Annotated in this window: 111 protein-coding genes, 1 tRNA gene and 2 pseudogenes (2 of these 114 running past the window's edge); 57 read left to right on the forward strand and 57 right to left on the reverse strand. The window is 63.8% G+C overall.

Annotation, left to right across the window (positions count from 1 at the left end; translation table 11 throughout):
• Both I6F16_RS22910 and I6F16_RS22915 read left to right on the forward strand, forming a co-directional pair.
• Positions 1-58: the final stretch of a sugar kinase gene (locus tag I6F16_RS22910; protein WP_109145145.1), read on the forward strand. Its footprint begins 905 nt before the window's first position; only the last 58 of its 963 coding nucleotides appear in the window; its start codon lies off the left edge, out of view; the stop codon is at positions 56-58.
• Positions 59-116: 58 nt separating this feature from the next.
• On the forward strand, positions 117-863 hold the full coding sequence (locus I6F16_RS22915) for an SDR family NAD(P)-dependent oxidoreductase (protein ID WP_225114053.1): 747 nt from the start codon (positions 117-119) through the stop codon (positions 861-863).
• A 27-nt stretch (positions 864-890) separates the two neighbouring features.
• Here I6F16_RS22915 and I6F16_RS22920 read toward each other — a convergent pair whose 3' ends face one another.
• The 12 genes from I6F16_RS22920 to I6F16_RS22975 all read right to left on the reverse strand — a co-directional run bounded on the left by I6F16_RS22920 (position 891) and on the right by I6F16_RS22975 (position 12,925).
• On the reverse strand, positions 891-1,865 hold the full coding sequence (locus tag I6F16_RS22920; protein ID WP_225114054.1) for a tripartite tricarboxylate transporter substrate-binding protein: 975 nt from the start codon (positions 1,863-1,865) through the stop codon (positions 891-893).
• A 24-nt stretch (positions 1,866-1,889) separates the two neighbouring features.
• Positions 1,890-2,606: a GntR family transcriptional regulator gene (locus I6F16_RS22925; protein WP_050991723.1), complete on the reverse strand. Its 717-nt coding sequence runs from the start codon at positions 2,604-2,606 to the stop codon at positions 1,890-1,892.
• A 23-nt stretch (positions 2,607-2,629) separates the two neighbouring features.
• Positions 2,630-3,370: an SDR family oxidoreductase gene (locus I6F16_RS22930; RefSeq protein WP_225114055.1), complete on the reverse strand. Its 741-nt coding sequence runs from the start codon at positions 3,368-3,370 to the stop codon at positions 2,630-2,632.
• Positions 3,371-3,394: 24 nt separating this feature from the next.
• Positions 3,395-4,165: an SDR family oxidoreductase gene (locus I6F16_RS22935; protein WP_225174003.1), complete on the reverse strand. Its 771-nt coding sequence runs from the start codon at positions 4,163-4,165 to the stop codon at positions 3,395-3,397.
• 16 nt (positions 4,166-4,181) lie between these two features.
• The gene (locus I6F16_RS22940; protein ID WP_036011548.1) at positions 4,182-4,562 is read right to left on the reverse strand and encodes a carboxymuconolactone decarboxylase family protein; all 381 of its coding nucleotides are present in this window, start codon (positions 4,560-4,562) and stop codon (positions 4,182-4,184) included.
• 29 nt (positions 4,563-4,591) lie between these two features.
• A complete protein-coding gene (locus I6F16_RS22945) occupies positions 4,592-5,827 on the reverse strand; it encodes an ABC transporter substrate-binding protein (RefSeq protein WP_225112282.1) in 1,236 nt (411 codons plus the stop codon).
• 31 nt (positions 5,828-5,858) lie between these two features.
• Entirely contained in the window at positions 5,859-7,091 is a 1,233-nt protein-coding gene (locus tag I6F16_RS22950; RefSeq protein ID WP_225112283.1) for an ABC transporter substrate-binding protein, read from the reverse strand.
• A 31-nt stretch (positions 7,092-7,122) separates the two neighbouring features.
• On the reverse strand, positions 7,123-7,830 hold the full coding sequence (locus tag I6F16_RS22955) for an ABC transporter ATP-binding protein (protein ID WP_036011537.1): 708 nt from the start codon (positions 7,828-7,830) through the stop codon (positions 7,123-7,125).
• On the reverse strand, positions 7,817-9,589 hold the full coding sequence (locus tag I6F16_RS22960; protein WP_225112284.1) for a branched-chain amino acid ABC transporter ATP-binding protein/permease: 1,773 nt from the start codon (positions 9,587-9,589) through the stop codon (positions 7,817-7,819). Before I6F16_RS22960 ends, I6F16_RS22955 begins: the two co-directional genes overlap by 14 nt.
• Positions 9,590-9,591: 2 nt before the next feature.
• Complete coding sequence (locus I6F16_RS22965) at positions 9,592-10,527, reverse strand: branched-chain amino acid ABC transporter permease (protein WP_225112285.1); 936 nt, start codon at positions 10,525-10,527, stop codon at positions 9,592-9,594.
• 79 nt (positions 10,528-10,606) lie between these two features.
• Positions 10,607-12,001, reverse strand: coding sequence for an MmgE/PrpD family protein (locus tag I6F16_RS22970; RefSeq protein ID WP_109145138.1), 1,395 nt, complete (start codon positions 11,999-12,001; stop codon positions 10,607-10,609).
• 30 nt (positions 12,002-12,031) lie between these two features.
• Positions 12,032-12,925, reverse strand: coding sequence for an NAD(P)-dependent oxidoreductase (locus I6F16_RS22975; RefSeq protein WP_225112286.1), 894 nt, complete (start codon positions 12,923-12,925; stop codon positions 12,032-12,034).
• A gap of 246 nt (positions 12,926-13,171) precedes the next feature.
• Here I6F16_RS22975 and I6F16_RS22980 point away from each other — a divergent pair, with 246 nt between their 5' ends.
• From I6F16_RS22980 to I6F16_RS22990, 3 genes are read left to right on the forward strand one after another with little or no spacing between them, the layout of a single operon-like run.
• Positions 13,172-14,524, forward strand: a complete 1,353-nt coding sequence (locus I6F16_RS22980) for an MmgE/PrpD family protein (protein WP_225112287.1) — start codon at positions 13,172-13,174, stop codon at positions 14,522-14,524.
• 28 nt (positions 14,525-14,552) lie between these two features.
• Positions 14,553-14,942, forward strand: coding sequence for a carboxymuconolactone decarboxylase family protein (locus I6F16_RS22985; protein ID WP_036011521.1), 390 nt, complete (start codon positions 14,553-14,555; stop codon positions 14,940-14,942).
• Positions 14,943-14,950: 8 nt separating this feature from the next.
• Complete coding sequence (locus I6F16_RS22990; RefSeq protein ID WP_225112288.1) at positions 14,951-15,760, forward strand: N-acyl homoserine lactonase family protein; 810 nt, start codon at positions 14,951-14,953, stop codon at positions 15,758-15,760.
• A gap of 455 nt (positions 15,761-16,215) precedes the next feature.
• Here I6F16_RS22990 and I6F16_RS22995 read toward each other — a convergent pair whose 3' ends face one another.
• The 11 genes from I6F16_RS22995 to I6F16_RS23050 form a co-directional block, all read right to left on the reverse strand.
• Entirely contained in the window at positions 16,216-17,556 is a 1,341-nt protein-coding gene (locus tag I6F16_RS22995) for an amidohydrolase family protein (protein ID WP_109145134.1), read from the reverse strand.
• 465 nt (positions 17,557-18,021) lie between these two features.
• Positions 18,022-21,216 (reverse strand): multidrug efflux RND transporter permease subunit, encoded by a 3,195-nt coding sequence (locus I6F16_RS23000; protein WP_225174004.1) that lies wholly within the window; start codon positions 21,214-21,216, stop codon positions 18,022-18,024.
• Positions 21,213-22,454 carry an efflux RND transporter periplasmic adaptor subunit gene (locus I6F16_RS23005; protein ID WP_225112290.1) on the reverse strand — a complete coding sequence of 414 codons (1,242 nt, stop codon included), beginning with the start codon at positions 22,452-22,454 and terminating at the stop codon, positions 21,213-21,215. The genes I6F16_RS23000 and I6F16_RS23005 overlap by 4 nt, the downstream gene beginning before the upstream one ends.
• 65 nt (positions 22,455-22,519) lie before the next feature.
• Positions 22,520-22,759: a hypothetical protein gene (locus I6F16_RS23010; RefSeq protein WP_225112291.1), complete on the reverse strand. Its 240-nt coding sequence runs from the start codon at positions 22,757-22,759 to the stop codon at positions 22,520-22,522.
• 334 nt (positions 22,760-23,093) lie between these two features.
• Positions 23,094-23,651 carry an HdeD family acid-resistance protein gene (locus tag I6F16_RS23020; protein ID WP_225174005.1) on the reverse strand — a complete coding sequence of 186 codons (558 nt, stop codon included), beginning with the start codon at positions 23,649-23,651 and terminating at the stop codon, positions 23,094-23,096.
• A gap of 147 nt (positions 23,652-23,798) precedes the next feature.
• Positions 23,799-24,284, reverse strand: coding sequence for a DUF992 domain-containing protein (locus I6F16_RS23025; RefSeq protein ID WP_225112293.1), 486 nt, complete (start codon positions 24,282-24,284; stop codon positions 23,799-23,801).
• On the reverse strand, positions 24,285-24,884 hold the full coding sequence (locus I6F16_RS23030) for a hypothetical protein (RefSeq protein WP_036035737.1): 600 nt from the start codon (positions 24,882-24,884) through the stop codon (positions 24,285-24,287).
• A complete protein-coding gene (locus I6F16_RS23035; RefSeq protein ID WP_225112294.1) occupies positions 24,881-26,020 on the reverse strand; it encodes an AI-2E family transporter in 1,140 nt (379 codons plus the stop codon). Before I6F16_RS23035 ends, I6F16_RS23030 begins: the two co-directional genes overlap by 4 nt.
• Before the next feature lie 29 nt (positions 26,021-26,049).
• Entirely contained in the window at positions 26,050-26,295 is a 246-nt protein-coding gene (locus I6F16_RS23040; RefSeq protein ID WP_036026659.1) for a hypothetical protein, read from the reverse strand.
• 30 nt (positions 26,296-26,325) lie between these two features.
• Positions 26,326-27,765 (reverse strand): basic amino acid/polyamine antiporter, encoded by a 1,440-nt coding sequence (locus tag I6F16_RS23045; RefSeq protein WP_225112295.1) that lies wholly within the window; start codon positions 27,763-27,765, stop codon positions 26,326-26,328.
• A 128-nt stretch (positions 27,766-27,893) separates the two neighbouring features.
• Positions 27,894-28,124 carry a hypothetical protein gene (locus tag I6F16_RS23050; RefSeq protein WP_225112296.1) on the reverse strand — a complete coding sequence of 77 codons (231 nt, stop codon included), beginning with the start codon at positions 28,122-28,124 and terminating at the stop codon, positions 27,894-27,896.
• Between the two features lie 238 nt (positions 28,125-28,362).
• Here I6F16_RS23050 and I6F16_RS23055 point away from each other — a divergent pair, with 238 nt between their 5' ends.
• Positions 28,363-29,073, forward strand: coding sequence for a Bax inhibitor-1/YccA family protein (locus tag I6F16_RS23055; protein ID WP_225112297.1), 711 nt, complete (start codon positions 28,363-28,365; stop codon positions 29,071-29,073).
• 18 nt (positions 29,074-29,091) lie between these two features.
• Here the strand turns inward: I6F16_RS23055 and I6F16_RS23060 are convergent, their stop codons facing one another.
• On the reverse strand, positions 29,092-29,595 hold the full coding sequence (locus tag I6F16_RS23060; protein WP_225112298.1) for a DUF1269 domain-containing protein: 504 nt from the start codon (positions 29,593-29,595) through the stop codon (positions 29,092-29,094).
• Positions 29,596-30,304: 709 nt separating this feature from the next.
• Here I6F16_RS23060 and I6F16_RS23070 point away from each other — a divergent pair.
• From I6F16_RS23070 to I6F16_RS23115, 10 genes and pseudogenes are all read left to right on the forward strand, one after another.
• Positions 30,305-31,381 (forward strand): efflux RND transporter periplasmic adaptor subunit, encoded by a 1,077-nt coding sequence (locus I6F16_RS23070; protein ID WP_225174006.1) that lies wholly within the window; start codon positions 30,305-30,307, stop codon positions 31,379-31,381.
• The gene (locus I6F16_RS23075) at positions 31,378-34,446 is read left to right on the forward strand and encodes an efflux RND transporter permease subunit (protein WP_225112300.1); all 3,069 of its coding nucleotides are present in this window, start codon (positions 31,378-31,380) and stop codon (positions 34,444-34,446) included. Before I6F16_RS23070 ends, I6F16_RS23075 begins: the two co-directional genes overlap by 4 nt.
• Positions 34,447-34,590: 144 nt before the next feature.
• Positions 34,591-36,024 (forward strand): basic amino acid/polyamine antiporter, encoded by a 1,434-nt coding sequence (locus I6F16_RS23080; protein WP_036011479.1) that lies wholly within the window; start codon positions 34,591-34,593, stop codon positions 36,022-36,024.
• A 26-nt stretch (positions 36,025-36,050) separates the two neighbouring features.
• The gene (arcA, locus tag I6F16_RS23085; protein ID WP_225112301.1) at positions 36,051-37,313 is read left to right on the forward strand and encodes an arginine deiminase; all 1,263 of its coding nucleotides are present in this window, start codon (positions 36,051-36,053) and stop codon (positions 37,311-37,313) included.
• A 118-nt stretch (positions 37,314-37,431) separates the two neighbouring features.
• The gene (locus I6F16_RS23090) at positions 37,432-38,268 is read left to right on the forward strand and encodes an outer membrane beta-barrel protein (protein ID WP_225112302.1); all 837 of its coding nucleotides are present in this window, start codon (positions 37,432-37,434) and stop codon (positions 38,266-38,268) included.
• Positions 38,269-38,302: 34 nt separating this feature from the next.
• Complete coding sequence (locus I6F16_RS23095) at positions 38,303-38,530, forward strand: hypothetical protein (protein ID WP_225157912.1); 228 nt, start codon at positions 38,303-38,305, stop codon at positions 38,528-38,530.
• A 418-nt stretch (positions 38,531-38,948) separates the two neighbouring features.
• Positions 38,949-40,085, forward strand: a complete 1,137-nt coding sequence (locus tag I6F16_RS23100) for an ATP-binding protein (RefSeq protein ID WP_225112303.1) — start codon at positions 38,949-38,951, stop codon at positions 40,083-40,085.
• 60 nt (positions 40,086-40,145) lie between these two features.
• Positions 40,146-40,778 (forward strand): response regulator transcription factor, encoded by a 633-nt coding sequence (locus I6F16_RS23105; protein ID WP_225112304.1) that lies wholly within the window; start codon positions 40,146-40,148, stop codon positions 40,776-40,778.
• A gap of 165 nt (positions 40,779-40,943) precedes the next feature.
• A complete protein-coding gene (locus tag I6F16_RS23110; RefSeq protein WP_036035698.1) occupies positions 40,944-41,579 on the forward strand; it encodes a response regulator transcription factor in 636 nt (211 codons plus the stop codon).
• 21 nt (positions 41,580-41,600) lie between these two features.
• Positions 41,601-42,056: pseudogene (locus I6F16_RS23115) on the forward strand (Ku protein); the annotation flags it as partial.
• Positions 42,057-42,114: 58 nt separating this feature from the next.
• On the opposite strand, the gene I6F16_RS23120 reads toward I6F16_RS23115, so the two are convergent.
• On the reverse strand, positions 42,115-42,384 hold the full coding sequence (locus I6F16_RS23120) for a hypothetical protein (RefSeq protein ID WP_225112305.1): 270 nt from the start codon (positions 42,382-42,384) through the stop codon (positions 42,115-42,117).
• A 250-nt stretch (positions 42,385-42,634) separates the two neighbouring features.
• Between I6F16_RS23120 and I6F16_RS23125 the strand changes: the two genes are divergently transcribed.
• From I6F16_RS23125 to I6F16_RS23135, 3 genes are all read left to right on the forward strand, one after another.
• Entirely contained in the window at positions 42,635-43,111 is a 477-nt protein-coding gene (locus I6F16_RS23125) for a DUF3833 family protein (protein WP_225112306.1), read from the forward strand.
• A gap of 375 nt (positions 43,112-43,486) precedes the next feature.
• Positions 43,487-43,909: a hypothetical protein gene (locus tag I6F16_RS23130; RefSeq protein WP_225112307.1), complete on the forward strand. Its 423-nt coding sequence runs from the start codon at positions 43,487-43,489 to the stop codon at positions 43,907-43,909.
• 498 nt (positions 43,910-44,407) lie between these two features.
• Positions 44,408-45,769: a hypothetical protein gene (locus tag I6F16_RS23135; RefSeq protein WP_225112308.1), complete on the forward strand. Its 1,362-nt coding sequence runs from the start codon at positions 44,408-44,410 to the stop codon at positions 45,767-45,769.
• A gap of 43 nt (positions 45,770-45,812) precedes the next feature.
• Here I6F16_RS23135 and I6F16_RS23140 read toward each other — a convergent pair whose 3' ends face one another.
• From I6F16_RS23140 to I6F16_RS23170, 7 genes are all read right to left on the reverse strand, one after another.
• Positions 45,813-46,316 carry a hypothetical protein gene (locus I6F16_RS23140; RefSeq protein ID WP_225112309.1) on the reverse strand — a complete coding sequence of 168 codons (504 nt, stop codon included), beginning with the start codon at positions 46,314-46,316 and terminating at the stop codon, positions 45,813-45,815.
• 21 nt (positions 46,317-46,337) lie between these two features.
• On the reverse strand, positions 46,338-47,090 hold the full coding sequence (locus I6F16_RS23145) for a hypothetical protein (protein WP_225112310.1): 753 nt from the start codon (positions 47,088-47,090) through the stop codon (positions 46,338-46,340).
• Positions 47,091-47,202: 112 nt separating this feature from the next.
• On the reverse strand, positions 47,203-48,369 hold the full coding sequence (locus I6F16_RS23150) for a hypothetical protein (protein ID WP_225112311.1): 1,167 nt from the start codon (positions 48,367-48,369) through the stop codon (positions 47,203-47,205).
• Between the two features lie 615 nt (positions 48,370-48,984).
• Positions 48,985-49,542, reverse strand: a complete 558-nt coding sequence (locus tag I6F16_RS23155) for a hypothetical protein (RefSeq protein WP_225112312.1) — start codon at positions 49,540-49,542, stop codon at positions 48,985-48,987.
• On the reverse strand, positions 49,542-49,712 hold the full coding sequence (locus I6F16_RS23160; protein WP_225112313.1) for a hypothetical protein: 171 nt from the start codon (positions 49,710-49,712) through the stop codon (positions 49,542-49,544). The genes I6F16_RS23155 and I6F16_RS23160 overlap by 1 nt, the downstream gene beginning before the upstream one ends.
• Before the next feature lie 77 nt (positions 49,713-49,789).
• Positions 49,790-49,865 (reverse strand) — tRNA-Ile (locus tag I6F16_RS23165).
• Between the two features lie 339 nt (positions 49,866-50,204).
• A complete protein-coding gene (locus I6F16_RS23170) occupies positions 50,205-51,179 on the reverse strand; it encodes a tripartite tricarboxylate transporter substrate binding protein (protein WP_225112314.1) in 975 nt (324 codons plus the stop codon).
• A gap of 107 nt (positions 51,180-51,286) precedes the next feature.
• On the opposite strand from I6F16_RS23170, the gene I6F16_RS23175 reads away from it, so the two are divergent.
• The gene (locus I6F16_RS23175) at positions 51,287-52,249 is read left to right on the forward strand and encodes a TAXI family TRAP transporter solute-binding subunit (protein WP_225112315.1); all 963 of its coding nucleotides are present in this window, start codon (positions 51,287-51,289) and stop codon (positions 52,247-52,249) included.
• Positions 52,250-52,437: 188 nt separating this feature from the next.
• On the opposite strand, the gene I6F16_RS23180 is transcribed toward I6F16_RS23175, so the two are convergent.
• Both I6F16_RS23180 and I6F16_RS23185 read right to left on the reverse strand, forming a co-directional pair.
• Positions 52,438-53,652, reverse strand: coding sequence for an ABC transporter substrate-binding protein (locus I6F16_RS23180; protein ID WP_225112316.1), 1,215 nt, complete (start codon positions 53,650-53,652; stop codon positions 52,438-52,440).
• Between the two features lie 101 nt (positions 53,653-53,753).
• Positions 53,754-54,647 (reverse strand): helix-turn-helix transcriptional regulator, encoded by an 894-nt coding sequence (locus I6F16_RS23185; protein WP_225112317.1) that lies wholly within the window; start codon positions 54,645-54,647, stop codon positions 53,754-53,756.
• A 282-nt stretch (positions 54,648-54,929) separates the two neighbouring features.
• On the opposite strand from I6F16_RS23185, the gene I6F16_RS23190 reads away from it, so the two are divergent.
• Genes I6F16_RS23190 through I6F16_RS23200 form a run of 3 tightly spaced genes read left to right on the forward strand, consistent with a single transcriptional unit; the run spans position 54,930 to position 58,887 of the window.
• A complete protein-coding gene (locus tag I6F16_RS23190) occupies positions 54,930-55,757 on the forward strand; it encodes a substrate-binding domain-containing protein (protein WP_036026620.1) in 828 nt (275 codons plus the stop codon).
• 60 nt (positions 55,758-55,817) lie between these two features.
• Positions 55,818-56,924: a molybdopterin-binding protein gene (locus I6F16_RS23195; protein WP_225112318.1), complete on the forward strand. Its 1,107-nt coding sequence runs from the start codon at positions 55,818-55,820 to the stop codon at positions 56,922-56,924.
• A gap of 13 nt (positions 56,925-56,937) precedes the next feature.
• On the forward strand, positions 56,938-58,887 hold the full coding sequence (locus I6F16_RS23200) for a molybdopterin biosynthesis protein (protein ID WP_225112319.1): 1,950 nt from the start codon (positions 56,938-56,940) through the stop codon (positions 58,885-58,887).
• Between the two features lie 41 nt (positions 58,888-58,928).
• Here the strand turns inward: I6F16_RS23200 and I6F16_RS23205 are convergent, their stop codons facing one another.
• Complete coding sequence (locus tag I6F16_RS23205; RefSeq protein WP_036011421.1) at positions 58,929-59,159, reverse strand: hypothetical protein; 231 nt, start codon at positions 59,157-59,159, stop codon at positions 58,929-58,931.
• A 109-nt stretch (positions 59,160-59,268) separates the two neighbouring features.
• Here I6F16_RS23205 and I6F16_RS23210 point away from each other — a divergent pair, with 109 nt between their 5' ends.
• Entirely contained in the window at positions 59,269-59,568 is a 300-nt protein-coding gene (locus tag I6F16_RS23210) for a hypothetical protein (RefSeq protein WP_036011456.1), read from the forward strand.
• A gap of 5 nt (positions 59,569-59,573) precedes the next feature.
• Here I6F16_RS23210 and mobA read toward each other — a convergent pair whose 3' ends face one another.
• Together mobA and fdhD are read right to left on the reverse strand one after the other, a co-directional pair.
• Positions 59,574-60,230 carry a molybdenum cofactor guanylyltransferase MobA gene (mobA, locus tag I6F16_RS23215; RefSeq protein ID WP_225112320.1) on the reverse strand — a complete coding sequence of 219 codons (657 nt, stop codon included), beginning with the start codon at positions 60,228-60,230 and terminating at the stop codon, positions 59,574-59,576.
• Complete coding sequence (gene fdhD / locus I6F16_RS23220) at positions 60,211-61,101, reverse strand: formate dehydrogenase accessory sulfurtransferase FdhD (protein WP_225112321.1); 891 nt, start codon at positions 61,099-61,101, stop codon at positions 60,211-60,213. Before fdhD ends, mobA begins: the two co-directional genes overlap by 20 nt.
• 209 nt (positions 61,102-61,310) lie before the next feature.
• On the opposite strand from fdhD, the gene mobB reads away from it, so the two are divergent.
• The 14 genes from mobB to tcuB all read left to right on the forward strand — a co-directional run bounded on the left by mobB (position 61,311) and on the right by tcuB (position 76,787).
• Positions 61,311-61,838 carry a molybdopterin-guanine dinucleotide biosynthesis protein B gene (gene mobB, locus I6F16_RS23225; RefSeq protein ID WP_036011416.1) on the forward strand — a complete coding sequence of 176 codons (528 nt, stop codon included), beginning with the start codon at positions 61,311-61,313 and terminating at the stop codon, positions 61,836-61,838.
• 9 nt (positions 61,839-61,847) lie between these two features.
• Positions 61,848-63,104, forward strand: coding sequence for a gephyrin-like molybdotransferase Glp (gene glp / locus I6F16_RS23230; protein ID WP_225112322.1), 1,257 nt, complete (start codon positions 61,848-61,850; stop codon positions 63,102-63,104).
• Positions 63,105-63,151: 47 nt separating this feature from the next.
• The gene (locus tag I6F16_RS23235; RefSeq protein WP_225112323.1) at positions 63,152-63,385 is read left to right on the forward strand and encodes a sulfurtransferase TusA family protein; all 234 of its coding nucleotides are present in this window, start codon (positions 63,152-63,154) and stop codon (positions 63,383-63,385) included.
• 269 nt (positions 63,386-63,654) lie between these two features.
• Entirely contained in the window at positions 63,655-65,361 is a 1,707-nt protein-coding gene (locus I6F16_RS23240) for an NADH-ubiquinone oxidoreductase-F iron-sulfur binding region domain-containing protein (protein WP_225112324.1), read from the forward strand.
• A complete protein-coding gene (gene fdhF / locus I6F16_RS23245; protein WP_225112325.1) occupies positions 65,358-68,126 on the forward strand; it encodes a formate dehydrogenase subunit alpha in 2,769 nt (922 codons plus the stop codon). Before I6F16_RS23240 ends, fdhF begins: the two co-directional genes overlap by 4 nt.
• Positions 68,127-68,262: 136 nt before the next feature.
• Entirely contained in the window at positions 68,263-68,736 is a 474-nt protein-coding gene (ybaK, locus tag I6F16_RS23250) for a Cys-tRNA(Pro) deacylase (protein ID WP_036011401.1), read from the forward strand.
• Positions 68,737-68,754: 18 nt separating this feature from the next.
• Positions 68,755-69,840 (forward strand): HupE/UreJ family protein, encoded by a 1,086-nt coding sequence (locus I6F16_RS23255; protein WP_225112326.1) that lies wholly within the window; start codon positions 68,755-68,757, stop codon positions 69,838-69,840.
• Between the two features lie 161 nt (positions 69,841-70,001).
• Entirely contained in the window at positions 70,002-70,445 is a 444-nt protein-coding gene (locus I6F16_RS23260) for a hypothetical protein (protein WP_225112327.1), read from the forward strand.
• Positions 70,442-71,299, forward strand: coding sequence for an alpha/beta hydrolase (locus tag I6F16_RS23265; RefSeq protein ID WP_109145110.1), 858 nt, complete (start codon positions 70,442-70,444; stop codon positions 71,297-71,299). The genes I6F16_RS23260 and I6F16_RS23265 overlap by 4 nt, the downstream gene beginning before the upstream one ends.
• 16 nt (positions 71,300-71,315) lie before the next feature.
• Positions 71,316-72,512 (forward strand): ABC transporter substrate-binding protein, encoded by a 1,197-nt coding sequence (locus I6F16_RS23270; RefSeq protein WP_051057080.1) that lies wholly within the window; start codon positions 71,316-71,318, stop codon positions 72,510-72,512.
• Between the two features lie 62 nt (positions 72,513-72,574).
• The gene (locus I6F16_RS23275) at positions 72,575-73,456 is read left to right on the forward strand and encodes an NAD(P)-dependent oxidoreductase (RefSeq protein WP_225112328.1); all 882 of its coding nucleotides are present in this window, start codon (positions 72,575-72,577) and stop codon (positions 73,454-73,456) included.
• A gap of 8 nt (positions 73,457-73,464) precedes the next feature.
• The gene (locus I6F16_RS23280) at positions 73,465-74,220 is read left to right on the forward strand and encodes an IclR family transcriptional regulator (protein WP_225112329.1); all 756 of its coding nucleotides are present in this window, start codon (positions 73,465-73,467) and stop codon (positions 74,218-74,220) included.
• 88 nt (positions 74,221-74,308) lie between these two features.
• Complete coding sequence (gene tcuA, locus I6F16_RS23285; protein ID WP_225112330.1) at positions 74,309-75,700, forward strand: FAD-dependent tricarballylate dehydrogenase TcuA; 1,392 nt, start codon at positions 74,309-74,311, stop codon at positions 75,698-75,700.
• On the forward strand, positions 75,687-76,787 hold the full coding sequence (tcuB, locus tag I6F16_RS23290; RefSeq protein WP_225112331.1) for a tricarballylate utilization 4Fe-4S protein TcuB: 1,101 nt from the start codon (positions 75,687-75,689) through the stop codon (positions 76,785-76,787). The genes tcuA and tcuB overlap by 14 nt, the downstream gene beginning before the upstream one ends.
• A gap of 26 nt (positions 76,788-76,813) precedes the next feature.
• Here tcuB and I6F16_RS23295 read toward each other — a convergent pair whose 3' ends face one another.
• Positions 76,814-80,218 carry an acyl-[ACP]--phospholipid O-acyltransferase gene (locus I6F16_RS23295; RefSeq protein WP_109145105.1) on the reverse strand — a complete coding sequence of 1,135 codons (3,405 nt, stop codon included), beginning with the start codon at positions 80,216-80,218 and terminating at the stop codon, positions 76,814-76,816.
• Between the two features lie 342 nt (positions 80,219-80,560).
• Positions 80,561-80,827, reverse strand: coding sequence for a hypothetical protein (locus I6F16_RS38225; RefSeq protein WP_345960834.1), 267 nt, complete (start codon positions 80,825-80,827; stop codon positions 80,561-80,563).
• Between the two features lie 51 nt (positions 80,828-80,878).
• Here I6F16_RS38225 and I6F16_RS23300 point away from each other — a divergent pair, with 51 nt between their 5' ends.
• On the forward strand, positions 80,879-81,499 hold the full coding sequence (locus I6F16_RS23300) for a TetR/AcrR family transcriptional regulator (RefSeq protein ID WP_225112444.1): 621 nt from the start codon (positions 80,879-80,881) through the stop codon (positions 81,497-81,499).
• Between the two features lie 8 nt (positions 81,500-81,507).
• Here I6F16_RS23300 and I6F16_RS23305 read toward each other — a convergent pair whose 3' ends face one another.
• The 3 genes from I6F16_RS23305 to I6F16_RS23315 all read right to left on the reverse strand — a co-directional run bounded on the left by I6F16_RS23305 (position 81,508) and on the right by I6F16_RS23315 (position 85,483).
• A complete protein-coding gene (locus I6F16_RS23305; RefSeq protein ID WP_036011353.1) occupies positions 81,508-82,821 on the reverse strand; it encodes a GGDEF domain-containing protein in 1,314 nt (437 codons plus the stop codon).
• A gap of 328 nt (positions 82,822-83,149) precedes the next feature.
• On the reverse strand, positions 83,150-84,454 hold the full coding sequence (pncB, locus tag I6F16_RS23310) for a nicotinate phosphoribosyltransferase (RefSeq protein WP_036011351.1): 1,305 nt from the start codon (positions 84,452-84,454) through the stop codon (positions 83,150-83,152).
• Between the two features lie 99 nt (positions 84,455-84,553).
• On the reverse strand, positions 84,554-85,483 hold the full coding sequence (locus tag I6F16_RS23315; protein ID WP_225112333.1) for a LysR family transcriptional regulator: 930 nt from the start codon (positions 85,481-85,483) through the stop codon (positions 84,554-84,556).
• Positions 85,484-85,573: 90 nt separating this feature from the next.
• Between I6F16_RS23315 and pcaH the strand changes: the two genes are divergently transcribed.
• Both pcaH and pcaG read left to right on the forward strand, forming a co-directional pair.
• Positions 85,574-86,362, forward strand: a complete 789-nt coding sequence (gene pcaH / locus I6F16_RS23320; protein WP_036026596.1) for a protocatechuate 3,4-dioxygenase subunit beta — start codon at positions 85,574-85,576, stop codon at positions 86,360-86,362.
• A gap of 5 nt (positions 86,363-86,367) precedes the next feature.
• Positions 86,368-86,994 (forward strand): protocatechuate 3,4-dioxygenase subunit alpha, encoded by a 627-nt coding sequence (gene pcaG, locus I6F16_RS23325; protein ID WP_225112334.1) that lies wholly within the window; start codon positions 86,368-86,370, stop codon positions 86,992-86,994.
• Between the two features lie 23 nt (positions 86,995-87,017).
• On the opposite strand, the gene I6F16_RS23330 is transcribed toward pcaG, so the two are convergent.
• Positions 87,018-87,629, reverse strand: coding sequence for an NYN domain-containing protein (locus tag I6F16_RS23330; RefSeq protein ID WP_225112335.1), 612 nt, complete (start codon positions 87,627-87,629; stop codon positions 87,018-87,020).
• 345 nt (positions 87,630-87,974) lie between these two features.
• Entirely contained in the window at positions 87,975-88,880 is a 906-nt protein-coding gene (locus I6F16_RS23335; protein WP_036011342.1) for a helix-turn-helix domain-containing protein, read from the reverse strand.
• 50 nt (positions 88,881-88,930) lie between these two features.
• On the opposite strand from I6F16_RS23335, the gene pobA reads away from it, so the two are divergent.
• Complete coding sequence (gene pobA, locus I6F16_RS23340) at positions 88,931-90,103, forward strand: 4-hydroxybenzoate 3-monooxygenase (RefSeq protein WP_036011339.1); 1,173 nt, start codon at positions 88,931-88,933, stop codon at positions 90,101-90,103.
• A gap of 203 nt (positions 90,104-90,306) precedes the next feature.
• Here pobA and I6F16_RS23345 read toward each other — a convergent pair whose 3' ends face one another.
• The 3 genes and pseudogenes from I6F16_RS23345 to I6F16_RS23355 form a co-directional block, all read right to left on the reverse strand.
• Positions 90,307-92,457 carry an adenylate/guanylate cyclase domain-containing protein gene (locus I6F16_RS23345; RefSeq protein WP_225174007.1) on the reverse strand — a complete coding sequence of 717 codons (2,151 nt, stop codon included), beginning with the start codon at positions 92,455-92,457 and terminating at the stop codon, positions 90,307-90,309.
• Between the two features lie 34 nt (positions 92,458-92,491).
• The gene (locus I6F16_RS23350) at positions 92,492-93,160 is read right to left on the reverse strand and encodes a hypothetical protein (RefSeq protein ID WP_036026585.1); all 669 of its coding nucleotides are present in this window, start codon (positions 93,158-93,160) and stop codon (positions 92,492-92,494) included.
• A gap of 126 nt (positions 93,161-93,286) precedes the next feature.
• Positions 93,287-93,592, reverse strand: a pseudogene (locus tag I6F16_RS23355) (hypothetical protein); the annotation flags it as partial.
• Between the two features lie 193 nt (positions 93,593-93,785).
• Here I6F16_RS23355 and I6F16_RS23360 point away from each other — a divergent pair.
• The 3 genes from I6F16_RS23360 to I6F16_RS23370 all read left to right on the forward strand — a co-directional run bounded on the left by I6F16_RS23360 (position 93,786) and on the right by I6F16_RS23370 (position 95,253).
• A complete protein-coding gene (locus tag I6F16_RS23360; protein ID WP_036011297.1) occupies positions 93,786-94,229 on the forward strand; it encodes a hypothetical protein in 444 nt (147 codons plus the stop codon).
• A gap of 158 nt (positions 94,230-94,387) precedes the next feature.
• Positions 94,388-94,672, forward strand: coding sequence for a hypothetical protein (locus I6F16_RS23365; RefSeq protein ID WP_036011293.1), 285 nt, complete (start codon positions 94,388-94,390; stop codon positions 94,670-94,672).
• A 134-nt stretch (positions 94,673-94,806) separates the two neighbouring features.
• Entirely contained in the window at positions 94,807-95,253 is a 447-nt protein-coding gene (locus I6F16_RS23370) for a CHRD domain-containing protein (protein ID WP_225174008.1), read from the forward strand.
• A gap of 44 nt (positions 95,254-95,297) precedes the next feature.
• On the opposite strand, the gene I6F16_RS23375 is transcribed toward I6F16_RS23370, so the two are convergent.
• The 3 genes from I6F16_RS23375 to I6F16_RS23385 all read right to left on the reverse strand — a co-directional run bounded on the left by I6F16_RS23375 (position 95,298) and on the right by I6F16_RS23385 (position 98,098).
• Positions 95,298-95,663: an antibiotic resistance protein VanZ gene (locus I6F16_RS23375; protein ID WP_036011287.1), complete on the reverse strand. Its 366-nt coding sequence runs from the start codon at positions 95,661-95,663 to the stop codon at positions 95,298-95,300.
• Positions 95,664-95,753: 90 nt separating this feature from the next.
• On the reverse strand, positions 95,754-97,292 hold the full coding sequence (locus I6F16_RS23380) for an EAL domain-containing protein (RefSeq protein ID WP_225142429.1): 1,539 nt from the start codon (positions 97,290-97,292) through the stop codon (positions 95,754-95,756).
• Positions 97,293-97,924: 632 nt separating this feature from the next.
• Positions 97,925-98,098, reverse strand: a complete 174-nt coding sequence (locus I6F16_RS23385) for a hypothetical protein (protein ID WP_167361675.1) — start codon at positions 98,096-98,098, stop codon at positions 97,925-97,927.
• 1,027 nt (positions 98,099-99,125) lie between these two features.
• Between I6F16_RS23385 and I6F16_RS23390 the strand changes: the two genes are divergently transcribed.
• From I6F16_RS23390 to I6F16_RS23400, 3 genes are all read left to right on the forward strand, one after another.
• Positions 99,126-99,416, forward strand: coding sequence for a hypothetical protein (locus I6F16_RS23390; protein WP_036011277.1), 291 nt, complete (start codon positions 99,126-99,128; stop codon positions 99,414-99,416).
• Between the two features lie 41 nt (positions 99,417-99,457).
• On the forward strand, positions 99,458-99,874 hold the full coding sequence (locus I6F16_RS23395) for a hypothetical protein (RefSeq protein ID WP_225174009.1): 417 nt from the start codon (positions 99,458-99,460) through the stop codon (positions 99,872-99,874).
• A gap of 163 nt (positions 99,875-100,037) precedes the next feature.
• A complete protein-coding gene (locus tag I6F16_RS23400; RefSeq protein ID WP_225112340.1) occupies positions 100,038-100,316 on the forward strand; it encodes a hypothetical protein in 279 nt (92 codons plus the stop codon).
• 15 nt (positions 100,317-100,331) lie between these two features.
• Here I6F16_RS23400 and I6F16_RS23405 read toward each other — a convergent pair whose 3' ends face one another.
• Entirely contained in the window at positions 100,332-101,543 is a 1,212-nt protein-coding gene (locus tag I6F16_RS23405) for a hypothetical protein (protein ID WP_225174010.1), read from the reverse strand.
• Between the two features lie 183 nt (positions 101,544-101,726).
• Between I6F16_RS23405 and I6F16_RS23410 the strand changes: the two genes are divergently transcribed.
• Positions 101,727-101,969 (forward strand): hypothetical protein, encoded by a 243-nt coding sequence (locus I6F16_RS23410; protein ID WP_057026181.1) that lies wholly within the window; start codon positions 101,727-101,729, stop codon positions 101,967-101,969.
• A gap of 96 nt (positions 101,970-102,065) precedes the next feature.
• Positions 102,066-102,308 carry a hypothetical protein gene (locus I6F16_RS23415; protein ID WP_128262894.1) on the forward strand — a complete coding sequence of 81 codons (243 nt, stop codon included), beginning with the start codon at positions 102,066-102,068 and terminating at the stop codon, positions 102,306-102,308.
• Positions 102,309-102,355: 47 nt separating this feature from the next.
• Here I6F16_RS23415 and I6F16_RS23420 read toward each other — a convergent pair whose 3' ends face one another.
• Positions 102,356-102,733 carry a hypothetical protein gene (locus I6F16_RS23420; RefSeq protein ID WP_225174011.1) on the reverse strand — a complete coding sequence of 126 codons (378 nt, stop codon included), beginning with the start codon at positions 102,731-102,733 and terminating at the stop codon, positions 102,356-102,358.
• Positions 102,734-103,149: 416 nt separating this feature from the next.
• On the opposite strand from I6F16_RS23420, the gene I6F16_RS23425 reads away from it, so the two are divergent.
• On the forward strand, positions 103,150-103,527 hold the full coding sequence (locus tag I6F16_RS23425) for a hypothetical protein (protein ID WP_225112343.1): 378 nt from the start codon (positions 103,150-103,152) through the stop codon (positions 103,525-103,527).
• A 1-nt stretch (position 103,528) separates the two neighbouring features.
• Here I6F16_RS23425 and I6F16_RS23430 read toward each other — a convergent pair whose 3' ends face one another.
• Together I6F16_RS23430 and I6F16_RS23435 are read right to left on the reverse strand one after the other, a co-directional pair.
• Positions 103,529-104,182: a hypothetical protein gene (locus I6F16_RS23430; protein ID WP_036011260.1), complete on the reverse strand. Its 654-nt coding sequence runs from the start codon at positions 104,180-104,182 to the stop codon at positions 103,529-103,531.
• A 20-nt stretch (positions 104,183-104,202) separates the two neighbouring features.
• Positions 104,203-104,940, reverse strand: a complete 738-nt coding sequence (locus tag I6F16_RS23435; protein WP_225112344.1) for a metallophosphoesterase family protein — start codon at positions 104,938-104,940, stop codon at positions 104,203-104,205.
• A gap of 192 nt (positions 104,941-105,132) precedes the next feature.
• Between I6F16_RS23435 and I6F16_RS23440 the strand changes: the two genes are divergently transcribed.
• On the forward strand, positions 105,133-105,759 hold the full coding sequence (locus I6F16_RS23440; RefSeq protein WP_225112345.1) for a transglutaminase-like cysteine peptidase: 627 nt from the start codon (positions 105,133-105,135) through the stop codon (positions 105,757-105,759).
• A gap of 11 nt (positions 105,760-105,770) precedes the next feature.
• On the opposite strand, the gene I6F16_RS23445 is transcribed toward I6F16_RS23440, so the two are convergent.
• From I6F16_RS23445 to I6F16_RS23455, 3 genes are all read right to left on the reverse strand, one after another.
• On the reverse strand, positions 105,771-106,949 hold the full coding sequence (locus I6F16_RS23445; RefSeq protein WP_225112346.1) for a hypothetical protein: 1,179 nt from the start codon (positions 106,947-106,949) through the stop codon (positions 105,771-105,773).
• 177 nt (positions 106,950-107,126) lie between these two features.
• Entirely contained in the window at positions 107,127-107,402 is a 276-nt protein-coding gene (locus I6F16_RS23450) for a hypothetical protein (protein ID WP_225112347.1), read from the reverse strand.
• Positions 107,403-107,477: 75 nt separating this feature from the next.
• Entirely contained in the window at positions 107,478-108,047 is a 570-nt protein-coding gene (locus I6F16_RS23455; protein WP_225112348.1) for a hypothetical protein, read from the reverse strand.
• Between the two features lie 277 nt (positions 108,048-108,324).
• Between I6F16_RS23455 and I6F16_RS23460 the strand changes: the two genes are divergently transcribed.
• The 5 genes from I6F16_RS23460 to I6F16_RS23480 all read left to right on the forward strand — a co-directional run.
• Complete coding sequence (locus I6F16_RS23460; protein ID WP_036035489.1) at positions 108,325-109,527, forward strand: polysaccharide biosynthesis/export family protein; 1,203 nt, start codon at positions 108,325-108,327, stop codon at positions 109,525-109,527.
• Positions 109,528-109,536: 9 nt separating this feature from the next.
• Positions 109,537-110,280, forward strand: coding sequence for a hypothetical protein (locus I6F16_RS23465; RefSeq protein ID WP_225174012.1), 744 nt, complete (start codon positions 109,537-109,539; stop codon positions 110,278-110,280).
• Positions 110,281-110,347: 67 nt separating this feature from the next.
• Positions 110,348-111,796, forward strand: coding sequence for an O-antigen ligase family protein (locus I6F16_RS23470; RefSeq protein WP_225174013.1), 1,449 nt, complete (start codon positions 110,348-110,350; stop codon positions 111,794-111,796).
• Between the two features lie 142 nt (positions 111,797-111,938).
• Positions 111,939-112,553: a hypothetical protein gene (locus tag I6F16_RS23475; protein ID WP_225174014.1), complete on the forward strand. Its 615-nt coding sequence runs from the start codon at positions 111,939-111,941 to the stop codon at positions 112,551-112,553.
• A gap of 262 nt (positions 112,554-112,815) precedes the next feature.
• Positions 112,816-112,846 carry the start of a polysaccharide biosynthesis tyrosine autokinase gene (locus I6F16_RS23480; protein ID WP_225174015.1) on the forward strand. It continues 2,225 nt past the right edge of the window, so the window shows 31 of its 2,256 coding nt (coding positions 1-31); the start codon lies at positions 112,816-112,818; the stop codon falls past the right edge of the window.

The raw sequence follows: 112,846 nt of genomic DNA on the forward strand, positions 1-112,846 counted from the left end.
CGAGGAAACCGTGAAGGCCATGAACACCTTGCCAGTCCGCAAGCCGGCTCGCGCCTGATCTTTTCAACGCCGGTAAAGAACCAACATTCATTGGAAATAACAGGGGAGAATGCAACATGGCCCGACATGCGATCGTGACGGGGGCAAGCCGCGGCATTGGCCGTGCGATTGCCACTGGCCTTGCCAAGCGAGGCTACGATCTCGCGCTGACCGACATCGCGGCCCAGGAGAACGTTCTGCTCGAGACCGTCGCCGAGGTCGGCAAGCTTGGCGGCCGCTGCATCCCCGTGCTGGGCGACGTCAGCGATATCGGCGATTGCAGGCGTGCGGTGGCTGAAGCCGTCCAGGGTCTCGGGCACGTCGATGTCCTCGTCAACAATGCGGGCATCCTCAGGCTGGCGACCATCGACGAGCTGACGACCGAGACATGGGATCAGACCTTCGCCGTCAACACGCGCGGCGTCTTCCAGATGACCCAGGCCGTGGTGCCACATATGAAGGAGCGCAAATACGGGCGGATCGTCAACATCGCCTCGCTCGCCGCTCGAACGGGCGGTCCGGGACAGTCCCACTATGCTGCATCGAAGTCGGCGGTGGTCGGCTTCACCCGGGTGTCGTCCATGGAGTTCGGCGGCTACGGCATCACGGTCAATGCCGTATGCCCGGGCATCATCGTGACGGAGATGGGGATGAACAATCTCCGCGATCCCGAGCGTGTCGCCTATTTCGAGAAGGTCACGGACCTGCACCGGCTCGGGCAGCCGGAGGACGTCGTCGGGCCCGTTGCGTTCTTTGCGTCTGACGATTCTGCGTTTGTGACCGGCCAAGCCCTCAACGTGGACGGAGGCATCTTTTACAGTTAGCAACGGGGTCGATCCGCTCTAACTAACCTATTGCGGCTCGATGCCGGCTGCCTTGATAATCCTTCCCCATTTGCCGATCTCAGCCTTGAGAAAGGCTTCAAGGGCTTCCGGCGTCGCGCGTTCGGGTTCAACCGGGGACATGCTGAGCTCACCAAACCGATTGATCAGGGCGGGATCCTTCAGCGCGGTCTGCAGCGCGCCGACGAGTTGGTCGACTACGGGCTTCGGCGTGCCGCGCGGGGCGTAGAGGCCATACCACGTCGTCACGTCGAACGCGGGAAGGCCGGCCTCGGCCGAGGTCGGCACGTTCGGCAGCGTTGCAACCCGCTTCTTGCTCGTGATCGCGTAGCCCTTGATCGTGTTCGACTGAATATAAGGCGTCGGCCCGGTTGCAGGGTCGCAATAAACGTCGATGTGGCCGGCGATGACGTCGTTCAGCGCCGGGCCGCCGCCCTTGTAGTAGATCGGGGTAAGCTTGGTATCGGTGGTGCTCATGAACATCAAACCGCAGAGCTGTGAGGCCGAGCCGAGACCGACATTGCCGAAGGTGATCTTGTCGCCGGCATTGCGGATCCGCGCGATCAGCTCGTTGAGATCCTTGGCAGGAAAGTTCGGCCGCGCCACGAGGATCATCGGGACGTCGGTGACGAGCCCGATCGGGGCGAAATCGTCGACCGGATCGAACGGCAGCTTGGCGTAGAGGGCCGGCGCGGTGGCCTGGCCGACATGCATCAGCAGCAGCGTGTAGCCGTCGGGGGCCGCCTTGGCGACACGGTTGGTGCCGAGCGTGCCGCCGGCGCCGACGACGTTTTCGATCACGATCGACTGTTTCAGCGTCGTACTCATGGCGCCGCCGAGGATGCGTGCGATCACGTCGCCGGGACCACCAGCTGAGAACGGCACGATCATCGTGACCGGGCGGGTGGGGTAGTCTTCCGCAATGGCTGCGCGGCAGGGATAGAGCAGGACAAGCAGGATCAGCGATCGTACGAGATACGTCATCGAACACTCCCTGGCGGCAATGTTTTAGTCGTCGGAAGGCGCCGCCTCCTTGGCTGCCGACGATTTTTCGATCATGTCGAGCGCGGCCACCGCCGCCGCATTGATGTGGTCGACGCAGCAGCGCTCGGCGAGGTCCGCATCGCCGTTCTGGATCGCGCGCCAGATCGCGGTAACCTCGCGCAAGCTCTTGTTGATCCGCTTCGGCTGCGACATCGAGGTGATCCGCAACAGCTGGATTCGGTCATGCAGCGGCTTGAGCATGCGCTCGATGAACGCGTTGCGGCAGCCACCGATCAGAGCGGCGTAAAAGTCGGTCTTGGCTTCCAGGCATCCGACGAGGTCCTGCTTGGCTGCGGCTGCCTTCAGCCGGGTCAGGGCTTCCCCGATCCGGCGAGCCACTTCCGGGTCGTGAAGCCTGGCGCATTCACGGCCGGCGAAGCCTTCGAGCACCGCGCGGGCGGCGTAGAGCTGCCGGGCCTCCTCCAGGCTGATCGTGGAGACCACGGGGCCGCGGTGAGGGACCGTATTGACCAGCCCGTCGGCCTCGAGGGCGCGTAGCGCTTCCCGGATCGAGGGGCGGCTGACGCCCATCATCTCGCAGAGCTCGCGCTCGACCAGGCGCTGGCCCGGTTTCAGCGTGCCGGACATGATCGCCTCGCGCAGCTTTTGCGCCACCATCGCTCGGACGGTCGGTACGTCATCGATGCGGAGTGTCGACTGCAATTCGCGGCGTCTTTCCATGTCCGGGCCTTGGTTGGAATGATTCAATACCGGTTTACAGGCAGAATCATCATTTCGGCAATTTGAACGTGGGCGGGCTGATCCAGGGCGAACACGATCGAGCGGGCGATGTCGGCCGGCTCAAGCGCCATCCTGAACTGGTCGAAATAGTCCTTTTCCTTCTGCTTGTCGCCGCGGTAGCGGGTCAGGATGATGTTGGTCCTGGTCAGGCCGGGCTGGAGCTCGGTGACCCGGATCGCGGTGTCCGCCAGCTCGCTCCGGAGGGTCTCGGTGAACATGTGCACGCCCGCCTTGCTGGTGCTGTAGGCCGCCATATCCGGGACTATACGGACGGCGTTGATGGAGCTGATGTTGACGATATGGCCGGCGTTGCGCTTGACCATGTCGGGGAGGATCGCGCGGGTGACGCGCATCAGGCCAATCAGGTTGGTCTGGATGATGTTGGACCAGTCGTCGGCGGAGCCGGCGTCGAAGCGTGTCCGGCCGCCGATGTCATGCCCGGCATTGTTGATGAGGATTTCGACCGGCTTGAAATGAGCAGGAATGGCCTCCGGCAGACTATCCACGTCCCGGGAATCGCTGACGTCGAGCTGAATCGGAAACACCTTGTCGCCGACGGTGGCCGCCAGCTGCTGAAGCGCCTTGGCGTCACGATCGACCAGCACGACGCGGCGGCCGCTGTCCAGCAGCGCCTTGGTGATGGCACGTCCCATGCCGCCGGCAGCGCCGGTCAGGACGACGGTCTGGCCTGGTTGTTCGGTCATCTCAGCACTCCCATTCCAATGCTCTCATGCGATTGACCAGCCGCCGTCGATGGGCAGGCTGGCGCCGGTGATGTCATTTGCCGCGGTGCCGCAGAGAAAGATGACCATGGCGGCGACCGCATCCATTTCGACGAAGCGCTGCGTCGGCTGGCGCTCGCCAAGATATTCGCGGGTCACGTCATCGACGGGGCGTCCGCTATTCGCGGCCATCGTCGCGATCTTGTTCAGGATCGCCGGCGTCGGCAGCGTACCCGGGCAGAGCGCGTTGCAGGTGATTCCGCTGCGGGCGGTCTCGATGGCCACTGCGCGGGTCATTCCCAGAATTGCCGCTTTGGTCGTGACGTAGTCGATGCGATCTTCGACCGCGCGGCTCGAATAGATCGAGCCGATATTGATGATCCGGCCCCAGCCGCGCTGCTTCATCGCGGGCAGCGCAAGGCGGATCAGGTGGAATGGCGCCGACAGGTTAACAGCGAGCGCCTGGTCCCAGCGATCGGGTGGAAACTGCTCGATCGTCGAGAAATGCCTGACAACGGCGTTGTTGACAAGGATGTCGATGGCTCCGCAGCGGCCGAGCAGGCCGACCATCATGCTCTCGATGTCGTCGCGCCCGGACAGATCGGCAGCGGCGGGGATGACCTCGACGCCGAAGCGGGCGCTGAGGTCGTCCGCGGGCTGCTTCGGCGCAACGAGGTCGTGCAGGACAATGTTGCAGCCCGCGCCGGCCAGGCCTTCCGCGATGGCGAGGCCAAGGCCTGCGGTCGCGCCGGTCACGAGTGCCCATTTGCCCTTCATCGCAGCCCGCCCGCCCTTATTTCTTGTCGAGCTCGGCGAAGACTTCCTTCGCGTTCCGGAACGCGTCCACGCCGGCCGGCACGCCGCAATAGATCGCGACCTGCATGAAGACCTCGCGGATCTCCTCTTTGGTCGCGCCATTGGCGAGGGCGCCGCGGACGTGGGTCTTCAGTTCGTGCGGACGGTTGAGCGCGCAGAGCATCGCCAGATTGAGGAAGCTGCGCGTCTTTCGCGTCAGCCCTTCGCGGCCCCAGACGTAACCCCAGCAATACTCGGTGGTGAGATCCTGCATCGGGCGGTTGAACTCGTCCGCGGACGCGATCGCCTTGTCGACGAACTCGCTGCCGAGCACGCTTTTGCGGATTTCGAGACCGCGGTCGTAGGTCGCCTTGTCCATTCTGTTCTCCGTTTCTCGTTCGGGCGTTCTCAGGTCTTCGGCCAGAACGGTTTGGCCAGCGCAAGCTCAGGCGGGAACACCGTCACCGGCACGCCGGATTGCCACTGCACGATGGTCATGCCGGCGCCGACGCGGCGGCCTTTCTGGTCGAACTTGATCTCGCCCAGCGGGTAATATTTCGAGGGGCCTGCATCCATGGTGCGCAGCGCTTCGCCGACGGCAACGCGGTCGGCCTTGCCGGCCTTCTCCAGCGCGTCCTTGATCACCCACATGTCGCCATAGGTGGAGATCGCATTCTGCGTCATCCACGGCTCCTTGTAGCGGGTCTTCAACTCGGCGATCAGCGCCTCGTGGCCCTTGGCGCCCCAGCTCGCAACGCAGGTCAGGACTCCCTGGAGCAGTTCCGGGCTCACGGTCTGCAGCATGTCCGGTTCGGCGATGGCGATGCCGAACGAGATGGTCGGCACCTTGCCCTGGCCGAGGCCGAACTCGTTCATCTTCTCGAGCAGCAGCTTGGCGTCGGAGATCACCGTCGGCAGGAAGAAGAGCAGGTCGGGCTTGGCCGAGCGAATCTTCTGAACCAGCGACGTCGCGTCCGCGAGCGGCGGCGTGAAGGTCTCGTCCACGATCAGCTGCAGCTGGTTCTCTGCCAAGAGGCCCTCGCGCATCGATTTCGCCGAGGCGATCGACGCGGCCGTGTTGTCGGTGAGGATCGCGACCGTCTTCGGCCGCTTGCCCGATGCCGTCTCGGCCAGCTTGATGATTTGCGGCAAGGCCTGACGGGCCTGTGAGGCTGCCGTGGCCGAGGTCTGGAACACGTATTTGAAGCCGCGATCCGTGATCAGATCGGAGTAGGAGAGGGTGAGGACGGGCAAGTTGGCGCGTTCCGTGACCTCGGTGACCGCGAGCGTGAAGGATGACAGGTAGGCGCCGCTTGCCGCGACCAGGTCGCTCTCCTGCGCCACCATACGCTGGGCGGCGTTCTTGGCCTTCTCAGTGGTGTCGCCGGAATCGAGCACCACGAGCTTCAGCTTGGCGCCGCCGAGCGCCTTGACTCCGCCTTGCGCGTTGATGTGCTCGACGGCCATCTCGGCGCCCTGACGCATCACCGTGCCGGGACGGGCGTAGATGCCGGAGATCGGCACCAAGAGGCCGACTTTCACCTCAGATGGCTGCTGTGCCCAGGCACGGGATGCGATCAGCATGCCGGACGCGCCCGCAAGCAGTGTTCGACGGGTGATCCTGATCTTGCTCGTTGTTCTCATGACAATCCTCCTCCCTGAAAAGCGTGCGATGCTATTTCTTCGGCCAGAACGGCTGCGCCTGCGCGAGCTCGGGCGGATAGACGGTGACTGGCACGCCCGATTGCCATTGCACGATGACGACGCCGGCGCCGACCCTGCGGCCCTTCTCGTCGAACTTGAGCTGTCCGCCTGGGTAGTATTTCGACGGGCCGGCATCCAAGGTGCGGAAGGCCTGCGCGACCGAATTGCGGTCGGCCTTACCGGCCTTTTCCAACGCTTCCTTCATCAGCCACATGTCGCCATAGGTCGAGATGACGTTCTGCGTCATCCAGGGCTCCTTGTATTTTGCCTTGAGCTCGGCGATCAGCGCCTCGTGACCTTTCGAGCCCCAATTGGCGACGATGGTCATGATGCCCTGCACTGTCTCCGGGCTCACGCTCTGCAGCATGTCGGGCTCGGCGATTGTGATGCTGAAGGACACGGTCGGGATCTTGCCCTGGCCAAGGCCGAACTCGCTGATCTTCTCGAGCCCCAGCTTGGCGTCCGACACCGCGTTCGGCATGAACAGCAGCAGATCGGGCTTGGCCGAGCGGACTTTCTGGATCAGCGGCGTCGCATCCGACAGCGGCGGGGTCCAGACTTCCTCGACGACGAGCTGGAGGCCTTCCTGTGCGAACAGCTTCTCCTTCAGCGCCTTGGCCGTGGCAACCGAAGTCGCGGTGTTGTCCATCAGCATCGCGACCGTCTTCGGCTTCTTGCCCGAGGCGTTCTCCGCGAGCTTCATCAGAGTCGGCAAGCCGAGCTCGGACTGGCGGCTCGCGGTCGCGGCGGTCTGGAAGATGTATTTGAAACCGCGGTCGGTCAGAAGGTCCGAATAGGACAGCGTCAGCACCGGCAGCTCGGCACGCTCGGTCACCTCGGTGACCGCCAGCGTGAAGGACGACAGATAGGCGCCGGTGGCCGCGACGAGATCCGGCTCCTGCGCCACCATGCGTTGCGCCGCGTTCTTGGCCTTCTCGGTGGTGTCGCCGCAATCGATCACGACGAGCTTCAGCTTGGCGCCGCCGAGCGCCTTGATGCCGCCCTGCGCGTTGATGTGCTCGATACCCATCTCGGCGCCCATCTTCATCACCTGGCCGGGGCGGGTGTAGATGCCCGACAGCGGCACGATCAGCCCGACCTTGATCTCGGCCGGTGTCTGCGCGCGTGCCACGCCGGCAAGGCCCACGGCGGCGGCGCCGGACAGCACGGTCCGTCGCGAGAGTCCCTCCGATGTCTTGTTCATTTTGTTTACTCCCTGGTCTTTTTTATGGTTGTCACATGCCGAGATAGGCCTTGCGCACGCGGTCGTCGGCGCGCAGCGTGTCGTTGTTGCCTTCGAGCACGACATGGCCGGCTTCGAGGACGTAGCCGTGGTCCGCGGATTCCAGCGCTTCCGCGACGCGCTGCTCGACCAGCAGCATGGTCAGCCCGGACTGGCGGCGAATCTCGATCAGCCGATCGAAGATGAAGTCGGCGGTTGAGGGCGCCAGCCCCATCGAGGGTTCGTCCAGCATCAAGAGTTTCGGCGAGGAGGCGAGGCCGCGGCCGATCGCGAGCATCTGCTGCTGGCCGCCTGACATCGTGCCCGCGAACTGGCTGCGACGCTCCTTCAGCACCGGAAGCCATTCGAAGATGCGCTCGATGTTGCTCTGCCAGTCGCGTCGACCGCTCTCGGTCATCGCACCCATCTCCAGATTCTCCATCACGGTCAGTGACGGGAAGACTTGGCGGCCCTCGGGGACGTGGGCGATGCCGAGATGGGCGCGCTGTGGCGGCGGCACTGCGAGGAGATCGACGCCGTCGAAGGTGATGGCCCCGCCGCTCGGCTTGACGATGCCGGAGATGGTCTTGAACAGCGTGGTCTTGCCGGCGCCGTTGGGTCCGACGATGGCGACGAACTGGCCGGCGCCGACATTGATCGAGATGTCGTTCAGCACGGGTTTGGCGGAATAGCCCGCGCTCAATCCCTCAATTCGCAGCATGGCCCACCCATTTCTTGCCGAGATAGGCCTCGATCACCCGGTTGTCGCGCGTCACCACTTCCGGCAGGCCTTCGGTGATGACGGCGCCGTGGTCGAGCACGACGAATCTGTCGACCAGCCGGACCATCGCCTGCATCGTGTGCTCGATGATCGCGATGGTCATGCCGTCGCGCGCGAGCTGCTGGATCACGGCGACGACCTCGTCCGCCTCGCCGTGGCCGAGGCCCGCGAGGGTCTCGTCGAGCAGCAGGATGCGTGGCTGGCCGGCGATAGCGCGGGCAAGTTCCATCAGCCGCAGCTCCTTGGTCGAAAGCTCGCCGGCGACGCGGTCGGCGACGGCGGAGAGCCCGACACGGGCAACTGCATCGGCGGCAAGCTTGCGAGCTTCGTCGTCGGACCGCGCGCGCACATAGGCACCGACCACGACGTTGTCGAGGATCGACATGCGCAGGAATGGTCGCATCACCTGGAAGGTGCGGCCGATGCCGGCCTCGCAGATCACGTGCGGCCGTTGGCCGGACATGTTGCGGCCATCGATCAGCACCTCACCCTCGCTCGGCTTCAGGAAGCCGTTGAGGAGATTGAACAGCGTGGTCTTGCCGGCGCCATTGGGGCCGATGATGCCGAGGATCTCGTTCTGGTGCAGCTTGAAGCTGACATCCTGCACGGCCTTGAGGCCGCCGAAGGACCGCGACAGGTTCTTGACTTCGAGCATGACTTCCCCGGTGGCAGCCCGCTGTCGCGGTGCGGGCTTCAGCGCGGTGACGTTGGCAGCCGATGTTTCAGGCAGGTCGGAGGCAGCCGCCTTAGGCGCGATCCGTTTGCGCAGGAGATCGCGCAGCTTCCAGAACAGGCCTTCCGGTGCCAGCAGGATGACGCAGACGATGGCGAAACCGAAGATCACGCCCTGGATGCCGGGGAAGCGCGCGCCGGCTTCGGCATGCAGTATCTCAGCGAGCGGGATCAGGATCACCGAGCCGATCACCGGCCCCCAGACCGTGCCGACGCCGCCGAACATCGCGACCGTCAGCGCCTGGGCCGACACCAGCATGCCGAACACCGATTGCGGCGTCACGACCAACAACACCTGCGCGTAAAAGCCGCCGATCGCCGCGGCAATGGCCCCGCTAAGCGTGATCGCGCGCAGCTTCCAGGCGAGCGTATTGATCCCGGCCGCCTCGGCGGCGGCCTCGTTCTGCTTGATTGCGAGCAGTGCCATGCCGAAGCGGGAGCGCTCGATGAATTGCGTCAGCACGATGGTGGCAAGCATGATTGCGAGTCCCAGCAGCGTGTAGATGCGCGGATCGGCGAATTGCATGTAGGCGATCGGCGCGTCGCGCTTGATCGGAAGGGTCACCTCCTGGAAGCCGAGCCACTCGAACACGTAGAGGATGGCAAGCGGGTAGGCGAGCATCGCCAGGGCGAAATAGTGGCCCTGGAGGCGGAAGGTGGGAAATCCGATCAGCAGCCCGGCGATGCCGCCGAGCACGGCGGCGATGGGGATCAGCAGCCAGGGCGATATGTCGAAATAGATCTGGCCAAGCGCGGTGGCATAGGCGCCAATGCCGAAGAAGGCGGCATGGCCGAACGAGATCAGTCCGGTGTAGCCGCTAAGCAGGTTCCAGGACAGGCCGAACACCGCCCACACCGGCACCAGCGTCAGGATCAGCTGGTAGTAAGAATTGGTGACGCCGAGCGACAGCGCGGCATAGGCGATGGTGAAGAGCAGGGGAGGAAGAAAGGAGCGCATCCGGAGCATGATCACGTCCTCTCCACCATCCGCCCGAAGAAACCTTGCGGTCGGAAGAAGATGATGAGGAGGAAGACGGCGAAGATCGCGGCGTTCTGCAGCTGCGTCGGCAGGATCAGCGTCGACATCTGCTGCACGAGCCCGATCGTCATGCCGCCCCAGAACGCGCCGATGATGCTGCCCATGCCGCCGAGCACGACGCCCGCATACATGACGATGACGTATTCGAGGCCGACGAACGGGTGGAACGGATAGTTCGTAGCGAGGAGGCCGCCGGCGATCGCCGTGATGCCGCAGCCGAGCGCGAAGGCGGTTCGGTGCGCGCGATCGACGTCGATGCCCATATAGGTCGCGGCGGTCGGATTATCCGCGGCGGCGCGAAGCGATTTGCCGATCCGCGTTCGCGTGATCAGCAGCGAAAGCAGGATCATCATGACCAGCGAAACGATCATGTCGATGCTGCGGGCCTTGTTGAGAAAGATGCTCATGTCGAAGAAGGGGCCGAGCTCCCAGGCCGAGCTCGACAGCGGCGTGCGGATCGAGGCCAGCACCGAGCCGAACACGAGGAGGCCGCCGTTCTGCAGGATCAGCGCGATGCCCAGCGTGAGGATCAGCTGGGCGTAGTGTCCCTCGCCTTCGAGCGAGGCGGTGCGCGTCCCCGAGACGTGCGAGATCAGTGCCCGGTGGACGAAGTAGCCGAATACGGCAAGCACGGGGCCGGCCAGCAGGATGGAGACGAACGGTCCGACCGCATTGCCGAAGAACGACTGAACGCCGGCGGCGGTGAACAGATAGAAGGCAGTGTACATGCCGAGCATCATGAAATCGCCATGGGCGAAGTTGATGACGCGCATGACGCCGAAGATCAGGCCGAGCCCGACGCACATCAGGCCGTAGACGGCGCCGATCAGAAGGCCCGCGGCGAGCGCTTGCAAAAATCCTTCCATCAGCTTCGCCTCCGCGCGGCTGACGAACCTAAGCGGGTCTCGAAGTCGACCATGTTTCCCCCGTACTCTCCGGCACTTCTTATGATGCCGATCGTAAAACCCGTTCCGCCGTGTCCAGGCGGCATAGTGCTGCGATATCGCCGGCGTTGCCGAGCCGTTCGCAGCTCTCGATGAGTTGCTCCAACTGGCACGTGCGGTCCTCACCGAGGACTCCCTGAGCGGCCGTGCGAAAGCGCGTGCGAATATCTGAAGGCGTTGCGGCGATGACGTCGGGTAGCGCGTGCCGGATCGTCCGGCCGCTCTGCAGATGCACGGTCACATCCGCGCCCTGCTTGTCGGGGAAAGCGGTGGTGAAGCCGACATCCGGCTCAAGCTTCGTGATCGCAACCAGGCGGATGATATCGACATCATCGAGTTCGGCGTAGTTGCCTTCCTCGATCTCGCCCCTCACGAGGGTGGCCGCGACGCTGAAGGGAATGCTCATCTTGGCCTGGAGCGCGTTCCGATACGGGCCGGTGGAGGCGCACCCAGGATAGCGCACGGCGGCATCGGGAGCGCGAATGACGACGCGGTCGATCTCCTCGGTGCCGGCGAGTTCGTGCGAGACGCGAAGGGCCGCTTGCGCGGCGGTCTGCGCGAAATTGCAGGCCGGGACCGGCTTGTTGTAGACCGCCATGATCTCGCATTCGCCATTCGGGAACAGCGCGATGCTGTCGGGCGCGGCCTGGCGACGATAGGCGGCGAACAGGCCCGCTTCGCCTTCGAGGATCGTTTCGGAGCCGAAAGCGCCGGCTGCGGCGAGGCCGATTGCCTTGATCGCATTGCTGGCGGCGAAGCCCGGATGAAAATACATGTCGGAGCCGCCTGCATGCGGCCACTCGTTGAGACCGCTGGACGTGTTGGCTGCGATCGCGATGGCGCTGGTCGCTGCGTCTTCGGACAGGTTGAGCGCGAAACTTCCGGCGAGCGCCGCGCCCAGAGGGGCCACGAGGCCGGTCGGACGATAGAGCCGGGCGAGATCGGAGGTCAGCAACGCGCGGCCGATCCGCGCGCCGGTCTCATAGCCGATTATCGCGGCTGCGAGCAGCCTTGAGCCGTGCAGCTGCGACTGTTCGGACAGCGCGAGCAATGTGGGCCAGATCACCACGCCGTGGTGCGCAATGCTGGCGGCATGCATGTCTTCCCGCACGAGTCCGTGCCCCATCACGGCATTGGCGAAGGCGGCATCGGCCGGCAAGGAGAGTCGCGACATTCCGACGATGGTTGCGCTGCCGCCACCTTGTGCGATCGCGATTGCCTGACGACTCCAGGGATGATGGCCCGCCTCGAAGGCGCAGGACAGGAAGTCGAGCAGGCAGAGCTTGGCCTTGGCGACCACTTCAGGCCCGAAATCTCCGAGATCAACGGCAAGTGCGCTCCGCGCCATCTGGCGCGCGAGCGATACCTTGCCTGATCCGGTCGGGCTGTTCGTCATCGCAAGTGTTTCTCCCAAAGGCTCTTGCGCTCAGCCGCGCATCTCGACCCCGGCCCACTCCTCGAGCACCTTGGCGATCGAGGTGAAATCGGACGACGGGCCGTATTTGGCGTTGGTGATCGCCAGCATCTGCCGTACCACTGCGCCGCAGACCATCGGCACGCCCATGGCCTCGGCCTCGTCCACGCAGAGACGGACGTCCTTGTAGGAAAGGCCGGTGGCGAATCCGAAATCGAACGTGCCCGGCAGCACCGAACGGGGAAATTTGTCTTCGGAGGCGCTGTTGCGGCCGCTGCTGGCGTTGATGATATCGATCAGCACCTTGGCGTTGACGCCGCCCTTGACGCCCATGGCGACCGCTTCCGACGTGATCACCAGTGCCGCCGCCGCCATCAGATTGTTGGCGAGCTTGGCGGTCTGCGCCACGCCGGGCTTGTCGCCGGTGTAGAACAGCTTGCCGAAATTCTTCAGGATCGGCTGCACGATGTCGTAAGTCGCTTGCGGGCACGATACCATAACGGCGAGCGTGCCGTTCACGGCGCCCTTGATGCCGCCGCTGACGGGCGCATCGACCAGCGTCATGCCTTTGGCTTTCAGCCCTTCCGCAACGAGCTTCGCCGCGCCGGGACCAGAGGTCGAGAGATCAACGACGATCTTGGCGCGGTTGCCGCTGCTGATGCCGTCCTCGCCGAGAGTGACGCCCTTGACGATGTCGGGCGTCGGCAGACTGGCGAGCACGATGTCGGCGCGCGAGGCGACGTCGGCCGGCGACTTGCCGACCAAGGCGCCGCGCTTGACCAGCGGCTGCGTCGCGTCGGTCTGCGTGTCGTAGACGACGAGCGAATAGCCCGCGTCCATCAACCGCCCCGCCATGGGGCCGCCCATGCGGCCCGTTCCGATCACACCGAGCGTCTCTCCCGCCATCGTTCACTCCCTGTCGCGCGATCCCACGCGGGGCGCGCCGTCTTGATCTTGTCGTTGTCAGTTCGCCGGCCGGCCCTGACGACCGCCGTCGTTGCGGCGGCGGGTTCCCGTGCCAGCGTGCCGGATTGTTATGATTGTCAGACAAGCTGTCAAGCATAACATTTGGGTCGACAGTTTGCCGCGGATCGGCATAAGGTCCGAAAAACGAGGAAGACGCCCCGCGTGCCGCAAGACCCAATTCCCAGCGTGAGCAGGACGCTCGCCGATTTCGTCGCGGCGACATCGTGGGCGGACGTGGAGGCGCAGAGCGGCGAGGCGCGACGCTCGATACTCAATTTCTTCGCCACGGCACTCGGCTCCGCACGCGATCCGGTGGTAATGGCGGCGGTGCGAACCCTGTCGCCGTTCAGCGGCGCCGCGACCGCGACGGTCATCGGTCATTCGCAGCCGATGGACGCGATGTGCGCATCGTTTCTCAACGCCATCTCAGCCAATCTGCTCGATTTCGATGACACCCATCCCGAGACGATCATTCATCCGGCGGCACCGGTCGCAGCTCCAGTCCTCGCACTCGCGGAGACGCATAAATTGTCTGGACGCGAATTGTTGACGGCGTTCATCCTCGGCGTGGATGTCGAATGTCGCATCGGCAACGCCGTTTCGCCGCGCCATTATGCGCGCGGCTGGCACATCACTTCGACATGCGGGATCTTTGGCGCCGCGGCGGCTTGCGCCAAACTATTGGGCCTGCCGGCGGAGGGTATTGCGAATGCCATCGGGCTCGCGGCGAGCCAGTCGGCAGGCAATGTCGAGAACCTGCCCAGTGCCGCGAAGAATGTCAGCGTCGGTAACGCGGCGCGCAACGGCTTGTTTGCGGCGCTGCTTGCAGAGCAGGGTTATGAGGCGGCCCCCCACGCCATTGAAGGCCCGCTCGGTTGGGCACGCACCATGGGTGACGAGCCGGATATTGCCCGCTTGCTTGATGGTCTCGGCAAGACCTTTGAGATCGCCAAGAACACCTACAAGCCCTATCCCGCCGGCATCGTTTTTCATGCGGTCATTGATGCCTGCCTTCGGTTGCGAGAGCGGATCGGTCGGCGATTCGACCAGATCGACACCGTGACCGTTCAAGGCTCGACGCTGCTGCTTGCGCGCGGCGACCGCCCCGTCAACAACGAGCGCGATGCGCGCGTCAGCATCCATCATTGCGTGGCGTGCGGATTGCTGCTCGGCAGAGCCGGCGTCGCCGAGTTTGCACGCGAGACGGTCGTCCGGCCCGATATTGTGCAGCTGCGGCAGAAGGTGAGGGCGGAGTGGGATGACGGGATGCCGGATGGTGCGGCACGCGCGACCGTGCGCCTGTCGTCCGGCGAGGTTTTCACCGAGACCGTCATCTCGCCGCGCGGCAGCCGGGCAGCGCCGCTTGAAGATCGCGATCTCGAGGCCAAGCTGCGCGAAAGCGTGCGAACGGGCCAGAGCAATTGGGACGCGGACGGTGTCATCGACGCCGTCTGGCGTCTCGATGCGGTGGCTGACGTCGCCGAACTGCTGCGATCGTTGCGGCCGCCCTCGGCGATGCGCCGAACAACTTCCATCTAGACTCTCGCAAGACCTGAAAGGGACGATCATGACCAAGACCGAACTGTTCGAAAAGGGCCTCAAAGTCCGCAAGGAGGTGCTCGGCGAGGACTACGTCAACAAATCGATCGCCGGTGCCGACGAGTTCACGCGCACGATGGCGGAATGGTCCACCGAATTCTGCTGGGGCGCGCTGTGGACGCGGCCCGGCGTCGACCGTCGCACGCGCTCGATCGTCAATTTGGCGATGCTCGGCGCACTGAACCGGCCGCACGAGCTGAAGCTGCACGTGAAGGGCGCGTTGAAGAACGGGCTGACCAAGGAGGAGATCAAGGAGATCCTGCTCCAGGTCGCGGTCTATTGCGGCGTGCCCGCCGGCATCGACGCTTTCCGCAACGCACGCGAGGCCTTCAACGAGGTCGACGCGGCCGGCTCCTGAGCAAATCCATGGCTGACCCGATCTACGAACTCTTCGCCATCCGCTACGCAACGCGGGATGCGCAGCGGAGCGACCACTTCATCGGCGGTGATCCGCATGACGGACCGATGCCGATGGACTATTTCATGTGGCTGGCGCGGGGAGGTGGGCGCACCTTCGTCATCGATACCGGGTTCAACGCCGAAATTGCGGAGCAGCGCAGGCGGACATTCCTGCGCTGCCCGGTGGAGGCTCTTGGGGCGTTCGATATCGAGCCGGCCGAAATCGAGGACGTGATCCTCACGCATCTGCACTACGACCATGCCGGCAATTTCGACCGCTTTCCGAACGCACGATTTCATCTCCAGGAGCGCGAGCTTGCCTACGCCACCGGCCGCTACATGCAATATCCGAGGTTGTCGCATTCTTTCGAGGTCGAGGACGTCTGCGGCATCGTGCGGCTGAACTATGCGCGCCGAGTCCTGTTCTACGATGGCGATGCTGAGATCGCTCCCGGGCTAACGGTCCATGCGGCGGGCGGACATTCCGCCGGGCTTCAATTCGTCCGGGTCAACACGCGCCGCGGTCCGGTCGTGCTCGCTTCCGACGTCAGTCATTTCTACGAAAACCTGACCAGCGAGCGTCCTTTTACGACGGCGTTTCATGTCGGCGACATGCTGGCGGGGTTCGACAAACTGCGCGCCGCAGCGCCGGATGCGGACCACATCGTTCCAGGTCACGATCCGCTCGTCATGATGCATTATCCAGCGCCGACCCCGGATCTGGACGGGATCGCGGTCCGCTTGGACGTGGCGCCGTCCGGGCCTGCTCACTCCTAGGGCGGCGAGAGGACCACGCACGGCATCCTTGTCGAGCTTCCGCATCTTCAACTCTGGCACGATCTGCGGCCGATCGGAGACGGCTGACTATCCTGCCAGAAAGCCGCCATCGATGGCGACGACGGTGCCGGTCGCGTATTGCGAGGCCGGCATGCAGAGGAACGCAACCGCGCAGCATCTAGATCATGATGCGGTCAGGTTGGAGGCGCCAAGCGGATTGGAACGAAAGGTCTTCGCCAAGCATCGCTACATCGGCTCGATGTCGATCTTCTTGATGATCCCGGCCCACTTCGTGGACTCGGAGCTCATGAAGTCGGTCAGGCCCTTGGAGTCCATCACATCTCGGCTTACCCAAGCGAAAGGTCTGCGCTGGTTGTCGAAATATCCGGTTTGACGTCCGTCAGGCAGGGTGACAGGCCATCACTATCGGTCACAGGCGCAGCCGTGAGAATAGGTCACTTGGGATTGGTGTCTTTGTAGATGATCCCGTCCTTCATGATGACGACAAGCTTATTTGCGGGGTCCTCGATGAGGCGAATGTCTTCCAGCGGATTGCCATCGACGAGCAGGAGATCGGCCAATGCGCCTTCCTCGACCACTCCGATCCTGCCGGGATAAGGATTCCGCGCTCCGGAAAGCGCGAGCAGCTCTCCATTGGTTGAGGTCGCCATCGTCAGCGCTTCCGCCGGCGTGAACCACCGCGTGAGGTCTACGATGCCCTGACCCTGATGCTCGGCCAGTGGCTTCGAGAAGAGGATATCTGTTCCAAAGGCGGTCTTGATCCCAAACTTCTTGACGAACCCGTACACGGTGTCCGTTCCCGCAACAACCTGGCGCATCTGCGCCTGTTGGGCGGGCGGGAGCATGGCTGCGCCGCCGAGGTCTACGAACGGCTGAGTGCTCAGCCAGATTTGCTTCTCGGCGATGAGGCGTGCAGTCGGTTCATCCATGAGATGACCATGCTCGATCACTTTGACGCCCGCGGCGATGGAACGTCGAATTGCGCTCGGTGTATATGCGTGTGTTGCAACATACGTCCCCCAATCGGTGGCGGTTTCGACGGCCGCGCGCAAGTCCGCTTCGCTGAATGTGGTCACATCAAGTGGGCTGAAAGGCGAGGCGACGCCTCCCCCTGCCGTCAGCTTGACCTGGGACGCGCCCTGCATGAGCTGTTCGCGCACGCGCTTGCGGACCTCGTCGGGATCATCCGCGATGATGCTTCCGCCGAGCTGTTCGACGCGGCTTGTTCCGCCCTGACTTTGCGGCAGCTCCCAAAGCTCGCGGAAGTCTCCATGGCCGCCGGTGACCGTGATGACGGCTCCCGATGGATAGATGCGAGGACCCGGGACGAGACCTTCATCGATCGCGCGTTTGAGTGAGAAGGTGGGGCCGCCCATGTCCCTGACTGTCGTGAATCCGCGCATCAGTGTCGCTGTCGCTTCCGCGCTCGCCAGCAGCGTCGTATATCCGAGGTCGCTCGACAGCATCTGCGCGGGTGTCGGACGGACCATCATCGCGTGCCAATGCATGTCGCTGAGCCCGGGCATCAGCACGCGTCCACCGCCTTGTATGACGCGGGCGTCCACGCGACGATCGGTTGGAATGGGAGCGGTCACGATCCGCTCGATGATGTTTCCGCGGATGACGACATTCGATGGGACGGAAAGCGTCTGGCTCTTCCCGTCAAAGATGCGCACGTTCTCGAAGACGGTGACTGCAATCCGCTCTTGCGGCTCTGCCGGCGTGAGAAAGGTGCACGTCGCAACAATGATCGTGGCACACTCGGCTATCCGCATTTGCAGTGTTCCTTCCTAGCATGTTGTGTTCTCTCGCCAGCGGCGCGGAGCCCGGCGGAAGTTGTCGCGCCGCACACGAGTTCGTTCCGATTCGCTCGACCGACAACCATCGGGCCGTGACCATTTGGCGAGAGCCATCCATCAGAACATTCGTGGCAAGGTCGGGTCCCTATGCTGCTACATTCGACTTGCGCCAGCTTCCGCTTGATGTGAGCTCCGTTGCACCAAAGGACCCGCATAGAAGAACGTCCCGCGGATTGAGCGGGGTCCCCGAGCCTTCCAGTCCGCCAGCTTAGAGACGCCGTCTGTCCCGTACATTAGGGATTCTCTGTACACCGGCGGAGCAGGAATCGGGGTGCCAACTGTGGAAATAGCGCTCTATGAAAGCTCTACCCGGGTAAACTTGGTTCAACTTTCTGCGCAGCTTACTAATAATCTCTCGTAATCCGGCAGCGTACTCCTCAATCATCGAAGTAGCTCATCTAAGCCAGACGACATTCTTTCGTTACGTTCTATGTTTTTGTTAGGATCGGGCATTCTTAGCCGCTTTTGATTGTGCCTTTTCGCGCGCTCCCGTATGCGCTCGAAGGTGACGTAGAGCATCGGCACCAGGAAGATCCCGATCGAGCTTGCTGCGAGCATACCAGCGAAGACAGCGGTGCCCACTGCTCTGCGGCTCAGCGCGGCAGCTCCGGTCGCAATGACCAGCGGCAGAAGGCCGAGGATGAACGCAAGTGACGTCATCATGACCGCACGAAAACGCATATGGGCACCCTGAACCGCGGCCTCATAGATCGGGATACCCGCCTCCCGCTGTTCCCTCGCAAACTCGACGATCAGGATGCCGTTCTTGGCGGCAAGAGCGATCAGCACAACGAGGCCGATCTGGCCATAGAGGTCGAGATTGAGGCGCGCAGTCATGATGCCGAGATAAGATCCGAGCACACCGACGACCACCGACAGCAGCACCGGGATCGGGATCACCGTGCTCTCGTAAAGTGCGACCAGGAACAGATAGGCGAACATCACGGCCAGCGCGAGCACGATTCCGGTCTGACCTGCCGCTCCCTGCTCCTGAAAGGCGGTGCCGGTCCAGGCGAAGTCGTAGCCGGACGGCAGCACGGTGTCGGAGATCTGCGCCATCGCGGATAGCGCGGTGCCCGAAGAGGTCCCCGGCGCAGGGCTTCCGTTCACCGTCACGGAACGATGATTGTTGTAGCGAGTGATGACCTGCGGCCCGGTTACGACCATGACGTCGGCCAGCGCCCGCATCGGCACCATCTCGCCTTTGTTGTTGCGCACGTAGATCCGCCAGATATCCGAGACGTGGGCGCGATCGGATGCGTCACCCTGAACGTTGACCTGCCAGGTGCGTCCGAACAGGTTGAAGTTGTTGACGTAGACGCCGCCGAGCGTCGCCTGCAGCGCCATGAAGATGTCATTGACCGCGACGCCCAGCGCTTGGGCCTTTCGCCGGTCGACGTCGAGATAGAGCGACGGATTGGTCGCGGTGAAGGTCGAGAACACCCGCGTGAGCCGCGAATCGGCGTTGGCGGCGCCGATCAGGGCGTTTGTCACGCTCGAAATCGCGGCTGGGCCCTGTCCTTCCAGAGCTTGAAGCTGGTACTCGAATCCGCCGCCGGTGGAGAGGCCGATGATCGGCGGCAGGTTGAACGGCAGCACATTGGCTTGTCGTACCTGGGCACCGGCTGCGAATGTCCTGGAGATTAGCGCCTGCGCCGAGTCTGCGGCCGCCGTCCGGTCGGAAAATGGCTTGAGCCGCGCCACCACCAGTGCGCTGTTCGATTGGGAGACGCCATCGAGCAGTGAAAAGCCGATCACCGCGAGCACGTGATCGACGGCCGGCATCTGTTTCAGGACGTCTTCGATCTGGCGCGTAACCTGGCTGGTGCGCGCGACCGACGCGCCGTCGGGCAGTTGTACGGAGGTGAAGAAGGCGCCCTGGTCCTCCTCCGGCAGGAATCCCGTCGGAGTAATGATCGAGACACCGAAGACGCCGGCGGCGAAGACGGCAACCAGCAGCAGCGAGAGCGCGGCCCGGCGCACGAGGTAGCGGACGCCGTTGCCGTAGCGCTCGCGCAACCAGTCGATGCCGCCGAGTACACGTCCGATGATGCCGCGGGGCCGTCTGCCGTGGCGCATCAGCAGCGCGCACAGTGCAGGGGATAGCGTCAGGGCGTTCAGCGCCGAAATCAACATTGCGGCGCTGATCGTCACGGCGAACTGACGGAACAACGTGCCCGAAATGCCGGGAATGAACGCGATCGGCACGAAGACGGAGAGCAGCACCAGAGTGATCGCGATGATCGGCGCGGTGATCTGGGTCATGGCTTTCTTGGTGGCCTCGGCTGGAGCCAGGCTTGGTTCCGCCGCCATGACGCGCTCGACATTCTCCACGACGACGATGGCATCGTCGACGACGATGCCGATGGCGAGGACCATCGCGAGCAGCGATACCGTATTGGCCGAATAGCCGAACGCGAGCAGAACTGCGAACGTGCCGATCAGGCTCACCGGTACTGCGATGGCCGGGATCACCGTCGCACGGAGACTACCGAGGAAGATATAGACGACCAGCATCACGAGGACGAAGGCTTCGGCCAGTGTCCGCAAGACCTCCGCGATCGTGTCCCGAACGAAGCTCGTGGAATCGTATTGGACGAGATAGCTCAGTCCAGGCGGAAATCGCGTTGACAGCCGTTGCATCGTCTCGGCCACCGCTCGCGCCGTGGTCACCGCGTTCGCTCCCGGCGCAAGGTAGACTGCGATCGGAACGGCGGCGCGCCCGTCGATCCGCGCCTCGCTGTCGACGTTTTGCGCACCGATCTCGACGCGCGCGACGTCTTTCACCAGCAGCGAGGATCCATCGGGATTGGCGCGTAGCACGATGTTGGCGAATTGATCGGCGCTGGCGAGTCGGCCGAGGGTCTGCACGTTGAATTGGAACTGCTGATCGTCGCTGATCGGCCGCGCGCCGATGCGGCCGACGGCCGCTTGGACGCTCTGCGCGCGGATCGCGGCAATCACGTCCGACGGGGTCAAGCTGAGGCTGGTGAGCCGCCGCGAATCGAACCAGATTCGCATCGAATAGTTCATCTTTGCGAACAGGTTCGCTTGGCCGACGCCCGGCGTGCTCGCGATCGCGTCCAGCGCGTTGATGATGGCGTAGTTGGTGATGAAGAGGGGATCCTGCTGGCCGTCGGCGCTGTAGAGCACGAGGAACTGCAGGATCGACGAGGATCGCTTCTGCACCCTCACGCCTTGCTGCTGCACCTCCGTCGGCAACTGCGACAGGGCGCTCTGCACGCGATTATTGACGTTGACCGTGTTGATGTCGGCATTGGTGCCATGCGCGAACGAAATGGTGAGCGTGTAGCTGCCGTCATTGCCGCTTGTCGATTTCATGTAGAGCGCGCGGTCGACGCCGATCACCTGTGCTTCGAGAGGCTGGGCGACGCTGCTTTCCACGACCTCGGCGGACGCGCCTGGGAAGGTCGCGGAGACGGTCACCTGCGGCGGCACGATATCCGGAAATTGCGCCACGGGAATTTGCGTGAGTGCCAACGCGCCGGCAATGGTGATGAGAAGTGCGATCACTATCGCAAGGCGCGGACGATCGACGAAGACGCCCGATATCATGGAGTGCGGTCCGCGGCGTGGGGCCGGATCGGAGTGCCGCGGCCGCTCCGCGGTGGCGCCTCGCTCGCTGCGCCGTCCATGCTCGACCGCAGGAGTGCGCTTGCTGCATCCGGAGCGACGGTCTGACCCGCGCGAACCCGCTGCAACCCTTCGGCGATCACCTTGTCGCCGGCAGCAAGCCCGCCGATGACGGCGGCAATTGTTGCGGTCGATTGTCCGAGCTGAACGCGCCGCTCCTCTGCCTTATTGTCCTTGCCGACGACGAGAACATAGTCGCCGCGCTGGTCGGACAACACCGCCGCGCGTGGGATCGCAAGTACTTCGATCGGCTGGACGCCTTCGAGCAGAACGGTGACGAACTCGCCGTCGGTCAGCTCGTGCGCGGTCACGCCTGCGGCAGACGGGGCGCGCAAGATCGGGTTGGCAATCTCGCCGCGGACCATGATCGTGTCGGTATTCTGGGCGATGCTGTTGTCGACGAAGTTCAGTCTGCCGGACTGACCGTACATACGGCCGTCCGGCAGCCGCAGCCTGATCGTCACCGCCTCGAGACCGCCTTGTGGGAGGTACCGCTCGCGCAGCTCGAGCCCCTCTCGCAGCGGCACCGGGAAAGTGACGTGCATCGGGTCCTGGCTGACGATCGTGGTCAGCACGCCGGAGGAGGGCCCGACGATGTTGCCTTCGGTTACCGCCGTGCGACCGATCTTGCCGTCGATCGGAGCATTGATGACGGTGTAGTCGAGATTGATTTGGGAGGCCTGGACCTGCGCCTGGGCAGCCTGGACCTGGGCCTGTAAGCTGCGCTGGGTGGCGAGCGCGGCGTCATAGGTCGATTGCTGCCCGGCCGGCCCGCCGAGAAGGGTGTGCGCGCGCTCCGTCGTCAGCCTGGCGTTTTCCAGCATCGCCTCGAGTTGCGCCACCTGCGCCTGCTTGGCTGCGAGATCGGCCTCGAATGGGCCGCGCTCCAGCCGATAGAGCTGGTCGCCCTTTTTGATCTCGGCACCCTCGTTGAACAGCCGCTGCTCCAGAGCGGCGGTGACACGGGCCGTCACGTTGACCCGGTTGACCGCCTCAACTCGGCCGAGGAACTCGTTGCTTTCGGTGATCAGCCGGCGCGTTGCCTCCACAACGCCGACGGCAGGCGTGGAAGGCGTCGGCTGGGTCCGGACAGTCCCGCCGATCGAGACCGTAACCAATCCTGCCGCCAGTAATCTGGTCGCGACGTCAGCAAGGTTCATGGTCCGCTCCGTGTTCCAGAGCTCCGAACGCCGACGTCACTTCGTTCGGCGTCTGGCGGACTGCATTACTCGCGCTGCGTCCAGTTGCTGCGGGCTGGTTCGTCGTAACCTTTGCGATGGCTGTAGAACATCAGCGCGATCAGGCCGCAGCCTAAGATCAGGATGAGAATCACGGCTCCGGTCAGGATGACGTTTCCATAGAGGGGCATCGGCGTCGATCGCCAGACCGACACGCAAAACCAGCTCGCCCCGACCAGCAGACCGGCCAGCAAGGCGGCGATCGCCCATTGGTTCCTGTCGCGCATCGTTACCTCCATCAGCTTCGCAAGGCTTCGGAGACCCGCCTAGACCCAACGCCAACCGCAGCGACGTCGGCCGCGATGCCACCAGCAGACCCAGCGCCGGTGGCGGCGACGGCGCGGTGGAGGGCCCCAGCCGGGTCGCGGAGGCGGTCCCCACTGCGTCTTGATCAGTTCTGACGACGTGGTGGCGCGTCGCGGATCTGGATCGATCGGCAGCGCTTCGGCAACGTCGATCAAGCGCACGCCGGTGGCGCCGAGCGCGGCAGCGGCAAGGGCGCTCGTTGCAAAGCCTAGGAAGGCTCGGCGGCTGGAACCAACCATGTGTCGTCCTCCTCTGTCACGCAGTCGATCGCAGCGATTGCAGGGCGTAGAGCAGCCATGCGAGGCCATGTGAGATCAGGTCGACGCCGAGCAGGAAGCCGAGCGCCCAGACGCTAATGTCCGGGAAGCCGAACAGGATGAGCACGCCGGCGACGATGGCGAAGACGCCAGAGATCAGCATCATCCAGCCGTTCTGTCGCCAATAGGCGAAACTCAGCACGCATCGAACGACGCCGGATGCGAATAGCAGCGCGCCGAGGAAATAGGTCAGGATCAGTGCACCCGACACCGGCTGGGTGAGAAGGATCAGGCCGAATGCGAGGTAGAGCGCACCGAGAATGATCCGCCACAGGAAACTGCCCCAACCCTTTGTCCAGAACGCATGCGCGATCTCGAAGGCGCCGGCAGCGATTGCGGTGAGCCCAATGAACTTGACACTGATGATCGTGGCGAAGGCGAGATCGCCGAGGGCGAGGAGGCCGGCGGCGATCAGGACAATTCCGAGGAGAGCGCAAGCCCATAGCGGTGGGGCACCCAGCGTGTTGAGATCGTCGCGGCTGTCGTAGACGGTCATGCGAACCTCCTGGGTGCTCACGCTCCGATCGACACGCCTTCGATCCTAGACTTGAACCAGCAGGTCCAACATCGGACGAAACCCGGAGTTGAGGGGCGGGAATATTCTCATTCCAACTTGTTGCGACCTTTCCTGAGCGGACACGGCTCATCGCGGTCCGCGCGGGCCCAGTGTCAGATGGGTCACGCCGGCCGCGAGATTGAGCCCGATCGAGCGTTCGATCGAGATCGGCTGGAGCATGATGCTCCTGCGCGAGCCGCCAATCAGGACGTTGGCGCCGAGGCCGGGGCCTAGAGCGAAATTGCCACTCGCGCCCACATAGCTGCCGCGCAAAGTGCCGGCACCAATCCGCGAACTCCTTGCGAAAACGGCCCAGGACAGCGTGCCGGCGCTGGTCACGCCGAGATCAAGGCCGAGGCGTCTGATCCGTCCCTCGTAGATGTAGCGGCGGGCAGGGCGCACCCCATCGAACACGCAGCGCAGCGACTGCGTCGATCCGAGCACCAGTCCGACGCGCGGCTCCGAGAAGCATAGCAGCCTGCCCATTCTAAATCTCTCGGCTCCTGCGGGCGAGGGAATCGTCAACAGCACCGCCACTGCGCCGACGGCCGCGAGATATGGCAATTGTCGCATTCAAGCCTCCGCCTGGTGTTTTGTTTCGGTCGGGGCCCGCGGCGGGCCGCCGTCCCGGCGTAGCCAGAACGAAATGGCCAGCCCGATCAGCAGCACGGCGCCGAGCAGGAAGAAGAAGATGGATTGCTTCAGCCACGAGATCGCCGGGACGGCTGCGCCCATTGCAAGGCCGAGAAAAGCGATCTGCAATGACAACAGGCTGATGCCTGCGAGGAATGTGCCGAGCGCGAGCAGCGTCAGCAGGACGAGACCGGTTGCCGGCGTCGGGAGCAGTTGCTGAACGCCGGAGACCAGGATGATGTTCATCGTGATCAGGACGGCGATCCAGTGCAGCGCCTGGGTCCAGATCAGACGAATCTGACCCTCCCTGCCTTCGATCTCCGGCCATTTGGTGATGACGCAGACCACCCCGATCGCCAGCGCCAGGAATTCCCAATAGCCGATCAGCGGCTGGTGCGAGACGTTGGTATAGGCAACTCCTGCGATGGCGAGCAGCAACGCGACGGCGTACGGAAGCTGCTGCCAGACAAGACGCCCCATCCCCGAGCGAGCCTGTTGAGGCACGTGGTCTTCACGCTGCTGTGCATCCGTTTCGCTCATGGCTGCTCACCCAGGACTGGGGGATCGGTCGTTGCCGGTTCGATCCTGTCTCCGAGATAGTCCTCGACATACAACCTGATGATCGCCACCCGTCCGACCGCGACGAGCGGCATCGCGAGCGCGATGCCCATGACACCGAACAAGGCGCCGAGCAGGACGATGGCGACCAGGGTCCAGGCTGGCGGGGTCTCGACCGCATGCCGCTGAATCAGCGGGCCGATGACATAACCTTCGATCGACTGGATGATGGTGTAGACCGCGACCGCCCAGATCAGCGGCGAGGCTCCGAGCGGCATCGCAACGAGCGCGATCGGGATCGCTGCGACGATTGGCCCAAGATAGGGGATGAAGTTCGATAATCCCGCCTGCAATCCGAGAACGAATGGGCCAGGCAGGCCGATGAGATAAAGGGCAAACCAGACGAAGAGCGTCATCAGGATGATGCGGATCAACTGGCCGACGAACCACAGCCGCATCACGGTGCCCATCTCGTCCATCACCTCGCGCGCGCGGGCCCGGTAAGATTGCCTGACCAGCACGACCACGCTGTCGCGGTAGCTGATGGGATCGAAGGCGAAGAGAATGCCGAGGAACAAGATCACGAGCACGGCGGTCAAAAGGCTCGAGGCGCCGCCGAGCAGGAATTGCGCATGGCTGAGGAACCGACCCTGGTCGGCGAACAGCCACTGCGCGAAGTCACGCCCCCATTCCGGGCCGAGCAGATCCACGCCATAAGACAACAAATGCTCTTGCAGGATGTCGACCTGGGCATCCATGACTTTCAGCAGCACACGCGTCTGCTCCGGCAGCTTACCGGTCCCCCAGGCCAGCCCGAAGCCTGCCAGCGCCGACAGCAGCAGGAGAACGAGCGTCAGACGCCAGACGCGGCTGAGAGGAAGAACCGGCGCCAGAGCCCGGGCTGCGGCATCGAGAAAGGCTGCGAAAAGCACGCCAGCGAACACGATCAAGAGACTCGATACCGTTTGCCAGACCAGGAAGAGGGCCACGGCCACGACGAGCACGGTGAGGCCGATCGCAAGCAGGCTCGGTCGTCCGGGTTGGACCGACTCGTCGATCGGGCTCTCATTCCGAACGAGGCCGCGGACCCGCTCGGATCCGACCCTGGCGTCGCTCATCGATCGGTCCGCCGTCATGTGGTCACGCCTCACGAGCGAACGCGGCGGCTGCCAAAATGCGGATGCTTGCCGCCGCGATGACGCCAATAGCGATGCTTGAATGGATTCGTGTTGGTGTTGATGTTGGGCCTCGCATCGCCCGGGGCGGCCGTGCCGGTTTGCTTCGGCGCGGCCACGGTATCGTCCTTCGGCTGAGCCGGGGAAATGCTTGACGGCAGAGTGGCGGCTACGACTGCGGTGAGGAACAGGGTACGATAGTTGATCCACATCTTCATCCTCCCCTCCATGCGGTCAGCGACAATCGGTCAGATCGCGATGGCTCCGACAGCCAGGCCGTAGATTCCGATCCCCGCGGCGATGGCCACCGCGCCGAACAGGACGGACTCGACCGGCTTGAAAAGCCGCTCCTTGCGTTCGCGCTTGGCGATCAGGAACAGCAGCGTTCCCGGCGCGTAGAGGATCGCGGACAGCAGGAGAAATTTCGCCCCGCCCGCGTAGATCATTCCCGCCGCGTAGAGCGTCGCGACGGCCGCGAAGATCCCCTCGCTGGTGCGGGCGCGCTCGCCGGAAGCATAGGCCTCACCGGTCCATGCGAGCTTCAGGCCGTAAGCCGCCACGAGGAAATACGGGACCAGTGTCATTGCGCTCGTCATCTTGAGGGCGAGCGTGAAGGCATATTCGGCGAACCAGCTCACAAGAAGCAACGTCTGGATCACGCAGTTGGTGAGCCAGAGCGCGCCGACAGGGACCTTGTAAGCGTTCTCGCGCGCCAGAAAGGCCGGCATCGTGCGCTGAATGGCCGCTGAGTGCAGGATCTCGGCCGCAAGGAGGGACCATGACAGGTAATTGCCGAGGATCGAGATCAGCAATGCGATACTGATGAACACACCGCCCCAGCGGCCGACCATGGCCTCCATCACGCCTGCCATCGATGGTGTCGGCAGGTCCGCGAGCCCGCTCCGCGGCAGGATGCCGTAGGACAGGAGTGTCACGAGCACGAGAAGGCAGAGAACGGTCAGAAAGCCGGTGACCGTCGCGATACCGATGTCGTCGCGCCTTCGTGCGTAACGCGAATACACGCTCGCGCCCTCGATGCCGACGAAGACGAACACCGTGAGCAGCATCGTGCTGCGGACCTGGCTCAACACCTGCCCGGCGTCGGGCTCGGTTGTTCCCCAGAAATTGTCGGAGAAAAGCCCGCGGTTCAGGGCGGCCGCAGCCACCACGATGAACAGCACGATGGGGATGATCTTCGCGAAAGTTGTGACCATGTTGAGCGCGGCAGCCCCCTTGATGCCGCGCAGCACCAGAATATGGACGCTCCAAAGCAGCACGGAGGCCGAAGCGATGGCTACCGGCGTGGTGCCGTCGCCGAACACGGGGAAGAATTGGCCGAGCGTGGCCTTGATCAGGATGAGGCAGGCGACGTCGGCTAGACAACAGCCGATCCAGTAGCCGGCGGCGGACGCAAAGCCGATGTAGTCACCGAAACCGGCTTTGGCATAGGCGTAGATGCCCGCATCGAGCTCCGGCTTGCGCCGGGATAGCGATTGGAACACAAAGGCCAGAGTCAACATGCCGGTGCCAGCAATCATCCAGGCAATGATCGCTCCCAAAGCGCCGGTGGTGCGCCCGAACTGAGCCGGCAATGCGAAGATGCCGGAGCCGACCATCGACCCGATCACCAGGGCGATCAGCGCATTGCGCGAAAGCTTCTGATCGGCCTCGCTTGTCGAAGCAGCCATGATGGATGCCTTCCGATCCGAGGCGGCTGCATTCGCGGCCTCCCTCCCGGAACCTTAGAGCCGCCTCCCGCGTGCGCATATCAGGGATTGTCTGTAGGATGAGAGGCAGGAAATCGGTGGCCGCCGATTCAGATATCGCCACGGGAAGCGGTGGTGTCGTCCCCGCCCTTGTGCCAGGACGTCGGCAACGTATCCCGCGCGACCAGCACGACGCTGCCACGGAAGAACTCGCCGGACTTAGCGAGTTCGGCGGCCAGGCGTCTGGCATGTAGGACGGCCGCATCCTGCTCGCTAAGATCGCATCCGATCGTGTCGGGCGAGACGCCGTATCGATCGGTGATATGGAAGAAGAAGCGCATGCCTCCGGTTAGGTCATCGCGCCTCCGGTCTCCAGTGACAAAAGCGCAAGGTGCCTCAGTCAAAAGTCTTACGACCCCGAAGCAGGTTCCAGTCTTACGGATCGGCAATCAGCGCCATGCCGTCCCCATTCGGGCAAGAGTGGTTTTCACCTGATGTCTTCGGGTGATTGTCCGATGTTGTTCCGTCGAAGCAGAGCCTAGCGTGGTCGCGCTTTAGGGGGCTGCACAGGAGGATGCGATGTCGAATCTCGATCAGAACTTGGCGGCGACAGACGTCGTCGGCGGCCGGATCACCGTGGATGCCGGACTGCGCCAGTACATGTTGCGGATCTATGGCTACATGGCCGCGGGTGTCGCCCTGACCGCCGTCGCCGCCGGCCTGACCTATCAGGTCACCGGCCCCGCGCTGCTGCAGAGCCCGCTGATGTGGGTTTTCATCCTGGCGCCGCTTGGGTTGGTGTTCTTTCTCAGCTCGCGCATCGAGACATTGTCGGTGCCAACTGCGCGCCTGCTGTTCTTCTTCTATGCTGCCCTGGTCGGTATCTCGCTCTCGATCCTACTACACATCTACACCAGTTCGTCGATAACCCGCGTCTTCGTGATCGCTGCTGCAATGTTCGGCGGGCTCAGCGTCTTCGGCTACACGACCCGGCGCGACCTTTCGGGATTGGGTACCTTCCTGTTCATGGGGCTGATTGGGATCATCTTCGCGAGCGTCGTCAACCTGTTCCTGTGGTCGACTGCGCTCGACTGGCTGATCTCGATCGTAGGAGTCGGCGTGTTTGCCGGCTTGACGGCCTATGACACGCAACGGATCAAGGCGATGTACGACGGCGCGGATGACCAAACCGCTTCGGGGCGAAAGTCGGTCCTTGCCGCGCTGTCGCTCTATCTCAATTTCCTCAACCTGTTCCTGATGCTGCTGCGTCTTGCGGGCGGCCGCCGTTGAGAAGGGAAGGGCGGCGGCTCAGGCCGCCGGCCGCTCCACCGTGCTGGCGAGGGCATCGCGCAACGCCTTTTCCTTCGTCTCGTCGAGGGAGGTCTTGAGTACGACGCCGCCCGCGTCCTTGATCTCCTTGATCACCTTGTCGGCGGTCATGTGCTTGATCAGGACGAACAGGGCGGCGTTGCCGGGCTGAAGGCTGGCGGAGAGACCCTTCATAAAGGCATCGTCGATTCCGACGTCCGAAAGAGCGCCGCCGAGTGCACCCGACGCTGCGCCGACGGCAACTCCGAGGATCGGATTGAGAAAGAGGACACCGATTAAAAGGCCCCAGAAGCTTCCCGTCACCGCGCCCATGGCGGTCGTGTTGACGAGTTGGTTGAGCTTGATGCTGCCCTGGTCCGTCTTTACGGCGATCACGGCGTCACTGATCGTGATCAGATACTCCTTCTGCAGCTTGAGCAATCGCTGACGCACTTCCTCGGCCTTCGCCTCGGACGGATATACGATGGCGACCAGATCTGACATGAAGACCTCCCGTTGGAGCATGCAAGCGGACCCGAGGAAGCTACCCCGCGAGAGCTGCCTCAGGGGATCGGAGAAAACCCTCGGTCCCGGTGGGGAATGTTCCGAATGAGATTGGACGCTGTAGACTGGGTCCCGAAGGGGCGGCGCAAAGTGAAATTGCTGGCGCCGCCCGATCGATGCGACCTCGGCGATCAATTCCGGCATCTAGCGGCGCGGATTCGGGACGCAGGTGCCGGACCGCCCGCTCACCGACGCGCGGCATTGGGCACGAGTGTCATACATACAGGTCAGCGTTCCCCTGAACTTTCTGCACCATGCCAGATCCTGCGCTTGTCCTGGCGTCCACGAGCCCATGGCACTGAGCGCAATGAAGACGGCAGCGGAGAGCAAAGCCAGCTTTGTCATCTTGGTTTCTCCTTGTCGTTGAGCAATCACGTCGAGCCGCGGATCGCAGGCTCGTCAAACCCGCCGCGGCTTTGACGAAGGGGTCGCATGCGCCGCAACGGCGGCAGCTGCAGGCTTATGCACCGTCTGCGCGCTTGGGCTGTCGGGTGATCGCCTGTCTTCGCTGCCGGAATCTTTCGGCTCCGCCGGATGTTCGTTCACGATTGCACCCGCGGATGCTCAGTAGATTTACCGATACAAGCGGGATGAATTCTCCGCAAAATCCTCAGCGGCACGGATGGGTCGATTCATGCAGCTGCGGTCAATGAGTACGACGCTTGTTGCAGGGGTTTCTGCGCTGTTGCTGGTCGCCTGTGAGAGGGAGGCGGCGACGGACTCCCTTCCAGCGCCGGCGCGTCCCGTCCGCACCATGACAGTCGAGAAGCGGGATCAACTCACGCCCCTCACATTTTCCGGCCGCATCGAAGCCGAAGACGAAGTGAATCTGGCATTTCGAATTTCCGGTCGGCTGCACTCGAGCGACATCCGGCTCGGTGAACGCGTCGAGGCCGGCCAGCTGTTGGCGCAGCTTGAATCGCAGGACCAACTCAGCGCGTTGCGGCAGGCGCAGGCCGCTCTTGCCGCAGCTCAGGGCCAGCTCACTCAGGCACGCAATCATTTCGAACGCCAGCAGACTCTGTTGGCGCAGGGATGGACCACGCGCGCCAACTTCGAGGCCGCGACGCAGGCGCAACAGACTGCGCAATCGAATGTTGAAATGGCCGAAGCTCAGTTGAATTCCGCCCACGACCAGGTCAGCTTCACCGAGCTGCGGGCCGATGCACCGGGCAAGATAACCGAAACGGGGCCCGCCGCCGGAGAGGTCGTCCAGGCCGGACAGACGATTGCGCGGATCGCGCGGCAGGATGGCCGAGACGCGGTCTTCGACATGCCGGCTCAATTCGTCCGCGCGGCACCGGCCAATCTGCTGGTGAGCGTCAGTCTAACCGACGATCCAGCGGTGACTGCGGAAGGGCGTATCCGGCAGGTTGCCGCGCAGGCCAATCCGGTCACGCGAACCTTTGAGATCAAGATAGGACTTCGCGATCCCCCTGCCGCGATGCGGCTGGGGGCGACTGTCACGGGGCGCGTCGAGATGAGCGCCGGACCAATGATCGACATTCCGGCAACGGCGCCGACCAGGATGAATCGCCAGCCGGCGGTCTGGATCCTGGATCCCGCGACGAAGACGGTCGCCATCCGCAATGTCGACGTCTTGAGGTTCGATCAGGCGCAGGTGATCATCTCGCAAGGTTTGGACATAGGCGAGGTCGTGGTGACCGCGGGCGTCCAGGCACTTCATCCGGGTCAGCGGGTGCGCGTCCTTGGGTCGGAGCCATGACCGGGCTCAACCTCTCGGAATGGGCGCTCGGGCGCCGCTCGCTCGTCATTTATCTGATGATTGCCGCCGTCATCGCCGGCGTGCTGTCCTATCTGCGGCTGGGCCGGAACGAAGATCCTGCATTCACCATCAGGACTATGGTTGTTCAAGCGGCCTGGCCTGGAGCGACGGCCGAAGAGACGATGAAGCAGGTGACCGAACGGCTCGAGCGGCGGTTGCAAGAGACGCCACATCTGGACTTCCTGCGCAGCTTCACTCGGGCCGGTCTCACCACTATCTTCGTGAACTTGAAGGGGAGCGCCAACGCAAGGGACGTCTCCGATACCTGGTACCAGGTGAGGAAATCCATCGGGGACATCCGTCACACGCTGCCGGCGGGCATCGTGGGGCCAGCGTTCAATGACAATTTCGGCGACACGTTCGGGATCATCTATGGATTCACCAGTGATGGATTTACCCAGCGCGAGCTGCGTGACCGGGTCGAGGCGGTCCGCTCGCGTCTTCTAGACGTGCCCGATGTCGCGAAGATCGAACTGCTGGGTGCGCAGGACGAAGTGATCTTCGTCGAGTTCTCGAAACGGCAACTCGCAAGTCTCGGGGTCGATCGCACGGCTCTGATCGCCGCCCTGCAGGCACAGAATATCGTGAGCCCGGCCGGCACCATCCAGACCGGGACCGAGCGAATTTCGTTTCGGGTGTCCGGGGCGTTCCAGTCGGAGCAGGACATTGCCGACATCAACTTCAGCGCGGGCGGTCGCACGCTACGTCTGAGCGATCTCGCGACGGTACGGCGAGGCTATGCCGATCCGCCGCAACCGCTGTTCCGGGTCGGCGGTCGTCCAGCGATCGGGCTCGCGATCGCGATGCGCGAGGGCGGCGATATTCTCGTTCTCGGCAGGAACATCAAGGCGGTGATGGCAGAGATCACGGCCGATCTGCCGATCGGAATCGAACCGAGCCTCGTGGCCGACCAGGCCGTCGTGGTGGACAAAGCGATCCGCGAGTTCATGACCTCGCTGGTGCAGGCGATCGCGATCATCCTCGTCGTGAGCTTCATCAGCCTCGGCGTTCGGCCGGGCCTCATCATCGCACTGGCTATTCCGCTTACGCTCGCGATCGTGTTTCCCAGCATGGAACTTCTTCGCGTCGATATGCAGCGAATTTCACTCGGCGCTCTCATCATCGCGCTCGCGCTGCTGGTCGACGATGCCATGACGACGACGGACGCCACGCTTAATCGGTTGGCGCTGGGCGACGGCAAGATCGCGGCCGCGGCCTACGCCTTTCGCACGCATGCATTCGCCATGCTCACGGGCACACTCGTAACGATCGCCGGGTTCATTCCGGTGGGCTTTGCAGCCAGCGCGGCCGGCGAATACACGTTCTCGCTGTTTGTGGTGGTTACGATCGCTCTCCTGGCGTCGTGGTTCGTCGCCGTCATCTTCACGCCGCTGCTCGGCGTCGCTATCCTCGCGCCGCCCAAGACCACAGCCGATGCGCCGGGAATGGCCTTTCGCCTGTACCGGCGCTTCCTGGTCCTGGCGATCCGCGCCAAATGGCTGACGATCGGCGCGACGGTTGCGCTTTTTCTCGCTTCCGTGCTCGCGCTTCCGCTGGTTCCGCAGCAGTTCTTTCCATTGTCCGACCGGCCGGAACTTCTCGTGGACATCGGCCTGCCGCAGAATGCATCGATTTACGCCAGCGAGGCGGCGGCCAAGCGCCTCGATCAAGTACTGACCGGTGATCCCGACGTTGGTCATTGGAGTACCAATGTCGGGCGCGGTGCGATCCGCTTCTATCTGCCGCTCAGCGTCGAGCTGCCGAATGACTTCTTCACCCAGGCGGTCGTTGTGGCCAAAGACGTCGCGGCACGCGAGCGCCTGCATGCCAAGCTGGAACGGTTCCTTGTGGAAGAATTCCCGAACGCGATCTCCTCGGTTTCGCCGCTTGGGCTCGGTCCCCCCGTGGGATGGCCGCTGCAGTATCGCGTCAGCGGTCCCGACGTCGAGCTCGTGCGTGACATCGCGGTCGAAGTCGCGCGGATCGTCGGCTCCGATCCGAGGGCCAAGAGCCTCAATTTCGACTGGATGGAGCCGGATCGCCAGATCCGCGTTCGCGTCAACCAGGATGAGGCGCGCCGTCTCGGCCTGAGCTCGCAGGCGATCTCAATCGTTCTGAACACCGTGATCTCCGGCCTGCCCGTGACCCAGGTGCGGGACGATATCTACCTCGTCGATGTGCTGGCCCGCGCAACGGACGAGCAGCGCGTCTCGCTGCCGAGCTTGCGGACGCTGCAGGTGCCGATCCCGGGAGGGCAGACCGTTCCGCTGAGCCAGTTTGCCATCTTTGAATACGGTCAGGAGTTTCCGCTGATCTGGCGGCGCGATCGCATGCCGACCCTGACGGTGCGGGCCGCCGTTCCCGACGAGATGCCGCCGGAGACGGTGGTCAATCGGCTGGCTCCCGCTATCGCCAAGCTGAAGGCCACTCTGCCGCGTTCGTACGATGTCGTGGTCGGCGGCACGGTGGAGGAGAGCCGAAATTCGAGGTCGTCCGTGATGGCAGTCGTACCGATGATGTTGTTCGTCATGTTTACGGTGCTGATGGTGCGGCTGCAGAGCTTCCCGCGATTATTGATGGTCGTTAGCGTCGCGCCGCTCGGCCTGATCGGCGTCGTCGCGGCGCTGCTCGTGTCCGGGCGGCCGCTGGGCTTCGTCGCCATCCTCGGCGTGTTGGCGCTGCTTGGCATGATTAGCAAGAACGCGGTGATCCTGATCGGGCAAATCGAGGCGGAGCGCTTGCAAGGGAAGGGGCCCTGGCAGGCGGCAGTGGATGCAAGCAGCTCCCGCTTTCGTCCGATCATGCTGACGGCCGTCTCAACCGTACTCGGCATGATCCCGATAGCGCCGACCGTCTTCTGGGGGCCGATGGCCTTTGCGATCATGGGCGGCCTGCTCGTCGCAACCGTTCTAACTCTGGTGCTGCTGCCGACCTTGTATGTCGCCTGGTTCGGCGGGAAAGAAATGGCGCCAGCTTCCGATGCTTCCAGCCCGGCGCGAGGGTAATCCCGGGCAGCGACTAGGTAATCACCTGATGGGCCGGGCCGAGGCCACGGCGCATGGTTCGATCTCGAAATGAGGAGGTCGGCAACGCATCGTTCGAGACATCGGTGACGGCGTCGGTCTTCGCTCGCTCTTCGAGGCCATTCAATGACTGCGACGACATCGGCCCAGAAGCTCTCATTGTTCGCACTGACGGGAATGGTCGTCGGCTCCATGGTCGGCTCCGGCATCTTCTCGCTGCCCAGAACCTTCGGCACCGCAACCGGTCCCTTCGGCGCCATCCTCGCCTGGTGCATCGCAGGCGGTGGCATGTACACCATGGCGCGCGTGTTCCAGTCTCTGGCCGAGCGAAAGCCTGGTCTGGATGCCGGTGTTTATGCCTATGCGAAAGAGGGCTTTGGCGACTATCCCGGATTCCTGTCGGCGCTCGGTTACTGGATGGGAAGTTGCATCGGCAACGTGTCCTACTGGGTCCTCATCAAATCGACCCTGGGCGCGTTCTTTCCCGTGTTCGGCGACGGCAATACGGTCATCGCGATCGTCGTAGCCTCGATCGGGATCTGGCTGTTCCACTTCATGATCCTGCGCGGGGTGCAGCAGGCCGCCGCGATCAATACGATCGTCACCATCGCCAAGATCGTGCCGATCCTGATCTTCATCGTCATCCTGATCCTTGCCTTCAAGGCCGACCTGTTCCGTGCCAATTTCTGGGGCGGCGAGGGCATGCCGGACACGGGACTTTTCGAGCAGATCCGCGCGACCATGCTGGTCACGGTGTTCGTCTTTCTCGGGATCGAGGGGGCCAGTGTCTATTCCCGCTACGCCAAGGAGCGGTCCGACGTCGGCGCGGCGACGATCATGGGCTTCCTGGTCGTCACGAGCCTGATGGTGCTCGTCACCATGCTGCCTTATGCCGTGCTGCCGCGTGCGGAGATTGCAGACATGCGGCAACCGTCAATGGCCACGGTGCTGGAGGCAGTGGTCGGACATTGGGGTGCCGTCTTCGTCAGCATCGGGCTCCTGGTCTCGGTGCTCGGCGCCTATCTCGCCTGGTCGCTGATCTGCGCCGAGGTGCTTTCGGCGGCCGGTCGAACCCGGGACATGCCGCGCGTGTTCGGTACCGAGAACGCCAACAAGGTGCCGGCCGCCGCGCTCTGGCTGACCAATATCGTGGTGCAGCTCTTCGTCATCAGCACATATTGGTCCCGGGATGCCTTCTCGCTGATGCTCAATCTCACGAGCGTCATGAACCTCATTCCGTTCTTCCTGGTCGCCGCCTACGGATTGCTGCTGGTGAAGCGCGGCGAGACGTACGAGAAGAGCGCGGGCGAGCACAGACGAGATCTGATCTTCACCGGCATCGCCGTCATCTACACACTCTTCCTGATCTACGCGGCCGGAATGAAATACCTGCTGCTATCCGCGCTGCTCTACGTGCCCGGCACGGCGCTGTATGTCTGGGCGCGGGTCCAACAGAAGGCGAGGATTTTTGCACCGGTGGAGTGGGGCATCTTCATCGTGGCTGCGATCGGCGCGGCCGTCGGCATTCACGGCCTCGCGACCGGCTACATCACGATCTAGGCGGATCGATTGCGGAGGTTGCGCTCATGACACAACAGACATCAAACGGAGCGCTTCCTTTTGGCGTTCATTCGGAAGTCGGTCAGTTGCGCAAGGTAATGGTCTGCTCGCCGGGCCGCGCTCACCAGCGTCTCACTCCGACCAATTGCGACACGCTGCTGTTCGACGACGTCCTGTGGGTCGACAATGCCAAGCGCGACCATTTCGACTTCGTGCAGAAGATGCGCGACCGCGGCATCGAGGTCGTCGAGATGCACAATCTGCTCGCGGAGACCGTCGCCATCCCGGAGGCGAGGCGATGGATCCTCGACAATCAGGTGGTCCCAAACCAGGTCGGTCTCGGGCTGATTGACGAGCTCCGCGGCTATCTGGAAAGCCTCGCCCCCCGCGCGCTGGCGGAAACCCTGATCGGCGGATTGTCGACCCACGATTTCCCCGACGCACATGGCGGTGAAATGCTCCGGTTGATCCGGGAGGCGGCCGGCATGACCGAGTATCTGCTGCCGCCACTTCCGAACACGCTGTACACGCGCGATACCACCTGCTGGATCTATGGCGGCGTAACGTTGAATTCGCTGTTCTGGCCGGCGCGTCACGAGGAGCCGATCCTCGCCGCCGCCATTTACAAGTTCCATCCGGATTTCGCCGGCAAGGTCCACGTCTGGTGGGGCGATCCGACTCAGGATCACGGCCTTGCCACTCTGGAAGGTGGCGATGTGATGCCGATCGGGAAGGGAAACGTCCTGATCGGATTGAGCGAACGGACATCGAGACAGGCGATCAGCCAGCTTGCCGCCGCTCTTTTCAGGAAAAAGGCCGCTGAGCGCGTCATCGTGGCGGCCATGCCCAAGCTGCGTGCGGCGATGCATCTCGACACGGTCTTCACGTTCGCCGATCGGGATTGCGTGCTGCTTTACCCCGATATCGTCAATAACATCACGGCGTACTCCTACCGGCCGGCGGACAACTCTGCCGGAATCGAGCTGCGCAAGGACGAGAAGCCTTTCGTCGACGTCGTGGCTGGGGCGCTCGGCCTGAAGAAGCTCCGCGTCGTGGAGACCGGTGGCAATGCCTATCTGCGCGAACGAACCCAGTGGGACAGCGGCGCTAACCTGGTTTGCGCCTCTCCAGGCGTCGTCTTCGCCTACGATCGCAACACCTACACCAATACGCTGCTGCGCAAGGAGGGAATCGAAGTGATCACCATCGTCGGCGCGGAGCTCGGCCGCGGCCGCGGCGGTGGTCACTGCATGACCTGCCCGATTACCAGGGATCCGGTCGACTACTAGCCGGCGGAGGAATCGACCCAGATCAACCTGTGATTTATCATCTGAACATTAACACGCCACAATCGGCGCGCAGTGTGACACGAATCCCGGTGTCCGGCTGCAGCATCGGAGGGGACCTATGCGACCGTCTGGATTTTTTCTGCCGGTTGCCGCACTGCTCGGCAGTAGTACGGCTTGGGCGGCGGACCTCGATCTGACCGACTTCAAATCGAGCGGAGCCGCTACATCCTCCTACGCGGTTCCTTATTACCAAGCCCCGTCCTGGAGCGTCGTTGGTTCCATCTCGCCGACTTTCACCGACAACGCGCTCTTCACCCGCGATAACCGCAGGTCGGACGTCTATTACGCGCCAGACGTGAGCGTCAGGCTCGACGGGAACCTCACCAACGATCTGTCATACCGGCTCTATGCGCGGGCTCAATACGAAGCCTTTTCGCGGGAAAAGGACGGCAATTTCGCCGTCGCGCGTATGGGCGCGCGTCTGACCGAGAACTGGGACGGCTGGCGCTTGTCTGGCATTTACGAAAATCGATATGATTTCGATGGCATCTACCGCGATCTCGCCTTCACGTCCCACGATGTGATGGGCTCAATCGCGCGCGATTTCCGCGTTGGCAACGCGACGTTCTCGCCACTAGTGCTTTTGACCTACCGTTTCTCCGATCTGGCCGAGGCGCGCCGCTGGCGCTTTGACGCCGTGCTCGGAATCGAGGTCAAGCTTGATCCGAGATGGTCGATCGTCAGTACGCCCCTGTTCGAAGCCTATTGGTTCACCGATGGACTCAATACCGGTCGCCAGGATCAGCTCTATTCGGTTGACCTCGGCCTGAAGTACAACGTTGCCAACAACGTGTCGCTCACGACGACCGTGCTCTACGAGGCACGAACCTCGAACGTCCCGCTGCGGCGATACAGGGACGTTCGGATCGGGCCTCGCCTGGACTTTGCCTTTTAGAGGTGCTCGAGAGATGCCGGCAAGACGCCTTCTAATGCTGACCTGCCTCATCATCTCAAGCATGATGACGACGGTCGTGCTGGCCGATCCTCGCGATGCGGTCGATCGTAGCCATCGACTCGATACCGATGCACTTCGGGATGATGCCGCGACGCGCCGTCTGGAGCAACCATCTCACCCGCTCTCAATTGCGCCGGCCCCGGCGGCACCGCCCGCGAAGGCGACCAGAAAGAAGAAGTCGGACACGAGCAGTAGCCGATAGCCCTGGCGAACCTGTCAGCGCATTAGGCGGGGGAACGGTGGAGGACGCCCGGCGACCACGGAATGGCGGCGCGACGATGCCATTCGGGCTCGTTCGCCGCGCATCGCCATTTTTACTCTCTATTGCATCGGATTTGAGATTCGGCGGCCCTTGACGAAGGCCAAGATTTCAATCCCCCATGAATACTACCTCATGTTGAATGAGCGGTTCGCTGGGTGTATAGTTGATTGACCCGCAGGTGCGCTATTCCGAATTCGGTGGAGGATTTCTCGCCGGCAGGGTGGGGAGAGACCCCGCTATTGTCGTCGTGGCCAATATCGGGAGTCGCCGGAATAGAGTGAGTAGTACAGTGAAGCCACATGGCTCCCCCGCCAGAGAGTCGAGGCAAACCAGTCCCAAGCGCTGGCTGCGCGTAGGTTTGCAACCATCGACCGAGGAGCTTTACTGGAACTCTTCTGCAGATCTCCTCTTCGTCGCGCGCCCCTCCTTTTGCGGACATTTCGTCTACGAGAGCATCAATCCGGCATTCGAGTCCCGGCTCGGCGTATCGTCGCGAGACGTGCTCGACATGAATGTATCCGATTGCCTGAGCGCGGATGACGCGAGATCTGTCTGCGAAGCACTTCGGGCGAGCCTCGCGGAGAAGGCTGAGATCAGGATCCGGCAGCGGCTGGCGTTTGGTGGTTCATCCCGCACGAGGGAAACGACGGTCACGCCGATCCTGGATCCCGCGACCCGCGGTGTCGTCCGGTTGATCGGCTGCCATCGCGAGGCGCGCGACGTTCGCTTCGAGGACCCCACCACATGGGGGAACGGGCTGGATGTCGAAGCTGGCCTGCTGTCGCTTCAGGAGAGCATTCAGCAGCGGATCGCTTCCGATCTCCACGATTCGACCTGTCAACATCTGATTGCCGCGAGTCTCGGCTTGATGCGGATCCGCGGCCAGCTTGACGGCACACAAGCCGCCGAACGGATCTGCGACGAAATCGACGCGTCGATTGATGAAGCGCTCCGGGAGCTCCGGGCTTTTGCCTATCTGCTGCATCCGCGGGATCTGACGGGTGACGGATTGAAGGCCACGATCGAAGGCTACGCGGAAGGGTTCGCGGCGCGCACCTCGTTGCATGTGAGGGTGAACATCGTGCCGGAGGTCGATGGGTTACCTTATGAGGCCCAACGCTCGCTGCTGCGCGTTGTTCAGGAGGCTCTGACGAACGTCTTCCGTCACGCAAAAGCGACGGAGGTGGCAATCGTCATCGATGTTGTCGACAGTCGTTTCCAATTGATGATCAGCGACAATGGACGCGGTCTTCCCCACCCTGGCAGGCCGGGTGCCGGGACGCTATCGAGCGGCGTCGGAATTCCCGCGATGCGAGCAAGACTGCACGGGATCGGAGGTACGTTGGCCATCCAGTCCAGCGGGATGGCGCCGCATTCCGGTACCGTTCTGTCCGCGGTCTTCCCGCACGTCCTTGCAGTGAATCGGCGCAATCGACGAAGGACCACGACCAATACGAGGGCCGATACCGGCACACAATCAGCGAAAGAACACTAGCCAGCGGCGGCGGGTCGAAAGTGTGACCCGAACCGCCGTCAAGAATAGGGAGTGTGCTGCATGAAACGTATCCTCATAGCCGACGATCACGAAGCGGTGCGATCGGGTTTGCGGGCGGTCCTCGAACAGCGGGCGGACTGGGAAGTGGTGGCCGAGGCCACTGACGGAGGCAAGGCGGTCGCCGCGGCGATCCAGAGCCAGCCCCACGTCGCCATCCTGGATTTCTCGATGCCGAGGATGACCGGCGTGGAGGTGGCGCGGCGTATGAGGGACTATCGGCTGCAAACCGAGATCCTGATCTTCACCGTGCACAATTCGGGTCTGATAGCGCAGCAGGCGTTCGAGGCCGGCGCCCGCGCTTTCTTGGTGAAGTCTGATGCGAACAAGCTGCTGCTGGCGGCTGTCGAGTCGCTGCTGATGCATAGGCCGTTCTTCTGTACGAATAGCATTGTCGAATACGACGGCGAGCCGGGCCCCCACGGCGAACGACACCACCATGGGCTGACCGCGCGCGAGCAGCTCGTCGTCAAGCTGGTTGCCGAGGGCTACAGCAACAAGGGGATCAGCGCGATCCTCGACTTGAGCGTTAAGACGACGGAGGCGCATCGGGCAGCGGCGATGCGCAAGCTGGAGGTAAATTCGACGGCGGGCCTCGTGCGATACGCGGTGCGAACCGGGCTGATCGAGGCCTGATCGCGGGCAGTGCGCCGTCCGTGGCTGTCAGTACCTTCGCCTGCATCTCTCAGGGTTTTGCTGGATAACCGTTCTTGTGGGACGCCGTATGATCGTTCGACCTGACCGCCGATGACCGCTCTAGTCCACCTGGCTTGGCCGAGGGTAGGCAAACGGGAACGACCCGTGAAACGCATCTTGATTGCGGACGACCATGAAATCGTGCGTTCCGGACTTCGTGCGATTGTTGAAACGCGGTCCAACTGGATCGTGAGCGGCGAGGCGACCAATGGTGAGCAGGCGGTCACGCTTGCGCTGGAAACCAGGCCAGACATCGTGATCGTCGATTATTCCATGCCGATCATCAACGGCCTGGAGGTCAGCCGCCGCCTCAGAGCGCTTCACGTTCAAACCGAGGTGCTTATCCTCACGATGCATGAAAGCGAGGAGCTCCTGACAGAGGCCATTCTGGCCGGAATCCGCGGCTTCCTGTTCAAGTCCGACGCTCGCAACCATCTCATTTCCGCGGTCGAAGCGCTGCTCGACGGCAGACCCTACTTCACGAGTGTTCTGCTGGAGAAGCTGCTCCGCGACTACCAGGCGAACAAGCAGAACCGGGCCGACATGCTGCTGACCTCGCGCGAGGAGAGCGTGGTCCAGCTGATCGCAGAGGGGCACACCAACAGGTCGATAAGCGCGATCCTGAATCTGAGCGTCAAGACGGTCGAGACACACCGCGCCTCGGCCATGCGCAAGCTCAGGATGTCCTCCACCGCCGAGCTGGTTCGGTATGCTGTCCGCAAGCGGCTGGTTTCACCTTGAACGAGCGGGGAGCGCTTTCGGCTGCTCTACCCCTACGAGGTGCGCAGCGAGCAGGAATACTTTGACGACATCCAGGACGTGAAGGTCACCAAGGACATGCTCGATCTCGCCAGGCACATCGTCAACTAGAAGGCCGGTCGCTTCGCGCCCGAAAAGTTCGAGGACCATTACGAGACCGCGCTGATCGAGCTGATCAACGAAAAGCGCGCCGGCAAGGTGATCCGGCCGAAGGAGCGGCCGAAGGGCGAGAACGTGGTCGACCTCATGGAGGCGCTGCGGCGCAGCGTCGGCAAGGAGGCAGGCAAAGATGCAGGCAAGCAGGCCGCGCCCGCGAAGGCGGATAAGCCCGCGAAGAAGCCGAGGAAGGCGGCTTCCGGCCAGAAGGAGATGCTGATGCCGATCGCGGGCAAGAAGGCGGCCGCCAAGGAGACGTCCGCGAAGAAGCCGGCCGCAGGGGCGCGGCGGAAATCGGCCTGAAGCATCCGGTGACAGCGGACGGACGCTACGTCGTCGTCCGTGGTCGCTTGTGGAGGCCTCAAAGGCTCTCGTCCGAGCACTCCGGACAGGTATCGCCGATCGAATCGAGGACATCGTTGATCTCCGCGATCGCTTGATCGGCAGAGACGCCGTCCGGCGGATCCTGGCGTGCGAGCTCTGCCGCACGTTTCCGCGCGTGCGGGTCGGCACGATCCCTGGCCCAGCCGTGCTCCTCGCATTCGCAGATCGCGCCGGCCTCCTGCAGCACATGGATGGCCCATCCGCGAAGGGTCCGGATCGCCGGCCGTCTTTCCCTGGTCATCAGCATGCGAGATCGCTCCTGCGGGACGAATCCGTGCCCGCGCCAAATCGTTCCGCGCGTTAGCACGGGGCAGGGATTCGCAAACGGTGGGACTGTCTTTGTCCCCGTGTTCCGGAGGGCTGTGGAGAAGGCGAAGTGTTGAAGCCGGGTCCGCGCATGCCCCCCGCAAACACGGCAACGAGCCAGGCGGGTCTCGTGCTGGGGAACCTGGTGCCGAGAGGCGACTTGAGTGGTCATCGGTTCGGAGGAAAAGCCCATGGCCATTGATGCGTTCGCTGGCACCACGCCGGTGTTTCTCCCTGAGCAGTTCTTCGTTGGCCGCTTGGAAGGATGGGCGGTGGTCGAGAGCCTCGTCGGCGGGCTGTTGAAGCGGGCGACGATCGCGGCGCATGGCGAGTTGGACGCGGACACCGACACCGTTGTCCTGACCGAAACCTACACCTTCGATGACGGCCGCAGCGACACGCTGCGCTGGACGATTCACAAGCTGGGCGAAGGTCAATACACCGGCCATGAAAATCGCCTGGAAGGCGAAGCCACCGGCGAGCAGGCCGGTTGTGCGTTCCATTGGACATACACGCGCGACACGCCGCAGGGCGATGGCAAGTCGTTCAAGTTGAATTTCGATGACTGGTTCTACGCGATCGACGATCGCGCCTGCATCGTGCGCGGCAGCGCCGGGCGCGCAGGCATTCCGTTCGCGATGGCGCATGTGACGTATCGGAAGCTGTAAGGTTCGCCCGACGCGGGCTGCAGCCCCGCTCCCCTGCCGCGCCCAGCGCTATCGCATATGGCTTGTGGAGGCGGTTTGCGCGCACGCCTCGTCCTTCGAGACGGCGCTGATGCGCCTCCTCAGGATGAGGCTAATCAGCTTCAGTGCCCTTCAAAACTGCAGCCACAAACTCCGCCCTTATCCTGAGGAGCCCGCCCCAAGCGGGCGTCTCGAAGGATGGCCGCAAAAAAAGCTCTCAAATACGAAAGCCTTGGCCTGCGCGCCCTTCTTCCTCGGGATTAACATTTTTGAATCGCGAACGCACCGAAGCAAAGTACGGTCGGCGCTCCCGAGAGGGATCTTCTGGCGCTGATTGACCAGAGCGGGGGCGGGGGCGTGAATTTCCAGGTGACGGTCTTGAAGATCCTGGTGAGCTATCCGGACGGCTTTGCCGTCATGGAAGACCTCAAGCGCGACATGGCCATCCTGGCAACCAGCGGCCGCGATTGGGCCGAGCGGACAAGGCGTCTCGCCAGCCGGGTGCCGGACCTCGACATCTTTTCGCAAGGCCTGGTCGAGCGCATCAGCGGTGGCTGGAGACTGACGTCCAAGGGGCGAGACGTCTTGGAGTTCATGGAAGCCCGCCCGGCACCAAGCGAGCCAAGCCTGGCGTCGCTGGTCAACGAGACGTCCCAGCCGGTATTGGAGATTGCTCCGCTTCCCCCGCTGCCGCAGCCAGTCGACCGGGCCAAGCGGCGGCGCGAGCGCCGAGAGCGCCGCCGCGAAGCACGCGAGCGGGCGAGGGCGAACGCCTCGTGAATTGGGATTGAGGTCGGCACGGAGCGAGCGGTCATCGCTATGGGCGCCTGCACATGGCGACCTCTTGCCCATAGGGTCCGGATCGCGGCCGTCTTTCCCTGGTCATCAGCCACGGGTTCATCGAGAAGGACGTAGAAGACCCCGCCGGACGACCTGACCCTTGCGCGCCGCAGAAGCCGTGAGTTCGGGAAATGAAGGAGGCCACCGCCAAGGGCGCCACGCTCGATGACGTCCTCGGCGAGGAAGCAATCTGGCCCGGCGCATGAAGACCTCGCGCAGCCAGATTGGGTGCTTGCTCACCCAAAGGACGGCAACGTCACGCTAACCACCCTGCAGCGCGCGCCGCGGATGGTCGGACGGTCGTTGAGGTTGGAGTTGGTCCGAGGCGAGCGCTCAATAAGTCTCCGAAGAGAAGCTCGATTGAGAGTTGACATTCCGGTCTGTGGCTCTGAATGAAGCCGTTTTAGTTCTGCATTTTTTGCTTCGGAGCGGTCGGTTATGAGCAAAGCCTCAAAAATAGTTGAGAAGATGCTTGCCGGATTGGCAGAGACCCGAGGCATGTCACCCTTGGCGTTGATCGAGGATGACCATTTCAAGCTCCCGCGACTAATTCCTGCTGGGGACGGCGGAACGCTTCAAATCACGAAGGAAGTCGATGATCTTATTACGAAACTCGCGCACGAGCTTAAAACGGACCGTCCGTCTCTGGCACGGAATGCCAAAGAGAGTGAGTGGCGAGACTGGGTTCGCGGTGCTGTAGGACCGCTGATCGCCAGCACGCCGCTGTCGGATCCGGCAGGACAGGCGCCTGGTTTGCTGACGAAGCTTGAAGATGCGCTCAACGCCATAGTTGCCAATCTGGACGCGCGTGAATACGCCTTCGGAACAACACTCTTCTCCAAGGGAGATGTTGCGCGATTCTCTTTCGGTCCGGTGACGTTTGAACCGCGCCAGGTATGGCTTGATCGCAAAGTAGCCGAGGGCGGTGTTACGCCGGTTACCCAGCGGCGTGCTAAGCGCCTATGGACAGGAGGCCGGGTCCGGCCGCGAAAAAGCAATCGCGAGAAGCTGCTTGAGGACAACATACTTCAAGCGATAGGGCCCTGCGAATATGTCTGCAGCGTTGAGCTGTCTTCTGCCTTTGCGCCCGAAGCCGGTCTTGAGACGGCGTTGACAGCGGCGCGACTCGCGCTCGCGTGTTCAGCCCTAGCCTTTGAGAAGCCATCGGAAACGCTACGGGGATTCAATCTGAACTATGATGGACCCATTTATAGTCAAACATCGCTCCAGTTCGTTCCCGGAAAAACAATACTGTCCGGATCGCGACTGAGCCGCCGTCCTTTCGGACCGTTTATCAAGCCGAGCGATTGGCTGGGGGAGTTGGTTCGCCTGAAGGATATTTATGTGGCGTGCGGCGAAATGCTCGACAACCTCGTAGATCCCGGCAGGAGTACCGCACGCCGGGAGATACTGGAGGCGTTGCTGCAGGCGCTCATTTGGTTTGAGAAAGGATGCCGAGAGACTGGCGACCTCATGGCGACGGTTGGGTTTGCCGCATCTCTGGACGCCTTGGGCAAGGGTACTAAGGCCAAAGGAATTCTCACGATGCTCGAAGCAAGGCTCGGCATAAAGCGAGCCGATCCCATCAATGCTGAAGGTCCAACGTTCCAGTCCCTTCTCGATACCATTTACAGTGAAGGGCGCAGCCGGACTATTCATGGTACGAATGAGAAGATCGGATATGACTGGACCAATACCCGCGTGGTCGCGGAACAGCTTGCAAGGTACGCCTTGATAGCCTGCCTCGATTACGTCGCCAAAACGCCAACGGCGTCAAAGACCGACGACTTGAAAAAGTAGGCGTGATGCCTGCGGGAAGAGGGATCGAAAAGATCACCGGACTTCACGGAAGATTTGCGTATCGATCAAGAACTTTCATCAGGATACGATTGGCATTTGTGAAATTGCCTAACTGGTCTGCGAGTGCGTATTCCCACTTTTCGCCATGAAACAGATTGTTGCGGTACCGAAAGACAATGATAAGCGCCGTTGCGACGCACTGGTGGGGAGAGGTCTCAGCCCCGCTAAGCACGCCGCGCACCATCGGAGCGCGATCACGCGGCCGCAGATGGAGGCCGTCAAAGTGATGCGAAAAATGGCCAACCGGATGATATCGCTGTTTGAAATAGGCGAGTTCTTCATCGAGCAGATCGGGCACGAGGATGCCAGCCGCGTCCCAGGAATCAACGGCGACGCAGATCGCTGCAGCGCTGCCGCTTCTGTTTAGAATGCGGCTCTCGAAAAAAGTCCAAAGCAGCGAGAAATCCGTGACGGCGTTTAGTTCGTCTTTCGAGAGTTGGTTAAAACCCGGCGCTCTTGCTTTAAGCCATTCTATTGCTTGGGTCATCGGGGCACGTGGTCTGGTGAGTTAGTTGGCGGATATCGATTGCAAGCGAATGAGGTGCTTCATGAACGAGCTTGTAATCTCGAAGACAAATTCGACCTCAGCTTCATTCACCTGATCGTCGTGCTTGACGTATGTGTTCTGAAACTTCGCATAATAATCGGCCAGCTTTACGAACATGTTCGCGAGTTCGGGCGAACCGCCTTTCGATTTGATATATGTGCCGAGGCTATTGATCTGGTTTTCGAGCGACTTTTCGTTTCCAAAGATACCCCGTAAAAGCTTCTCCAGCGACAGCCGCAAGTCATCGAGCAGATTTCGATGGAATGAGCCCGTTTCCAGCTTGGTGAAGGCCTGATTATAGAGCGACAGGACTTCAGGGTGTTCCCGCAGCCAGTGACGTGTTTCTTCAATGAGCGTCTCGTTTACTTCCGAACTCGGATGCTCCGCCAGATGCCCATAACGCGTTGCCAGTCGCTGTTTGAGCTCCGTGCGCTTTGCCGAGCGGGTTAGGCCAAATGATCGATGATCACAAAGCTCGCGAAGGATTCGATATTGCTGGGGACCTGAAAAAGCTCGTAGGTTCTCGTACAAGGCTGTTCGCTTGTTGGAGGCCTGGAAGGGATAAGTTGGATGCGGCAGCGGCACATCATACTCGACCGCATAGGCAGCCGTTTCCCTAACGATCTCGGTTCCGCTTAGTCCGCCATTAGTGTCGGCGAGTATGTCAGCTGCGTATTGCAGAAAATTGGGTGGGATCTCGTTTTCGTTCAGCATGTGTACTTCGGAATGTTTGCGGGCGCCGAGCAGACAGTGTCAACGGCTACACTCAACATGAACGTAGACTGATCGAGTGTCTTTGGCGAAGAGTCCAGAGCAGAGGTTCTCGCTAGCCGGTAGGGATTTTTCTCTGAATCTTGAGTTCGGCAACCATGTCGCGGGTGTCCTCAAACCACGCATCGACTGCCACGAACAAGTCCCGTTGCATGACACGCGACCATTCCTGAATTGTCGCGTCCAATGCCTGACCATTTGCATGTACAAACTTGGGTCGGTCGAGCCATTCCTCCCCTTTACTCATCAGATAGTCTATGGCAACGCCGCCTGCCGCCCCCAGAGCCCAGCCCGCGGCCGTACCGAGACCTGGTTCAACCATCGTCCCTGCGGCGGCCCCAATGATCTGCGGCCGCATTGCTGTAACAGCTTTGGTGGCAGCTTTTGCGAAGATGGGAGAGACGGCCCGTTCAACAGCCGGCGCGGTGCTCCGGGTTAGAAGGGCCGATACGGAAACGGCCCCTGCTCCCCTCAGAACCGTCCGGAATGGTTCGTCATCCACCGCGGCTCGCGGTGCTTTCCATTTTTGCTGGTCCCATGCCAGCGAAACGTCCAACTTGGCCAGCGGATTGAGACGTTCAAGATGCTGGGTTTCGCGATTTAGATAATCTTGAACGCGGTCATCAAGCGCCGTAAGGACAGTGAGATACTCTTTGTGTGCCGTGGCCAGAATGTGGGCGAGACCTGCTTCCAGGACAGGATTTCGGAAGTCAGGTCTAAGCACGAACCTCTGATAATTCCGGATCAGATAGGCCTCGACCGCGTTACGGCTTCCCTCAAGGATTCCTTGCACGTTGCTAGGCAGAGCGCCCGATAAGCCGCCTATGGACGCTTCCTTGAGGAGGGCCCAGGATCGGCTCCACGCGAAGTACCAATCCGCATAGGCGGCAATGCAAGCATCGCGATCCCCGAAGGCCTCAGCAAGAAGCGCATCAATCCGAACCGCCGTATTCGCTCTTACTCGCTGACTCTCCGTATCGAGGTAGATCAGCGTGTCGTTGACGAACTTGTTGGCGCCATCCTCGTCAGCCAATAGCAGGTGCAACCTACCGTGCACGTCACGATAGTGGAGAAGGACTGAGCGCTTAAACTGTGTGGTCACACCTGCACTGATGACGCTGTCGTCTCGGTGCACGGCAGCGCGGTGCAGCGCGCGTTGCTGGGTCGAGTCAAATATCCCTGGCGCGACCTCAAGAACAGCGTACCCGACGACCACACCCACGACTGCCCAGGACAATCGCGCAAAGACCGACGCTTGCCTCTGAGAACGAACGGGTTTGGATCTGTGCCGCAACAACATGCGAGATACGCGTGGCAATGACTGTTCGCTCACCACGATGACTTCACGGAGGTCATCGCCCACCGCAACACGACTCGAATTTGGATGCTCTCTCGCCACATTTTTCTCCATCGCGGTGTGCCGTACGATCGAGATAGGCTTTATAGCCTAAGCGATTCCGTCCCGGCCGGCAATGAAGCACAGTCGGCCATCCCGGCGATCCGAAACGCGAAGATAAGGCCGTCTTTACCCGTGTAGCTCAGTTCAATCGTGCGTGAGGTCCAAGTCGAGAGAATAGTGCGCGGCGAGGTAGCGAGGGGCAGTAGGTCGAGCTCCGCCCTTGTGGTTCGCAGCGGGGACGCTCACTTTCGATAGTACAATTCGATTCAGGTCGGTGGGTCCGCGCCGGATGTTCTAGGTGAAGATAGCGACCCCACATCGAGCATGGGTTCAATCAATCTGGTCGGTTGGGACTCCGAAGGCATATCGCGAAGGCCAGCCGCGTAGACTGCATCGGCTGGCGTATCGCAATGGTGCTCTTAGGGACTCGGGAGCCGGTCATTCGGGCAGCCCCCAGTTCCTCTTTGGGTCGTTTCGCCGATTGTTGGCGTGCTCATTCATGATCTCATGAGTGCTGCCGTCGGATCCGGACAGGTAACCCATCCATCGTGTGGTCTTGCCGCTGTTTGATAGCTGCGGAGACCAATCGTCACGGTACGTGACCCCGTTGAACTCGAACGTCGGGTTCTCCTTTTTCCAAGCTCGACGCTCCTTGGTCCCCGAGGCGTGTGGACACTTTTCCATGTGGTTATAGTAGGCGTCGATCGGTGACTTCGGATTTCGACGTCGCTCCTCGCGAGCGGCCGCGCGCTCAGCCTCACGGGCCAGCCGGCGTTCTTCCCTTCGTTTCTCCTTCTCCTCTGCCTTGCGACACTCCTCGGCAAACTCTGGAGAATTGAGGTATTCCTCCAGCCATGCATTGGAGCGCTCGATATCGGCTTTGATCTCTTCTGGGGTCTTTGGCTTCGGGCGAGGCCTCAGCGTCAGGCTGCCACGCACCTTCAGGACAGCTTCCTTGGCTCGGCCATGAGAGAAGCTCTTGCGTTTCTTTGCCATCAGTGAAACGCCTTGCAATGGTCGCCGCTCGCGAAGGTGGCAGTCGTGCGGGGCGCGCCTGTGCGTTGGCCGCGCTGCGTGCCGTCAGGCTTCGGCGTAGGATAGGGGCTCTCTGCCTGCGCTGATGTTGAAATCGCTAATGCGCTGGCGAGCGTGATGATCTTCGTCATGGTTGCATCAGTAGAAATTCAATCCGTCTACCAAACGGTCCACCTGGTTCGCGGCAAGCATAAATCGTTGGGTCTGCTGGTGGGCCCGGCAGGACTCGAACCTGCAACCAGACCGTTATGAGCGGCCGGCTCTAACCATTGAGCTACAGGCCCCGCCGCGAGGCGGCCGCGAGGAGCGCGCGGCCGGCAACGGTGCGCGGTTCGTTTACAGGGACGGAGGCGGGGGTGCAATGCTGGCAGTCGCCGACGGAACGCCGGGGCGGCACCGTTCGTCATTTTCGATTAGCCGAAATTGGCCGATGATGCCTGTATAACCCTGTTTTGCCCGACGAAGCAAACCGCTTTTTCGGAGGTGTTTGCGATGTGGGCGCTAACCCCTTGAAATTACTGGCCTCGTCTACTGTGCATGGGGTTGTTTTCGCAACTTTGCCTGAGAGGGCCTGTTGGCCCCCTCAAACGCGGTGCGGGCGGGCTCGGCGGCGGGGCCGCCGCCTAATCCACCGAGACCCCGGCGAACTCGACCACCTTGCGCCACTTCTCGGTTTCGCCCGCGACCAGCTTGCCGAACTCGGCGGGCGCCATCGGCTTGGGCACGCCGCCGACGTCGGTGAGCTTTGCCACCAGCTTCGGGTCCTTCAACGCTTCGCCGACGGCCTTGTTGAGGGTCTCGATCACCTCGCTCGGCGTGCCCTTCGGCGCGGAGATGCCGTAGAAGCCGACCGATTCGAAGCCCGGCACGGTCTCGGCGATCGCGGGCACGTCGGGCACGCTCGGCCAGCGCTGCGGCGAGGTCACCCCGAGCGCACGGACGTTGCCGCCCTTCACCTGCTCCATCGCCGAGGGCAGATTGTCGAAGATCAGCTGCACCTTGTTGGAGATGATGTCGGGGTAGGCGACGGCCGAGCCGCGATAGGGCACGTGCACCATGTCGCACTTCGTCATCGCCTTGAACAGCTCGGCCGACATGTGCACCGAGGTGCCGTTGCCGGAGGAGGCGTAGGTGATCTTGCCGGGATTGGCCTTGCAATAATCGATGAACTCCTGAACCGTCTTCGCCGGAAACGCGTTGGAGACGACCAGCATGTTGGTGAGCTGCATGATGCTCGCGACTGGGGTGGTGTCGCGCAAAAAGTCGAACGGCAGCTTCTTGTAGAGCGAGGTCGAGATCGCGTTGTTGGGCGCGACGAACAGCAGCGTGTAGCCGTCCGGCGGCGAGCTGATCGCGGCGGCGGCAGCGATGTTGCCGCCCGAGCCGGTGCGGTTCTCGACGATGAATTGCTGGCCGAACCGGTCCGACAGCCACTGCGCCATGATCCGCGCCACGATGTCGACCGGGCCGCCGGCGGAGAAGCCGATCAGCCAGTGCACGGGGCGGTCCGGATAGCCGGCGGCGGCGGGAGGGGCGGCGCTGAAAAGACCGAACAGGACTGCGAGCCCGAAAGCACCGTGACGCAAAATTCGCAACATGACACCTCCCATTATTCTATTGTCTTTGCGCGGCATGCTTTCACAAAATCAGGTCGCTGCCTACATCGCCGCAAGTCGGTGTTGACGCAGGTCCGCCAGGAGCGACCATGAGATTCGCGATGATCCTTCTCGGTGCGGCGCTGCTCGCCAGCCCCCCCGCCGCCCAGACCGGAGGCACGGCCATTCCGACCACGACGCTCAGCTTGGGAACCGCGACGCCCGGCGGCGGCTTCCCGCTCTATGGCAACGCCTTCGCGGAGGTGATGAATGCGGCCGATCCGCAACTCACCATCGTCCCGCGCAACACCAAGGGCAGCAATGAGAACATCCCGCTCCTTGAGAAGGGCGAGCTCGATCTCGCGCTGGTCGCGGGCGAGCCGGCCTATGAGGCCTTCGCCGGCATCGGCCGTGCGCTTGTGCGGCTCAAGATCCTCACCGCGATCTATTCCAACCCCGGCATGTTCGTGGTGCGCGCAGACAGCCCCTTTACAACGATCCGCGATCTCGTCGGTCAGCCCGTCGCGTTCGGCGCCAGGGGCTCCGGCCTGCCGATCCTGGCGCGCTATGTGCTCGATGGTCTCGGCCTCAAGCAGGACGAGGACTTCAAGGCTGTTTATCTCGACCGCGCCGGCGACGGCCCCGCGATGGTGGAGGACGGCCGCGTCGCTGCGCTCTGGGGCGCCGGCATCGGCTGGCCCGGCTTTGCCGCGGTCGCCGCGAGCGCATCAGGCGCGCGCTTCATCGCGCCGAGTGCGGACGAGATCGCCCGCATCCGCGCCAAACATGCGTTCCTCAAGCCGCTGACCGTGCCGGCGAACAGCTATCCGAACCAGACAGCGCCGATTGCCTCGCTCGGCTCCTGGAGTTTTGTGCTGACGCGCGAGGATCTGCCCGACGACGTCGCCTACCGCCTCGCCAAGACGCTGCACGGCAATGAGGCGACGTTCTGCAAGAAGCTCGCCCAGGCCTGCGAGACCACCGCCGCGAACACGGTCGCGGCCGCGCCGAGGCCGGAGCTGATCCATCCGGGCGTGATGAAGTATTTTCGCGAGATAGGGGTGGTGAAGTAGCTCTCTTACTTCCCTTCTCCCCTTGTGGGAGAAGGTGGCGCGAAGCGCCGGATGAGGGGTTGTCTCCGCGCATTCAAATGAGACTTGGGCTCGCGGTGAGAACCCCTCACCCGGCTTCGCTTCGCGAATCCACCCTCTCCCACAAGGGGAGAGGGTACACCGTCATCGCGGCCTCATATTCGCCAATCTCACTTCTTCACCAGCGGGCAGGCCGGGTCCGGCGGGCCGAACGCCTTGTCGCCGGAAATAGTCGTGAGGATCTTGTAATAGTCCCACGGATATTTGCTCTCCTCCGGCGTCTTCACCTGCACCAGCCAGAGATCGTGCACCATCAGATTGTCTTCGCGAAGCTTGCCGTTGCGGGCGAAGAAATCCTCGATCGGCTTCTCGCGCATCTTGGCCGCCACCTTCAGCGGATCGTCGCTGCCGGTCTCCTGGATGGCGTTGAGATAGTGCATCACGCTGGAATAGACGCCGGCCTGCCACATCGACGGCATCCGGTTCATCTTGGCGAAATAGCGCTTCGACCATTCGCGCGTCTTGTCGTCCATGTCCCAGTAGAACGAGGTGGTCAGCAGCAGGCCTTGCGCCGCCTGTAGGCCGATGCCGTGGATGTCGGTGATCAGCGCGAGCAGCGCCGCCATCTGCTGGCCGCCCTTGAACACGCCGAACTCGGCGCCGGTCTTGATCTCGTTCATGTTGTTGGGGGGACCGGCGGCAATGCCGATGATCTTGGCCTTGGAGGCCTGCGCCTGCAGCACGAAGGAGGAGAGATCAGGTGTTGCCAGCGGCGGCCGCACCGAGCCCAGCACCTTGCCGCCATTGGCGGTGACGACGGCGGAAGCGTCGCGCTCCAGCGAATGGCCGAAGGCGTAATCGTCGGTGATGAAGAACCAGCTGTCGCCGCCGCGCTTGACCACGGCGTCCGCGGTGCCGACCGCGAGCGCGCGGGTGTCGAACACCCATTGGATGGCGTAAGGCGAGCAGAACTTGCCGTGGAAATCGGCGGTGCCGGTGGAGTGGGTGATGAACAGCCGCTTCTTCTCGTTGGCGATGGTCTGCACCGCGAGCCCGACCGCCGAGACGGGCACGTCCACGATCAGATCGACCTGCTCGACGTCGAACCAGCGCCGCGCCAGCGAAGCGCCGATGTCGGCCTTGAGTTGGTGGTCGCCGATCACGACGCTGATCGGCTTGCCGAGCACCTTGCCGCCGAAATCGTCGATCGCCATTTGCGCCGCGGTCACCGAGCCCTGGCCGGTCGGCGCCGAGGCCGGGCCGTTCATGTCGGTGAGCACGCCGATCTTGACGACGTCGTCGGAAACCTGCGCCGACGCCGCGCCGGACAGCAGGGCGGCCAGCAAGGCGGCCGCGACCGGCACGCCAAATCTGATTGGGTTCACGCTCGTCCTCCCTGATCCGGCTCATTGGCCGGTGTTGCTTGTCCGGGTATGGCCCGGTCGAATTGGTTTCTTTTGCAACTATTAGGGGGCTGGCGTCAATGTCAGGCTGCGAAGCGGATCTGCCCTGCGGGGGAGGGATCGTAGCCGGTCAGTTCCTCCGCGCGCTGACGCAGCCGCCGCTCGTTCAGGAAGCGGAGCAAGGCCTGCATCGCGGGGCGGAAATAGCTGCGCTGCCGCATCGCGAGGTCGAAATTCTCCCAGACCAGCGGCACGAAATCGAGACCGGCCGAGCGCGCCGCGGCGCGCGTCGCGATGCCGCAATCGGCCTGGCCGGCGCGAACCAGCTCGGCCAGATCCGGGCCGGTCAGCGCCGGCGTCTCGATCCGGCGCAAGTCCCGCATCGAGGCGCCGGCGCGCTTGAGCAGCACGTCGAGCAGCATCTGCGCGCCCGTGCCCTGTTGCCACATCGCCATCCGGGCCCCGGCTGCGAGCACGTCGGTCAGGCTGTGCAGGTGCTTGGGATTGCCGTGCGGCAGCAGGAGACCCTCTTCGCGGCGCACGAACGCGATCAGCACCGCATCATGCAGGTCCGGCGTGGTCCGCAGCGCTTCGATGCTGGCATCGCTAGAGAAACTGTCGCCGGCGTCGAGCGCGTGGAAGTGCACCGCCGCAGCCATCACCTCATTGCGCTGCAAGCGCTCGAGCCCGCGCGCGCTGCCCTCGCTCATCGATCCGAGCCCCGAGCCGGACTCGCGCAGGCTCCAATCGAGCAGTTCGTCGTGGCTGCCGCCGACGACCGGCGGCGGCTCGGCGATCAACATGCCGGCCGGACGCGCAAGGCCCGACAGGACCCAGAGGTCGAGCTCGTGCCGTGGGAACAGCCATTTCCCCGTCACCTTGCTGCAGGGGATCGCACCGGTGGTGACGAGCTCGTAAAGCTTGCGTTCGCCGAGCCGAAGGTAATCGGCGGCTTCGCTGGTGGTCAGGAATTCCATCCTGCATTCCTATGCAAATTCTTGCTTCTTTTTGACGTCCGACGCAGGTGGAATTCTGCATTTCAGATATTTGTCGCAGGGAACCATGCCCGATCATCTCGCTGCTTTGCAACACATCCGCACGCGCGATCTCTGCTTTGGTGAACGATCCTAAAGAGATCGCGCGCCCGGTGCGCCGCGATGAAGTTGCCGAAATTTCCCGGCCGGCAGCGCAAAAACGCGTCACGAGTGCGGCGCAATCGATCATCATCATGACGGCGTCAAACCTGAGGGAACCCGATCATGGGCCGCCTGTCCGTTGCACTTGCGCTTCTCTGCGGCCTTGCCGCAGGCGTTGCGGCTTCGGCCGCGGAGGACCGCAGCATTGTCCTCGCTTCGACGACGGCGACGCAGGAATCCGGGCTGCTCGACTATCTGCTGCCGATCTTCCGCGACAAGACCGGCATCGACGTCACCGTGATCGCGCGGCGCGCCGACGAAGTGCTCGATGGGGCGCGGCGGGGTGAGGTCGACGTCGTGCTGATGCACGCGCGGCCTCAGGAGGAGAAGTTCGTCGCCGACGGCTTTGGCGTGAAGCGATACGACGTGATGTACAGCGACTATGTGCTGATCGGGCCGAAGAGCGATCCCGCGGGCGTAAAGGGCAAGGACATCGCGACGGCGCTGAAGGCGATCGAAGCCAAAGGTGCGCCGTTCGTGACGCGTGGCGATCGGTCGGGCACTCATGCCGCGGAGCTCGCGCTTTGGATCGTTGCCGGCATCGACATCGCGAGCGCCAAGGGCGCCTGGTATCGCGAGGCCGGGCCCGGCATGGCCGCATCGCTCGGGGCCGCGCGCGCGGCCAATGCCTATGTGCTTGCGGATCGCGGCAGCTGGATCGCGTTCAGCGATCGCGGCGATCTCGACATCGTCGTCGAAGGCGACCGGCGGCTGCTCAACCAATATGGTGTGATGCTGGTGAACCCTGCGAAGTTCCCGAACGTGAAGAAGGACCTCGCGCAGACCTTCGTCGATTGGCTGACATCGCCGGAGGGGCAGACGGCGATTGCCGGCTACAAGGTGGACGGGCAGCAATTGTTCTTCCCCAATTCGGACAGGTCGGGCGGCTGAGGGTTGAGGCCGGGACCGCCGGCGGTTGCCAAACCGGACGATGCATGGTCCTCATGGCGCATGACCCAGCGCCTGCCGCCTTCGCTCACGCCGCTCGACACCGCGCTCGCCGCGCTGCTGCGGGGCGTTGATCCCGTCGCGCCGATGGACGTGCCGCTGGCGGACGCAATCGGCTGCATCGCGGCGGGTGCGCCGCTGCTTGCCGCCTATCCTTCCCGGGATGTTGCGGCCGTAGATGGTTGGGCGCTATCTGCCAACGATCTCGTCGGGGCGTCCGCTTACTCGCCTGTGCCGCTGGCAATGGCTCCTGCATGGGTCGAGGCGGGCGAGGCGCTGCCGGCGGGATGCGACTGCGTGCTCGATGCCGACGCCGTGGAGACGTCGGGGCCGCTTGCCCAGGTGCTCGCAGAGGGCGCGCCGGGGCAGGGTGTCAGGCGCGCAGGCAGCGACATCACCGCGCGTAGGGCCGTGGGGGACGCCGGCCATCCCATCCGTGCGGCGGACCTGTTGCTGGCGCGTGCGGCGGGCGGGGACAAACTCGCCGTGAGGCGGCCGCGGCTGCGCATAGTCAATGTGCCGGGTGGGACGGTCGCGGCGCAGACGATTGCCGGGATCGCGCACACAGCGGGACTGGATGTGGAAACGCGTCCAGCGCGTGCGCGCGATGCAGCGTCGATTGCCGATGCGCTCGATGCGTCCTCCTGCGATGTCCTGCTGACCATCGGCGGCAGCGGCGTCGGCCGCCAGGACGCCGCCATCGCCGCCCTCGCCCGGCGCGGCGAGGTGATGGCGCACGGCCTTGCGCTGCAGCCGGGACGCACCGCTGCGGTCGGACGGCTGGGACGAGTTCCCGTCGTCGCCTTGCCCGGCTCGCCCGATTCCGCGCTTGCAGCTTGGCTTGCACTCGCGCTGCCGCTCGCGGACCGTTTGTCGGCGCGTCGGCCGCGTCGAAAAGTGTCGCTGCCGCTTGCGCGAAAGATCGCCTCCAGCGTCGGCATCACGGAGATCGCTTTGCTGGCTGAGGAACATCGTGCCTGGATGCCGCTTGCCGTGGGCGAATGGCCGCTTCAGGCCATCGCCCGTGCGGACGCATGGCTGCTCATTTCCGCCAGCGACGAGGGATTTGCGGCAGGTACGCCGATCGATGCGTATCTGATGCGGGCGTGATAAGGGTTCTGGCATGACGATGATCCCGAAATCACCGGACCGCAGCGCGCTCGAGCAGGAGCAGTTCCTCAAGATCCTGTCGCGCGAAGAGGCCTTGGCGCGCTTCGAGGCGGCCTTGTTCCCGCGCGCGCTTCGAACTGAAACGCGCAAGCTCGCAGCCGCGCTGGGCGCTGCCCTCGCCGAAGATATCACGGCAACGATCGACGTGCCGCCGTTCGACCGCTCCAATGTCGACGGCTTTGCCGTGCGCTCCGCCGACCTTGCGGCGGCCGGCGAGGGCGCGCCCGTGCGCCTCGCGCTGAATGGCGAGACCGTTCATTGCGGGACCGCGCCGACGCTGCAGGTGGCGGCCGGAACCGCAACGGCGATCGCCACCGGCGGTCCGTTGCCGCGCGGCGCCGATGCCGTGGTCATGGTCGAGCACACCCAGCCGGCCGGCCAGGATGCGATCGATGTCCGTCGCGCCGTGTCGCCGGGGCAATTCGTCTCGTATGCCGGGTCCGACATTGCGCGCGGCGAGGCGCTGCTGCGCGCCGGCACCATCATCGGCTCGCGCGAGATCGGCATGCTGGCGGCTTGCGGCATCGCCGAGGTGGGTGTCGCGCGCAGGCCGCGGGTTGCCGTGATCTCCACCGGCGATGAGCTGGTTCAGCCCGGCGAGGTGCTCGGGCCCGCCGAGATCTACGATACCAATGGCGCCATCGTCGCCGCCGCGGTCGACGAAAACGGTGGCGAGGCCGTCTTCCTCGGCGCTGTTCCGGACGACGAAGCCAGGCTCGAAGCCGCCATGCGCAACGCGCTTGCGGAAGCCGACATGCTGGTGCTCTCGGGCGGCACGTCGAAAGGCGCGGGCGATCTCTCTCATCGCATCATCAGCCGGCTCGGCGCACCCGGCATCATCGCGCATGGCGTCGCGCTCAAGCCCGGCAAGCCGTTGTGTCTTGCGGTGTGCGACGGCAAGCCTGTCGTGATCCTGCCGGGTTTTCCGACTTCGGCGATGTTCACCTTCCACGACATGATCGTGCCGGTGCTGCGCAGGATGGCCGGATTGCCGCCGCGCTCCGATGCCAAGGTGAACGCGACCGTGCCGGTACGCATCGCTTCCGAGCTCGGCCGCACCGAATTCGTCATGGTCTCGCTGGTTGAGGGCAGGGAGGGCCTCATCGCCTATCCCTCCGGCAAGGGGTCTGGTGCGATCACGTCCTTTGCTCAGGCAGACGGCTTTCTGCGCATCGATGCACTTGCCGACCAGATGCCGGCTGGCACCGAAACCGAGGTGACGCTGTTCACGCCGCATGTGCGCGTGCCGGATCTCGTCATCGTCGGCAGCCATTGCACCGGCCTTGATCTCGTCACCGCACAGCTGGCGCATGCTGGTCTCACCGTGCGCTCGATCGCGGTCGGCAGCCTCGGCGGGCTTGCAGCAGCCAAACGTGGCGAATGCGATCTCGCGCCGATCCACCTGTTCGACGATAGAAGCGAGACCTACAACACGCCCTATCTCGTCGAAGGTCTCGAGCTCGTGCCAGGCTGGCGGCGGATGCAGGGCATCGTCTTTCGCAAGGACGACAAACGTTTCGAAGGTCTTGGTGGAAAGGACGCCGTTGCGGCGGCGCTCGCTGATCCCGCCTGCATCATGGTCAACCGCAACCAGGGCGCCGGCACGCGCATCCTGATCGACCGGCTGCTCGGCGGCGCGCGGCCGGAAGGCTACTGGAACCAGCCGCGTTCGCACAACGCGGTGGCGGCGGCCGTCGCGCAGCACCGGGCCGATTGGGGCATGACCATTGCGCCGGTCGCCCACGCCGTCGGCCTCGGTTTCATTCCGCTCGCGGAAGAGCATTATGACTTCGCGGTGGTGAGTGCGCGAAAGCAACGGCCGGCAGTGCAGGCGTTTCTCGACGCACTCGGCTCGAACGAGGTACGCGCGTCGCTCGCGCGAGCGGGCTTCCGGCCCGCATAGACGAGGGACCACGACGCGTTCGAGCCATGAGAGGTCTACGGCTACGATGCCTGGTCGGTACGGCTGGCGGCCTGAGCGGCCTGCTCTCGCTTGCGCTCACGATCCTCGGCCTCGGCAAGCGCGCGCCGCGCGGCGGGTGGCAGCGGCTTTGGATCCGGCGGCACCTCGACGATGTCAGGCTTGCTCAGCTGCCTCGTGCGATCGATCGTCTCGGAGAGATCGAAGACGAAGTCGACGAATTCGAAGATCGTATTCAAGAGAGGGGCGGCCATGGCTTCGTCCGGGGAAGTCCAGACCTGTGGTCGCTCCCGTTCCAGGTCCGGTTCAAGACGTCATGAACTTGGCGGGGCGCCGCAGCGACCAAGGAACATGAGCCAGGTCATGACTGCATCGACGCCCCTCAACTTCCGCAAGATCGCTGCTCTCGTCGCGGCGGCCGGCACGCTGTTCTGGCTCTACACCTTCCATTACATCGCGAATGTTCCGCCCGGGGACGGCAGCGGCTTTCAATGGCTCGCGGTGTTTCCGCTGGGCATGGTTTTCGGGGCGTTCTTCCTGCCGGCTTGGCTGCTGGTTGCGATCGGCCGTTTGCCGCGCTTCACCACTGCCGTCGGCATTTGCGGCCTGATCGCCTTCGCGATCATCTGGGCGCAGCTCCTCAACGAGTTTCCGAAATCATAGAGTCGCTAAGACGCGTCATCCAGCGCCGCCAGCCGCTCGGCCTCGGCGATGTCCTCGACCGTGTTGGCATTGAAGAACGGATCGAGCGGCTCGTTCGGCCAGGTCACCGTTGCGAGCGGATAGCGCGCGGTCCAGCGGTCGATCTTGCGGAGGTCTTCGTCCACGAGCGCGTGGCGCAGCTCCTCGCGCAAGGCGACGCGCCACAGGCCGATCACCGGATGCGACTGCTCGCCTGAGGCTGCGACCACAAGCTGCGCATTCTCACGCGCGCGCGCCTCATGCAGGCGCGCGACGAGGTCGCGCGGCAGGAACGGGCAGTCGCCGGCGGCGCTGAGCACCCATTCGATCTGCGGCCGGTTCGCCGCGGCCCAGTCGAGCGCCGCGAGGATGCCGGCGAGGGGACCCGGGAAGCCGGGCACGTCGTCGGCGACGACCTGCAAGCGGAACGCCGCAAAGCGGGCGGGATCGCCGTTGGCGTTGAGGATCAGTCCTCTGCACTGGGGCGAAAGGCGCGCGATCACGCGTTCCAGAATGGTGCGGCCGCCGATGGTGCGCATCGGCTTGTCGCCGCCGCCCATGCGCCGCGCGAGCCCACCGGCGAGCAGCACGCCGAGAGTCGGCGGAACACGCGCCGCGGAAATGTCAGTCGTCACCGCCTTCACCCTTGCGCTTGTGCTTGGCCGATTCCTCTTCGACATAAGCGAGGTTCTGGTCGTAGACGATACGCTCTTCGCCTGCGAGCGCGATGAAGCGCTTGCCGCGGGTGCGCCCGACCAGCGTCAGGCCGACCTGCCTTGCCAGATCGACGCCCCAGGCGGTGAAGCCGGAGCGCGACACCAGGATCGGAATGCCCATGCGCACCGTCTTGATCACCATCTCCGAGGTGAGGCGCCCCGTTGTGTAGAGGATCTTGTCGGACGCGTCGACGCCGTGGCGGTACATCCAGCCCGCGATCTTATCGACGGCGTTGTGGCGGCCGACATCCTCGGTGTAGCAGAGCGGGGTGCCCTCCTTGCACAGCACACAGCCGTGGATCGCGCCGGCCTCGAGGTACAGAGAGGGCATGGTGTTGATGGTCTGCGTCATCTGGTAGAGCCAGGAGGTGCGCAGCTCCGCCTTCGGCAGCGCGACGCTTTCGACCGCTTCCAAGAGGTCACCGAAGGCGGTGCCCTGCGCGCAGCCGGAGGTCTGCGTGCGCTTCTTCAGCTTGGCTTCGAAATTGGTGTGGTGTGAGGTGCGCACGACAACCACCTGGAGGTCGTCGTCGTATTCGACCTCGGTGACCACGTCGTTATATTTCAGCATGTTCTGGTTCAGCAGATAGCCGAGCGCCAGATATTCCGGATAGTCGCCGATCGTCATCATGGTGACGATCTCCTGGGCGTTCAAATAGAGCGTCAGCGGCCGCTCCATGGGTACCTTGATCTCGACGCTGGCGCCGGTCTGGTCGGTACCGGTCACGCTCTGGGTCAGGCGCGGGTCGTCCGGGTTGGGGATGATCAGAGGCACCGGGGCTTTGTCGATCTTCATCATGGCGGCGAGGTTAGCATGACATTCGGGTCAAGCCGATATATGCATGGCGGGGAGAGAGCGAAATGCCACCTTGTCGTCATTGCGAGCGCAGCGAAGCAATCCAGGATCTTTCCGCAGCGGCAGTCTGGATTGCTTCGCTGCGCTCGCAATGACGGGGAGGGGATGGTGGTTCCATCGGCGAGCGCTGGTTGCTGGAAAAGAGAGCTGGAATGAAAGTCATCGGCCTTGCAGGCTGGAGCGGTGCGGGCAAGACCACGCTGTTGACGCGGCTGATCCCGCATTTCAACGCGCAGGGCCTGCGCGTCTCCGTGATCAAGCATGCGCATCACCAGTTCGACGTCGACGTGCCCGGCAAGGATTCCTGGCGCCATCGCGAGGCCGGCGCGGCGGAGGTTCTGGTGGCCTCGTCGAAACGCTGGGCGCTGATGCATGAGCTGCGCGGGGCGGCGGAGCCGCGGCTGCCGGAGCTGCTCGACAAGCTCTCCGCGGTCGATCTCGTCGTGGTCGAGGGATTCAAGCGCGAGCCGCACCGCAAGATCGAGGTGCATCGTGCCGCCAACGGCAAGCCGCTGCTGTTTCCGGACGATCCCGGAATTGCCGGGATTGCGACCGACGTCGCGATTGACACGAGGCTCCCGACTGTCCATCTCGACGATATCGAAGGCGCGGCGGCATTGATGCTACGGGCGGCGATGCCGGTCGAGGAAGCGGTAGCAAGAAGCGCAGCGACACGCTGACGAGGCACCATGGCGCAACTGTCGGACGATTGCTTTGCCTTCGGCGGCCCGATGATGTCGGTCGACGAAGCCGTCGACCTCATCACGACGCGCGTCAACGCCATCGTCGATCTCGAGACGGTGGCGCTGGTCGATGCCGACGGGCGCGTGCTCGCGCGCGATTTGGCCGCGCCTTTGCCGCTGCCGCCGTTCACCAACTCCGCCGTCGACGGTTACGCCGTGCGCAACGCCGACCTTCCGGCAAGCGCAGAGCAGGCCTTCCCGCTTGACGGCCGCATCCAGGCCGGCGGCCTTGCGCAAGCGTCGATCAAACCCGGCCACACCGCGCGCATCTTCACCGGCGCCCCGATGCCGCCGGATGCGGAGACCGTCTTCATGCAGGAGGACGTCCGTGTCGATGCTTCAGGCAGGATCGTGCTGCCGCCGGGGCTGAAGCCCGGCGCAAATGTGCGGCCTGCAGGCGAGGACATTCCCCAAGGTCAGGTCGCGCTGCGCGCCGGCCAGCGCCTGCGGCCGCAGCACGTCGCCCTTGCCGCCGCGTTCGGCCTGACAAGGCTCGACGTCGTCAGGCGCATCCGTGTCGCCGTGTTTTCGACCGGCGACGAGCTCGCCTCGCCCGGCGAGCCGCGCGCCGCCTCGCAATTGTTCGATTCCAATCGCTTCATGCTGATGGCGATGCTGCGGCGGCTCGGCTGCGAGGTCAGCGATCTCGGCATTCTGCGCGATGAGCGAGCGTCGCTGGCGCGCGGCCTGAAGCAGGTCGCAGGCGGCCATGACCTGATCCTCACCACCGGCGGCGTCTCGACCGGCGAGGAAGATCACGTCAAGGCGGCGGTGGAGAGCATCGGCTCGCTGGTGCTGTGGCGGATGGCGATCAAGCCCGGTCGTCCCGTGGCGATGGGCATCATCGACGGCACGCCGTTGATCGGACTTCCCGGCAATCCCGTCGCGAGCTTCGTGACATTCGTCCACGTGGTGCGACCGGCGGCGTTGGCGCTGTCGGGCGCCTTGCCGGAGCCGCTCTTGGCGATCCCGCTGCGCGCGGCGTTCACCTACAAGAAGAAGTCCGGCCGGCGTGAATATGTGCGCGCCTCGCTGCGGCGCGCGCAGGACGGCGGGCTCGAGGCGATCAAGTTCCCGCGCGAAGGCGCCGGGCTCCTATCCTCGCTGGTCGAGACCGATGGCCTCGTCGAACTCGGCGAGGACATCACGAATGTCGAGCCGGGGCAGGATGTCGGCTTCCTGCCCTACGCCAGCCTGATCTGATGCCGCCTAACGTTGACGCAGCCGCTGCGCCTCGCCATGGTGCGGCCATGACCAGGACGACACTTGATCTCACCGGGTTGAAATGCCCGTTGCCGGCCCTCAAGACGCGGAAGGCGCTCAAGCCGCTCAAGGCAGGGGACCAGCTCGAAGTTCACTGCACCGATCCGCTCTCTGTGATCGATATTCCCAATCTGATCCGCGAGACCGGCGACAAGGTCGAGATCACCGAGCGCAACGAGACACGCATCGTGTTCCTGGTCGAAAAGAGCGACGCCCCGTAGAAAGGGAAATGTTCACGGCGGCGGCCCTTGCGCTCCCGCCGCGCCTCAAGCGACGTCGATAGGACTTCGCTATCGCAGCATGAGACGCCTTTATTGATCTCCCGGCCAATTCGGGCTTGGCTCGGCCTTGCTCAAGAACGCAGGGCCGGTGCTGGGCTCTGTTGAGCCGTGCAGCGTAACCACTTCCGCGAGCGTGATAATTTTCTTGGCATCTGGCATGCCAGAGGATAGAAGTGGAGTTCTGATAAGGACGAGATCGAGACGAAGCGATGAGCCACGAGGACGTGCACAAGGTCCGCTCCTTCGAGCATCCCGGTGAGGGACGCCGACGCGCCAAGGCGACCCCCAAGGGGCGGCAGGTCGATCCCACGGCCGCGCACGAGATCGAGCTGTTGCTCGGCGACAGGCCGCGGCGGCGCGATCTGTTGATCGAATATCTGCACCTGATCCAGGACAAGTATCACCAGATCTCGGCGGCGCATCTGGCTGCGCTCGCCGACGAGATGAAGCTCGCCTTCGCCGAGGTGTTCGAGACGGCGACCTTCTACGCGCATTTCGACGTGGTGAAGGAAGGCGAGCCCGACATTCCCCCGCTGACGATCCGGGTCTGCGATTCGCTCACCTGCGCGATGCTTGGCGGCGAGAACCTGCTCGAAGATCTGCAGAGCGCGTCAGGTCCCGGCATCCGCGTCGTGCGCGCGCCCTGCGTTGGACGCTGCGACACAGCGCCGGCCGCCGAGGTCGGGCACAATTTCGTCGACCACGCGACCGTCGCCGATGTGATGGCGGCGGCAAAGGCCGGCGATACTCATACGCATCTGCCCAAATATACCGAGTACGATGCCTACGTCGCGGGTGGCGGCTACAAGCTGCTCAATCGTCTGCGCTCCGGCGAATTGTCGAAGGACGATCTCCTGAAGGCGCTCGACGACGCTTCGCTGCGCGGCCTTGGCGGCGCCGGCTTCCCGACCGGGCGCAAATGGCGCGCCGTCCTCGGCGAGCCCGCGCCGCGGCTGATGGCGATCAACGGCGACGAGGGCGAGCCCGGCACGTTCAAGGACCGCTATTATCTCGAAACCGATCCGCATCGCTTCATCGAGGGCATGTTGATCGGCGCCCACGTGGTGCAGGCGAGCGACGTCTACATCTATCTGCGCGACGAATATCCGGCCTCGCGCGAGATCCTCCAGCGCGAGATCGCAAAGCTTCCGTCGGGCGGCCCGACGCTGCATCTGCGGCGCGGCGCCGGCGCCTACATCTGCGGCGAGGAATCCTCGCTGCTGGAGAGCATCGAGGGCAAGCGCGGCCTGCCCCGGCACAAGCCGCCTTACCCGTTCCAGGTGGGCCTGTTCGGCCTGCCGACGCTGATCAACAATATCGAGACGCTGTGGTGGGTGCGCGACATCGTCGAGAAGGGCGCCGATTGGTGGAAGGGCCATGGCCGCCACGAGCGTCACGGCCTGCGCAGCTTCTCGGTCTCGGGCCGCGTCAAGAATCCCGGCATGAAGCTCGCGCCCGCGGGCATCACCGTGCGCGAGCTGATCGAGGAATATTGCGGCGGCATGGCCGACGGCCACCAGTTCTACGCCTATCTGCCGGGCGGTGCGTCCGGCGGCATTTTGCCTGCAGCGATGGACGACATCCCGCTCGATTTCGGCACGCTGGAGAAATACGGCTGCTTCATCGGCTCGGCTGCGATCGTGATCCTGTCGCACAAGGACAGCGTGCGGTCGGCCGCACTGAACCTGATGAAGTTCTTCGAGGACGAGAGCTGCGGCCAGTGCACGCCGTGCCGCGTCGGTACCCAGAAGGCGGCGCTGCTGATGCAAAGGCCGGTCTGGAACCGTGCCTTGCTGGAAGAATTGAGCCAGGCGATGCGCGATGCCTCGATCTGCGGGCTCGGACAGGCGGCATCGAATCCGCTGTCTTCCGTGATCAAATATTTCCCTGACGAGTTCAAGGAAGCCGCCGAATGACCAAGATCACGTTCGAACTCGACGGCAAGCAGGTCGAGGCCAAGCCCGGCGAGACCATCTGGCAGGTCGCAAAGCGCCAGGGCCGCGACATTCCGCACCTCTGCTATTCGCCGGCGCCGGACTATCGCCCCGACGGCAATTGCCGCGCCTGCATGGTCGAGATCGAGGGCGAGCGCGTGCTCGCCGCATCCTGCAAGCGCACGCCGTCGGTCGGCATGAAGGTGAAGACCGAGAGCGCCCGCGCGACTGCTGCGCAGAAGATGGTGATGGAGCTGCTGGTCGCCGACCAGCCGGCGCGCGAGACCTCGCACGATCCGGAGTCGAAGTTCTGGCACTGGGCCGAGACGACAGGCGTCACCGAGAGCCGCTTCCCCGCCGCCGAGCGCTGGGCGACCGATGCCAGCCATCCGGCGATGCGCGTCAACCTCGATGCCTGCATCCAGTGCGGCCTGTGCGTGCGCGCCTGCCGTGAGGTCCAGGTCAACGATGTCATCGGCATGGCCTATCGCAATGCCGGCGCCAAGATCGTGTTCGACTTCGACGACCCCATGGGCGAGTCCACCTGCGTTGCCTGCGGCGAATGCGTGCAGGCCTGCCCGACCGGCGCCTTGATGCCGGCCGTGATGCTCGACGACAAGCAGACGCGCGTCACCTATGCCGACAAGAAGGTCGATTCGCTCTGCCCGTTCTGCGGCGTCGGCTGCCAGGTCACCTATGAGGTCAAGGACGAGAAGGTGATCTATGCGGAAGGCCGCGACGGCCCCGCCAATCACAATCGTCTCTGCGTGAAGGGCCGCTTCGGCTTCGACTACATCCACCATCCGCATCGCCTGACGAAGCCGCTGGTGCGGTTGCCGAACGCGAAAAAGGATGCGAACGATCAGGTCGATCCGGCCAATCCGTTCACGCATTTCCGCGAGGCGAGCTGGGAGGAAGCGCTCGACATCGCCGCCAAGGGCCTCGTCAAGATCCGCGACGAGAAGGGCGTGAAGGCGCTGGCCGGCTTCGGCTCGGCCAAGGGCTCGAACGAAGAGGCCTATCTGTTCCAGAAGCTGGTGCGCACCGGCTTCGGCTCCAACAACGTCGATCACTGCACGCGCCTCTGCCACGCTTCGTCGGTCGCGGCGCTGTTCGAAGGCCTCAGCTCGGGCGCGGTGTCGGCACCGTTCTCTGCCGCCATGGACGCCGAGGTCATCATCGTGATCGGCGCCAATCCGACTGTGAACCATCCGGTTGCGGCGACCTTCATCAAGAACGCGGTCAAGCAGAACGGCGCAAAACTGTTCGTTATGGATCCGCGCCGGCAGTCGCTGTCGCGTCACGCGACCAAGCATCTGCAGTTCAAGCCCGGCTCCGACGTCGCCATGCTGAACGCGATGATCAACACGATCATCACTGAGGGCCTGACCGACGACCAGTACATCGCCGGCTACACCGAGGGTTTCGAGGACCTCAAGGAGAAGATCAAGGAGTTCACGCCGGAGAAGATGGAGCCGATCTGCGGCGTCCCGGCGCAGACCTTGCGCGAGGTGGCGCGCACCTATGCGCGCGCGAAATCGTCGATCATCTTCTGGGGTATGGGCATCAGCCAGCACGTCCACGGCACCGACAATGCGCGCTGCCTGATCGCGCTCGCGCTGATCACCGGCCAGGTCGGCCGTCCCGGCACCGGCCTGCATCCGCTGCGCGGCCAGAACAACGTGCAAGGCGCCTCCGATGCCGGCCTGATCCCGATGTTCCTGCCGGACTACCAGCCGGTCGGCCGCGACGATCTGCGCGGCAGTTTCGAAAAGCTCTGGCAGCAGGATCTCGATCCCGTCCGCGGCCTGACCGTGGTCGAGATCATGAACGCGATCCATGCCGGCGAGATCACGGGCATGTATATCGAGGGCGAGAATCCCGCGATGTCCGATCCCGATCTGCAGCACGCGCGCCACGCGCTGGCGATGCTCGATCATCTCGTGGTGCAGGACCTCTTCGTCACCGAGACTGCGTTCCACGCCGACGTGATCCTGCCGGCCTCGGCCTTCGCCGAGAAGGACGGCTCCTTCACCAACACCGACCGCCGCGTGCAGCTGGCGCGTCAAGTGATCAAGCCGCCCGGCGATGCGCGCCAGGATCTCTGGATCATCCAGGAGATCGGCAAGCGCATGGGCCTGCCGTGGAACTATGCCGGACCCGGCGACGTCTTCACCGAGATGGCAGAGCTGATGCCGTCGCTGAAGAACATCACCTGGGAGCGGCTGGTGCGCGAAGGCGCGGTGACCTATCCGGTCGACGATCCGAACAAGCCCGGCAACGAGATCATCTTCACCACAGGTTTCCCGACTGCGAGCGGCCGCGGCAAGATCGTGCCGGCCAAGGTCATCCCGCCGGACGAGATTCCCGACGACGAATATCCGATGGTGCTCTCGACCGGCCGCGTGCTGGAGCACTGGCACACCGGCTCGATGACGCGCCGCGCCCAGGTGCTCGACCAGATCGAGCCCGAGGCGGTCGCGTTCATGTCGCCAAAGGACATGCGCAAGAAGAAGCTGGTGCCCGGCGATTTCATTCGGCTGGAGACCCGCCGCGGCGCCGTCGAGGTCAAGGTCCGCTCCGACCGCGACGTGCCGGAGAACATGGTGTTCATGCCGTTCTGCTACGCCGAGGCGGCGGCGAACCTGCTCACCAACCCGGCGCTGGACCCGTTCGGCAAGATCCCGGAGTTCAAGTTCTGCGCAGCGCGGGCCGAGCGCGCCGTGATGCGTGACGCGGCGGAGTAGGGGACGTCATGGGTGGGGCGCATGGTGCCCACACCGTCATTGCGAGCGAAGCGAAGCAATCTAGACTGCCTCCGCGGCAAGATTCTGGATTGCTTCGTCGCTTCGCTCCTCGCAATGACGGTGCTACATGTGACGCATGTCCAAAGTCACCCCCGCGACACGCGCACTCACGGCCGCCGGTGTTGCCTTCACCGTGCACACCTACGACTATGATCCCGACGCCGAGAGCATCGGGCTGCAGGCGGCGGCCGCGCTCGGCGAGGAGCCGGCGCGCGTCCTGAAGACGCTGATGGCGCTGGTCGACGGCAAGCCGGTGTGCGTGGTCGTGCCGTCCGACCAGGAGGTCTCGATGAAGAAGCTGGCGGCGGCGGCGAGCGGCAAGTCGGCGCAGATGATGAAGCCGCCCGAGGCCGAGCGCGTCACCGGCTACAAGGTCGGCGGCATCAGCCCGTTCGGGCAGCGCAAGCCTGTGCGCACCGTGATCGAGCAGAGCGCGCTTGCGCATGATCTCGTCTATCTCAATGGAGGCCAGCGCGGCTTGCAGGTCCGGCTGAAGCCGGCCGATGCGCGGGACGTCCTGAAGGCCGTGGTGGCGGATGTGCTGGCGTGAGCGCGATGGAGCGGGATCATGAGGCGGCTGCTTCTGGCGGGGTTCTGGGTGCTGCTCGGCATCGCTTTTCCGGCAGAGGCACATGAGGTCAATCTCGTCACCGCGCGCGTGGGGCTGAGCCCTGATCGCTCGGTGAGCGTCGAGCTCGGGTTGAAGGGCAGCGATGTCGATCGCCTGATCGGTACGAAGATCTATGATCCGAGACGGGACGCGGTCGATCCTGTCGCGGTCGAAGCGGCCAAGCCCGCGATCCTTGCCTATATGGGCACGCACCTGGCTGTCACAGGTGGTGCCAAGGCCTGTGTTGCCGGAGATGCCGCGATCTTGGCCGACGGCGACGGCATCGTCTATCGCAACAGCTTTGCCTGCGCCGACGCCGCCGGCGATCTCATCTATCGTTCCACCGTGCTGACCGAGAAGGACAAGGCTGCTCGACAAGTCGTGCTGATTGCGCAGGGGCGGTCGGAAACGCAGGCCTTGCTCGACGCCGGCAACACGACGGTCACGCTTTCAACCGCGCCGCCGTCGCTGTGGTCGACGATGCAGCGCTATGTCATCACCGGCATCGAGCACATCTTCCTCGGTTACGATCACATCGCATTCCTGATCGCGGTGGTGCTGTGGGCGCGACGGCTCATGCCCGTCGTCAAAATCGTGACGGCCTTCACCATTGCCCATTCAATCACCTTGTCGCTGGCCGCGCTCGATGTTCTCGTGATTCCGAGCAGCATCGTGGAGCCTGCAATTGCGGCCTCGATCGTCTTCGTGGCTGTGGAGAACTTCTTCTCGCGCGACGTCGACAGGCGCTGGCGCGTGGCTTTTCTGTTCGGCTTGATCCACGGCTTCGGCTTCGCGGGGGTGCTGCGTGACATCGGGTTACCGCCAAACACAGCCGTGCCGGCGCTTGCCGCTTTCAACATCGGCGTCGAGATCGGGCAGGTCGCGATCGTTGCGGTCGCGTTGCCGACCCTCCGTCTCGCCGATCGATGGAGCGGAGGGGACCGGTCCGAACCGGTGAGGGCGGCGGGGCTGGTTTACACGTTCTCTGCCATGATCGGCCTGCTCGGCGGCTATTGGCTGGTCGCGCGCGTCTTCGAAGCTTGAAATCAAGCGGTCTCTCTCGCGCGGTCGGCCTGCTTCCGCCACGGCGCGCGGCCCCACGGCTCCTGCGCACTTGAGTTCGCTCACAAGCCCTGTATAGAAACTGGAATAGAAATAGAATATCGTTCTGTGCAATAGAACGAACGCAATTGAGGGACGAGACAATGGAATTCGAACGCGTCCGGCAGGACGACGGCTCACCGGTGCCATTCACGCCCGATGCCGTCATCGAAGCCTTCAAGGCGATTCCCGATTTGCTGATCCGCGACGAGGCCCTCACTGCCCGTGGTCGCTGGCTCGATGTGGATTGCCTGCTCGGGCCGAGCACGCAGCCATTCCACCTCGCCATTCGGGCCGGTCGGATCGTCGACATGGCGCCGGCGCCAGTGCTGATGCGTTCCTGGCGCTTCTCCTATCGCGCGACGCCCGCCGCGTTCGCCGCATATTGGCAACGAATGCCGCCGGCGGGATGGCACGATCTGCTGGCGCTGACCAAGCGCGGGCAGGCGACGCTCGAAGGCGATCTGCATCCATTCATAGCGTACCTTCAGTATTTCAAGGATCTTCTGGCGCTACCGCGGCGCAGCGGGTTCGGAGGCGCGTCATGAACGGCTTCATCGAGCCGATTGTCGGGCGCTACGTGCACGTCGAGATCGATGGCGAGGTCAACAGGATCTATTTCGAGGAGAACGGCAGCGGCATTCCCCTGGTTTGCCTCCACACCGCCGGCTCCGACGCGCGGCAGTGGCGTCATCTGCTCGTGGACGACGAGTTCACGAGGCATTTCCGAGTCATCACCTTCGACATGCCCTGGCATGGTAAGTCCAATCCCCCGGACAGCCGATATGGCAGCGAATACCGGCTGACCACCGCGAGCTACACGGCGACGATCCGCGCCTTCTGCAGCGCGCTTGGGCTGGAGCGGCCGGTGGTGATGGGTTGCTCGATCGGTGGCCGCATCGTGCTCAATCTCGCCATTGCGCATGCTCACGAGTTTCGCGCTCTGATCGGCCTTGAGGCCGCCGACTTCCAGCAGCCCTGGTACGAAACGACCTGGCTGAACCGGCCCGATGTTCATGGCGGCGAGGTCTGCGCCGCGCTGGTATCGGGATTGATCGCGCCTGGCGGTCCTGAGGGTGCGCGCAACGAGACACTGTGGGGCTACAAGCAGGGCGGACCCGGCATCTTCAAGGGCGATCTTTATTTCTATCGCGTCGATGGCGATCTGCGTGGTCGCACCGGCAACATCGACGTCAACCAGTGCCCGCTCTATCTGCTGACCGGCGAGTACGATTTCTCCTGCACGCCGGAGGACACGCTGCGGACCGCCGCCGGGATTCCCGGTGCGAAGGCCACCGTCATGGAGCGGCTTGGCCATTTTCCGATGAGTGAAAACCCAGGCCAGTTCCGCCGCTACATCGCGCCGGTGCTGCAAAACATCCTCGATAAGCAAAAGTCGTAAACGGGAGGCGTATGTTATGAAGTTGCGTTGGATGATTGCGGTCGCTCTGGCCGCGCAGACGAGTGCCGCGGTCGCGGCCGACGATGTCATCAGGATCGGCGTTCTCAACGACCAGTCCGGTGTGTTCGCCGACAATGGAGGGCGGGGCTCGGTCGCCGCCGCAAGGCTCGCCGCGGAGGATTTCGGCAACGAACTCCTCGGCAAGAAGATCGAGATCATTTCGGCCGACCATCAGAACAAGCCGGACATCGCATCGGCAACTGCGCGCAAATGGTTCGACAATGAGGGCGTCGACATGATCGCGGACGGCGCAGCCTCCTCGGCCGGCTTTGCCATCCTGGAAGTCGCCAAGCAGAAGAACAAGATCTTCGTCATCTCGGGTCCGGGCTCGTCCGATTTCACGGGAAAGTCCTGCTCGCCGATCAGCTTCCACTTCAACTACGACACCTACGCGCTGTCGAAGCTGACCAGCGACGCGATCACGCGGGCTGGCGGCAAGACCTGGTACTTCGTGACAGCCGACTACGCCTTCGGTCACGCGCTTCAGCGCGATGCCACGAAGTTCATCGACGTCGCCGGCGGCAAAGTGATCGGCTCGGCCGCGCATCCGCTCGGCACTGCGGATTTTGCGTCCTTTCTGCTGCAGGCGCAGGGATCCAAGGCCGACGTCGTTGGCCTCGCGACGTCGGGCGCGGACGTGCAGACCGCGATCAAGCAGGCTGGTGAGTTCGGCATCGTCGAGGGCGGCCAGAAGCTCGCCGGCCTCCTGGTCTTCATCACGGATGTGAACTCGCTTGGCCTGAAGGTCACGCAGGGTTTGCAGGTGACGACCTCGTTCTACTGGGACCTCAACGAGCAGACCCGGGCCTGGTCGAAGCGCTACTCGACGCTGATGGACGGCAAGGTCGCGAGCATGGTGCAGGCAGGCGTCTACAGCGGCGTCCGACATTACCTCGCCGCCGTCAAGGCAGCGGGCACCACCGATGCAACGGTCGTTGCCGCCAAGATGCACGAGCTGAAGGTCAACGACATGTACAACAAGGACGTTGCGGTCCGCCCCGACGGGCGCGTGCTGCACACGATGTATCTCGTGCAAGTGAAGAAGCCGGAGGAGTCCAAGTACAAGTTCGACTATTACCGGATCGTCGGCTCCAAGCCGGGCGACGAGGTATTCCGGCCGTTGAGCGAAGGCGGCTGCCCGCTGGTAAAGTAACTGCGCCGGCCGGGCGGGACCGGCGTCCGCCCGGCCACACGACTTCGAGGGAGAGTTAAGGAATGTCTGGTTCGATTGGGTTCATCGGTCTTGGCGTCATGGGCGAGCCGATCTGCCGCAACCTGTTGCGCAAGAGCGGCCGGCCGGTGCTTGCCTTCGACCTTGTTGCGGAGCCGTTGGCTCGGGTCGCAGCTGACGGAGCGACGGCGACGACGTCGATCGGGGATGTCGTCGCCGGCGCACAGACGGTCTTCCTGTGCCTGCCCAGCGCCAAGCACGTCATGTCGGTCTTCGAGAGCATCCTGCCGGCGGTCAAGCGCGACCAGACTGTGATCGATCTCGGCACGTCCGACGTCGGCCTGACCCGTTCATTCGCGAAGCAGCTCGCGGAGAAGGGCGCGCTCTGGATCGATGCGCCGATCGCGCGCACCCGCCAGGCAGCCCAGGACGGCACGCTCAGCGTTATGGTCGGCGCGACAGCCGAGCAGTTCGCCGCGGTCGAGCCGCTGATCCGGCATTTTGCGACCGACGTCACTCTCTGTGGCGGAACCGGCGCAGGCCAAGTGACGAAGATCCTCAACAACATGGTGCTGTTCGAGACGGTGAATGCGCTGGCGGAGGCCGTCGCGCTTGCCAAGCACAGCGGCGTCGAGCCGAAGCTGCTGCTGGAGACGTTGTCCAAGGGGTCGGCGGACAGTTTTGCCCTGCGCAATCACGGCATGAAGGCGATCGTCGCCGGGGAGTTTCCGCTGCGGGCGTTCTCCACTGAATATGCAATGAAGGACCTCTCCTATGCGCTGGAGCTCGGCGCGCAGGCTGGGCTCAACCTGCGCGGTGCCGCGCTTATGCGCACCATCTTCCAGGAGACGATCGACAAGGGGATGGGGGATGCTTACTTTCCCGTCATCGCTAAGCTCATCGATCCCTCCGGATTCCCCCAATAGGAAACGCCATGCCTTCGCCCGGTGTCGCCGCCGTCGACCGCGCTCTGACGATCCTTGCCGCGTTCGAGGATGCCCCGGAGCCGATGACGCTGGCGGAGCTTGCCAAGCGCACCAAGATGTACAAAAGCACGCTGTTGCGGCTGATGGCCTCGCTTCAGGAATTCGGCTACCTCGTGCAACTCGCCGACGGCCGCTACCATCTCGGGCCGACGCCGTTCCGGCTGGGCGCGGTGTACCAGCGCAACAACAATCTGCATGATCGGGTGATGCCGCTGCTGCGCCAGCTCGTGGCCGACGGCACCGAAAGTCCGTCGTACCACGTGCGGCATGATGCCAAGCGCCGGCTCTGCGTGTTCCGCGTCGATTCCCAACACTCGACGCTCGACCGCGTCGAGGCCGGCATGCTGCTGCCGCTGGAGCGCGGGGCGGCGGGCCGGGTTATTCTCGCCTTCGACGGTGAGAAAGGCGCGACCTATGACGCGATTCGCGGGGGCTGCATCGCAGTGTCGTTCGGGGAGCGCGATCCGGATTGTGCCGGGCTGGCCTGCCCCGTGTTCGGGTCCGGCGGCAAGTGCGTCGGCGCCTTGTCGCTCTCGGGGCCGAAGCCGCGCTTCACGAGAGACAATATCAAGACGATGGCGTCGCTGTTGCTGAAGGCAGCCATCCGCCTGACGCGCACGCTGGGCGGTCCGACCGAGATCCTCGACAATGCCTTATCGGCTTTGGCTGAAGACGCGCGTCCAGCGCGCAGGGCGAGGCGCTAGTTGTCGACAAAATGCGCAACGCTGGAAGGTCGAGCATGCCACTGACGGACAGAATTTCTCCAATCTCGCGTGCCGTCGGGCGGACGGTATGAGCAGCAAATACGACGTGCTGGTGATCGGCGGCGGCAATGCCGCCCTGTGCGCGGCGATCAGCGCGCGGCGCGGCGGGGCCTCGGTGCTCGTGCTCGAAGGCGCGCCGAAATTCTATCGCGGCGGCAACACCCGCCACACCCGCAACATGCGCTGCGCCCATGACGCCGCGACCGAAATCCTGACCGGCCCTTACACCGAGGAGGAGTTCTGGGAGGACCTGCTGCGCGTCACCGGCGGGCAAACCAACGAGGTGCTGGCGCGCCACATGATCCGCGAATCCAAGGACATCCTGAACTGGATCGTGGAACAGGGCGTGCGCTGGCAGCCTTCGCTCGGTGGCACGCTCAGCCTCGGCCGCACCAACTCCTTTTTCCTCGGCGGCGGGCGGGCGATGCTGAACGCGCTTTATCTCACCGCGGAGCGGCTCGGCGTCGCCGTCGAATACGACGCCGAGGTGATCGATCTCGTGATCGAGGACGGCATGTTCCTCGCCGCGCGCCTCCAGCGGCCGGTCAAGGGCCAGAGCGAGGTCCGCGCCGGTGCGCTGGTTGCCGCCGCCGGCGGGTTCGAGGCCAACATCGAATGGCTGAAGCAATATTGGGGCGAGGCCGCCGACAACTTCCTGATCCGCGGCACGCCCTATAACCGCGGCTCGATCCTGAAGATGCTGCTCGACAAGGGCGTGCAGGAGGTCGGCGATCCCACGCAGTGTCATGCGGTCGCGATCGATGCCCGCGCGCCGAAATTCGACGGCGGCATCATCACGCGGCACGACTCCGTGGTGTTCGGCATCGTCGTCAACAAGCATGCCCAGCGCTTCTACGACGAGGGCGAGGACCTCTGGCCGAAGCGGTACGCGATCTGGGGCCGGCTGGTCGCGGCGCAGCCCGACCAGATCGCCTACATCATCTTCGATTCCACCGTCGTGACCAGCTTCATGCCGACGTTGTTTCCGCCGATCGCCGGGCAGACGATCGCGGAGCTCGCCGGCAAGCTCGCGCTCGATCCGGCCGCGCTGGAACAGACCATCACCGAGTTCAACGCCGCGGTGCGGCCCGGGACCTTCGACCACACCATTCTGGATGATTGCGTGACGGAGGGCATCACGCCGCCCAAGACGCATTGGGCGCGCCGGATCGAGACGCCGCCTTTTCTCGCTTATCCGGTGCGGCCCGGCATCACCTTCACCTATCTCGGCACGCGCGTGAACAAGGAGGCGCGAATGCTGATGAAGGACGGCAAGCCCTCCGCCAACATGTTCGCCGCCGGCGAGATCATGGCCGGCAATGTGCTTGGCAAGGGCTATGCGGCCGGCATGGGCATGACCATCGGCAGCGTGTTCGGGCGGATCGCAGGACGGGAAGCGGCGAAACATGCACGGAACTAGAATTCTCGACGAAGCCGACCGTCTGATGACGGTCTGCAATTCCTGCCGCTATTGCGAGGGCCTGTGCGCGGTGTTTCCGGCCATGGAGATGCGGCGCGCCTTCTCCGACGGCGATCTCAACTATCTCGCCAATCTCTGCCATTCCTGCGGCGCCTGCTACGTCGACTGCCAGTTCTCGCCGCCGCACGAATTCAACGTCAACGTCCCGAAGACGTTGGCGGTTGCGCGCGCGGAGTCCTATGCGGCCTATGCCTGGCCGCGGCCGCTCTCCGGCGCCTTCGCGCGCAACGGCCTCGTCATCAGCATCACCGCCGCGCTCAGCATGGCGGCATTCATTTTCGGCTTCGTCGCCCTGAACGACCGCAGCGTGCTGTTCGGCGTGCACACCGGCCCCGGCGCCTTCTACAAGCTGATGCCGCACAACGCGATGGTCGCGCTGTTTGGCGCCGCATTCCTCTACGCGATCCTCGCACTCGTCATGAGCGTGCGTGCCTTCTGGCGCGACATCGGCACGCCGATCGGCGACCGCGCCGACGGCGGCTCGATCTTTCAGGCGATCCGCGACGCCGGCGAGCTGCGCTATCTCCATGGCGGCGGCGTCGGCTGCTACAACGAGGACGACAAGCCGACCGACCGGCGCAAGCTATATCACCACCTGACCTTCTACGGCTTCCTCCTATGCTTTGCAGCGACCTCGGTGGCGACGCTCTATCATTATCTGCTCGGCCGCGAGGCGCCGTATCCGTGGTGGGACCTGCCCGTGGTGCTCGGCACGCTCGGCGGCATCGGCCTGATCGTCGGGCCCATCGGCCTGTTCGCGGCCAAGATGCGGAGCGATCCCGCGCTGCTCGACGAATACAGCTACGGCATGGACGTCGGTTTCATCGCCATGCTGTTCCTGACCGGCCTCACCGGAATGCTGCTGCTGGTGCTGCGCGAGACTGCCGCGATGGGACCGCTGCTCGCGCTGCATCTCGGCGCCGTGTTCGCGTTGTTCATCACGATGCCCTACGGCAAGTTCGTGCACGGCCTTTATCGCTTCGCCGCGCTGGTGCGCTATGCGCAGGAGCGGCGGACGGCGGCGTGACCCCGCGCCGCCCGTCTCGCAACCTCTTACGCCACCTCGCGCTCGGGCGGGGATCCCTGCTCGCGGGCCATCGTCGTGGCCGTGACATAGTCGGTCTTGCCGGTGCCGAGCAGCGGCACCTTGTCGACCACCATGATCGCAGCGGGCACGGTGAGCTCGGAGGCGCCGATCGCCTTGGCCTGGGCCTGCATCGCGCTGCGCTCGGCATTCTTCTCCGTCGTCAGCAGCACGATGCGCTCGCCCTTGCGCTGGTCGGGGATCGACACGGCGATCGATGCGGCCTGCGGCCACAACGCCGTCGCGATGGCTTCGACCGCCGACAGCGAGACCATTTCGCCCGCGATCTTGGCAAAGCGCTTGGCGCGGCCCTTGATGGTGATGAAGCCGGCCGCGTCGATCGAAACGATGTCGCCGGTGTCGTGCCAGCCGTCGGGGAGCTTTTCGAGCACACCGGGATTTTCGGCCCTGAGGTAGCCGAGCATCACGTTCGGGCCGCGCACCGAGAGGCGTCCGCCTTCCTCGATGCCGGGGACCGGATCGAGGCGGCTTTCCATCAGCGGCGAGAGGCGGCCGACGGTGCCGGGGCGGTTGGCCATCGGCGTGTTCATCGCCAGCACCGGCGCCGTCTCGGTGACGCCATAGCCTTCGAGGATCCGAATGCCGTAGCGCTCCATGAAGACCTGCCGCGTGCGGTCCTTGACCGCCTCGGCGCCGGCGATGACGAGGCGCAGGGTGCGGAAGTCGTAAGCGTGCGCCGAGCGCGCATAGCCGGTCAGGAACGTATCCGTGCCGAACAGGATCGTAGCGCCGGTCTGGTAGATCAGCTCGGGCACGATCCGGTAGTGCAGCGGCGAGGGATACATGTAGATCGGAATGCCCGCCAGCATCGGCATCATCATTCCGCCCGTGAGTCCAAACGAGTGGAACACCGGCAGCACGTTGAACACCTTGTCGTTGGCATTGGCATCGACCCGCGCCAGCGCCTGCGCCGCGTTGGCGAGGATGTTGCGGTGGGACAGCACCACGCCCTTGGGCGTACCTTCCGAGCCCGACGTGAACAGCACGACGGCGGGATCGTTGGCCTGGCGGGGCACGCGCGGCGTCGTGCCGGCGAGCAGGCCCTTGATCTTGTCGGCGATGCCGATCGAGGCGCGGACGTCCTCGAGATAGACGACGCGTGCCTCCGCGGAGATCGCAGTCATCAGCTTGTCGAGCTTGCCTTTCTCGATGAAGGCCTTCGACGTCAGCACGGTCTTGACCTGCGCGGCCTTCATGGCGGCGAGCACGTTGACCGGACCGGCCGAGAAATTGAGCATCGCCGGCACCCGGCCGCTGTTCTGCAGCGCCATGAAGACGACGGCGACGCCCGCGGAGTTCGGCAGCAGCACGCCGACATTCTCGCCGGTTGCGGTGCCGTTCTCGAGCTTGCGGCTCAGGACCTGCGCGCCGAGGATCAGCTTGCGATAAGTCAGCTTGGTGCCGAGCGCGTCCTCGATGATGACCTTGCCGGTGTCGCGGTCGCGATAGGCGTGTCCGAGAGCTTCGAACAGCGTGTGATCGAGCATGGCGTTCTTGACGAGGGCGTCGATCATGACGTCCTGCAGCGCGGCGCCGGCAGCGTTGCGGCGTGCCTTGCCCTTGAGCGTTTCGTCGACCGGAAGCTTGACCGGCGGCAGGATCGTCACCGTCACGCGCGGAAACCAGGACCGCTTGATCTGGCTGGAGTTGAGATAGCTGAGATAGGAGCGCTGCGCGCCTTCGATCCGGACCGGCACGACCACGGCGTCAGCCTTGTCCGCGATCATCGCGGTGCCGTCATACACCTTCATCAGCGATCCCGAGACTGTGATCCGTCCCTCCGGGAAGATCACGACTGGCTCGCCAGCGGCGACGAGCTTGATCAGGTCGCGCGCAGCCAGCGGCTTGGTCGGGTCCATAGTGTAGTGCTTGACGGCGCGCAGGAACGGCTTGGCCCACCAGGCCTTGGCGATGCCGGTGTCGACCGCAAAGCTCGCGTCGATCGGCAGCACGGCGTGGAGCAGCGGGCCGTCGATCAGGCTGACATGGTTCGGCGCGATCAGCATGCGCGTGCCGGGAGGCGGCAGGTTTTCGAGGCCGCGCACCTCGGTACGGAACAGGGCGCGGAACAGAAGCCCGCCAGCATCGCGCACGCCTTCCTTGCCCCACTTGGTCAGCACGAACCACACCGCGCCGAAGCTGGCGACGCCGAGGCCGAAGAAGATCCAACCGATATGCAGACCTGCCGCCTGCAATAGCGCGACGAACAGCGAGCCGACCACCATGAAGGCAGCCTGCAGCACGTTGCCGGCGGCGATGATGCGGGCGCGTTCGGAAGGTTGCGACCAGGCCTGGACCGCGGCAAAGGACGGCACGACGAACAGGCCGCCGCCGAAGGCGAAGGCGACGAAGTCGGCCAGCATGCGCAGGCCACCGAACGAAGTCGCGAAGCCGAGCGCGGTGATCTCGTGCCCCTTTGCGGTGACGCCGATGGCCCAGGCGAGATCGAGGCCGGCAAAGCCCATGATGATGGCGCCGATCGGCACCAGCGCGAGGTTCGGGCGAACGTGGCTGAGGCTGGCGGCAAACAGCGAGCCGATGGCGATGCCGATCGCGAAGATGGCAAGGCACAGCGTCACCACGCCCTCGGTGCCGCCGACGACGTCCTTGATCAGCGCCGGCAGCAGCGACAGCACGATGGCGCCGACCAGCCAGAACCAGGAGACGATCACGGTGCCGTCCCAAAGGCGATGGTCGGCACGAAGCGTCCTGAGCAGGCTTACCGTCGAGGTCCAGGGATTGGCGTCGACGGGCAGCTCAGGCGCGGAGGGCGTCGTCTGCGGAATGCGGGACGCGAACGCCCAGGACAACACGGCTAGCACGACCACGGCGGATGCGACCCAGCCCATATGCGCGGAGCCGGCGACGAACTGGCCGCCGGCGACGGTGCCGAGCAGGATCGCCATGAAGGTCGCGCCTTCGACCAGCGCGTTGCCGGTCGCGAGTTCGCCGAGCTCGAGCTGGTCCGGCAGCATCGCGTATTTCACCGGGCCGAACAGCGCGGCGATGGTACCGAACAGTGCGAGCGCTGCGAACAAGAGCGGCACCGAATGCAGGAAGAAGCCGGCAGCGGCGAAGCAGGCTGCAAAGATCTCGACGAATTTGAGCCGCCTTGCGACGACGGATTTGACGTATTTGTCGGCGAGCTGGCCGCCGAGCCCGGACAGGATGAAGTAGGGGAAGATGAAGACTGCGCCTGCCACCGTCACCAGCGCATCGCCGTGGCTCGTCGCCGCGCTGTAGAGCAGGATGATGACGAGCGCATTCTTGAGCACGTTGTCATTGAGCGCCGAGAAGAATTGCGCCCAGAACAGCGGCGCAAAGCGGCGTGACGACATCAATTCCCTGATCATGACTGGTCCTGTTTTGGCAAGGCAGACTGAGGTTGTTACGTTGTCTGTGAAACGTCACGACCGGAAGCATAGGGCGAACGATTGCGCGGCAACGAAGTTGCTGGCCTGCTCTGTCCCCTCGGTTCCTCCGATCCTGTTGGTCTCCAATCGGCATCGTTAGGTTCGCAAATATCCGGTCGAGGCCGGGCGGAGCGGCCTCGCTCGCCCGGATATGGCGCCGGGCGATGAAGGAAAGACTGAACCGCATCGTCGAAATCCGCCGGATCGGCCACGCCCGTCCGGACATGGTTAAGTCCATCCTTGCAGCCGGCGCTTGCATTCGAGCCGACCCGCGTGCGCGCCTCAGGTGAGATGGGCGAGGTGGCGAAACGGCGAGAAGCGGCCGAGCAGGCTGAACCGGCGGCCCTCGTGACGGGCACGGGCACGGCTCGCCCGCCACATCCGAAGAGTCCCCCGGCGTTCGGCGAGCACACCGGCAACGTCGCAGGCGTTGGCGATGCGATTGACCGGGGCCATGGCCAGCCGCAGCAGGGCCCGGCCAAAGCCGGCGACGAGGGCGGCGGCGTCATCGACGAAGGTGGTGGCGATATCGACAGCAAGGGTTTGCATTTTCCAGGTCTCCGGGTTAGATTGAACAATGTTCACATGAGTAGCTTGAAAATGAACAATGTTCAAGAAGAATCGCTACGCGACCAGAAAAAATTTCGGCGCCGGCTCCAGATCGTCGAAATTGCCCGCGGCATCATCTCAGCTAAGGGGCTGAGATCATTGAAGGTTCGGGATGTTGCCGAGGCGGCCCGCTGCTCGGTCGGCAGCGTCTATAACGAGTTTGGCGACTTCGACGGGGTCATTCTGACGGTGAACCGGGAAACGGTTCAGGCGCTCACGGCCCGACTCCGTGCTGTTCCCGCCGAGGATCCGGTCCGCCAGCTTTATGGGCTCGCCGAGACTTATCTCGACTTCTTCGCCGCGCACGCCAATTTGCTGCGTTCCCTGTTCGAGCATCGGATGGAGGACGATCGCCCCTATCCGGACGACATCCTCCAGATGGTGATGGATGCGTTCGCGCTGATGCATCCGCCCCTGGTGCGGCTATTGCCGGATGCGGACGACGTGAAGATTGCGCTGCTGTCGCGTACGCTGTTTTCCGCCGTGCATGGCATCATCTCGCTCGGCCTCGAGGAGCGCATGGTGGCCGTGCCGTCGCAGATGCTGCGCCAGCAGATCGAACAATTCGTCGACACCCATCTCGCAGGACTTGGAATTCTGCCCCTGCGGTGACGATGCCATTACCCTCGTGCAGCGACCGCTTCGCGCGGGCGTGGCGCAACGACGACAACGTCCGATCGCCCGTTCTCGACCTGAACGCGGTTGCGGCCCTTTTCCTTGGCGCGGTAGCAGGCCGCATCCGCGCGTCGCATCGCATCCTCGAGCGTGATGTTGCCGTCGGCGATGCAGGCGACGCCGATGCTGGCGGTCACGGCAAAGCAACGGTCGTCCCAGGCGAAATTGAACAGCTCCAGCGACCGGCGCAGACCCTCGGCGATGTCGACGGCATCGAAGGGCGAGCATCGCGGCAGGATCAGGCCGAATTCGTCGCCGCCGAGCCGGGCCACCAGATCATGCGCATGCCGGTCCTGCTGCAGCAGGCGCGAGACCTGGCAGAGCAGGCGGTCGCCGGCGAGGTGGCCGCAACTGTCGTTGACGCTCTTGAACTGGTCGAGGTCGAGCAGGATGAGGGCGAGCGCACCCGCCGCGGCATTGTCCAGCTCGGCTTGCAGGCGCGCCTCGAAGGCGCGGCGGTTGGAGAGGCCGGTCAACCAATCATGCGATGCCTGCCAGGCCAGGCGCTCCTTCTCGGCATGCAAGGCGTCTTCGAAGGTCTGCCGTTGCCGCACCAGGCGCCGCGTATGCCAGATCAGGAGCAGGATCAGCGCCGCAGCCGTGATGATGTTGATGCCCGTCAGCGTCAGCTTGATCGCCCGGGATCCTTCGCCGAGGACGGTGGAGAATTGCTTGGCGTGCACCGTGAACTGGGCATTGAGCTCCGATAGCCGCGACGACAGGAATTGCAGGCGGTCGTCGTCCTGAATGGGACCTTTCTTCAGCTCGGATCGGATGACCTCGCCGAACACGCTGAGCTCCAGCAGCATGGGATCGGTGGCGGCCCATTCCCTGATCGCGTCCTGGAGGAAGCTGACGCGATTGAAATAGCGAAACAGCCAGATCAGTCCCGGGACGTCATCGGGATGGTTGCCGCCTTGGAGAAAGCCGACGCGGGCGGCCTCGACGTCGACCGGATCGCGTTCCAGCGCCCAGCGCGCGAACTCGTCGCCGATGGGGACGGCGAGTGAAGCCTGATATTGCGCGAACTGGCTCGGTTCGCCCGAATGCAGATAGAGATTGAGGAAGTAGACCGCGTTCTTCTGCGAGCGCGACCAGAGTGCTTCGCCGGCGACATAGGCGCGGACCGACGACATCACCTCGAGACTGAATCCGGCGATCGCCGCCTGCAGCACGACGACCATCACGAAAGGCGAGACGAGCTTGATGACGTGAAGGAGGTTGCCGCCCTCCGCCGACGCCGCTGTTCTGCGAAACACACCAGTCCCCAAGTCGATCGACGCGCCCGGCAGGGGCGTTGCGCCTGCAACGCAAAGTAGACGAGATGGTTGCTTAACTGGACCTGAAAAGTGCGAGGGATTGTGACGGAGGGTGAAGGTAATGTGACGTGGATGCGCGCAGATCGTTTCAAATGCCGCGAAATCGGAGCTGATGTGATATCGCGAACCAATGCCTTGTCATTGCGAGCGCAGCGAAGCAATCCAGCCTGCCTCCGCGGCATCATTCTGGATTGCTTCGTCGCAAGAGCTCTTCGCAATGACGACGTAGCGGCGGACGGGCGCTACACGCTCTCCGTGGACGTGTGTCCTACACCAGCACCGGCTTGCGTACGCGACCGGCGTCGCCGAACACGCGCAGATAACGCTCGATTTCCGAGGGCAGGCCGGTCGCCTTCTCCGGATTGTCGGAGAGCTTGACGGCCGGACGGCCGTCGACTGATGAGACCTTGCAGACCAGCGAGATCGGATCGAGGCTGATCGAGCCGTCCGGCGTGCAGCCGACGAAATCGTTGGTGAGGTTGGTGCCCCAGCCAAAGGAGAGCCGCACGCGCCCTGCGAAGTGGCGATAGGTGTCCTCGATCGAGCCGACGTCCATCGCGTCGGAGAAGACGAGCAGCTTGTCCTTGGGGTTGCGACCCTGCTTCTGCCACCAGGCGATGATCTCCTCCCCAGCCTGGATCGGCGGCGCGCTGTCGGGGCGGAAGCCGGTCCAATCGGCGACCCATTCCGGTGCATCGCGGAGGAAGGTCCTGGTACCGAAGGCGTCGGGCAGCGCGATCAGGAGGTTGCCGCCGTAAGTCTGACGCCACTGGTCGAGAATGCGGTAGGGCGCCCAGCGCAATTCCTCGTCGTCTCTGGCGAGCGCGGCGGCCACCATCGGCAGCTCGTGCGCGTTGGTGCCGATGGCTTCGAGATCGTTGTCCATCGCGAGAAGCACGTTGGAGGTGCCGATGAAGGAGGGGCCGAGGCCTTCCTTCACCGCCTCGACGCACCAGCGCTGCCAGAGGAAGCCGTGGCGGCGACGCGTGCCGAAGTCGGAGAGCCGCAGGTTCTCGAGCTGGCGCAGCCGTTCGACCTTGGTCCACAACTTGGCCTTGGCGCGGGCGTAGAGCACGTCGAGCTCGAAGCGGCCGCGGCCCTTCATGGCCGCACGCGAACGCAGCTCGTTGAGGATCGCAAGCGCCGGAATCTCCCACATCGTGGTGTGGGTCCAGGGCCCGTGAAAATGCAGCTCGTACTGGCCCTCGACCTTGCGCAGCTCGTATTCGGGAAGGCGGAATTCCGCCAGCCAGCGGATGAAATCCGCCGAGAACATATGGGTCTTGCCGTAGAAGGTGTTGCCGGCCAGCCAGATCAGCTCCTTCTTGGTGAAGCGGATGGTGCGGGCATGGTCGAGCTGGGCGCGCAGCTCGCCCTCGTCGATGATCTCCGCAAGGCGCACATGGCGCGAGCGGTTGATGACCGAGAAGGTCACATTCTGACTCGGGTAATCCTCCCGAATCATCTGTAACATCAATAGTTTGTAGAAGTCGGTATCGAGCAGGCTGCGGATGATGGGATCCAGCCGCCAGCTGTGATTGTAGGTCCGGTTCGCAATGTCAGTCACTGTCATGGGGGGATTTTAGCGCGGCTCCCCCTGCGCAACCAGTGGGTTTGGGAAGGGCAGTCTTGCGGAGCGCGGCGCCTGATATCAGGACATGAGAACGGCAGGTCAGAACGTGGCGGCCGTCGCCGCGACGGCCTCGAGCTGGCTCCTGACCCAGCGGTGGGCCGGGTCCTTCTGGTAGCGCTGGTGCCAGACCATGAACATCGGCAGCTCGGCCAGGGTCTTCGTGCGCGACGCCAGCGGGATCGGTGTTTGCGTAAAGCCACGCATTACGCCGGACGCGAGCAGGCTCGGCATGCTCGCCAGCATCTGTGAGCCGCGCAGGAACGACGGCACGCCGGAGAAGCTCGGCACGGAGATCGCGACGTCGCGGTGGAGCCCGTTCGCTGCCAGCCGGCGGTCGAAGTCGAGCCGCTCATTGTCGGTATAGACCACGGTGATGTGACGCGCCGCGAGATAAGCGCTGCGGCTGGCCGGCGCTGCGCGCGCTTTGGGATCGTAGTAGCAGACGTAGTGATCCCTCAGCAGCCGCTTCTGCACGATGTCGACGCCGGACGGCGGCAGCGGCGTGATCAGGAGGTCGCAGCGGTTTTCGCGCAGCATCGCGGGCGAGGGCGATTGCGAGGGGATCACGCGCAAATTCAGGCCCTTCACTTGTGCGGCGACGTGATCGAAGAAGCGCGGCAGCAGCAGGTCGCGCTGGAAATCGTTGGCCGCGATCGTCAACGACAGCTGTGCGCGGGGCGGCTCAAAGCTGACGCCGCCGGCGAAGCTGCGCATCTCGTCGATCAGCGCGCGTGCCTTGCCGGCCAGTGCCTGCGCATGGGCCGTCGCAACGATGCCACGGCCGGACTTGGCGAACAGCGGATCGCCGGCGATCCGCCGCAGCTTGTTCAACCCGTGGCTGACGGCAGACTGGGTGAGGCCGAGCCGCGTCGCTGCCGCCGTCACCGAGCCTTCCTCCAGCACCGCCAGGAACAGCTCGAGGGCATGGCCGTCGAGGGCCAAATGATCGATTTCCTTCATGCAATTCATTATAATTCATCTATTTATCTTGAGAATAGGCTGGCTCATGCTCTCCCGATAAGCCGCCCGACCCCGGGCTCCCAGGGAGAGACAACGCCGATGAATGCCCAGGCGCCAGCATTGCGGGATCCCCGCCTTAATCGTCCCGAGCCCTTGACGCCGCCGCTCGGCGACGGCGGCTTCTTCCAGCGCGACCGCGCGATCCATCCGCCGGCGCATGCGCCAGGCTACAAGTCCTCGGTGCTGCGCTCGCCGCGCCAGTCGCTGCTGTCCTTGGAGAACTCGATCTCGGAGATCACGGGGCCGGTGTTCGGCCACAACGATCTCGGCCCGCTCGACAATGATTTGATCCGCAACTACGCCAAGGACGGCGATCCCGTCGGCGAGCGCATCATCGTCCACGGCCGCGTGCTGGACGAGACCGGCCGGGGCGTTCCGAACACGCTGGTCGAGTTCTGGCAGGCCAATGCCGGCGGCCGCTACCGGCACAAGAAGGACACCTATCTGGCGCCGATCGATCCGAATTTCGGCGGTTGCGGCCGCGCGCTCACCGACGACACCGGCTACTATTACTTCCGCACCGTGAAGCCGGGCCCCTATCCCTGGCGCAATTACGTCAACAGCTGGCGCCCCGCCCATATCCACTTCTCGGTGTTCGGCTCGGGCTTTGCGCAGCGGCTGATCACGCAGATGTATTTCGAAGGCGATCCGCTGATCCCGGTCTGTCCGATCCTGACGACGATCCCGGACAAGGACGCGCTCGACCGCCTCGTGGCGCCGCTCGACCTCAACGCCTCGACGCCGTTCGACTCGCTCGCCTACCGCTTCGACATCGTGCTGCGCGGCCAGCGCTCCACCTATTTCGAAAATCGCACCGCGGGGAACTAACGCCCATGCCGCAACCGCTCAATTATCTCAATGAAACCGCCTCGCAGACCGCCGGGCCCTACGTCCATATCGGCCTGATCCCGGCCATGGCCGGCTTCGACATCTTCGAGAAGAATTTTTCTAACGTGCTGGTGACGCCGAACACCAAAGGCGAGCGCATCACGCTGGAGGGCAAGGTGCTCGACGGCACCGGCACGCCGCTGCGCGACGTGCTGCTGGAGATCTGGCAGGCGAATGCGGCCGGCCGCTACAACCACCCCGCCGATCGCTCCGCCGGCGCGCTGGAGGACGAGTTTCGCGGCTGGGGCCGCGCCGGCTCCGACTTCGAGAGCGGCCTCGTCACCTTCGAGACCATCAAGCCGGGCGCGATCACCGACAGGACGGGGCGCAAATGCGCGCCGCACGTCAACCTCTGGATCGTCGCCCGCGGAATCAACATCGGCCTCAACACGCGGCTCTATTTCTCGGACGAAGAGGCGGCAAACGCCGCCGATCCCGTGCTCAACCTCATCGAGCAGCCGGTGCGCCGCAAGACATTGATCGCAACCCGCAGCGAGCGCGCCGGCAAGATCGTGTATTCCTTCACGATCAATCTGCAGGGGCCGGAGGAGACGGTGTTCTTCGACGTGTGAGGTGTCGGGCCGGCGTCCTTCGATCATTCCACCCGGTCGTCGCGCCTGATGGTTCCGCGCGCGAGGAATTGCGGTGGCTGCCGCATTTCGCGCGATACCGGTCGATCGGGTGGATCGCGCCCCACTTTTGGCTTCAACTCCACCAGATCGATGAACATGTCCGCCTGCCGGCGCAGGTCGTCGGCGATCATGGGCGGCTGAGTGGAGAGTGTGGAGACGACGGTCACGCGGACGCCGCGGCGTTGCAAGGCTTCGACCAGCGAACGGAAATCCCCATCGCCCGAGCACAACACGATCTGATCGACGTGCCGGGCAAGCTCCATCGCGCTTACGGCGAGGTCCACATCCATGCTGCCCTTCACCTTGCGGCGGCCGGTAGCGGGGTCGACGAACTCCTTGGCGAGTTTGGTGACGACGGTGAAGCCGTTGTAGTCGAGCCAGTCGATCAAGGGGCGGATCGACGAATATTCCTGATCCTCGATGATGGTCGTGTAGTAGAAGGCCCGTAACAGCGTAGCTCGGCTTTGAAATTCACTGAGCAGGCGTCTGTAGTCGATCTCGAAGCCGAGCGCCTTGGCGGTGGCATGGAAATTGGAGCCGTCGATAAAGAGCGCGCTCTTCCCAAGCGAAGACATTATGCACAACTCCCCGGGTTCGGCACGAAAGCCGACCGTCCAGCCGAAATGGCGCGGCGTATCGGCGGGAATAACTGAAGGCGCCGATGGCTTTGCTGAAAAGGCGGCGCAGACGACCGGACAGGGTTGGCCGCCTTGCGCCGAGGTTAGGGAGGTTCCATGCCACCAGCGCCAGGGCGCCGAATGCCGTCACGCTAGGGCGAGGGCGTGCCCCGCTCAATTGTACGGAGGTAAAGCGCCTCTATCCAAAGGATGGGGCGCTATATACGAAGGTAAGTGGCAACGAGAGACATCGCGGATCCGGGGCGCGTCGATCAGACGTGCCCTGATCCTTTGTCCGGTGGTTCAGCCTTCGCCGCCATGGAGCCGGGCGCGAAAGGCGCGCGGTGAGACCCCCGTGGCGGCGGCGTAGACCCGGCTGAAATAGGCGGGGTCCTCGAAGCCGAGGGCGTAGGCGATGGTCGAGACCGGCAGGTTGGTGTAGACGAGGTTGCGCCGCGCCTCCCGGATCAGGCGGTTGAGGATCAGATGCGAGGCGGTGTCGCCGGTCGCCGCCCGCGTGATCCGGTTGAGATGCGTCGGTGTCACCGACAGCGCCTCGGCATAGTCGGCGACGCTCCAGCGCTCCAGATGATGCTGCTCCAGCAGCGCCTCGAAGCGGCGGAACAACCCGCTTTCCGCGGTGCCGTTGCCGCCGCTCTCGCCCGTGAGCGCGCGGGCCACGAGCCCGATCATGGCCGACGACAAGGCGCGGAGCACATGCGCGCGGCCGAAGTCGCGCGCGGCGTGCTCGGCGAAAATCTGCTTCATCGTGGCGCGAATCTGCGGCGTGCCGCGCGCCACGGCCGACCGCGACAGCGCACCGCGCAGGCCCTCGGCGGCGAGCAGCGCTTCGTCGAGGATCTCCGCGGCGATGGTCAACACCCACCCTTGCGTATCGGGCACGAAGCGGAAGCCGTGGACGTGGCCGACCGGCACGTTGACGATCTGCATCGGCCTCAGCGGCACCACGCGCCCGTCGAGCGTCGCCTCGCCGCCGCCGCGCTCGATCAGCAGCACCTGGTGCAGCCGGGCATGGCGGTGCACGGCCAGCGTCCAGTCGTGCAGCACCGAACGCGAGGCGATCGTCTCGCAATGCACGACATCGGGCAGATCGCCGGACTCGCCGAACAGATTGTAGACCCGGATGGCCGGGGCGGGGGCCGCGCTTCTCATGTTCGAATAGTACAAGACAAAGGCGAAACCCTCCATCGGCTTGCGCCTTAACGTATGCAAAAAAATGCCGACGGGAGGACGCAAAAATGAAAGTTCAGGTCTGTATCATCGGCGGCGGGCCGTCCGGGCTGTTGCTGTCCCAGCTCCTGCACCTCAAGGGCATCGACACCATCGTGCTGGAGAAATACAGCCGCGACCACGTGCTGGCCCGGATCCGCGCCGGCGTGCTCGAGCACGGCTTTGCGAAGCTGATGCGCGAAGCGCAATGCGGCGAGCGGATGGACCGCGAGGGCGAGATCCACAACGGGTTCGAGATCGCCCATGACGGCGTGCTCTCCCACATCGACCTGCACAAGCATTCCGGCGGCAATTCGGTCCTGGTCTACGGCCAGACCGAGCTGACGCGCGACCTCTACGAGGCACGCGACCGGATCGGCGGCAAGGTCGTGCACAATGCCGAGGACGTCACGCCGCACGATCTGACGTCGGATCGGCCCTATGTGACGTATCGCTCGAACGGGCAGACGCTCCGCGTCGATTGCGACTACATCGTCGGCGCCGACGGCTTCCATGGCGTCAGCCGCAAGTCGATCCCGAAGGACGTGCTGCGCGAATATGAGAAGGTCTATCCGTTCGGCTGGCTCGGCGTGCTGTCGCGCACGAAACCGGTATCGCCCGAGCTGATCTACGTGAAGCACGAGCGCGGCTTTGCGCTGTGCTCGCTGCGCTCGCAGGTGCTGAGCCGCTACTACATCCAGGTGCCTTTGACCGACAAGGTGGAGGATTGGAGCGACGACGCGTTCTGGGCCGAGCTGAAGCGCCGCCTGCCGGACGAGGTCGCCGGCCGTCTGATCACGGGTCCGTCGATCGAGAAGAGCATCGCGCCCTTGCGCAGCTTCGTCGCCGAGCCGATGAGCTATGGCCGCCTGTTCCTCGCCGGCGATGCCGCGCACATCGTGCCGCCGACCGGTGCGCGCGGATTGAACAGCGCCGCGTCCGACATCTACTATCTTTATCACGCGCTGCTCGCGCATTATCAGAGCGGCGACGATGCCGGTCTCAAGGGCTATTCCGCCAAGGCGCTCGCGCGAATCTGGAAGGCACAACGCTTCTCCTGGTGGATGACGATGATGCTGCACCGCTTCCCCGATCGGATCGAATATGAGGATCGTCTGCAGCAGACGGAGCTCGACTACCTGCTCTCGTCCGAGACGGCGCAGCGTCTGCTTGCGGAGAATTATACGGGGCTGCCGTTCTGAATTCTGAGGCGAGCGATGCGGACGTTCTCTTCCTTCTCCCCTTGTGGGAGAAGGTGGCGCGAAGCGCCGGATGAGGGGTCTCTCTCCGCGGGCTTATTGAGAGAAGCGCGCGCGGAGAGAGACCCCTCACCCGTCTCGCCGCTACGCGGCGAGCCACCCTCTCCCACAAGGGGAGAGGGCAAGTACGCCCGCGGTTGACGTCGCTACTTTCCTTCCAGCGTGTTCACCGGCGTCCACTCCGGCGGCGGCGGATTGGCAGTCAATGCATTTGCGCGTTTTGCGAACAGCGCGGACGCCGGATCAACTTCCGCCACTCCCTCGAACGCGTCGGCCGCCTTGGCAAACTCCCGTGCCCGCCAGCACGCCAGCCCTTCCGCATAGGCTGCGGCGACCTTGGCCTGCTCGGCGCTTTCCGCGCCGGTTTCCGCCAGCGGCTCGAACACCCTGATCGCCTCGCCGCGGCCCTGCACCCTGATCGCATCGAGCTCGCGCCAGGCGAAGCTATCGCCGGTCTGCGCCATCGTGGTTTCCGAGGCCATGATCGCCGTGCCGTAATATTTGTTGGCGCCTTCAAGCCGCGAGGCGACGTTCACGGTGTCGCTCATCACGGTGTAGTTGAAGCGGCGGCGCGAGCCGATGTTGCCGACCACGGCTTCGCCGCTGTTGAGCCCGATACGGTGCGACAGGCCGTGACCGGCGAAGGCGGGATGGCCTTGATTGAGCTCGGCCAGCGTCTCGTGGCACTTCAGCGCAGCACGCACCGCATTGCGCGCGTGGGCGGGATCGTCGGCCGGGGCGCCGAACATGGCGACGATGGAATCGCCGATATATTTGTCGACGTAACCGCCATGGCCTTCGATGATGTCGGTCATGGCGGACAGATATTCGTTCATCAGCGTCACCAGCTCGACCGGCGTCATCGTCTCGGCGATCGACGAGAATCCGCTTAGGTCGGAGAAGAACATGGTGACGTTGCGCATCTCGCCGCCGAGCGCCGGCATCTTGCCGGAGGCCACCATGGTCTCGATCACCTCGGGCGCGAGGTAAAAGGCAAAGCTCTTGCGCAGGAAGCGCTCGTCGCGGTCGGCCAGCACGAAGCGATAGCCGATCATGATCGCGAGCGCGGCAAGGCTGGCGAGCGCCGGCTCGGTCAGCGGCAGCGCCAAGGCATGGACGAATGCGCCGACGGCAGCGACCGCGTAGACGATCGTGAGGCCGAGCCAGGCGATAAGGGCACCACTCGGCGCAAACACGCCGGCCGCGCAGGCGATGACGGCCGCGAACGCGATCGTGAGAAGGGTGCGCGAGGGAAAGCCGAGCTCGGTCACGGCATCGCGCTCGATCAGGTTTCGGACCGCAGCGGCGTGCACGAACACACCGGCGACGTCGCTGCGGGCCTTTTGCGCGGTGCCGGCAGCCGCGGGCAGGGCACATCGCGCCGACGGCGTTCCGTCATAGCCGCCGGACAGGCGCATCGAGGTGAGCTTGCGGTCCTCGAAGTTGAGGACGGTCCCGAGCAGCACGACCTTGCCCTCGAAGGCGCGCCGGAAGAAATCGCGGTCGCCTTTTTCGACGCAGGCGCGCAGATCGGCAAAGGAGAAGGTCGGAACGTCGCGGCTGAGGCCGCGGAAGTTGAGCGTCAGCGTGTTCGGTACAGTGCTCGGGATTGCGTAGCCGGATAGCCCGGCCGCGCCGGATGGCGCCATCTCGACCTTCGCGCCGAGCGCGCGGGCGGCGAGCTCGACCGCCATTGTGGGCACCGGCTTGCCCTCGATCGAGAAGCTGAGCGGCATCCGCCGGATGACATCGTCGGCGTCGGTGTGGACATTGAGCGCGCGGACGTTGTTTCGCACCGCCAGCCGCTGCGCACGGTAGGGCATTTCCGGATGGTCGTTGCTCAGGATCTCGCCGAGCACGAGCTTGCCGTTGTCGGAGATCTGCCGCAGCGCGATTAGATAGTCCCGGTCAAATCCGCGCATCCGAGCGCCGAGCGGCGCGTCGCCAAAGGGAATCTCGGATTGCTCGATCGAGTTCTTGAAGATGACGTCGAAGCCGATCACCTTGGCGCCGCCGTCGCTGATACTGCCGAGCACCCGGCCGATCTCGCGCGTCCAGGTCTGCGTCGGCGATCCCTTGAAGGGCAGGGTCTCGTAGGTTTCGCCGTCGATCGCCACGACGACGACCGGCGACGTCGCGGGATCGCGGCGCTCGCCGACAACCTTCCCACGCAGTGCGGTGAGGATGTCGAGCGAGAGGCCTTGCAGTGTCTGCAGCGGCGGGGACGTGAAGATCGCGCCCGCAAGGAGCGCGATCAGGATTGCCGCAACGATGTCCCGTCCCCCGATCCGCCGCATCGCCCCGTCGCCAACTCCGCTTATTCGAGTCCGCCTATTCGAGCCGCAGCAGGCGGCCGATGATCGGGGTCGGCGAGGAGGTGGCGCTGGCGTCGATCTGGAAGGTGTAGCGTTTGGCACCGAGAATGGCGAGGTAGCTGCCGCCCGGGGTCAATGTCTTTCCGGCCTTGGCAAAATCATAGAACTTGCCGCCGACCATAGCATCGCGCTTGAGCGGGACGCTGATCGTGGGCTCCTTGCCGTCGGTGCGTTCGATCACCAGCGTGCTGCCGACTTTGGCCTGCACCAGTGGCGAGACGCCGTAGAGCGTCGGCAGCTTGGCGGGCCCGCCCTTGGCGTCCGAGCGCATGGTGCGGAAGGTCGTTGCGGCGCTCTGGTTCGCCTCGCGCTCGGACAGTTTTGCCGCATTGGTATCGCAGGGCACCTTTTCCCGCTTGACCTCGCCCAGCTGCACGGTGCTCTGCTCGGCGCCGACCAGGACGACACCTTCGCTGATGGTCTCGCGCTGGCAGGATTTCAGGTAGCTGAGCGTGATGCTGGCCTTGGGCCCGAGCTTGATGATCTTGCCTGGCGCCACGTAATCCATGAACGCGATGCCGTCGACCTTGCCCTGGACGTCCTCGACGATCGCGGCGGGAGTCTCCGCCCAAGCGGGGGCCGCAAGGCAGAATGCGCCGACACAGGCGCCGATCAGGCTTTTCATGGGAATTCTCATCCAATTCGACGATGCTCTGGTGCCCGTCCTGGTTCGATGCCTAGCAGCAGGGCGCCGGGGCAAGTGTGACCAGAATCACTCTCAGGTCTTGGTGCCACTTTAGCAGGAACAGGTTCAAACCGGCGACCGGAGAAAAATGGTGCCGCGGCAAGATGTTGGCGGATCGATCGGGTCAGGCGGTCGGGACGCGGGATGGCGCGCGTCTGACGAGCTCGCTGCTGCACGCTCTATATCGGGAGCGGGAGGGGCCGCGGCGACCGGCAAGGGACTTGTCCGCTGACCGCCGGCGATCTCGACCACCTCGTCCCAGCGCAACAGGAAAGCCTCGACGCAGCCAGGATCGAACTGTCGCCCGGCGTTCTCGACCAGGTAGCCGCGCGCGAGCTCGAGCGGCATTGGCTCCTTGTACGGCCGTCGCGTCGCGTCGAAGTCGTGGAAACGGCTGACGACGGCATCGAATTGTTTTGACGTCGCCGCCGCCGCGTGCGGCCGCAGAAATTTAACGGATTGATTTTGCAGGGCGTTAACCGTGGCGGAATGCTCGTCGTGTCGGTCATTGTCGCGCCTCAAGCTTCGTTGCAAATACACGTGGAAATTACGGGTGGATGTTTCCATGCTGAAAGAGGGCAAATACGCGGCGTGGTTCAGAACAGCGCACGCGCAAGGCACCGGCATCGTGCATCTGGCCCAGGGACGGATCTCGGGCAGCGACAGCTTCTTCAACTATGGCGGCTCCTATCAGTTCGACAACGACCGGCATTTCACGGCCGTCCTGACCACGCGGCGACATGCCGACGGGCCGCCGACTGTGTTCGGGCTCGACGAGGTCGAGGTCGAGCTCTCCGGCGTTTATAGCGGGGCGATGGCGACCTGTTCGGGAACGGCCCGGCAAGCGCCCGACGTGAGATTCGAAGCGACGCTGATCTACAGCCAGGAAGAGGCGCCGGCTCCCGACCCCCGGGGCGCCGTCGTGAAGCTCAAGGCCGACAAGCTGCCCAAGAGGCTCGACAGCCGTTCACGGCCGCGGCATCCGTTCACGACGGGCGCGCCCAAGTGACAGTGGATCGGCAACAAGCTGCGCCGGTCCACCCGGCTCACGTCTGCGCCGCGCTTAGCATTGCGTTGACGTTGTTGGCTCGAATTCGCGCTGCAGAAACTCCGCCTTCAGAAGCGAGAGCTATCTAGTCTGCGATAGATCAAGCGTGGTGGAAGAACATGCCTCAAATCTGGATGACATATGACGAGCTCGGCGCGCTTTGCGGCTGCGATGCTGTGGAGGCGAGGGACCGCGCGATCCATTTGTCGCTCGATCGTCGCAGGAGTCGCGACGGTGCCACGCGCGTCAAGCTCGATCTGGCGCTGACGGCCAAGTTCTTTGCATCCGTCCGCGAGGCGGATTTCGATCTCGACTGCGCCATTGAAGCGCTGCACGACACCCACCGGAAGATGGCCGAGCTCCTGGTTCCCTCCGAGCGTCACACGAGGCGCGGGGCGGCCTGAGCCGGCGCGTGATGCGCTTGCGATGGCTAATTCCCGCGAGCGTTGTCCCGAATCAGCATAAGCTCTGCGGCGGAATGTCCGGCAGTCCTCGGTGTTTTCATCGCGGGACCAACGAAATCCGCAGGAGGAAGTGCATGAGCAAAGCCGTGTGTCGACGGTCCGTGGCACTGTTGGGGGCATTGGCGCTGGTCGGAGGCGTCAGCGCGACGAGCGGAACGGCAGGTGCGGAGGTCGTGAAGCTGCGAGCGGATCTCAAGGGAAGCAATGAAGTGCCGCCGAACAGCTCGACCGGGTCGGGCAAGGCGGAGGCGAGCTACGACACCGAAACGAAGGTCCTGACCTACCTCGTCAGCTTCACCGGGCTGACGGGACCGGCGATAGGGGCGCATTTTCACGGCCCCGGCGAGGCCGGGAAGAATGCCGGCATCGCCCTGCCGTTCAAGACGGCGCAAAGCCCGATCGAAGGCAGTGCCACCCTCACCGAGGCGCAGGCGGCGGATCTGTTGGGCGGAAAATGGTACGCGAACATTCACACGGCCGCCAACCCAGGCGGTGAGTTGCGCGGCCAGATGATGAAGTAAGGACCGGGTCGCCCAGTCGCTCCGCCGAGGCCATGCTCGCCGTTTCAGGCAGGTGGTCTGGGCAGGAACGCCAGGATCATCTGGGCGAGCATGACGCCCACGGTGCCGCCCGCCGCCTTCTGCAGCACGTCGAGAAAGCCTGGATCGCGATCGGGTATCAACGCTTGCATCAGCTCCAACCCCATGGCGACTGCGATGACGAGCGAGCAAGCCAGGCTAAACCGTCCCGGCAGCAGGAACGACAGCAGGAAGCCGAGCAGGCCATAGGCGCTGAAGCGCTCGATCACGACGATCCAATAGGCCTCGTGGTGACCCATGAGCGCAGGCCGGCCCGACAGCTTCGCCAGCGTGGCATAGGCGATCAGCGCCAGACAGATGCTTGCGGCTGCTATGAGGTGGTTCCTGCGCATGGCGCCAACATACAAGGTTGGTCGCCGCTCCGGTTCGAAAGCCGAAAACATCGTTAGAAAGTATCGTTAAAGCCTCTGGGGGCCAGCCAGTCAGGCCACCAAAGCCTTAGCACCGGATGTCGCCGCATCCGGCTGCGCAGCCCGACGCGATTTGATGAGCTCATTGAATTTGGCGGCGGGCAGGGGCGGCGCAACCAGATAGCCTTGACCTTCCTCGACGCCGGAGGCGAGCAACGCGCGGAGCTGCTCCTCGGTCTCGATGCCTTCGGCGACCACGCTCATATTGAGGTCTTTCGCGAGCGCCACCAGCATCTCCACGATCGTGGTCGTCGATGCGTCCACCGTGATCGTGTCCACGAAGAACTTGTCGATCTTGATCGTATCGGCGCCGAGGCCCTTCAGCCGCGACAGTCCGCTATGGCCGACGCCGACATCGTCGATGGCGACGCGGAAGCCGCGGTCCCGCAGCTCGGCCACGACCGAAGCGGCGCGCGCGAGATCATCCAATTCATCGCGCTCGGTGATCTCGACCACGATCTGGCGCGCGGAGACGCGTGCCGTCAGAACCGTGCGCCGCAGTGTCTCGACGAAGCCGGCGCTCAGGAGGTGCTTGGGCACGACGTTCAGCGACAGCTTGAAATTCTTGTCGGCCCTGAGCAATGGCCTGAGCTCGGTGAGCGCCGATCCCAGGATCTGCCAGGTCATCGCCTGGATGCGTCCGCTGGATTCGGCGAGCGGAATGAAATTCATCGGCGGGACCACCGAGCCATCGCGGCGCAGCCAGCGAGCCAGAATCTCGCAGCCCTTGATCCGACCTGTCCGGAGGTCGAAGATCGGTTGGTAATATGGCTTGAATTCGCCGGCTGTCAGCGCCCGGTCGAGATCGGCCACTGGCCCTTCCATGCGGCGGTTGCGTGCCAGCAGGATGCCGAAGATCGCGCCAAGTCCGAGCGCCACTGCAAGCGTTGGCCAATAGGCCTCGTTGTTCCAGCTCGACAGCACCGCGTGCTCGAGCCGGATCGTGGCATGAAGCGGGAGCCGAGCGGACGCTCGCTCGAAGCCGATCGGCGCCGGCAGAGACTTGCCGGCCTCGGTCTGGAATTCGCCGAGCTTCTCGCCATTGCTCAAGGCGAGGATCACCTGGCTGTGCGCGCGCAGCTCGGCCGGCATGATGTCGAACAGGCTGGCATTGACACCGACAATGGCGACCAGGGCGGAGTTGCCATTGACGTCCCTGAGCACGCCCAGGGCGTCGCCGCCGAACTGCTCCACGCGGAACAGGGAAAGCGTCTTGTCGCGCGAAGGCAGCATGTCGCGGCGATCCACCCATCCCTTGTCGAATTCGAGCGTCTCGGAATAGGCCGAGCAGATCACCGAGCCGTCCGGCTTGACGAGGCGGACGTCCTTGATCGCCGAGCGCTGGTAGACGTGCAGGCGGATGGCTTGCAGCGCCGCCGGCTCGCAGCTGGCGAAATTGCGCCGCGCGAGCTCGTCCAGGCTGCCCGCAGCGAAATCGACCGCAAGCTCCGATCGGCGCAGAACCACCTCGGTGAGCTCATTGAGCTGATGCGCCTGGTGCTGGCGAATAACGGCGCCAGCGGCGAAATGACCCGCCAAGGCGAACGCCATCGTGCTCGCAAGCACGAGTGCCACAAACGGGAGGTCTGGTCGCAGCACTCTCATCCGGCTCAGGCGAAAACAGGGCGGGGCGGAAATTCAAGCAAGGCGTGGAGATTGATCCTAGCCAGCGGGGGCTAAGATAGGGTTTAACGGAAAGACCGGCCCGAAGGGCCCCACCTGAGCAGTGCCCGGCCAATGGTCTGGCGGCTCGGGGTCAGAAACAAGCATGGAAAGTTGAGCAGTATGATCAGGACGTTAAGTCTCGTGATGGCGTTGACAATCGGGAGCTCTCTGGCCTCGGCGCAGGGGACCAAAGACACGCCATCGGGCACGCAATCCACCTCCGCGACGCGCAGTGGCACGGGCACGAATTCCGGATCCGACACGATGGGCGGCGCCTTCAAGGGAACGGGGACGCCCAGCTACGGAACCAGCCCAGGGATGGGGTCCCAGAAGAGGACGCAGAATTAAGTGTGGCGGCTGGCGGGGCACCGCCGGCAACCCGCTCAATCCACCTCACCGTCCAAGACGATGGCGGACCGGAACGACCCCGGGATAAGGGCGGCTGGCCCTATCGATGCGGGCCCGTTCGACTGCAGCGGCCGTACATGAAGCGGAGGCGAGCGCCGGCACTTCTAAGATCAGCTCTTCTTTGCCGGCTTCGACTTCAAGGAAAGACCAAGCCGCAACGCCATGCGCTTGATCGCATCGGGCGAGCGCCCGAGAGCTTTCGCTGCCTGCTCCAGCGAGGTTGAAGACTTGGCCAGCTCGATGAGCCGGCGATCTTCCTTGAACGACCAGGGCCTGCGCGCCATAACCGAAATGATCCTCTCGTCGACACAACGACAAAGCCGCCAAGCGGACCCATGTTCGCTCGACGGCTTTGCTTGGGTGGGGCCGGGCTTGGGGGAGCCCGGTGCGACATGGATAAGCAATCGCCGAAAGTTCGCAACAAACAACGCGGGTTAAGCTAACCTCTCAACCTTACCGCGATGAAGTTGGTGCATGGCGCTCCGTAGAAGCACGGATGCTTCTTCAGCGGTCTCGTCCGAGAGGCCGCTCCATACGTTCGAAAACGTTTCGCAGACCTATCGTGCAGATCGCAACTGTGCCCGATGACAGCGCATCCGGCCGCTTCGTTCGAGGCTGCTGCCGCCGTGAACACGGGTTAACATCGCCGGCTGGATATCGCCCCCGAACGATGCGAGATTTCGTCATCCTCCGGGCTCGTGGTTCTCGCGACGGCCAAAATTCAAGCACCACGTTGCACAAACTTCATCTTCCTCTGACAAAACTTTCAGCGCCGATGATCTTGAAGTCGTCAGAACATCACGTTGAAATGTACCGGGAGGAGCGTTCCGATCATTGGGAACATTCCAAATGTTTGCAATTCTGGTTCTGATTTCGATTTTTGCAGCTGGCTTTTGCTGCGGCTACGGCGTGCGGGCATGGCGCTCGCGCAGGCGATCGGCACGATATCGTCTCTATGCGCCCTACACGCCGGCGGCGATGGGCGCCAAGCAGAGTGAGCATCCGTCGTAGGCGCACAGCCATGTGAGCGCACACTGATCCTGCCGTGCGGCCGGGTCGGATAACCATGCGCAGTTAGGTTAACGTGGTGCGGCGCTTGAGAGCTTTGGAAAGGCAACCTAGAACGTAGCAATTCATGGTGAGAGTTTAGCCGCCTGTATTTTCGCGGCTCGCATAGGTGGGCGTGAATGGCGTATTTGATTGCTTTGCTGGGCGCGACTTGCGTCCTCGTTTTGATCGCGTTTGTTCGTGGCTTTGAGCGGCGGCTGAAGGATCGTCCGGGGCCTTGGATCATGAACGAGGGCCCTGCGAATGACTGATCAAAGGCACAACGCGCCGCGCAGATACTTCGTCGATGCCCAAGGGCATCGCGTTCTGATCGGCCTGTCTCCGGAAGAGACGGCGGAGTTCGAAGCTCTGGATCTTGCATCGAACGAGACAGGGCAATTTACATCCGAGGTCCGCGTGCGAAAAGGAGCCGCTGCCGACGGCGAGATCCGCTGGCACGAGCTGTATTCCAAGCACGCGGGAGCTTGGCGGGCATGGATTGCACAAAGCCAGACCGCACGGGCGCCGGATTCAGGATTTGTTAACTACGTCTGACCGATGGTACCCGCCTGGATCTCGTATGTGGGATGGCCCGGATGTTTCAGCTGTTCCTGAGAGCGCGCGCACACAATCTTCTCGGCTCCCGCCGCGAGGACAAAACCTTCAAGGCCCGCTCGGCCGAGCGTGACGCGGAGACCGACCGCGGGCGGATCGGTGCCGTTTTGGCCGCGATCGAAACCGCCTTGCAGGAGGCGGAGAGGGAGCAGGCCGGGCTCAACCGGCGTGTCGACGATGCGCTTGCCCGTGCCTCCGTCACCTTCGGAAACGGCACCGACGAATATCTCGAGCGGGAGCCGCTCGACAATCATCATCAGGATCTCTTCGCGGCCGACATCTCGAACGGCCAGCGCCGGCTCAAGGAATTGGCGAGCAGCATCGCCCACTTGAAGTTCGTCAAGACGGCAATGCTCACGCGCTTTCCGGATTTCAAGCTGCCGCAGCTGAACAGCTAGGAGCGGTGATATTTCTGCGCGCTCTGCGGCCGTGCTTCGAGACGCGGCTCTGGAGCATGGTCCGAACAAGTGCGCAGTCACAATTCAGCGCGCTTTGCCGTTTGGCGCCTCGTTCCTTTTTGGTATGGTCCGGCAAGCATTCACCGAGTGAAGGAGCAACGACGTGCCGGTCAAGAATTTGCGGACATTGGTTGGGCTGGCATTCGCTTTGACATTGGCCGTGCCGGCGACGGCGTCGGCCATCACTGCCGAAGTGGCGCGGGCATGTGACGCCGCGGTGGCCAAGGCCTTTCCGCCCAGGCAGATCGGCAACCCCGCAGCGGGGAGTGCCAAGGGAACGGGCAAGGACCAGCGCGAGTACTTCCAGAAATGCGTCGCCAACAACGGCAAGGTCGACGACATGCCGGCGGATGCGCCAAAGGACAGCAAGCCGGCCAAATAGGAAACAAAGGCTGCGTTATCGCCGCGGCGGCGGGCAGGGCGAGTAGAACGCGCCGTTCGCCGCATTGATGCGCTCGACGCATTGGTTGGGATCGGTGATCGTCCCAGCGATGGTGAAGTCATAGCCCATGCCCCTGACCACCACGATGTAGCGGCCGGGCGCGAGCGTGAAGCCGTCTTGCTCCGGTTGCAGCAACAGCATTCTCGACTGGTCGTCGATCGGACCTACCTTGTAGGGGTAGGACATGCTGCGGATGACCCAGGAATCGCCGGCGCTGACCATGGTGGCTTTCCCGCTGGCATCGACGCCCATCGCTCGCGAGACTTTTGCGATCACCCGAACTTCGGTCCCGCTGGCGTCGATACCCCCGTCGGGCCTGAACACGATGAATTTGACGTCGCCGTCCATCAACGTGGTCGCGCTCGGCGTGTTGATGGCGGCCGAGATCGCGACCCGCCGGTCCGGAATTTTTCCGGGAACCGGCTTCAGCTCGTGGAGCTGGCCCTCGCTCAAGGCGTAGACGCCGAACGTCGTTGGCAAAGGCATCGAGGGGTGCGCCGCCGGCGCCGGCTCCTTTGCGCTCTCCGGGATTCGTTCAGCGGTCTCGCTGGCCGAGGGAGTCGGAATCGCGGTCAGCTGAGGCTCCGGGCCCTTGGCCGAACGTTCGGGCTGCGCCATCTGCGACGATGCCGTCAGTTGTGCCTTCAGCCGCGGCCAATACACGACCGCGGTGCCGGCGCCAGCAATGAGCAGGAGGATCGCGGTCAATCGAACGAGAGACTTGAAAGCGCCGCTCCGTTTGGGTTGGTCGGGCGATCCTGGCGGTGCGGCAGGACGCCGCGGCGTCTCGGCAGCCATCGGAATGGCTGATGACGCCGAGGCAGCGAGCGTCGGAATGGGCGGGGGGACGGGAACGTTCGCCGGTGGAGAATTCGCCACGGGGACCGAGGCATCCCTGGTCGGTGAAGACTTCTCGCTTCGCTCAAAGGCGCGTTCGACCTCTCGAATGGCGCGTTCGAGGACTTGCTGGAGCTCTCGCGCTTCCCGCGCATCGGCGTGGGTGAATTGTTCCAGAAGCTTGACGCGAGCCAGCTCGTAGACGACATCCCGCATCTGCCTGGGGTCGCCGGAGACTTCGCGGATCCGCTCTGACAACAGGCGGACGAGCCCGGCCTTGATCTCTTGCGCCTGCGAGGCGTTGGCTGCGGTGTCGCCGGTCTCGGTCATCAAGAGCGATCAACTAGCCCGGATAGTGCCGTTTCGCTAGGTTTTTTCACCCCGGATCGCGTCGGTTGCGGTGAAACACGCTGATGCTCCGGCCGCAAAGGTCCTGCGCGGTCGTTTCGTAGCGCTTGCTTTTGGGCGGAAACCTGTGACATTTCGACCGGCTCCTTCTTCCGGTGTGTGACCATGCGCGGCATTTTGACAGCAATGATGTTTCTGACCTTTCTGGTTCAGTCTGCTTCTGCACAAGGGACCAAGGATCAGGCCAACACGACTAGCTCCAGCATCGTGACGACGACCGACAAAAAGAAGCAGACCACCCAGGCTGCCTCGCGGCCTACGGCTGTCCGGAACGTGGGTAGCGGTTCTACCGGACAGGCGGCCCAAGGTGTCTGGAGGAATGGCAAGCTGATCGCGGTGCCTCGCTGAGGTCACCCGTGCCGCGGTGAGGTCGCGCAACGAACCGTGATGCCGTCGTGAAGGAACGGTGTTCCCTCCCTGACGTTCTTGCTCGGGAGATATCGCATGAAACGAATAGTCTTGATCACACTCGCCCTTGTGGTGCCTGCGGGCGCCTGGGCCCAGGGCGTCAGCGATCCGTCGACACCCAACCGCAATGTGATCATCGTCAACCCGTCGCAGCCCGCGCGTCCCAACGCGACGCCGAATATCCCGAGCCGGATCGAGCCTCCCGTGACGACTTACGGACGGGCCCGGCCCTATCACGGGAATACAACCCGGGGCAGCGGGTCGAGCCGCCGTTACTAAAGCGTTTTCGGGCGAAGTAGATACCCCTTCGCGCGTCGTGGGCCTGCCTATTGCGGGTTGACTTCGACCTCCAGAGTCGACGTCCCGGGATCATGACGGTTCTTGCCCGAAATCAGCAGCGTGAACTTGTCGGCGCCTCGCGCTTCCCTTTCTGCCGAATAGCGAAAGCCGGACCCGACCACCGCCAATTGTCCCCGTGATGGCCCGCTCACGACGGATACGTTGAAGATCTGCATGTAAGACCAACGCAGTCCCTGAATGCAGTCGGCGCCAGGGGCGATCGACATCGTCCATTTCACCGTGTCTTGCGACAAGGCGAAGGGCGCGCGCTCCTTGATGCAGAGCGGGCTGGCGTGAGCCGTGAGGGCGGACATGGCATACGCCGCAACGGCAACGCGCAACAACGATACCAGGCTTGCACGCATTCTCGCCAACTCCATCGACGGATGCCGAAGTCTAGCAGCGATGGCCTAACGAGGCCTTAGAACGACGCTATTGTCCTTGCGGCGCTCATCCGATGCCGATCGCAGATAGGTCGATCATCGGTCGGCCTCTCTCCGGATCATGCCATACTAGACCTGTTTTGCCCGACGGATCAAGTCAGGACTTCGGAAAATACGTAAGTCATTGATTCGGTTGGTGCCGGCTACTGTGCATGGGGTTGTTTTTCGCTTTTTGAAGGGACGGCCGCTGCGTTCCGAAAATGTTGCAATTGGCAGCCGTATCAGCTGAAGTTGCGGCTGCTGCTCGGCCCGCCATCGGAGTCATCGGAGTGCGACCCGTCCGCTGCAAGTCCCTGTCAGACCGCCGGAGACCGGCGCGCGCGCCGGTTCAGGCGGCCGTGGCTGCCGCTGTCGGATTGGCTCTCTACGCCTGCCCGCTCTCGTGCCGTGCTCAGACCGAGCCGGAGCCGTCCATCAACGACTATCTTCCGCCGAGCGAGCCGGAAGTCTCGCGCGACGAATGGCGGCAGCGCATCGAGGATGCGCGACGCCGTGCCAAGGGGGTTGCGCGCGAGCGGCGCGAGCATCCGGAACTCTACAAGCCGGCTCCGGAAGATCCGGACCTCGTCGCGACCGAACGTCTGCTTCGCGACGACAGCCTGCAGCGAGGCGACATCGTTACGACCAAGAAGGGCATGTTCGTCTACCAGGGACGATCCGATCAGCCGCGCCGCGATCAGGACTTCGTGCCGGTCAACCCGAAATCGGTCCGCTGAGTTAATACCGCCGCAAGATCTCGTTGAATCTGGGATCGGTCACCTTCGTCGTCTCCAGCAGCAGCGACTTGCCTTGCGGAGTTGCCTGCACATAGGCCGCGATCAGCAGCGGCTCGTAGCGCGAGCGGTTGGCCAGCGCCGAGCGGATGTCGGATTGCGCCAGCAGCTTGATCTCCTCGTCGGTTGCAGCGGCGCTCGAGGTCACGGTGCGGACGCGTGAGAAGGCAACGTCGATCGGCACCGACCCGGTCAGGTACGACATCTTCACCGCAGGCGTGACCGCCTCGCCGGCCTGGGCCTGTAGCGTGCCGAGCGTGAGCCAGAGCGCCGGCCTGATCGGCGAAACTTTCAAGGCTGCCACGACAGCGGCTTGGGCCGTCTTGTTCTCGCTGGCCCTTCCGCCTGCCTCGGCCGACGGACGGTGCAGAACGTCGGCGGCCATCGCCGCCGCATGATTTGCCAGGAGGTCGCCATCCCACGAAAAGGATGCCAGGCTGCCTGCGGCCGCGAGCTTGGCCTTGTCCGGCGGAATTTCGCCCGAGAACAAGTCGCTGGCGCGAAAGTTCGGCCGCACCAGATCGCCATAGAACGTCGTGCCGGCGTGGAGCGCCAGCGCGATCGCGGTCAAGATGCCAATGGCGCGAAGCGTGATCACCGAAGTTGCGGCCTAAGCTTTCAAATTGCGAGGAGACTATCGCCTTGGATGGTCAATAGGGTCAAGTTGCCGGTCGCATAAGCGCCGGTGTCGATGTTGATGCGGTTCGAGCGGATATCGGGCGCGCTGACCGGCGTATGGCCGTGTACGATATATTTGCCGAAGCGCTCCTCGGAGGCGAGGAATTCCTCGCGGATCCAGAGCAGGTCCTCATCCTTCTGGCGATCGAGCGCGATGCCGGGCTTGACACCGGCATGGACGAAGAAGAAGTCGCCGCAGGTAAAGGACGAGGGCAATTGCTGGAGGAAGGCGAGATGCTCCGGCGGGAGCGCACGTCTCAGTCCCTCGATCAGTTCGACCTGCTGCTCCGCGGAAGGGTTCATCGTCGGCGTGACGCCATAGGAGACCAGCGTCAGGAGGCCGCCATAGTGGCGCCACTCCTGCAGGCGGGTCGGGTCCTTGAGCACCTCGAGCAGGAAGACCTCGTGGTTGCCCTTCAAACAGACCGTCTCGTGCGATTTCGAGCGCGCGATCAGGAGATCAAGAACGGCGCGTGAGTCCGGGCCGCGGTCGACATAGTCACCGAGAAAGACCTGAATGGCGCGTTGCGGCGCCGAGCGGGCCAAGTCGGCGTCGATCACGGTTAACAGCGATTGAAGCAAGTCGGCGCGGCCATGCACGTCGCCGATCGCATAGACGCGGACGCCATCGGGAAGCCGCGGCTTGGTCTTCTTGCGAAAGCGGGAGGAAAGGCCCATCGGGTCGGTCGAATCGCATCCAGCGTCACGAGCGGAAGTCGTGACCGCTCTTAGCAGAACAAGTCACACATCGGTATTCTTAATTGTTTCCGACCGATGAGCCCGCATTTTGATTAAAGCCTCGCGTGGCCTTTGAGCCGTATTTCAAGAGGTCTCGCGTAGCGTCTCCCCAACAAGAACGGGGAGCGCGACATGCGCAAAGTTGTGAAGTTCCTGGCGGCCGTCGCCGCCATCGTCGTTGCTGCGGGGGTGCAGCAGAAAGCGGAAGCTGCCTTCGTCGGGGCGCCCCTGGGGCTGCGTGGTGCCATCCACTACATCAAGTTCGACCAGCCGACGCTGCCGCCGATGGCGTTCACGCTCTTCTGCCTGAAGTACAAGGACGAGTGCAAGCCGCGGCCGCAGCGGATCGTCTTCCGGGGCGGCCGCCTGAAGCTGACGGCCGAGCGCATGGCGCAAATGCAAGAGGTCAACCAGCGGGTCAACACCGCGATCCGCCCCGAGGCCAACCTGGAAGGGCTGCGCGGCGAAAAGTGGCTGCTGCATCCGGCGAGCGGCGACTGCAACGATTACGCCGTGACAAAACGCCACGATCTGATCGCCAAGGGCTTTCCGGCGCGCTCGGTGCTGCTGAGCGAGGTCGTGACCAGCTGGGGCGAGCATCATCTCGTGGTCGTGGTGCGCACCTTCTCCGGCGATCTCGTGCTGGACAATCTCTCCGGCCACATCATGTCGTGGTCGAAGAAGCCCTATCGCTGGGTCCGCATTCAGTCGCCCAAGAATCCGAACTACTGGACCTCGCTCGGCGACCGCGCGGTCTGATCACCCGCGCGCTATCGTGATCCGGATTGGCTGACGCTCTGCGACAGCCCCAGTCCCAAGATCACCGAAAGGCAAAGGATTGCTGCCGGGTGCAGCAATCCGGGACCGGCAAAGCTCTGAACCAGCGCAAACAGGACGCAGGCCGCGGCCGCCGCCGGAAAGAACGAGTCGCGTCCGCGCTGCAGCGCGCCGACGAACAGGCGGACCAAAGCGAGCAGGCTCACCGCGATCATGGCGACCAAGCCGACCCAACCCATCCCCGCGAACACCGATGTGGCCGCCGAGGGCGCCGTCAGGACGGCGCCGGCATCGCTCTGATAGATCCTGCCCACCGCAGCAAAAGTCCCGGCGCCGGCGCCGAACCAGCGTGTATCGGCCAGCATGCGCTCGAGCGCGGCCTTGGTCTCGGTCCCCATCTCCGGAACGAGCCGTAGCAGGATCGGTCCGGAATTCTTTTCGAAGAGGAAGGTCAGCACGATCGCCGCGCCGATCAGGGCTGCCACCGACAACGCGCTCGCGGCCAATGGCGACAGATCCAGTCTGCGGATGACGAGGATCAGCAGGATCAGCACGACGCCAAAGGCCGCCGCCATGGCGCTGTTCGTCCCTGATAACCCAAAGATCGCGGCGGCACTGACCAAGGCTCCGACCAGACCGCAAAGTCCGATCGCGACCGAGCGAACGATCGAATGATGCGTCTCCGCCCGTTCAGCGGCGAGCTGCATCACCGCCAGATTGAGCATGAGGCCGAGCCCGGCCAGGCTCGTCGTGAGGTCATGGGGGACGGATCCGGCAAGCGCCGGCGAGAGCCGATGCAGGTCCAACATCAAGGCGGAGATCGCGGTTACGCCGCTCAGCACGAACAGAACCAGCTCGGCACGGCCGCGGTTGCGGACCACCAGGATCGCGACGCCAAGCAATGAGATCGCGGCCAGCGCCAGCAGCAGCGCATTCACCGTCAAGCCGATATCGGCCGTGATCGGCCCGAGCGACAGGCCACCGATTACCTCGTGAGCGCTGGCCCAGATCGGATGCGCAAAGCGCAGCGGAAGCGGAGCGAGCTGGGCCGCGATGCACAGCGGAATGGCGAGCAGAATCCAGCGGCCCCAGGAGGTCGCACGAAGATAGTGCTCATAGTCGGCCTTTCGCGAGCTCGAGGCGGCGGCCAGCAGGCCTAGCGCTGCGGCCATCGTCCCGAGCTGCGCCCCCAATGTGGCGCCGGCGATTTCGAGAGCGGAAGCGGAAACGATGGAGACGATGAGGGCAAAATAAGCGAGGGACAAACGGCGCGCTCGAAGCGAATCCTGAAACGGTCAGGTCACCATACAAGCGGGCGGTGCGTTTTCAAACAGAGGCTTGCGTTGCGATCAGCGCGTGGCCTTGACCGGCCGACCGAAGACGCGGGTGGCGCGTGCGGCGGCAAGGGCAAAGCGCGCCCCCGAGCCGAAGAGGTAACCGCCTTGGAGGGCGATGGCGGCGAACGCCGCAGCCTTTATGCCGTCAAGGAAGCCCAGGCTGGTCATCATGCTGACCGGCAGCATGGTGAGCACCAGCGCAAATGTGACCGGCAGGAGCACGAACACGCGAAAGCGTTGGCCCAGCACGGCACCTGTGAGAAAGCTGAAAATCAAAAAGGCGGTCATCCGAAACACTCTCCGTGCTCCGGACCCTAGATTCCCCGCCTAAAAAGACCCTTAAGTTGTATGGCTAAATTTAGCCTATTGGCCGCAATTTGCCAGCAGCGAATGATAGGCCTGCCGCAGCCCGTTGAGCGCCACCATCCCCTTGATCTCGCTGTCGCCTTCCCTGACCACCACGGACAGCGAGGCCGTCGTCTGCCACTTCCCGGCGGCAAACGCCGAGACCTCGTCGGGCAACAGCACGGCCGCTCCCGCGGCCGCCATGCTGCCCTCGAAGCTCAGGGTGCCGCCGCCGCTTGCGGCAATGGTCACCTTGGGGCGGCTCCGGGGCGGGAAGGGTCGGATCAAGGCCACCAGCACATCGACCTTGCCCTTCGGGGCGCAGCGCACGATCAGGCCGGCGAAGTCCGGGTCCGATTGGGTGGTGTCGGCGGTCTTCATGATGGCCGCGAAGCTTTCGCCGTCCTTGGCCCCTTGGGTCCGGGTGAATTTCCAGACGGACGTGGACGCAGGGGCGGCCACCTCAACAACGGCGCCGCGGCACAACGACCCCGCGCTGCCAGGGCAGGGGACGGCGGGGCCCCATGCGCGATCGGCGGCGCCAAAGAGGGAGCCCGCCAACAGCGGGATCAGAAGGAGGACAGACAAGGGGGATTCCTGCTCTTAACGGGCCCAGCTTTAGCAGACGGCGGCGAGGCTAAGAAGCCTTGCGCTCGACACACTGAGCCCTCGACTAGGGCGACATGCGCTCGAACCGGGCACACGAAATACAACAAATGGTCACAAAGGGTTAAACCAGGCCCCAAACAGTGGCCTGTACGCAACAGTGGCCAACGGATCGCTCCGTTAACCACCGGCAACACTTGTCGCACCCACCCCTAGGCCGTACCAATTTACGTCAATTGGGGACCCTCGGGCGCGATTCATGTCATCTATTGCCAAGACCTACGTGTTGATGCCTGCGTTGCTGGCGGCTGCTTTGGCGCTCGGGGCGTGTTCGACCAATCCCGGGTCGGGACCGCTCACCGACGACGTCAACAACAAGATCCAGACGGAAAACGCGCCGGCCTACGAGCTGGTGCCGCTCAATCCGGCGACCGTGAAGATCCTGCACACCCACGAGCCCAAGGGCCTCGCGGGCGTGTTCACCGACCGCCGCCCGCCTGCCAGCATCGTGTTCGGCATCGGCGACGTCGTCAGCGTCACCATCTTCGAAGCCGCGGCAGGCGGTCTGTTCATCCCGGCGGAAGCCGGTGTCCGCCCGGGTAACTATGTGACGATCCCGGATCAGTCGGTCGACAATGACGGCTTCATCACCGTGCCCTATGCCGGTCAGATCAAGGCCGCAGGCCTGACGGCGGTCCAAATCCAGCGCGCGATCGTCGAGAGGATCGGCAACCGCGCCATCGAGCCGCAAGCGGTCGTGGCGATGTCCTCGCAGCGCACCCAGCTGATCAGCGTGCTCGGCGAGGTCAATTCGCCGGCGCGTTATCCGGCGAGCGCGGCGGGCGCGAAGGATCGCGTGCTCGATGCGATCACCCGCGCCGGCGGCATCAAGGGCCAGGGCTTCGAGACGTGGGTCATGCTGGAGCGTGGCGGACGGCGGGCCACCGTGCCGTTCGAGAATCTCGTGATGGCGCCCGAGAACAACGTCTATGTGCGGCCCGACGACAGCATCTACGTCTATCGCGAGCAGCAGAAGTTCCTGGCGTTCGGCGCCAGCGGCCAGAGCGGCGAGTTCAACTTTGACGCCTGGCGCATCAATCTCGGCGAAGCGGTCGGCAAGGCTGGCGGTCTCCTGGACGGCCAGGCCGATCCGGCGGCCGTTTATCTCTATCGCCGCGAGCCGCGCGAGGTTGCGGCCCAACTCGGCATCGACGTGAGCAAGTACACCTCGGAGACGATCCCGGTTATCTTCAACGTGAACTTCCGCGATCCAGGCGGCTTCTTCCTCGCCACCAAGGTCATGATGAAGAACGGCGACATCATCTACGTCTCGAACTCGCGCAACGTCGAAGTTGCCAAGTTCCTGAACTACCTGCGTGTGATCATGGCGACCGGCAGCGATAGCATCAATCTCGCCAACGACGCCCTGATCTTCCGCAACAACATCAAGCTGGCGCCGTAAGACGCCGACTTGATCGACCAAATCGATGGCACCGGGGCTTTGTCCCGGTGCCATTTTCGTTTAGCAATCGAGGCGGTTCTGCTGCGCCGACAAGCCCGGGATCTGGATCAAGGCGCCACTCGGCACGGGCGCGCCGGTCATCGGTCACCCCGCGGCTTTGCAAGGGGCTTCATGCGCTTTCGAACATTTTGCCGTCTTCTGGCTCTCGTCCCGCTTACCTTCGCGCTTGCACCGGTCGGGCCGGTGCTCGGCGCTGCCGCAGAGATGGGCGTCCGCCATCGCATCGATGTGATGGTTTCCGCTGATCCGGATGCTCCCGTCCTGTCGCGCCTCAAGGGCGCCAGGGGCGAGCTGTCCTTCACGGTTCGCCTCTCGGCGAACTCCAAGGAGAGCAAGTTCTTCGGGATGCTGCGCCCGTCCTTCCCTGACATCGTCGTGCCCGATGGCCCGGGCAAGCCACTGGTGCAGCAGACCAAGCTGTGGGAGGAGGATGTCTGCCATCAGCGTCGCGGCCTGCCAAAGGTCACGGTGACCCAGCTCGGCGGGCATTTTGCGCAAGGGGAGGGGCGGATCGAGATTTCCGCCATCAACCGGCACATCGGCGTTCTGGTCCCGCCCGACGAACTAACCCCCGGAATAAAACTCGATCAGGGGAGTGATAGCTTTGGATTATTCTACGCATTCCGAGCGCAGAGCCGGAACAGCCGCCTCAACGTGGATCTGAAGATCTATCCGATCGATTGCTTCCTCTAGGCTTAAGCAAAGCTCGCAAGACATAACGATGCGCCTTCGGCTTCCTAAGATTCGCTGGTCATGGAGCTTGCCCGCGGTCTTCATCCTGTTCTTCGTGGCCGCCGGCGCGCCGTTTCCGTTCGGCTCGACCAATGATCTGTCGATCGCGTTCTGGTGCCTGTGTCTCGGCATCGCGGTGATCTTCGCGCCGACGCGCGATCTGCGCAGGCCGCATCTCTGGCTGCTCGCCGGCATCGGCGTGATCGTTGCCGCTTACGCCTTCGTGCTGCATGAGCAGCTCTCCGACAATCCCTGGGTCGCGCCGTTCCAGCCGATCTGGAAGCAGGCCTCGGATCTGCTCGGCGTGCCGATCGCTCCCTCGGCGTCGATCGTCAAGAACGAGGCGTTCTTCGCGCTCGGCGCGCCGCTTGCCAACATCCTCGCCATCGTGCTCGGCATCACCGTCGGCGCCGACCGGATGCGCGCGCGCCGCCTGCTCTGGGTGATCGCGATATCCGGCGCGGCTTATGCCCTCTACGGCGTGCTCTCGTTCCTGATCGAGCCAACCATGATCCTGTGGCGGGACAAGACGGCCTATCTCGGCAGTGTCACCGGCACCTTCATCAACCGCAACACGGCGGCGGCCTATTTCGGCTCGGCCGCCGTGATCTGGATGCTCCTGATCCTGGAGGACGTCCGTCGCCGCCTGCCGGAGCGGCACATCGAATGGCGGCGCCTGTCGCTCGACCTGCGCGCGATCCCGCCGAGAGAGATCCTGCCGCAACTCGCATGCCAGCTGATCTGCCTCATGGCGATGTTCATGACGACCTCGCGCGCCGGCGTCGGCCTGTCGCTGCTGGCGATGATCGTCGCGTTCACGCTGTTCCTGAGGAAAGACCTGCCACCGCGCACCGGCATCTGGATCTCGCTGGGCTCGGGCACCGCCGTCGCGCTCGGCCTGTTGCAGCTGCTCGGCGGCCGCGTCTCCAGCCGCTTCGACAGCCAGGGCCTGGTCGACGAGGGCCGCATCGAGGCCTGGAAATCCACGCTGCGGATCATCGCCGACAATCCCTGGTTTGGCACCGGCATGGGCACCTTCCAATGGGCCTTCCCGCCGTACCGCAGCCCCAACATCTCGATTCGCGGTGTCTGGGATGCTGCGCATTCGACCCCGCTGGAGCTTGCCTCCGAGGTGGGCATCCCGATGGCGCTGTTGGTGGCGCTCGGCTGGGCCGTCATGCTGGCGGTGCTGGCGCGGGGTGTGTTCACCCGCCGGCGCGACGTCATCATTCCGCTTTCGGCCGCGGCGACCGCGACGCTGTCGCTGCTGCATTCGTGCCTCGACTTCACGCTCCAGATGCCCGGCTACAGCATTCCGTTCTTTGCGCTTTTCGGCGCCGGCCTGGCCCAGTCCTTCTCCAGCCGGGAGGGCCGCGCGAGTTCGGGCGCCGGCGCCACCGCACCGCGAGGCGAGGGGCGCTCCGCAACCCCGCCTCCAGCTCCGCGCCCTCGGCCCGAGCTTCACAAAACTGTCTAGATCTGAAGCAGTTGCGCCGTTTACGAAGTTTTTAGTATAAATGGACAGCCCTTCTTTGTTTCGCTAGGTTCTTGCACTGCACAGCCATTTTGCCCGGGCCGAGGAAGCAGATCGGGGCAGCTGATTTTTTGGAGGTTGTTTTATGAGCGTTATCAGAAACGCGCTTCGCATGGCTGCCGCCGCGGCGCTCGCCGCCACGATCACATCGGCCGCCAACGCCGCCATTTACCCGCCGCAGCGCCAGCTGCCGGCCACCGTCATTTCCGACTTCAAAGCTGCCCCGAACAGCCTCTTGCAGCAATATCCGACTGGTGGCCCGCAGATGATCTCGCGCGTGCGCGACCTCGGAGCGTCCGATCCGACCACGGTGCCCGGCCTGATCGCCCTTCTGAAGGATCCCGTGACCACCACCGACCAGATGCGCGCGATCGTCGCCGGCCTCGCCCAGGTCGCCCGCATGGCCGCGCAGCAGGACCAAGCCTACGCCAACGAGATCCAGGCTGCGATCGCCAGCACCGGCAACCCCGACGTGATCGCCGCCTATCAGGCCGCGACCGGCGACGTCGCGATCGCCGCGACCGGTGGCGGCGCTGGCGGCGGCACCGGCGCAGGCGGCCCCACGGGCAACGGCTTCCCCACGGGCGGCGGTGGTGGTGGAGTCGTCGTGTTTGGTAACAACACCAACGCCAACAACCCGCCCAACACCGGCAGCGGCGGCGTCGGCAGCGCCGCTAACAGCGTCAGCCCAGTGCGCTGACCGAAACCAGCCCGCGCGGCCGGCTATGATATTTCTCGGTAGCGGCGCCAGCAGGCGCCGCTTTGCTTTTGTGCCGTTAAGGTTCATGCAAAAAGTCGCGCAACCCGTGCTGCGCAGTGCATCCACCGCGTTCAATTGCAGGCACGCCTGTGCTAGTGTTGTGCAGCGCGGCTTTTGGCATCGGGTTTGCGCCGGACGCCCTCTGGCTTTGGCCACCATTGATCCCAAGAACACACATCGATCCATTTTCAGGAATTGCTAGATGTTGCAGGTGAACAAGCCGCCCTCGGAGA

Origin of the sequence: Bradyrhizobium sp. IC4060 (assembly GCF_020193715.1) — a bacterium.
In the GTDB taxonomy this organism is placed as follows: Bacteria; Pseudomonadota; Alphaproteobacteria; order Rhizobiales; family Xanthobacteraceae; genus Bradyrhizobium; species Bradyrhizobium yuanmingense.

Bases quoted from the DNA above. Each gene is read 5' to 3' on its own strand.
- I6F16_RS22955 (WP_036011537.1), bottom strand. From the start codon at position 7,830: ATGCTGCGAATTGAGGGATTGAGCGCGGGCTATTCCGCCAAACCCGTG.
- I6F16_RS22930 (WP_225114055.1), bottom strand. From the start codon at position 3,370: ATGACCGAACAACCAGGCCAGACCGTCGTCCTGACCGGCGCTGCCGGC.
- I6F16_RS23000 (WP_225174004.1), bottom strand. From the start codon at position 21,216: ATGATATCGGGCGTCTTCGTCGATCGTCCGCGCCTTGCGATAGTGATC.
- I6F16_RS23185 (WP_225112317.1), bottom strand. From the start codon at position 54,647: ATGGAATTCCTGACCACCAGCGAAGCCGCCGATTACCTTCGGCTCGGC.
- I6F16_RS23475 (WP_225174014.1), top strand. From the start codon at position 111,939: ATGAGCGTTATCAGAAACGCGCTTCGCATGGCTGCCGCCGCGGCGCTC.
- I6F16_RS22940 (WP_036011548.1), bottom strand. From the start codon at position 4,562: ATGGACAAGGCGACCTACGACCGCGGTCTCGAAATCCGCAAAAGCGTG.
- I6F16_RS22915 (WP_225114053.1), top strand. From the start codon at position 117: ATGGCCCGACATGCGATCGTGACGGGGGCAAGCCGCGGCATTGGCCGT.
- I6F16_RS23080 (WP_036011479.1), top strand. From the start codon at position 34,591: ATGACTGCGACGACATCGGCCCAGAAGCTCTCATTGTTCGCACTGACG.
- I6F16_RS23390 (WP_036011277.1), top strand. From the start codon at position 99,126: ATGACTGATCAAAGGCACAACGCGCCGCGCAGATACTTCGTCGATGCC.
- I6F16_RS23460 (WP_036035489.1), top strand. From the start codon at position 108,325: ATGTCATCTATTGCCAAGACCTACGTGTTGATGCCTGCGTTGCTGGCG.
- I6F16_RS23025 (WP_225112293.1), bottom strand. From the start codon at position 24,284: ATGCGACAATTGCCATATCTCGCGGCCGTCGGCGCAGTGGCGGTGCTG.
- I6F16_RS23350 (WP_036026585.1), bottom strand. From the start codon at position 93,160: ATGAAAAGCCTGATCGGCGCCTGTGTCGGCGCATTCTGCCTTGCGGCC.
- pobA (WP_036011339.1), top strand. From the start codon at position 88,931: ATGAAAGTTCAGGTCTGTATCATCGGCGGCGGGCCGTCCGGGCTGTTG.
- I6F16_RS22990 (WP_225112288.1), top strand. From the start codon at position 14,951: ATGGCTGACCCGATCTACGAACTCTTCGCCATCCGCTACGCAACGCGG.
- I6F16_RS23175 (WP_225112315.1), top strand. From the start codon at position 51,287: ATGAGATTCGCGATGATCCTTCTCGGTGCGGCGCTGCTCGCCAGCCCC.
- I6F16_RS23335 (WP_036011342.1), bottom strand. From the start codon at position 88,880: ATGGAGGGTTTCGCCTTTGTCTTGTACTATTCGAACATGAGAAGCGCG.
- I6F16_RS23345 (WP_225174007.1), bottom strand. From the start codon at position 92,457: ATGCGGCGGATCGGGGGACGGGACATCGTTGCGGCAATCCTGATCGCG.
- I6F16_RS23190 (WP_036026620.1), top strand. From the start codon at position 54,930: ATGGGCCGCCTGTCCGTTGCACTTGCGCTTCTCTGCGGCCTTGCCGCA.
- I6F16_RS23300 (WP_225112444.1), top strand. From the start codon at position 80,879: ATGAACAATGTTCAAGAAGAATCGCTACGCGACCAGAAAAAATTTCGG.
- I6F16_RS23410 (WP_057026181.1), top strand. From the start codon at position 101,727: ATGCGCGGCATTTTGACAGCAATGATGTTTCTGACCTTTCTGGTTCAG.
- I6F16_RS22965 (WP_225112285.1), bottom strand. From the start codon at position 10,527: ATGGAAGGATTTTTGCAAGCGCTCGCCGCGGGCCTTCTGATCGGCGCC.
- I6F16_RS23445 (WP_225112346.1), bottom strand. From the start codon at position 106,949: ATGGCCGCAGCGCTAGGCCTGCTGGCCGCCGCCTCGAGCTCGCGAAAG.
- I6F16_RS23255 (WP_225112326.1), top strand. From the start codon at position 68,755: ATGAGGCGGCTGCTTCTGGCGGGGTTCTGGGTGCTGCTCGGCATCGCT.
- I6F16_RS23140 (WP_225112309.1), bottom strand. From the start codon at position 46,316: ATGACCCAAGCAATAGAATGGCTTAAAGCAAGAGCGCCGGGTTTTAAC.
- pcaG (WP_225112334.1), top strand. From the start codon at position 86,368: ATGCCGCAACCGCTCAATTATCTCAATGAAACCGCCTCGCAGACCGCC.
- I6F16_RS23210 (WP_036011456.1), top strand. From the start codon at position 59,269: ATGACTGCATCGACGCCCCTCAACTTCCGCAAGATCGCTGCTCTCGTC.
- tcuA (WP_225112330.1), top strand. From the start codon at position 74,309: ATGAGCAGCAAATACGACGTGCTGGTGATCGGCGGCGGCAATGCCGCC.
- I6F16_RS23405 (WP_225174010.1), bottom strand. From the start codon at position 101,543: ATGACCGAGACCGGCGACACCGCAGCCAACGCCTCGCAGGCGCAAGAG.
- ybaK (WP_036011401.1), top strand. From the start codon at position 68,263: ATGTCCAAAGTCACCCCCGCGACACGCGCACTCACGGCCGCCGGTGTT.
- I6F16_RS23365 (WP_036011293.1), top strand. From the start codon at position 94,388: ATGCCTCAAATCTGGATGACATATGACGAGCTCGGCGCGCTTTGCGGC.
- I6F16_RS23145 (WP_225112310.1), bottom strand. From the start codon at position 47,090: ATGCTGAACGAAAACGAGATCCCACCCAATTTTCTGCAATACGCAGCT.
- I6F16_RS23045 (WP_225112295.1), bottom strand. From the start codon at position 27,765: ATGGCTGCTTCGACAAGCGAGGCCGATCAGAAGCTTTCGCGCAATGCG.
- I6F16_RS23295 (WP_109145105.1), bottom strand. From the start codon at position 80,218: ATGATCAGGGAATTGATGTCGTCACGCCGCTTTGCGCCGCTGTTCTGG.
- I6F16_RS22935 (WP_225174003.1), bottom strand. From the start codon at position 4,165: ATGAAGGGCAAATGGGCACTCGTGACCGGCGCGACCGCAGGCCTTGGC.
- glp (WP_225112322.1), top strand. From the start codon at position 61,848: ATGGCGCAACTGTCGGACGATTGCTTTGCCTTCGGCGGCCCGATGATG.
- I6F16_RS23270 (WP_051057080.1), top strand. From the start codon at position 71,316: ATGAAGTTGCGTTGGATGATTGCGGTCGCTCTGGCCGCGCAGACGAGT.
- arcA (WP_225112301.1), top strand. From the start codon at position 36,051: ATGACACAACAGACATCAAACGGAGCGCTTCCTTTTGGCGTTCATTCG.
- mobB (WP_036011416.1), top strand. From the start codon at position 61,311: ATGAAAGTCATCGGCCTTGCAGGCTGGAGCGGTGCGGGCAAGACCACG.
- I6F16_RS22920 (WP_225114054.1), bottom strand. From the start codon at position 1,865: ATGACGTATCTCGTACGATCGCTGATCCTGCTTGTCCTGCTCTATCCC.
- I6F16_RS23315 (WP_225112333.1), bottom strand. From the start codon at position 85,483: ATGAATTGCATGAAGGAAATCGATCATTTGGCCCTCGACGGCCATGCC.
- I6F16_RS23375 (WP_036011287.1), bottom strand. From the start codon at position 95,663: ATGCGCAGGAACCACCTCATAGCAGCCGCAAGCATCTGTCTGGCGCTG.
- I6F16_RS22995 (WP_109145134.1), bottom strand. From the start codon at position 17,556: ATGCGGATAGCCGAGTGTGCCACGATCATTGTTGCGACGTGCACCTTT.
- I6F16_RS23120 (WP_225112305.1), bottom strand. From the start codon at position 42,384: ATGCTGATGACCAGGGAAAGACGGCCGGCGATCCGGACCCTTCGCGGA.
- I6F16_RS23360 (WP_036011297.1), top strand. From the start codon at position 93,786: ATGCTGAAAGAGGGCAAATACGCGGCGTGGTTCAGAACAGCGCACGCG.
- pncB (WP_036011351.1), bottom strand. From the start codon at position 84,454: ATGACAGTGACTGACATTGCGAACCGGACCTACAATCACAGCTGGCGG.
- I6F16_RS23090 (WP_225112302.1), top strand. From the start codon at position 37,432: ATGCGACCGTCTGGATTTTTTCTGCCGGTTGCCGCACTGCTCGGCAGT.
- I6F16_RS22985 (WP_036011521.1), top strand. From the start codon at position 14,553: ATGACCAAGACCGAACTGTTCGAAAAGGGCCTCAAAGTCCGCAAGGAG.
- I6F16_RS23030 (WP_036035737.1), bottom strand. From the start codon at position 24,884: ATGAGCGAAACGGATGCACAGCAGCGTGAAGACCACGTGCCTCAACAG.
- I6F16_RS23280 (WP_225112329.1), top strand. From the start codon at position 73,465: ATGCCTTCGCCCGGTGTCGCCGCCGTCGACCGCGCTCTGACGATCCTT.
- I6F16_RS23035 (WP_225112294.1), bottom strand. From the start codon at position 26,020: ATGAGCGACGCCAGGGTCGGATCCGAGCGGGTCCGCGGCCTCGTTCGG.
- I6F16_RS22975 (WP_225112286.1), bottom strand. From the start codon at position 12,925: ATGGCGGGAGAGACGCTCGGTGTGATCGGAACGGGCCGCATGGGCGGC.
- I6F16_RS23330 (WP_225112335.1), bottom strand. From the start codon at position 87,629: ATGTCTTCGCTTGGGAAGAGCGCGCTCTTTATCGACGGCTCCAATTTC.
- I6F16_RS23105 (WP_225112304.1), top strand. From the start codon at position 40,146: ATGAAACGTATCCTCATAGCCGACGATCACGAAGCGGTGCGATCGGGT.
- I6F16_RS22970 (WP_109145138.1), bottom strand. From the start codon at position 12,001: ATGACGAACAGCCCGACCGGATCAGGCAAGGTATCGCTCGCGCGCCAG.
- I6F16_RS22945 (WP_225112282.1), bottom strand. From the start codon at position 5,827: ATGAGAACAACGAGCAAGATCAGGATCACCCGTCGAACACTGCTTGCG.
- I6F16_RS23135 (WP_225112308.1), top strand. From the start codon at position 44,408: ATGAGCAAAGCCTCAAAAATAGTTGAGAAGATGCTTGCCGGATTGGCA.
- I6F16_RS23055 (WP_225112297.1), top strand. From the start codon at position 28,363: ATGTCGAATCTCGATCAGAACTTGGCGGCGACAGACGTCGTCGGCGGC.
- I6F16_RS23370 (WP_225174008.1), top strand. From the start codon at position 94,807: ATGAGCAAAGCCGTGTGTCGACGGTCCGTGGCACTGTTGGGGGCATTG.
- fdhF (WP_225112325.1), top strand. From the start codon at position 65,358: ATGACCAAGATCACGTTCGAACTCGACGGCAAGCAGGTCGAGGCCAAG.
- pcaH (WP_036026596.1), top strand. From the start codon at position 85,574: ATGAATGCCCAGGCGCCAGCATTGCGGGATCCCCGCCTTAATCGTCCC.
- fdhD (WP_225112321.1), bottom strand. From the start codon at position 61,101: ATGATGAAGATCGACAAAGCCCCGGTGCCTCTGATCATCCCCAACCCG.
- I6F16_RS23385 (WP_167361675.1), bottom strand. From the start codon at position 98,098: ATGGCGCGCAGGCCCTGGTCGTTCAAGGAAGATCGCCGGCTCATCGAG.
- I6F16_RS22925 (WP_050991723.1), bottom strand. From the start codon at position 2,606: ATGGAAAGACGCCGCGAATTGCAGTCGACACTCCGCATCGATGACGTA.
- I6F16_RS23235 (WP_225112323.1), top strand. From the start codon at position 63,152: ATGACCAGGACGACACTTGATCTCACCGGGTTGAAATGCCCGTTGCCG.
- I6F16_RS23010 (WP_225112291.1), bottom strand. From the start codon at position 22,759: ATGCGCGACAGGAACCAATGGGCGATCGCCGCCTTGCTGGCCGGTCTG.
- I6F16_RS23070 (WP_225174006.1), top strand. From the start codon at position 30,305: ATGAGTACGACGCTTGTTGCAGGGGTTTCTGCGCTGTTGCTGGTCGCC.
- I6F16_RS22950 (WP_225112283.1), bottom strand. From the start codon at position 7,091: ATGAACAAGACATCGGAGGGACTCTCGCGACGGACCGTGCTGTCCGGC.
- I6F16_RS23275 (WP_225112328.1), top strand. From the start codon at position 72,575: ATGTCTGGTTCGATTGGGTTCATCGGTCTTGGCGTCATGGGCGAGCCG.
- I6F16_RS38225 (WP_345960834.1), bottom strand. From the start codon at position 80,827: ATGCAAACCCTTGCTGTCGATATCGCCACCACCTTCGTCGATGACGCC.
- I6F16_RS23420 (WP_225174011.1), bottom strand. From the start codon at position 102,733: ATGCGTGCAAGCCTGGTATCGTTGTTGCGCGTTGCCGTTGCGGCGTAT.
- I6F16_RS23005 (WP_225112290.1), bottom strand. From the start codon at position 22,454: ATGAACCTTGCTGACGTCGCGACCAGATTACTGGCGGCAGGATTGGTT.
- I6F16_RS23240 (WP_225112324.1), top strand. From the start codon at position 63,655: ATGAGCCACGAGGACGTGCACAAGGTCCGCTCCTTCGAGCATCCCGGT.
- I6F16_RS23450 (WP_225112347.1), bottom strand. From the start codon at position 107,402: ATGACCGCCTTTTTGATTTTCAGCTTTCTCACAGGTGCCGTGCTGGGC.
- I6F16_RS23415 (WP_128262894.1), top strand. From the start codon at position 102,066: ATGAAACGAATAGTCTTGATCACACTCGCCCTTGTGGTGCCTGCGGGC.
- I6F16_RS23040 (WP_036026659.1), bottom strand. From the start codon at position 26,295: ATGAAGATGTGGATCAACTATCGTACCCTGTTCCTCACCGCAGTCGTA.
- I6F16_RS23075 (WP_225112300.1), top strand. From the start codon at position 31,378: ATGACCGGGCTCAACCTCTCGGAATGGGCGCTCGGGCGCCGCTCGCTC.
- I6F16_RS23020 (WP_225174005.1), bottom strand. From the start codon at position 23,651: ATGACCGTCTACGACAGCCGCGACGATCTCAACACGCTGGGTGCCCCA.
- I6F16_RS23160 (WP_225112313.1), bottom strand. From the start codon at position 49,712: ATGACGAAGATCATCACGCTCGCCAGCGCATTAGCGATTTCAACATCA.
- I6F16_RS23380 (WP_225142429.1), bottom strand. From the start codon at position 97,292: ATGGCGTTCGCCTTGGCGGGTCATTTCGCCGCTGGCGCCGTTATTCGC.
- I6F16_RS23155 (WP_225112312.1), bottom strand. From the start codon at position 49,542: ATGGCAAAGAAACGCAAGAGCTTCTCTCATGGCCGAGCCAAGGAAGCT.
- I6F16_RS23195 (WP_225112318.1), top strand. From the start codon at position 55,818: ATGACCCAGCGCCTGCCGCCTTCGCTCACGCCGCTCGACACCGCGCTC.
- I6F16_RS23125 (WP_225112306.1), top strand. From the start codon at position 42,635: ATGGCCATTGATGCGTTCGCTGGCACCACGCCGGTGTTTCTCCCTGAG.
- I6F16_RS22960 (WP_225112284.1), bottom strand. From the start codon at position 9,589: ATGCTCCGGATGCGCTCCTTTCTTCCTCCCCTGCTCTTCACCATCGCC.
- tcuB (WP_225112331.1), top strand. From the start codon at position 75,687: ATGCACGGAACTAGAATTCTCGACGAAGCCGACCGTCTGATGACGGTC.
- I6F16_RS23265 (WP_109145110.1), top strand. From the start codon at position 70,442: ATGAACGGCTTCATCGAGCCGATTGTCGGGCGCTACGTGCACGTCGAG.
- I6F16_RS23440 (WP_225112345.1), top strand. From the start codon at position 105,133: ATGCGCAAAGTTGTGAAGTTCCTGGCGGCCGTCGCCGCCATCGTCGTT.
- I6F16_RS23395 (WP_225174009.1), top strand. From the start codon at position 99,458: ATGTTTCAGCTGTTCCTGAGAGCGCGCGCACACAATCTTCTCGGCTCC.
- I6F16_RS23060 (WP_225112298.1), bottom strand. From the start codon at position 29,595: ATGTCAGATCTGGTCGCCATCGTATATCCGTCCGAGGCGAAGGCCGAG.
- I6F16_RS23050 (WP_225112296.1), bottom strand. From the start codon at position 28,124: ATGCGCTTCTTCTTCCATATCACCGATCGATACGGCGTCTCGCCCGAC.
- I6F16_RS23200 (WP_225112319.1), top strand. From the start codon at position 56,938: ATGACGATGATCCCGAAATCACCGGACCGCAGCGCGCTCGAGCAGGAG.
- I6F16_RS23095 (WP_225157912.1), top strand. From the start codon at position 38,303: ATGCTGACCTGCCTCATCATCTCAAGCATGATGACGACGGTCGTGCTG.
- I6F16_RS23260 (WP_225112327.1), top strand. From the start codon at position 70,002: ATGGAATTCGAACGCGTCCGGCAGGACGACGGCTCACCGGTGCCATTC.
- I6F16_RS23205 (WP_036011421.1), bottom strand. From the start codon at position 59,159: ATGGCCGCCCCTCTCTTGAATACGATCTTCGAATTCGTCGACTTCGTC.
- I6F16_RS23435 (WP_225112344.1), bottom strand. From the start codon at position 104,940: ATGGGCCTTTCCTCCCGCTTTCGCAAGAAGACCAAGCCGCGGCTTCCC.
- I6F16_RS23170 (WP_225112314.1), bottom strand. From the start codon at position 51,179: ATGTTGCGAATTTTGCGTCACGGTGCTTTCGGGCTCGCAGTCCTGTTC.